Source organism: Ruegeria sp. O6, assembly GCF_056535045.1.
The window spans coordinates 284286-397588 of sequence record NZ_JBQERM010000001.1 but is presented as its reverse complement, the minus strand read 5'-3'; the positions used below and the strand labels follow the sequence as shown (position 1 = coordinate 397588).

The 113303-nt window shown below is 56.4% G+C and carries 117 protein-coding genes and 2 tRNA genes (2 of these 119 cut by a window edge); 50 read left to right on the top strand and 69 right to left on the bottom strand.

Going from position 1 to position 113303, the window contains the following annotated elements:
- A protein-coding gene (locus tag ACR0DY_RS01980; RefSeq protein WP_480897737.1) for a carboxymuconolactone decarboxylase family protein crosses the window boundary here: on the top strand, positions 1–7 show its final stretch. It extends 539 nt beyond the left edge of the window; only the last 7 of its 546 coding nucleotides appear in the window; its start codon lies off the left edge, out of view; its stop codon occupies positions 5–7.
- Here the strand turns inward: ACR0DY_RS01980 and mnmA are convergent.
- Positions 4–1149 carry a tRNA 2-thiouridine(34) synthase MnmA gene (gene mnmA, locus ACR0DY_RS01975; RefSeq protein WP_480481014.1) on the bottom strand — a complete coding sequence of 382 codons (1146 nt, stop codon included), beginning with the start codon at positions 1147–1149 and terminating at the stop codon, positions 4–6. The two genes, ACR0DY_RS01980 and mnmA, sit on opposite strands and share 4 nt — an antisense overlap.
- A 128-nt stretch (positions 1150–1277) precedes the next feature.
- Between mnmA and sciP the strand changes: the two genes are divergently transcribed.
- From sciP to ACR0DY_RS01950, 5 genes are all read left to right on the top strand, one after another.
- Positions 1278–1571 carry a CtrA inhibitor SciP gene (gene sciP, locus ACR0DY_RS01970; RefSeq protein ID WP_480481012.1) on the top strand — a complete coding sequence of 98 codons (294 nt, stop codon included), beginning with the start codon at positions 1278–1280 and terminating at the stop codon, positions 1569–1571.
- Positions 1572–1656: 85 nt separating this feature from the next.
- Positions 1657–2373 carry a response regulator transcription factor CtrA gene (gene ctrA, locus ACR0DY_RS01965; protein WP_267364745.1) on the top strand — a complete coding sequence of 239 codons (717 nt, stop codon included), beginning with the start codon at positions 1657–1659 and terminating at the stop codon, positions 2371–2373.
- A gap of 123 nt (positions 2374–2496) precedes the next feature.
- Positions 2497–4749, top strand: coding sequence for an NAD-dependent DNA ligase LigA (gene ligA / locus ACR0DY_RS01960; RefSeq protein ID WP_480545590.1), 2253 nt, complete (start codon positions 2497–2499; stop codon positions 4747–4749).
- Positions 4746–6836 (top strand): ATP-dependent DNA helicase RecG, encoded by a 2091-nt coding sequence (gene recG, locus ACR0DY_RS01955; RefSeq protein ID WP_480897735.1) that lies wholly within the window; start codon positions 4746–4748, stop codon positions 6834–6836. The genes ligA and recG overlap by 4 nt, the downstream gene beginning before the upstream one ends.
- A gap of 112 nt (positions 6837–6948) precedes the next feature.
- Positions 6949–7071 (top strand): hypothetical protein, encoded by a 123-nt coding sequence (locus ACR0DY_RS01950; protein ID WP_267366389.1) that lies wholly within the window; start codon positions 6949–6951, stop codon positions 7069–7071.
- A 184-nt stretch (positions 7072–7255) separates the two neighbouring features.
- Here the strand turns inward: ACR0DY_RS01950 and ACR0DY_RS01945 are convergent, their stop codons facing one another.
- Positions 7256–7894 carry a MarC family protein gene (locus ACR0DY_RS01945; RefSeq protein WP_267366387.1) on the bottom strand — a complete coding sequence of 213 codons (639 nt, stop codon included), beginning with the start codon at positions 7892–7894 and terminating at the stop codon, positions 7256–7258.
- Between the two features lie 58 nt (positions 7895–7952).
- Positions 7953–8405, bottom strand: coding sequence for an iron-sulfur cluster assembly scaffold protein (locus ACR0DY_RS01940; RefSeq protein ID WP_267366385.1), 453 nt, complete (start codon positions 8403–8405; stop codon positions 7953–7955).
- Between the two features lie 48 nt (positions 8406–8453).
- Between ACR0DY_RS01940 and hisI the strand changes: the two genes are divergently transcribed.
- Complete coding sequence (gene hisI, locus ACR0DY_RS01935) at positions 8454–8843, top strand: phosphoribosyl-AMP cyclohydrolase (protein WP_480481004.1); 390 nt, start codon at positions 8454–8456, stop codon at positions 8841–8843.
- Between the two features lie 4 nt (positions 8844–8847).
- On the opposite strand, the gene gluQRS is transcribed toward hisI, so the two are convergent.
- From gluQRS to ACR0DY_RS01915, 4 genes are all read right to left on the bottom strand, one after another.
- Positions 8848–9729: a tRNA glutamyl-Q(34) synthetase GluQRS gene (gluQRS, locus tag ACR0DY_RS01930; RefSeq protein WP_480545588.1), complete on the bottom strand. Its 882-nt coding sequence runs from the start codon at positions 9727–9729 to the stop codon at positions 8848–8850.
- Positions 9726–10340, bottom strand: coding sequence for a class I SAM-dependent DNA methyltransferase (locus ACR0DY_RS01925; protein WP_480545587.1), 615 nt, complete (start codon positions 10338–10340; stop codon positions 9726–9728). Before ACR0DY_RS01925 ends, gluQRS begins: the two co-directional genes overlap by 4 nt.
- 37 nt (positions 10341–10377) lie before the next feature.
- Positions 10378–11718 (bottom strand): methylenetetrahydrofolate--tRNA-(uracil(54)-C(5))-methyltransferase (FADH(2)-oxidizing) TrmFO, encoded by a 1341-nt coding sequence (gene trmFO / locus ACR0DY_RS01920; RefSeq protein ID WP_480897732.1) that lies wholly within the window; start codon positions 11716–11718, stop codon positions 10378–10380.
- Positions 11719–11973: 255 nt separating this feature from the next.
- Positions 11974–12759, bottom strand: coding sequence for an enoyl-CoA hydratase (locus ACR0DY_RS01915; protein WP_480897730.1), 786 nt, complete (start codon positions 12757–12759; stop codon positions 11974–11976).
- A gap of 58 nt (positions 12760–12817) precedes the next feature.
- Between ACR0DY_RS01915 and ACR0DY_RS01910 the strand changes: the two genes are divergently transcribed.
- Positions 12818–13261, top strand: a complete 444-nt coding sequence (locus ACR0DY_RS01910; protein WP_480558422.1) for a PaaI family thioesterase — start codon at positions 12818–12820, stop codon at positions 13259–13261.
- A gap of 60 nt (positions 13262–13321) precedes the next feature.
- On the opposite strand, the gene ACR0DY_RS01905 is transcribed toward ACR0DY_RS01910, so the two are convergent.
- Positions 13322–13549 (bottom strand): DUF1127 domain-containing protein, encoded by a 228-nt coding sequence (locus ACR0DY_RS01905; protein ID WP_480472702.1) that lies wholly within the window; start codon positions 13547–13549, stop codon positions 13322–13324.
- Positions 13550–13648: 99 nt separating this feature from the next.
- Here ACR0DY_RS01905 and ACR0DY_RS01900 point away from each other — a divergent pair, with 99 nt between their 5' ends.
- From ACR0DY_RS01900 to rpsI, 3 genes are all read left to right on the top strand, one after another.
- Complete coding sequence (locus ACR0DY_RS01900) at positions 13649–15052, top strand: aminotransferase-like domain-containing protein (RefSeq protein WP_480897728.1); 1404 nt, start codon at positions 13649–13651, stop codon at positions 15050–15052.
- Positions 15053–15213: 161 nt separating this feature from the next.
- Entirely contained in the window at positions 15214–15672 is a 459-nt protein-coding gene (rplM, locus tag ACR0DY_RS01895) for a 50S ribosomal protein L13 (protein WP_480472706.1), read from the top strand.
- Between the two features lie 6 nt (positions 15673–15678).
- Positions 15679–16164, top strand: a complete 486-nt coding sequence (gene rpsI, locus ACR0DY_RS01890; RefSeq protein ID WP_209503959.1) for a 30S ribosomal protein S9 — start codon at positions 15679–15681, stop codon at positions 16162–16164.
- Positions 16165–16232: 68 nt separating this feature from the next.
- Here rpsI and ACR0DY_RS01885 read toward each other — a convergent pair whose 3' ends face one another.
- The 9 genes from ACR0DY_RS01885 to ACR0DY_RS01845 all read right to left on the bottom strand — a co-directional run bounded on the left by ACR0DY_RS01885 (position 16233) and on the right by ACR0DY_RS01845 (position 25023).
- Positions 16233–17393: an ABC transporter substrate-binding protein gene (locus ACR0DY_RS01885; RefSeq protein ID WP_480472708.1), complete on the bottom strand. Its 1161-nt coding sequence runs from the start codon at positions 17391–17393 to the stop codon at positions 16233–16235.
- 25 nt (positions 17394–17418) lie between these two features.
- Positions 17419–19305 carry an AMP-dependent synthetase/ligase gene (locus ACR0DY_RS01880; protein WP_480545584.1) on the bottom strand — a complete coding sequence of 629 codons (1887 nt, stop codon included), beginning with the start codon at positions 19303–19305 and terminating at the stop codon, positions 17419–17421.
- 5 nt (positions 19306–19310) lie between these two features.
- Entirely contained in the window at positions 19311–20084 is a 774-nt protein-coding gene (locus ACR0DY_RS01875; protein ID WP_480485672.1) for an ABC transporter ATP-binding protein, read from the bottom strand.
- The gene (locus tag ACR0DY_RS01870) at positions 20081–20845 is read right to left on the bottom strand and encodes an ABC transporter ATP-binding protein (RefSeq protein ID WP_480480983.1); all 765 of its coding nucleotides are present in this window, start codon (positions 20843–20845) and stop codon (positions 20081–20083) included. Before ACR0DY_RS01870 ends, ACR0DY_RS01875 begins: the two co-directional genes overlap by 4 nt.
- On the bottom strand, positions 20842–21939 hold the full coding sequence (locus ACR0DY_RS01865) for a branched-chain amino acid ABC transporter permease (RefSeq protein ID WP_480897725.1): 1098 nt from the start codon (positions 21937–21939) through the stop codon (positions 20842–20844). Before ACR0DY_RS01865 ends, ACR0DY_RS01870 begins: the two co-directional genes overlap by 4 nt.
- Positions 21940–21942: 3 nt before the next feature.
- Positions 21943–22818 carry a branched-chain amino acid ABC transporter permease gene (locus tag ACR0DY_RS01860; protein WP_480545582.1) on the bottom strand — a complete coding sequence of 292 codons (876 nt, stop codon included), beginning with the start codon at positions 22816–22818 and terminating at the stop codon, positions 21943–21945.
- A gap of 75 nt (positions 22819–22893) precedes the next feature.
- Positions 22894–23922, bottom strand: a complete 1029-nt coding sequence (locus ACR0DY_RS01855) for an alcohol dehydrogenase catalytic domain-containing protein (RefSeq protein WP_480897722.1) — start codon at positions 23920–23922, stop codon at positions 22894–22896.
- A gap of 208 nt (positions 23923–24130) precedes the next feature.
- Entirely contained in the window at positions 24131–24685 is a 555-nt protein-coding gene (locus ACR0DY_RS01850) for a hypothetical protein (RefSeq protein WP_480545581.1), read from the bottom strand.
- Between the two features lie 248 nt (positions 24686–24933).
- Positions 24934–25023, bottom strand: a tRNA-Ser gene (locus ACR0DY_RS01845).
- 123 nt (positions 25024–25146) lie between these two features.
- Here ACR0DY_RS01845 and ACR0DY_RS01840 point away from each other — a divergent pair.
- The 9 genes from ACR0DY_RS01840 (at position 25147) to ACR0DY_RS01800 (ending at position 32603) form a co-directional block, all read left to right on the top strand.
- A complete protein-coding gene (locus tag ACR0DY_RS01840; protein ID WP_480897720.1) occupies positions 25147–25989 on the top strand; it encodes a DUF2059 domain-containing protein in 843 nt (280 codons plus the stop codon).
- Positions 25989–26792: a DUF2059 domain-containing protein gene (locus tag ACR0DY_RS01835; RefSeq protein ID WP_480897718.1), complete on the top strand. Its 804-nt coding sequence runs from the start codon at positions 25989–25991 to the stop codon at positions 26790–26792. The genes ACR0DY_RS01840 and ACR0DY_RS01835 overlap by 1 nt, the downstream gene beginning before the upstream one ends.
- A gap of 219 nt (positions 26793–27011) precedes the next feature.
- Positions 27012–27623, top strand: a complete 612-nt coding sequence (locus ACR0DY_RS01830; RefSeq protein WP_267364761.1) for a 50S ribosomal protein L21 — start codon at positions 27012–27014, stop codon at positions 27621–27623.
- A gap of 11 nt (positions 27624–27634) precedes the next feature.
- Positions 27635–27904: a 50S ribosomal protein L27 gene (gene rpmA, locus ACR0DY_RS01825; protein WP_050602452.1), complete on the top strand. Its 270-nt coding sequence runs from the start codon at positions 27635–27637 to the stop codon at positions 27902–27904.
- A 96-nt stretch (positions 27905–28000) separates the two neighbouring features.
- Positions 28001–28609, top strand: a complete 609-nt coding sequence (locus tag ACR0DY_RS01820) for a LysE family translocator (protein ID WP_480545579.1) — start codon at positions 28001–28003, stop codon at positions 28607–28609.
- On the top strand, positions 28606–29142 hold the full coding sequence (locus tag ACR0DY_RS01815; protein WP_480472732.1) for a GNAT family N-acetyltransferase: 537 nt from the start codon (positions 28606–28608) through the stop codon (positions 29140–29142). Before ACR0DY_RS01820 ends, ACR0DY_RS01815 begins: the two co-directional genes overlap by 4 nt.
- A 37-nt stretch (positions 29143–29179) precedes the next feature.
- On the top strand, positions 29180–30214 hold the full coding sequence (gene obgE / locus ACR0DY_RS01810; protein ID WP_209596239.1) for a GTPase ObgE: 1035 nt from the start codon (positions 29180–29182) through the stop codon (positions 30212–30214).
- The gene (gene proB / locus ACR0DY_RS01805) at positions 30202–31308 is read left to right on the top strand and encodes a glutamate 5-kinase (RefSeq protein ID WP_209503945.1); all 1107 of its coding nucleotides are present in this window, start codon (positions 30202–30204) and stop codon (positions 31306–31308) included. Before obgE ends, proB begins: the two co-directional genes overlap by 13 nt.
- A 32-nt stretch (positions 31309–31340) precedes the next feature.
- On the top strand, positions 31341–32603 hold the full coding sequence (locus ACR0DY_RS01800; protein WP_480545578.1) for a glutamate-5-semialdehyde dehydrogenase: 1263 nt from the start codon (positions 31341–31343) through the stop codon (positions 32601–32603).
- On the opposite strand, the gene ACR0DY_RS01795 is transcribed toward ACR0DY_RS01800, so the two are convergent.
- Positions 32600–33196, bottom strand: a complete 597-nt coding sequence (locus tag ACR0DY_RS01795; RefSeq protein ID WP_480480960.1) for a histidine phosphotransferase family protein — start codon at positions 33194–33196, stop codon at positions 32600–32602. The two genes, ACR0DY_RS01800 and ACR0DY_RS01795, sit on opposite strands and share 4 nt — an antisense overlap.
- Before the next feature lie 42 nt (positions 33197–33238).
- Here ACR0DY_RS01795 and ACR0DY_RS01790 point away from each other — a divergent pair, with 42 nt between their 5' ends.
- The 5 genes from ACR0DY_RS01790 (at position 33239) to tsf (ending at position 37022) form a co-directional block, all read left to right on the top strand.
- The gene (locus ACR0DY_RS01790) at positions 33239–33421 is read left to right on the top strand and encodes a DUF3553 domain-containing protein (protein WP_267364751.1); all 183 of its coding nucleotides are present in this window, start codon (positions 33239–33241) and stop codon (positions 33419–33421) included.
- Between the two features lie 102 nt (positions 33422–33523).
- The gene (gene olsB, locus ACR0DY_RS01785) at positions 33524–34279 is read left to right on the top strand and encodes an L-ornithine N(alpha)-acyltransferase (protein ID WP_480480957.1); all 756 of its coding nucleotides are present in this window, start codon (positions 33524–33526) and stop codon (positions 34277–34279) included.
- Positions 34245–35120: a lyso-ornithine lipid O-acyltransferase gene (gene olsA, locus ACR0DY_RS01780; protein ID WP_480485654.1), complete on the top strand. Its 876-nt coding sequence runs from the start codon at positions 34245–34247 to the stop codon at positions 35118–35120. The genes olsB and olsA overlap by 35 nt, the downstream gene beginning before the upstream one ends.
- Positions 35121–35286: 166 nt before the next feature.
- The gene (rpsB, locus tag ACR0DY_RS01775) at positions 35287–36069 is read left to right on the top strand and encodes a 30S ribosomal protein S2 (RefSeq protein ID WP_209503940.1); all 783 of its coding nucleotides are present in this window, start codon (positions 35287–35289) and stop codon (positions 36067–36069) included.
- Between the two features lie 77 nt (positions 36070–36146).
- Positions 36147–37022: a translation elongation factor Ts gene (gene tsf, locus ACR0DY_RS01770; RefSeq protein WP_480480953.1), complete on the top strand. Its 876-nt coding sequence runs from the start codon at positions 36147–36149 to the stop codon at positions 37020–37022.
- Between the two features lie 354 nt (positions 37023–37376).
- On the opposite strand, the gene ACR0DY_RS01765 is transcribed toward tsf, so the two are convergent.
- The 3 genes from ACR0DY_RS01765 to ACR0DY_RS01755 all read right to left on the bottom strand — a co-directional run bounded on the left by ACR0DY_RS01765 (position 37377) and on the right by ACR0DY_RS01755 (position 39703).
- Positions 37377–38132: an autoinducer binding domain-containing protein gene (locus ACR0DY_RS01765; RefSeq protein ID WP_480480951.1), complete on the bottom strand. Its 756-nt coding sequence runs from the start codon at positions 38130–38132 to the stop codon at positions 37377–37379.
- Complete coding sequence (aroQ, locus tag ACR0DY_RS01760) at positions 38129–38578, bottom strand: type II 3-dehydroquinate dehydratase (RefSeq protein WP_480485650.1); 450 nt, start codon at positions 38576–38578, stop codon at positions 38129–38131. The genes ACR0DY_RS01765 and aroQ overlap by 4 nt, the downstream gene beginning before the upstream one ends.
- 123 nt (positions 38579–38701) lie before the next feature.
- Complete coding sequence (locus ACR0DY_RS01755) at positions 38702–39703, bottom strand: NADPH:quinone oxidoreductase family protein (protein WP_480537860.1); 1002 nt, start codon at positions 39701–39703, stop codon at positions 38702–38704.
- 151 nt (positions 39704–39854) lie between these two features.
- On the opposite strand from ACR0DY_RS01755, the gene ACR0DY_RS01750 reads away from it, so the two are divergent.
- Positions 39855–40673 carry an SDR family oxidoreductase gene (locus ACR0DY_RS01750; protein WP_480537861.1) on the top strand — a complete coding sequence of 273 codons (819 nt, stop codon included), beginning with the start codon at positions 39855–39857 and terminating at the stop codon, positions 40671–40673.
- 14 nt (positions 40674–40687) lie between these two features.
- Complete coding sequence (locus ACR0DY_RS01745; protein WP_480537863.1) at positions 40688–41722, top strand: phosphotransferase family protein; 1035 nt, start codon at positions 40688–40690, stop codon at positions 41720–41722.
- A gap of 7 nt (positions 41723–41729) precedes the next feature.
- Here the strand turns inward: ACR0DY_RS01745 and ACR0DY_RS01740 are convergent, their stop codons facing one another.
- Positions 41730–42353 (bottom strand): DsbA family protein, encoded by a 624-nt coding sequence (locus ACR0DY_RS01740; protein WP_480537865.1) that lies wholly within the window; start codon positions 42351–42353, stop codon positions 41730–41732.
- A gap of 217 nt (positions 42354–42570) precedes the next feature.
- Between ACR0DY_RS01740 and ACR0DY_RS01735 the strand changes: the two genes are divergently transcribed.
- Complete coding sequence (locus tag ACR0DY_RS01735) at positions 42571–43785, top strand: serine hydrolase domain-containing protein (protein WP_480545577.1); 1215 nt, start codon at positions 42571–42573, stop codon at positions 43783–43785.
- Between the two features lie 51 nt (positions 43786–43836).
- Positions 43837–44706 carry an acyl-CoA thioesterase gene (locus ACR0DY_RS01730; protein ID WP_480480937.1) on the top strand — a complete coding sequence of 290 codons (870 nt, stop codon included), beginning with the start codon at positions 43837–43839 and terminating at the stop codon, positions 44704–44706.
- Here the strand turns inward: ACR0DY_RS01730 and ACR0DY_RS01725 are convergent.
- The 11 genes from ACR0DY_RS01725 to ACR0DY_RS01675 all read right to left on the bottom strand — a co-directional run bounded on the left by ACR0DY_RS01725 (position 44703) and on the right by ACR0DY_RS01675 (position 55139).
- Complete coding sequence (locus tag ACR0DY_RS01725; protein ID WP_480481672.1) at positions 44703–45470, bottom strand: SDR family oxidoreductase; 768 nt, start codon at positions 45468–45470, stop codon at positions 44703–44705. The two genes, ACR0DY_RS01730 and ACR0DY_RS01725, sit on opposite strands and share 4 nt — an antisense overlap.
- Before the next feature lie 178 nt (positions 45471–45648).
- Positions 45649–46338 carry a phosphate regulon transcriptional regulator PhoB gene (gene phoB / locus ACR0DY_RS01720; RefSeq protein ID WP_480480935.1) on the bottom strand — a complete coding sequence of 230 codons (690 nt, stop codon included), beginning with the start codon at positions 46336–46338 and terminating at the stop codon, positions 45649–45651.
- A gap of 12 nt (positions 46339–46350) precedes the next feature.
- Positions 46351–47052, bottom strand: a complete 702-nt coding sequence (phoU, locus tag ACR0DY_RS01715; RefSeq protein WP_480480933.1) for a phosphate signaling complex protein PhoU — start codon at positions 47050–47052, stop codon at positions 46351–46353.
- Between the two features lie 16 nt (positions 47053–47068).
- Positions 47069–47866: a phosphate ABC transporter ATP-binding protein PstB gene (gene pstB, locus ACR0DY_RS01710; RefSeq protein WP_480480931.1), complete on the bottom strand. Its 798-nt coding sequence runs from the start codon at positions 47864–47866 to the stop codon at positions 47069–47071.
- Positions 47867–47878: 12 nt separating this feature from the next.
- Complete coding sequence (gene pstA, locus ACR0DY_RS01705) at positions 47879–49210, bottom strand: phosphate ABC transporter permease PstA (RefSeq protein ID WP_480480929.1); 1332 nt, start codon at positions 49208–49210, stop codon at positions 47879–47881.
- A complete protein-coding gene (gene pstC, locus ACR0DY_RS01700) occupies positions 49207–50679 on the bottom strand; it encodes a phosphate ABC transporter permease subunit PstC (protein ID WP_480480927.1) in 1473 nt (490 codons plus the stop codon). Before pstC ends, pstA begins: the two co-directional genes overlap by 4 nt.
- An 88-nt stretch (positions 50680–50767) precedes the next feature.
- Positions 50768–51808 (bottom strand): substrate-binding domain-containing protein, encoded by a 1041-nt coding sequence (locus tag ACR0DY_RS01695; RefSeq protein WP_209503925.1) that lies wholly within the window; start codon positions 51806–51808, stop codon positions 50768–50770.
- A 185-nt stretch (positions 51809–51993) separates the two neighbouring features.
- Positions 51994–53040: an ATP-binding protein gene (locus tag ACR0DY_RS01690; protein ID WP_480545576.1), complete on the bottom strand. Its 1047-nt coding sequence runs from the start codon at positions 53038–53040 to the stop codon at positions 51994–51996.
- A gap of 28 nt (positions 53041–53068) precedes the next feature.
- Complete coding sequence (locus ACR0DY_RS01685; protein WP_480480923.1) at positions 53069–53593, bottom strand: gamma carbonic anhydrase family protein; 525 nt, start codon at positions 53591–53593, stop codon at positions 53069–53071.
- Positions 53590–54231: a guanylate kinase gene (gmk, locus tag ACR0DY_RS01680; RefSeq protein WP_209503922.1), complete on the bottom strand. Its 642-nt coding sequence runs from the start codon at positions 54229–54231 to the stop codon at positions 53590–53592. Before gmk ends, ACR0DY_RS01685 begins: the two co-directional genes overlap by 4 nt.
- Positions 54232–54248: 17 nt before the next feature.
- On the bottom strand, positions 54249–55139 hold the full coding sequence (locus tag ACR0DY_RS01675; RefSeq protein WP_480545575.1) for a YicC/YloC family endoribonuclease: 891 nt from the start codon (positions 55137–55139) through the stop codon (positions 54249–54251).
- Between the two features lie 245 nt (positions 55140–55384).
- On the opposite strand from ACR0DY_RS01675, the gene ACR0DY_RS01670 reads away from it, so the two are divergent.
- Positions 55385–56059 (top strand): PAS domain-containing protein, encoded by a 675-nt coding sequence (locus tag ACR0DY_RS01670; protein ID WP_480545574.1) that lies wholly within the window; start codon positions 55385–55387, stop codon positions 56057–56059.
- 69 nt (positions 56060–56128) lie between these two features.
- Here ACR0DY_RS01670 and ACR0DY_RS01665 read toward each other — a convergent pair whose 3' ends face one another.
- On the bottom strand, positions 56129–57499 hold the full coding sequence (locus ACR0DY_RS01665; protein ID WP_480623016.1) for a class II 3-deoxy-7-phosphoheptulonate synthase: 1371 nt from the start codon (positions 57497–57499) through the stop codon (positions 56129–56131).
- 169 nt (positions 57500–57668) lie between these two features.
- On the opposite strand from ACR0DY_RS01665, the gene ACR0DY_RS01660 reads away from it, so the two are divergent.
- A complete protein-coding gene (locus tag ACR0DY_RS01660) occupies positions 57669–58673 on the top strand; it encodes a GlxA family transcriptional regulator (RefSeq protein WP_480472786.1) in 1005 nt (334 codons plus the stop codon).
- A 2-nt stretch (positions 58674–58675) separates the two neighbouring features.
- Here the strand turns inward: ACR0DY_RS01660 and ACR0DY_RS01655 are convergent, their stop codons facing one another.
- Positions 58676–59773, bottom strand: a complete 1098-nt coding sequence (locus tag ACR0DY_RS01655; protein WP_480897713.1) for a PQQ-dependent sugar dehydrogenase — start codon at positions 59771–59773, stop codon at positions 58676–58678.
- A gap of 154 nt (positions 59774–59927) precedes the next feature.
- On the opposite strand from ACR0DY_RS01655, the gene ACR0DY_RS01650 reads away from it, so the two are divergent.
- From ACR0DY_RS01650 to ACR0DY_RS01640, 3 genes are all read left to right on the top strand, one after another.
- Entirely contained in the window at positions 59928–61109 is a 1182-nt protein-coding gene (locus ACR0DY_RS01650; RefSeq protein WP_209503916.1) for an ABC transporter substrate-binding protein, read from the top strand.
- Between the two features lie 106 nt (positions 61110–61215).
- Positions 61216–62004, top strand: coding sequence for an ABC transporter ATP-binding protein (locus ACR0DY_RS01645; protein ID WP_209596275.1), 789 nt, complete (start codon positions 61216–61218; stop codon positions 62002–62004).
- A gap of 8 nt (positions 62005–62012) precedes the next feature.
- Positions 62013–62843: an ABC transporter ATP-binding protein gene (locus tag ACR0DY_RS01640; protein WP_267366696.1), complete on the top strand. Its 831-nt coding sequence runs from the start codon at positions 62013–62015 to the stop codon at positions 62841–62843.
- A gap of 138 nt (positions 62844–62981) precedes the next feature.
- Here ACR0DY_RS01640 and ACR0DY_RS01635 read toward each other — a convergent pair whose 3' ends face one another.
- Entirely contained in the window at positions 62982–63335 is a 354-nt protein-coding gene (locus ACR0DY_RS01635; RefSeq protein ID WP_480505160.1) for a hypothetical protein, read from the bottom strand.
- Positions 63336–63896: 561 nt separating this feature from the next.
- Here ACR0DY_RS01635 and ACR0DY_RS01630 point away from each other — a divergent pair.
- The 4 genes from ACR0DY_RS01630 (at position 63897) to ACR0DY_RS01615 (ending at position 67198) form a co-directional block, all read left to right on the top strand.
- Positions 63897–64226, top strand: a complete 330-nt coding sequence (locus ACR0DY_RS01630) for a hypothetical protein (RefSeq protein WP_480480907.1) — start codon at positions 63897–63899, stop codon at positions 64224–64226.
- Positions 64227–64441: 215 nt separating this feature from the next.
- The gene (locus ACR0DY_RS01625; protein WP_267366195.1) at positions 64442–65452 is read left to right on the top strand and encodes a branched-chain amino acid ABC transporter permease; all 1011 of its coding nucleotides are present in this window, start codon (positions 64442–64444) and stop codon (positions 65450–65452) included.
- Entirely contained in the window at positions 65449–66762 is a 1314-nt protein-coding gene (locus ACR0DY_RS01620) for a branched-chain amino acid ABC transporter permease (RefSeq protein ID WP_480480904.1), read from the top strand. The genes ACR0DY_RS01625 and ACR0DY_RS01620 overlap by 4 nt, the downstream gene beginning before the upstream one ends.
- Before the next feature lie 181 nt (positions 66763–66943).
- Positions 66944–67198, top strand: a complete 255-nt coding sequence (locus ACR0DY_RS01615; protein ID WP_209503910.1) for a hypothetical protein — start codon at positions 66944–66946, stop codon at positions 67196–67198.
- Positions 67199–67230: 32 nt separating this feature from the next.
- On the opposite strand, the gene ACR0DY_RS01610 is transcribed toward ACR0DY_RS01615, so the two are convergent.
- Positions 67231–68778, bottom strand: coding sequence for a helicase HerA-like domain-containing protein (locus tag ACR0DY_RS01610; RefSeq protein WP_480897710.1), 1548 nt, complete (start codon positions 68776–68778; stop codon positions 67231–67233).
- A 432-nt stretch (positions 68779–69210) separates the two neighbouring features.
- On the opposite strand from ACR0DY_RS01610, the gene ACR0DY_RS01605 reads away from it, so the two are divergent.
- Entirely contained in the window at positions 69211–69789 is a 579-nt protein-coding gene (locus tag ACR0DY_RS01605; RefSeq protein ID WP_480480900.1) for an invasion associated locus B family protein, read from the top strand.
- Between the two features lie 48 nt (positions 69790–69837).
- Here ACR0DY_RS01605 and ACR0DY_RS01600 read toward each other — a convergent pair whose 3' ends face one another.
- From ACR0DY_RS01600 to ACR0DY_RS01585, 4 genes are read right to left on the bottom strand one after another with little or no spacing between them, the layout of a single operon-like run.
- On the bottom strand, positions 69838–71046 hold the full coding sequence (locus ACR0DY_RS01600; protein WP_267366704.1) for a beta-ketoacyl-[acyl-carrier-protein] synthase family protein: 1209 nt from the start codon (positions 71044–71046) through the stop codon (positions 69838–69840).
- A gap of 9 nt (positions 71047–71055) precedes the next feature.
- Positions 71056–71313 (bottom strand): acyl carrier protein, encoded by a 258-nt coding sequence (locus ACR0DY_RS01595; RefSeq protein WP_171723262.1) that lies wholly within the window; start codon positions 71311–71313, stop codon positions 71056–71058.
- A 32-nt stretch (positions 71314–71345) separates the two neighbouring features.
- Positions 71346–72437, bottom strand: a complete 1092-nt coding sequence (locus ACR0DY_RS01590) for a UDP-3-O-(3-hydroxymyristoyl)glucosamine N-acyltransferase (protein ID WP_480897708.1) — start codon at positions 72435–72437, stop codon at positions 71346–71348.
- Positions 72438–72471: 34 nt separating this feature from the next.
- Positions 72472–74079: a L,D-transpeptidase family protein gene (locus ACR0DY_RS01585; protein WP_480897706.1), complete on the bottom strand. Its 1608-nt coding sequence runs from the start codon at positions 74077–74079 to the stop codon at positions 72472–72474.
- Positions 74080–74432: 353 nt separating this feature from the next.
- Between ACR0DY_RS01585 and mepK the strand changes: the two genes are divergently transcribed.
- Complete coding sequence (mepK, locus tag ACR0DY_RS01580; RefSeq protein WP_480480893.1) at positions 74433–75002, top strand: peptidoglycan L,D-endopeptidase MepK; 570 nt, start codon at positions 74433–74435, stop codon at positions 75000–75002.
- A gap of 275 nt (positions 75003–75277) precedes the next feature.
- On the opposite strand, the gene ACR0DY_RS01575 is transcribed toward mepK, so the two are convergent.
- The 10 genes from ACR0DY_RS01575 to iscR all read right to left on the bottom strand — a co-directional run bounded on the left by ACR0DY_RS01575 (position 75278) and on the right by iscR (position 83129).
- Positions 75278–75354, bottom strand: a tRNA-Arg gene (locus tag ACR0DY_RS01575).
- Positions 75355–75431: 77 nt separating this feature from the next.
- Positions 75432–76652 carry a cysteine desulfurase gene (locus ACR0DY_RS01570; RefSeq protein ID WP_480545568.1) on the bottom strand — a complete coding sequence of 407 codons (1221 nt, stop codon included), beginning with the start codon at positions 76650–76652 and terminating at the stop codon, positions 75432–75434.
- 13 nt (positions 76653–76665) lie between these two features.
- Positions 76666–77232, bottom strand: coding sequence for a YIP1 family protein (locus ACR0DY_RS01565; protein ID WP_480480889.1), 567 nt, complete (start codon positions 77230–77232; stop codon positions 76666–76668).
- Positions 77229–77714: a YIP1 family protein gene (locus tag ACR0DY_RS01560; protein ID WP_480485616.1), complete on the bottom strand. Its 486-nt coding sequence runs from the start codon at positions 77712–77714 to the stop codon at positions 77229–77231. The genes ACR0DY_RS01565 and ACR0DY_RS01560 overlap by 4 nt, the downstream gene beginning before the upstream one ends.
- Positions 77714–78994 carry a Fe-S cluster assembly protein SufD gene (gene sufD, locus ACR0DY_RS01555; protein ID WP_480485613.1) on the bottom strand — a complete coding sequence of 427 codons (1281 nt, stop codon included), beginning with the start codon at positions 78992–78994 and terminating at the stop codon, positions 77714–77716. Before sufD ends, ACR0DY_RS01560 begins: the two co-directional genes overlap by 1 nt.
- Entirely contained in the window at positions 78994–79749 is a 756-nt protein-coding gene (gene sufC, locus ACR0DY_RS01550; RefSeq protein ID WP_480485611.1) for a Fe-S cluster assembly ATPase SufC, read from the bottom strand. Before sufC ends, sufD begins: the two co-directional genes overlap by 1 nt.
- A gap of 48 nt (positions 79750–79797) precedes the next feature.
- The gene (locus ACR0DY_RS01545; protein WP_480480885.1) at positions 79798–80001 is read right to left on the bottom strand and encodes a hypothetical protein; all 204 of its coding nucleotides are present in this window, start codon (positions 79999–80001) and stop codon (positions 79798–79800) included.
- Entirely contained in the window at positions 80001–81521 is a 1521-nt protein-coding gene (gene sufB, locus ACR0DY_RS01540) for a Fe-S cluster assembly protein SufB (RefSeq protein ID WP_480480883.1), read from the bottom strand. Before sufB ends, ACR0DY_RS01545 begins: the two co-directional genes overlap by 1 nt.
- Before the next feature lie 18 nt (positions 81522–81539).
- On the bottom strand, positions 81540–82619 hold the full coding sequence (locus tag ACR0DY_RS01535; RefSeq protein ID WP_480897704.1) for a cysteine desulfurase family protein: 1080 nt from the start codon (positions 82617–82619) through the stop codon (positions 81540–81542).
- Between the two features lie 51 nt (positions 82620–82670).
- Complete coding sequence (gene iscR / locus ACR0DY_RS01530; protein WP_209596301.1) at positions 82671–83129, bottom strand: Fe-S cluster assembly transcriptional regulator IscR; 459 nt, start codon at positions 83127–83129, stop codon at positions 82671–82673.
- A 179-nt stretch (positions 83130–83308) separates the two neighbouring features.
- On the opposite strand from iscR, the gene ACR0DY_RS01525 reads away from it, so the two are divergent.
- The 6 genes from ACR0DY_RS01525 (at position 83309) to ACR0DY_RS01500 (ending at position 88905) form a co-directional block, all read left to right on the top strand.
- Complete coding sequence (locus ACR0DY_RS01525; RefSeq protein ID WP_170424714.1) at positions 83309–83962, top strand: alpha/beta hydrolase; 654 nt, start codon at positions 83309–83311, stop codon at positions 83960–83962.
- Positions 83962–84207: a hypothetical protein gene (locus ACR0DY_RS01520; protein WP_267366187.1), complete on the top strand. Its 246-nt coding sequence runs from the start codon at positions 83962–83964 to the stop codon at positions 84205–84207. The genes ACR0DY_RS01525 and ACR0DY_RS01520 overlap by 1 nt, the downstream gene beginning before the upstream one ends.
- A complete protein-coding gene (locus ACR0DY_RS01515; protein ID WP_480897702.1) occupies positions 84204–85373 on the top strand; it encodes an HD domain-containing protein in 1170 nt (389 codons plus the stop codon). The genes ACR0DY_RS01520 and ACR0DY_RS01515 overlap by 4 nt, the downstream gene beginning before the upstream one ends.
- Positions 85374–85735: 362 nt before the next feature.
- Entirely contained in the window at positions 85736–86071 is a 336-nt protein-coding gene (locus ACR0DY_RS01510; protein WP_267366185.1) for an SMR family transporter, read from the top strand.
- A 76-nt stretch (positions 86072–86147) separates the two neighbouring features.
- On the top strand, positions 86148–87965 hold the full coding sequence (typA, locus tag ACR0DY_RS01505; RefSeq protein ID WP_480480876.1) for a translational GTPase TypA: 1818 nt from the start codon (positions 86148–86150) through the stop codon (positions 87963–87965).
- Between the two features lie 301 nt (positions 87966–88266).
- Positions 88267–88905 (top strand): hypothetical protein, encoded by a 639-nt coding sequence (locus tag ACR0DY_RS01500; RefSeq protein WP_480492694.1) that lies wholly within the window; start codon positions 88267–88269, stop codon positions 88903–88905.
- Between the two features lie 217 nt (positions 88906–89122).
- Here ACR0DY_RS01500 and ACR0DY_RS01495 read toward each other — a convergent pair whose 3' ends face one another.
- From ACR0DY_RS01495 to recA, 4 genes are all read right to left on the bottom strand, one after another.
- Positions 89123–89746 carry a transglutaminase-like cysteine peptidase gene (locus ACR0DY_RS01495; protein WP_480485607.1) on the bottom strand — a complete coding sequence of 208 codons (624 nt, stop codon included), beginning with the start codon at positions 89744–89746 and terminating at the stop codon, positions 89123–89125.
- A 372-nt stretch (positions 89747–90118) separates the two neighbouring features.
- Complete coding sequence (locus tag ACR0DY_RS01490; RefSeq protein WP_480485606.1) at positions 90119–90406, bottom strand: DUF1330 domain-containing protein; 288 nt, start codon at positions 90404–90406, stop codon at positions 90119–90121.
- Position 90407: 1 nt separating this feature from the next.
- The gene (gene alaS / locus ACR0DY_RS01485; protein WP_480485604.1) at positions 90408–93080 is read right to left on the bottom strand and encodes an alanine--tRNA ligase; all 2673 of its coding nucleotides are present in this window, start codon (positions 93078–93080) and stop codon (positions 90408–90410) included.
- A 168-nt stretch (positions 93081–93248) separates the two neighbouring features.
- Positions 93249–94316, bottom strand: coding sequence for a recombinase RecA (recA, locus tag ACR0DY_RS01480; protein WP_267366220.1), 1068 nt, complete (start codon positions 94314–94316; stop codon positions 93249–93251).
- A gap of 192 nt (positions 94317–94508) precedes the next feature.
- Here recA and ACR0DY_RS01475 point away from each other — a divergent pair, with 192 nt between their 5' ends.
- A complete protein-coding gene (locus ACR0DY_RS01475; protein ID WP_480480866.1) occupies positions 94509–95102 on the top strand; it encodes a sulfotransferase family protein in 594 nt (197 codons plus the stop codon).
- A gap of 4 nt (positions 95103–95106) precedes the next feature.
- Here the strand turns inward: ACR0DY_RS01475 and ACR0DY_RS01470 are convergent, their stop codons facing one another.
- From ACR0DY_RS01470 to guaB, 3 genes are all read right to left on the bottom strand, one after another.
- Entirely contained in the window at positions 95107–97398 is a 2292-nt protein-coding gene (locus ACR0DY_RS01470; protein WP_480480864.1) for an ATP-binding response regulator, read from the bottom strand.
- A gap of 108 nt (positions 97399–97506) precedes the next feature.
- Positions 97507–98664 (bottom strand): RsmB/NOP family class I SAM-dependent RNA methyltransferase, encoded by a 1158-nt coding sequence (locus ACR0DY_RS01465; protein WP_480480862.1) that lies wholly within the window; start codon positions 98662–98664, stop codon positions 97507–97509.
- A 93-nt stretch (positions 98665–98757) separates the two neighbouring features.
- On the bottom strand, positions 98758–100206 hold the full coding sequence (guaB, locus tag ACR0DY_RS01460; protein ID WP_209596318.1) for an IMP dehydrogenase: 1449 nt from the start codon (positions 100204–100206) through the stop codon (positions 98758–98760).
- Positions 100207–100423: 217 nt separating this feature from the next.
- On the opposite strand from guaB, the gene ACR0DY_RS01455 reads away from it, so the two are divergent.
- A complete protein-coding gene (locus tag ACR0DY_RS01455; RefSeq protein WP_209503879.1) occupies positions 100424–102469 on the top strand; it encodes an ASKHA domain-containing protein in 2046 nt (681 codons plus the stop codon).
- 53 nt (positions 102470–102522) lie between these two features.
- Here the strand turns inward: ACR0DY_RS01455 and ACR0DY_RS01450 are convergent, their stop codons facing one another.
- The 11 genes from ACR0DY_RS01450 to ACR0DY_RS01400 all read right to left on the bottom strand — a co-directional run bounded on the left by ACR0DY_RS01450 (position 102523) and on the right by ACR0DY_RS01400 (position 111533).
- Positions 102523–103629, bottom strand: a complete 1107-nt coding sequence (locus ACR0DY_RS01450) for an alpha-hydroxy acid oxidase (protein ID WP_480545566.1) — start codon at positions 103627–103629, stop codon at positions 102523–102525.
- Positions 103629–104183: a sulfopyruvate decarboxylase subunit beta gene (comE, locus tag ACR0DY_RS01445; protein ID WP_209503877.1), complete on the bottom strand. Its 555-nt coding sequence runs from the start codon at positions 104181–104183 to the stop codon at positions 103629–103631. The genes ACR0DY_RS01450 and comE overlap by 1 nt, the downstream gene beginning before the upstream one ends.
- On the bottom strand, positions 104180–104686 hold the full coding sequence (gene comD / locus ACR0DY_RS01440; RefSeq protein WP_267365987.1) for a sulfopyruvate decarboxylase subunit alpha: 507 nt from the start codon (positions 104684–104686) through the stop codon (positions 104180–104182). The genes comE and comD overlap by 4 nt, the downstream gene beginning before the upstream one ends.
- A 46-nt stretch (positions 104687–104732) precedes the next feature.
- Positions 104733–105143 carry a universal stress protein gene (locus ACR0DY_RS01435; RefSeq protein WP_480505127.1) on the bottom strand — a complete coding sequence of 137 codons (411 nt, stop codon included), beginning with the start codon at positions 105141–105143 and terminating at the stop codon, positions 104733–104735.
- 23 nt (positions 105144–105166) lie between these two features.
- Entirely contained in the window at positions 105167–106147 is a 981-nt protein-coding gene (locus tag ACR0DY_RS01430) for an alcohol dehydrogenase catalytic domain-containing protein (RefSeq protein ID WP_480485590.1), read from the bottom strand.
- The gene (locus ACR0DY_RS01425) at positions 106144–106905 is read right to left on the bottom strand and encodes an SDR family NAD(P)-dependent oxidoreductase (protein WP_480480852.1); all 762 of its coding nucleotides are present in this window, start codon (positions 106903–106905) and stop codon (positions 106144–106146) included. Before ACR0DY_RS01425 ends, ACR0DY_RS01430 begins: the two co-directional genes overlap by 4 nt.
- Positions 106898–108205, bottom strand: coding sequence for a histidinol dehydrogenase (hisD, locus tag ACR0DY_RS01420; RefSeq protein ID WP_209503872.1), 1308 nt, complete (start codon positions 108203–108205; stop codon positions 106898–106900). The genes ACR0DY_RS01425 and hisD overlap by 8 nt, the downstream gene beginning before the upstream one ends.
- Positions 108206–108217: 12 nt before the next feature.
- The gene (locus ACR0DY_RS01415; protein ID WP_480472864.1) at positions 108218–109546 is read right to left on the bottom strand and encodes a TRAP transporter large permease; all 1329 of its coding nucleotides are present in this window, start codon (positions 109544–109546) and stop codon (positions 108218–108220) included.
- Between the two features lie 11 nt (positions 109547–109557).
- Positions 109558–110070 carry a TRAP transporter small permease gene (locus ACR0DY_RS01410; RefSeq protein ID WP_209503870.1) on the bottom strand — a complete coding sequence of 171 codons (513 nt, stop codon included), beginning with the start codon at positions 110068–110070 and terminating at the stop codon, positions 109558–109560.
- Positions 110071–110178: 108 nt separating this feature from the next.
- The gene (locus tag ACR0DY_RS01405; RefSeq protein WP_480897699.1) at positions 110179–111324 is read right to left on the bottom strand and encodes a TRAP transporter substrate-binding protein; all 1146 of its coding nucleotides are present in this window, start codon (positions 111322–111324) and stop codon (positions 110179–110181) included.
- A 23-nt stretch (positions 111325–111347) separates the two neighbouring features.
- A complete protein-coding gene (locus tag ACR0DY_RS01400; protein ID WP_267366030.1) occupies positions 111348–111533 on the bottom strand; it encodes a hypothetical protein in 186 nt (61 codons plus the stop codon).
- A 134-nt stretch (positions 111534–111667) separates the two neighbouring features.
- Between ACR0DY_RS01400 and ACR0DY_RS01395 the strand changes: the two genes are divergently transcribed.
- Both ACR0DY_RS01395 and ACR0DY_RS01390 read left to right on the top strand, forming a co-directional pair.
- Positions 111668–112690, top strand: coding sequence for a LacI family DNA-binding transcriptional regulator (locus ACR0DY_RS01395; protein ID WP_480480847.1), 1023 nt, complete (start codon positions 111668–111670; stop codon positions 112688–112690).
- A 370-nt stretch (positions 112691–113060) separates the two neighbouring features.
- On the top strand, positions 113061–113303 hold the beginning of the coding sequence (locus tag ACR0DY_RS01390) for an APC family permease (protein WP_480485584.1). Its footprint extends 978 nt past the window's final position; only the first 243 of its 1221 coding nucleotides appear in the window; it begins with the start codon at positions 113061–113063; its stop codon lies beyond the right edge, outside the window.

Genomic DNA, 113303 nt, shown 5'->3' with positions numbered 1-113303 from the left:
GGCCTAGTATCCGCGCCAGATCCAGCCGCCACCAAAAATGCGGCTGCCTTCCGAGGCATAGAAGACGCAGGCCTGACCGGGCGAGATGCCTTCTTCGGGTGTCAGCAATTCCACCTCAGCAGTGGTGTCGGACAGCGGTCGAATAATGGCCTCGCGCGGGGGGCGGGTCGAACGGACCTTGACTGACAGGTGCCATTCTTCGCGCGATGTGAAGGCTTCATCGCCCAGCCAGTTGATCTCACGCACGGGAACGACACGCGTTGCCAGCATCTCTTTGGGGCCGACAACGACCTGTTTTTTGTCCACGTCCAGCTTGACCACATAAAGCGGCTCGCTCAGGCCGCCGATGCCCAAGCCGCGCCTTTGGCCGATCGTGTAATGGATCACCCCGTTATGCTGTGCCAGAACGCGGCCATCGGCATGAACAATCTCACCCGGTTCCGCAGCACCGGGGCGCAGCTTTTCAATGACGCTGGCATAATTGCCGTCGGGCACAAAGCAGATGTCCTGACTGTCGGGTTTGTCCGCCACAGACAACCCATATTGAGCCGCCATTTCGCGGGTCGCGTCTTTTGAGGGCAGGTGACCCAACGGGAAGCGCAGGAAATCAAGCTGTTCCGGCGTCGTCGAAAACAGGAAATAGGATTGGTCCCGGTTGGCATCTTCGGCGCTGTGCAGTTCCGGGCCGTTTGGCCCCATCTTGCGTTGGATATAGTGCCCGGTGGCCATACAGTCGGCCTCAAGATCCTTGGCGGTTTCCAGAAGGTCCTTGAATTTTACGCGCTCGTTGCAGCGAATGCAGGGGACGGGTGTTGCGCCTGCCAGATAGCTTTCCGCAAATTCATCGATCACCGCGTCCTTGAAGATGTTTTCATAGTCCAGAACATAATGGGGAAACCCACGCTCTTCTGCCACGCGGCGCGCATCGTGGATATCGATCCCGGCACAGCACGCCCCTTTCTTGGCCAAAGCCGCGCCATGGTCATAGAGTTGCAGTGTCACCCCCACCACATCATAGCCCTGATCGGCCAAGTAAGCCGCGACGACGGAGCTATCGACGCCCCCTGACATGGCCACAACCACCCGCGTTTCCGAGGGCGGTTTGGCAAAGCCAAGCGAGTTCAGCGGGGTCTCGGTGTCGAGGGCCATTGGCGGTTCCTGTCCGGGTTAAGAAAGACCGGCAGAATATAGGAAAATTCTACACACTCTCAAGGGGCGGTTTCATACGACCTTAAGTAGGCTGGTGCCAGCTTTGATGCAGCAAAAAGGGTAAAGCGATGTATTTGCACAAAGTGGAAGGGCCAAGGTCTGTTTCTTTGCCGGATGGGTCCATACTGACGCGCGCCGATCTGCCGCCGACAAGCACAAGGCGGTGGGTGGCCTCACGCAAGATTCTGGTCGTGCGTGGTGTGCTTTACGGGCTGATCAGCCTGTCTGAGGCAAAACAGAAATACGGCATAAGTGACGAAGAGTTCAACGGCTGGGTTTCCCTGGTCGCGGAACACGGTGTCGAGGCTTTGAAAGCCACGGCCTTAAAAAAGTATCGACAACTTAAAGGAGAGCGAGAATAAATGATTCAACGGTAACGTCAGATTAACCATTCTTGGTCAGGTTTGATTTTAATTGGAATTATTGACCCGAATTGGAGCAGTGAAAATGCGTATACTTCTTGTCGAGGATGATCCGACCACGTCTAAAAGCATCGAACTGATGCTGACGCATGCGAACCTAAACGTTTATGCAACGGATCTTGGCGAAGAAGGTATCGATCTGGCAAAGCTCTACGATTACGACCTGATCTTGCTGGACCTGAACCTGCCGGACATGAACGGGCATGAAGTGTTGCGCCAGTTGCGGATTGCCCGGGTGGAAACACCTATCCTGATCCTTTCGGGCGCAGATGATACGGACAGCAAGATCAAAGGTTTCGGGTTTGGCGCGGATGACTATCTGACCAAACCCTTCCATCGCGAAGAACTGGTGGCTCGCATTCATGCCATCATCCGCCGGTCGAAAGGGCATTCGCAGTCCATCATCCACACTGGTCGCGTGGCTGTGAATCTGGACGCCAAGACCGTTGAGGTGGACGGAAAAACCGTGCACCTGACAGGAAAAGAGTACCAGATGCTGGAATTGCTCAGCTTGCGTAAGGGCACGACTCTGACCAAGGAAATGTTTCTGAACCACCTATACGGCGGCATGGATGAACCCGAGTTGAAGATCATCGACGTCTTCATCTGCAAACTGCGCAAAAAACTCAGCAACGCAACGGGTGGCGAGAATTATATCGAAACCGTATGGGGCCGGGGTTACGTGTTGCGCGATCCGCAAAGCAACACTCTGGACGAGACGAGAATGGCGGTCGGCCTCTGATTTGAACCGTTTGTGTCGCTGGTAGTCCAGGGCGGCACGTTGCACTCACGGCTCAACACATCTGGACCTGGCCATGACCTCGCCCTATCACTGAGGTCCAAGAACGCGTGACAGGGCGAGGCCATGACCAATTCCATTCCCATATCAGACCTGACGGATGATGAGGCGGGTGCCGAACTGGCGCGGTTGGCGGACATCCTGTCCCGAGCCAACACGCTGTATCACGCAGAAGATGCGCCCGAGTTGTCGGATGCGGATTATGATGCCCTCAAACGCAGAAACGCCGAGATCGAGGCGCGTTTCCCCCACTTGAAACGTGCTGACAGCCCAACAGAGCAAGTCGGTGCCAAACCGGCGGACGGGTTTTCGAAAGTTACTCATGCCGTCCGAATGATGTCACTGGGCAACGCGTTCGACGATGGGGACATTGCCGATTTCGACACCTCGATTCGCAAATATCTGGGCCTTGATGCAGGCGCGCCGCTGGCTTTCACAGCCGAACCCAAGATTGACGGCCTGTCTTTGTCCTTGCGCTATGAGAGCGGACAGCTGGTTCAGGCCGCAACGCGGGGCGACGGTGAAGTTGGCGAGAACGTAACGGCCAACGCCTGCACCGTCTCTGATATTCCACAGCAGATTGAAAACGCGCCTGACGTTCTTGAGGTTCGGGGTGAGATTTACATGTCCCACTCTGATTTCGAAGCGTTGAATGAGCGGCAGGCTGAACGGGGGGGCAAACCCTTTGCCAACCCGCGCAATGCGGCGGCAGGGTCACTGCGCCAGCTGGATTCGGAAGTTACCCGATCCCGCCCATTGCGCTTCTTCGCCTATGCCTGGGGTGAACTGTCAGAGCCTTTGGCGGATACCCAGATGGGAGCGATTGAGCGTCTTGCGACGCTTGGGTTCCCCACGAATTCCTTGACGCGCCTATGTGCCACGACTGAGGACATGATCGCTCATTACCGGGATATCGAAGCGCAGCGTGCGACTTTGGGGTATGATATCGATGGGGTCGTCTACAAGGTAAACGATCTGTCATTGCAGGCGCGTTTGGGTTTCCGTTCGACGACGCCAAGATGGGCAATCGCACATAAGTTCCCAGCCGAACTGGCCTGGACCAGGTTGGAGGCGATTGACATTCAGGTTGGTCGAACAGGGGCGCTCAGCCCCGTGGCACGGTTGCATCCTGTAACGGTTGGCGGGGTGGTCGTCTCCAATGCCACTTTGCACAACGAGGATTACATCGCCGGGCGCGACGCCAAAGGCGGCACGATCCGTGATGGAAAAGATATCCGAGTGGGCGATTGGGTTCAGGTCTATCGCGCGGGCGACGTGATCCCCAAACTGTCGGATGTCGACTTGTCCAAACGCCCCGCCGATGCACGCCCCTTTGCCTTTCCGACACATTGCCCCGAATGCGGAAGCGATGCGATCCGTGAAGAGGGCGACGCGGTTCGACGGTGCACCGGCGGCCTGATCTGTCCTGCGCAGGCCGTTGAAAAGCTGAAACATTTCGTGTCGCGCAAAGCCTTTGATATAGAAGGGCTGGGTGCAAAACAGATTGAAATGTTCTATGGGGATCCAACCCTTCCGATCAATGCGCCAGCTGATATCTTCACGCTGGAACAGCGGGACGCAGCCAGTCTGACGCGGTTGAAAAACCGGGACGGGTGGGGCGAAACATCCGCCAGGAACCTGTTCGAAGCCATTGATGAAAAGCGGAAAATTCCATTTGCACGCTTGTTGTTTGCACTGGGCATTCGACATGTGGGCGAAGTCGGTGCGCGCGATCTGGCACTGTATTATCGTGATTGGGATGCGATGGCGCTCGCGTTGGACACTGCACGCCCGGCTGCACTGGCGCAACGGCGGGCGGATGAGGCGGAAGACGCAGAGCGTGCGGCAGCGCAGCTTGAAGGGCGTCGCGCACGCGTGAAAGAAGTGCGGGACGCAGCCATCGCGGAGGCCAATGTCGCAGCCGATGCCAATGCCGCCTGGACAGAGCTGATCGGCATCGACGGTATTGGCGCAACACTTGGCCTTTCATTGTCGGACGCATTTGCCAATGAAGAGGAAAGACGGGCTTTCGACACGCTGCGCAGCGAATTGACGGTTATCGCCCCCGACGCGCCAGCCTCGGACAGTCCGGTCGCGGGTAAAACCGTAGTGTTCACCGGAACGCTGGAAAAGATGACCCGCGCCGAGGCGAAAGCGCGGGCCGAGGCGTTGGGCGCCAAGGTTTCCGGCTCTGTCAGCAAGAAAACCGATATTCTGGTCGCGGGTCCCGGGGCCGGGTCAAAGGCGAAAAAGGCAGCGGAACTTGGGATCGAAACTTTGGACGAGGATGGCTGGCTTCAGCTGATAGAAGGCGCATGAGCGGACGGCCCGAACAGCTTTTCCCGCTATTTGCGGGGCTGGAAACGTTGGATGGCGTCGGCCCCAAGACCGCACAAGCCATGGCGCAGACCGGGGTGGAATTCCCGCGCGATGTTCTGTTCAGCCTGCCTTATGCCGTGGTGGATCGGCGCAGGCGGGATTCAATACAGGGGGTGGACCTGCCGGCCACTCTGACCGTGGAAGTGACAGTTGGCCCGCACAGACCGCCCCGCAGCAAGGGGGGTGCCTATCGCGTTCATGTCGAAGACAGTCAGGCCGATTTCCAGCTGGTCTTCTTCCACGCACGTGGTGAGTATCTGAAGAAAGTGTTGCCACAAGGATCACGCCGCGTGGTTTCCGGCAAGTTGGAACTGTTCGACGGTATGGCGCAGATGGTGCATCCGGACCACATGCTGCCCGTTGAACAAGCAGGAGATATCCCGGAATTCGAACCGGTTTACCACCTGACGCAAGGGCTGACGCAGAAAACAGCGTTCAAGGCCAGCCGCAGCGCATTGGCACGCGCACCCGAACTTGAGGAATGGATCGATCCGGCGCAGGTGTCGCAGCAAAACTGGCCGAACTGGTCCGCGGCCATTCACGCCGGTCACAATCCGCGCGGCGCGGATGATGTAGCGCCGTTTGCCCCTGCACGTCAGAGGTTGGCGTATGACGAGTTGTTTGCGCATCAGCTGACGCTCGCTCTGGCCCGGCAGCGAGAGCGCAAGTCGCGGGGGATCGTCAGCGTGGGAACCGGGGTACTGCAATCGAAAGTGCTGACAAGCCTTCCATATCGCCCGACTGGCGCACAAACGCGCGCCATTGATGAGATTTCAGCTGATATGGCGTCTGACGCCCGAATGAACCGGCTGTTACAGGGCGACGTCGGCGCCGGTAAGACGCTGGTGGCCTTCATGGCCCTTCTGATCGCGGTTGAGGCAGGCGGGCAGGGCGTGATGATGGCCCCAACCGAAATTCTGGCGCGCCAGCATCTGGAAGGATTGCGCCCCCTGGCCGAACAGGCCGGAGTGGTTCTGGAACTGCTCACCGGGCGTGATAAGGGCGCGGAGCGGCGTGCCAAGCTTGAGGCGCTTAAACAAGGCGATATTCACATTCTGGTTGGCACACATGCAGTGTTTCAAAGCGATGTTGAATTCAAGGCGCTGAGATTGGCCATCGTCGACGAACAGCACCGGTTTGGCGTGCGGCAGAGGATGGAGTTGTCGGAAAAAGGCAAGGGGGCAGATGTTCTGGTAATGACTGCCACCCCCATCCCGCGCAGTCTGGCGCTGGCGCAATATGGCGACATGGATGTTTCGGTGCTGGATGAAAAGCCTCCGGGGCGAAAACCGATCAAAACGGCGATTGTCAACACACAGCGCATGGACGAAGTCATAGCCCACCTGCGGCGTGCGATTGATGAGGGGCGACAGTGTTACTGGGTGTGCCCTCTGGTCGACGAATCCGAAGTTTCGGACCTGACAGCGGCCGAGGAACGCTTCAAACGCCTGCGGGCCATTTTGGGTGAGGGCGTTGTGGGGCTGGTTCATGGTCAGATGCCACCAGCCGACAAAGACGCCGCGATGAGCGCATTTCATAATGGGAAAACAAAGGTCCTTGTTGCCACGACGGTGATCGAGGTTGGCGTGAACGTACCCAACGCAACGATCATGGTCATTGAACGGGCCGAGATCTTTGGGCTGGCGCAATTGCACCAGTTGCGGGGGCGCGTCGGGCGCGGGGATGCGGAATCCACCTGTTTGCTGATGTATCAACCACCGCTCAGCGAGGGAGGGCGCAAGCGGCTGGAGGTTCTGCGCGAGACAGAGGATGGCTTCCGAATCTCGGAAACTGACCTTGAGATGCGAGGCGCGGGCGATCTGATCGGAACTGCGCAATCCGGGTTGCCAAAATTCCATATCGCGGATCTGGAACGTCAGGCAGGATTGATGGCCGTCGCCCAATCCGATGCGCGGGCGCTGCTAACGACCGATCCCAAACTGACCTCGGACAGGGGACGGGCCGCACGTGTACTGTTGTGGCTGATGAAACAGGATCAGGCGATCCGTTTGATTTCAGTGGGTTAGCTGTAACGTTCTCTAAGGTTCACAAATGTTCTTAAAAAGTTCTTTACCTGTGCTTGGAAATATGAGAACAAAAGGTCAACAAAGGATTAAAACTCTGACCGGAGGTGACCCTATGCTGACCCAGATCAAGACCGCTTTCAGCCGCGCGCAATCGACCATCCTGCAGGATGCCGTTGGCGTGTTGTCTTTGGTCGTGATGCTGATGGTGGCCCTTCACCTACCGGTTGGTTTCTAAGCCTTTCTGCCTGCGATCTCGTGCCGAAAAATCCGCGCTGTCATCCCCATTTCAGTCAAGGGTGACCTGCCTGTCCCAAACCCCTTGAGGGGCCATGCCTCGGCCCCGCGCGGTACACCGGACCCCACACGAGACACGCAATACCTGCCGCCGCCCTTTCGCCCGGAAAGCGCGGCGGCTTTTTTTACAATTGGCCGGTTTTGAAGATCTCCAACAGCGCGGACAGGACTGAGTTGGCAGCAACCGAGGCTAAAATCATCCCCATGACACGGCTGATGATTGCCGCGCCTGAATGACCGATCAGCCGAATAATGGGCTCGGCTAAAAGCATCAGTACAAACGCAACCAGCAATACGGAAAGCATGACAAGCGCTGTGATACCCTGGTCCGCGATGCTGTAACGGTGGTTGTCAGTCAGGATAACGATTGCCAGCATTGCGCCGGGGGATGCCAGTGAAGGCACGGCAAGCGGGAAAATCGCCGGGTTCTGCTGGTGATACGCGTCTTCACGATCTTCTTCGGCTTGCCGTTGTTCGATCTCTTGTTTGCTTTCACCAAAGATCATCGTCAGGGCAAACAGAAACAGGATAATGCCGCCAGCGACCTGAAACGAATTCAACCCGATATCCAGCGCTTCGATCAGCACCTGACCAAATACAAGGAAGAACAGCAATACGGCAGCACTTATCACGGCTGCTAACATCGCTGTCCGCCGCCGACCTGCCGCGTCCAATCCGGCCGTAACTGCAATGAAAACGGGAATTGTTCCAATCGGGTCGATAACGACCCAAAGCGTCACGAAATGCTCGAGCAAATTATTCAAACCCATCCCTCCTGAAATCTGGGCAGAGGGTAAACGGGTTTACGCCAAATAGCTATAATCAGGCGCAGTTTGCCTGTTCAGCCTGCGCCATGGCCTCAGCCGTGGCATCCAGAACCAGCAGGATCGACGCGTGGCGGTTTTTATAATCCCGTGCGGGCATAAGCACCTCAAGCCCATCAAACGGCGCATCAGGTGCAGGGCCGCCAGTCTTGAGCATGGCCGCCAACTGATCGCGCGCAGCTTCGACCTGCGCCCGCGACGCGCCAATTATCGCTTCCCCAACGACCGAGGCGGACGCTTGCCCCAAAGCGCAGGCTTTGACGTCCTGACCAAAGGCACTGATCTGACCATCGCGAACCTTGATGTCCACAGTTACAGTCGATCCGCATAAAGGTGAGCGTTTCTTGACGGTTGCATCGGGATCTTCCAGTCGCTCAAGATGCGGAATATCCGCAGCCAGCGCCAGAATGCGCCCGGAGTACAGCTTAATCAGGTCGTTCTCGCCGCTCATGGCTTTCCCTCGTCGTGTGTTACCCATACATAGTGGCGAGCCCACCGGATGCAAAAGGTTTTTGAGATGTCTGACCCAGTCGTGTTTGATCCTTCTACTTTGAGATTTAATGAGGCGGGTCTGATCCCGGCGATTGCGCAGGATGAAACATCAGGCGAGGTTCTGATGATGGCATGGATGAATGTACAGGCGGTTGAAAAGACCCTCGAAACCGGGCGGGTGACCTATTGGTCACGCTCGCGGCAGGCTTTCTGGATCAAGGGCGAAACCTCGGGCCATGTGCAGGAATTGGTGGATTTCCGGATCGATTGCGACCGGGACTGCCTATTGGTTCTCGTCCGTCAAACCGGAGCAGCCTGTCATACCAACCGACGAACCTGTTTTTTTACCGCCGTTCGGGGTGGGGTGGAAACTGAACTGATGGCGCCAATGGAATAGGGGGTCAAAGCCCAACCATTCGGCGTATGTCATCTGGGCTGGCTCCGTCGGCCCGGTACTTTGCAATTGCGCGGGCATCGTCGCGTTTGGCCAGCCGTTTGCCGGCATCATCGCGGATCAGATCATGATGGAAATACTCGGGTGTCGGTAGGTTCAACAACGCCTGCAAAAGAACGTGGATGCGGGTTGCTTCGAACAAGTCCCGCCCTCGAACCACCTGTGTTACGCCCTGAGCGGCATCGTCAAGCACAACGGACAAGTGATACGACGTCCCCATGTCGCGGCGGGACAGAACTACATCACCTATGGTGGTAACTACCTCATCAGGCGTGAAAGTGATAATGCCGGTTTCGCCGTCCGGACCCGATCCCAACTCAAGAAATTGGTACCTGTCCAGGTTGCAGACCGCCTGACACGCCTTGACCACGTCCAATCGCAAGGGGTCCTGAGTTGGACGAGGAAGGTTCGATAAGTCTTTGCCAGCAAACCTTTTTCGACAGGTCCCGGGATAAACAAGCCCGTCGGGTCCAAGCATGGGTGCGCCTTCCTGCGGCGCACCGGCTGCTGCTGCGATATCTTTGCGATTACACGTGCACGGATACAAAAGCCCCTGCGCCCATAGCTGGTCCAGCGCCTTATGGTAAACGACCATACGATCAGATTGGCGCATCACGGGTTCTGGCCATGTCAGCCCCAGCCATCTGAGGTCTCTGTATATCTGATCCTCCCATAGCTGTCGTGAGCGGGATCGATCGATATCCTCAATTCGAAGCAAGAACCGACCGCTTTCAGATGCGGCCGTATCGCTGGCAACCAACGCAGAATACGCGTGCCCAAGGTGAAGGGGGCCTGTTGGGGATGGCGCAAAGCGCGTTACAAGAGTCACGCTTTTTCTAATACATACACGTCAGAGTTAAGGTTGATCCCAGGCAGGTGGGGACCGTATTCACGAAATAACAAACGTGCTGCCCCCATGTCGACCCAATCCGTCAGACGGCAGGTGAATTTATGGTCCGCCAACGCATGATCGTTCAGCGAAAAGCCAAGCAAACCACCCTTGGGCAGTGCGTGCATCAACAAATCCAGTGTCTCGGGCGGGGCAGCACCTTTTCCGATCACTCCTATGGCTGTGATCATCGTGTACTCCCCACGTTTCAACGGCGCGGGCTTGGCGATATCGAATCCGGTCAATGTTCGGTAAACGCCCTTGCTGGTGGCTTCCTGAAGCATGTTTTCTGTTGGGTCCATCCCATCGATGACCTCGAAGCCAACAGCGCGCAGGGCAAGCCCCGACAACCCGGTGCCGCAGCCGTAGTCCAGAATAGGTGTCTGAGGCTTCGGTGCGGAAGACCACAAAGCCGCTGCTACACGGCCCGGCGTGGCGTAACCGTGTTCACCAACTTCCTTTTCATAGGTTGCAGCCCAGTTCTGATAGTGCGCTTCAGTCGCTTCAGGCGTGCCGAGATTGTATGTGCTGTTCAGAAACGTGTCGTTCATTCCAGCATGCTAGGCTGAGACCGCATTACGCGTCCAGTCAGCATTGTTCCAACCAGGTACTCCATTCGACTTTGGCCCGGTCGGTATAGGCCTTGTACCGGTCTTTACGACCCCGACGCCCGCCTTTCAGACCATCCACGGGGCGAAACAGGCCGAAATTCACGTTCATCGGCTGAAAGGTCCTAGCCTCGGCACCACCCGTAATGTGGTGAATCAAAGCACCCATTGCGCTGTCTTGCGGAACAGCGGGTAGGTCACGCCCCAAAATCTGAGCAGCGGCAAGCCGACCGGCCAGCAATCCCATCGCGGCGCTTTCTACATAGCCTTCGACACCCGTGATCTGTCCGGCAAAGCGGATGTTGGGTTTGGATTTCAACCGCATTTGCGAATCCAAAAGCGTGGGAGAGTTGATGAACGTGTTGCGGTGGATGCCACCCAACCGGGCAAAGCTGGCATTTTCCAAACCCGGGATCATACGGAACACTTCGGTCTGGGCACCATATTTCATCTTGGTCTGAAAACCCACGATGTTGAACAAGGTGCCCAAAGCGTTATCACGGCGCAGCTGCACCACCGCATGAGGTTTCACGTCGGGCTCATGCGGGTTGGTCAGCCCGACCGGTTTCATCGGACCATGGCGCAGCGTTTCGCGACCGCGTTCGGCCATAACCTCGATGGGTAGGCAACCGTCGAAGTAACCTGCTGTCTCTCCTTCGTGAAATTCAGTTTTATCCGCTGCCAGAAGCGCGTCTATGAAGGCTTCGTACTGATCCCGGTCCATCGGACAGTTCAGATAGGCTGTGCGTTCTTCTTCGGTCTCGCCCTTGTCGTAGCGTGATTGCATCCACGCTTTGCTCATGTCGATGCTCTCGGCATAGACGATCGGTGCGATGGCGTCGAAAAAGGCAAGTGCATCAGACCCTGTCTCGGCCTGGATGGCCTGGCCCAGCGCGGGCGACGTCAGGGGACCGGTCGCAAAGATCCACTGGCCTTCGTCGGGCAGGGTCGTCACTTCTTCGTCGGTTACCGTCACGCGCGGGTGGGCGCGAAGTTTTGCGGTCACGCTTTCTGCAAACGGGTCACGATCCACAGCCAGCGCTCCACCGGCTGGCAGGCGGTGTTCATCGGCCGTTGTCATGATCAACCCATTGGCGGCGCGCATTTCCCAATGCAGCAGGCCCACGGCATTCTGCTCATCATCATCCGAGCGGAACGAGTTCGAACACACCATTTCCGCCAGATTGCCGGTCTGGTGTGCAAAGGTGCCGATGGTCGGACGCATTTCGTGGATCACAACATCCACGTCCATTTCAGCAGCTTGCCAGGCCGCTTCTGACCCGGCCATGCCGCCGCCTACAATATGCAAAACTTGTGTCATGCGATGCCACATAGGGCAGACCACAATCGGGCGCAACTGAGGCAAAGCGGTTTCGCGAATTTTATGAAAGGGGTCTTGGGGTCGCCGCTGCGGGATTGTCAGCGCTGGTGAGAGAGACCAGCTGGAGGGACCTTCCGCCCACGGCGACCCAAAAGTGTCCTGAGGCCTTGGCCTCGACCCAGCTTTGCCACAGTGTCGCCCTTTTGAAAAGTGCAAAATTCAAAACAGTGGCGAAAAATGTGCAAAACAATTGCATTATTGGGACCAATTTGGGGGACGTTTTTCGATAAAAGCTGAAATGCCTTCTTCTGTATCCCGGTACAGCATGTTTTGCGCCATTACGTCGCCGGTATAGGCATAGGCCTGATCCAGCGGCATCAGAAGCTGTTGATAAAACGCCTCTTTACCGATTTTGACAGCGACTCCCAGCTTGGAGGCAACCTGTTCTGCAAGCGCATTGGCTTCGTGTTCAAGCCGCGTCTCGGGGACAACGCGGTTGACCAAACCCAAATCGGCAGCACGTTCAGCTGATATGAAGTCTCCTGTTGTCAGCATCTCAAATGCCTGCTTTCTGGGGATATTGCGGCTGAGGGCCACCATTGGGGTGGAGCAGAATAAGCCGATATTAACCCCGTTCACTCCAAACCGCGTGTCTGCGGCGGCGACGGCCATGTCACAGGTTGCCACCAACTGACACCCGGCGGCGGTTGCAATGCCGTGGACCTGTGCGATGACGGGCTGGGGTAGGGACTGGATTGACATCATCACCTTCGCGCAGCGCGAAAACAGGTCATTGAAATAAGCTTTGCCGCCATCTTCGGACTGGCGTCCAGCCGTCATCTGTTTCAGATCGTGGCCAGCGCAAAATGCCTTGCCCTGACCCGCCAGGATCACTGCCCGGATCGATGTGTCTTCACGCAACGTGTCCAGTTCAGCCTGAAGCGCCGACAGCATCTCGTCACTCAGCGCGTTCAGCCTCTCTGGGGCGTTCATTGTAAGCCGCGCAACAGCGCCGGTGTCGTTACGTTCCAGAATTGCCATCTTGCCCTCCGATCCCATGTTGGGCCAACTCTAGGTCGGTATGAGCAGGAGGGAAAGCATGGCGTTGGCAATGAACCGGGACGAACTGTCACAATACCTTAAGCAGGTTTTCCCGCAGGTGCACAAAGACTTTGTCGTCGAGGACCTGACCGAAGATACAATCACCATGCGCCTTGTTGTGCAGGATCAGCATTTGCGGCCGGGGGGCACGGTTTCGGGGCCATCCATGTTTGGGCTGGCGGATGTTTGTGTATACGCAATGGTTCTGGCGCGAAAAGGGCGTCAATCCCTGGCGGTCACGACGAACAGTTCCCTGGATTTTTTGCGCAAACCAGAAGGCAACACGGACATGATCGCCAAATGTCGCCTGCTGAAACTGGGCCGGACTTTGGCCGTCGGTGACGTGCTTATGTATTCCGATGGCGCAGAAGACCCAGTTGCCAGAGCGACGATGACCTATTCCCTGCCACCTGCAGGGTCTGCAGCCGCGAAATTCGGATAAAAAAGACCGGGGACAAGCCCCGGCCCAGGAAGAGGTCCCAATAATGGGACTGGGGATCAGTTAAATCTGCCAAAAATGGCGCTTTACTTCGCGGCGCGCATCATGACGGGTCAGACCGACGTCTTTCAGCAAGCGGTCATCCAGATAACTAAGATTGACGCGGCTGCGGCGACGACGCTCCCATTGAGTGACCGCTGCCGCAAACCGCACGGCCAGTGCAGCGGCCAGAGGCAGCCGGGGGCTGTCGGTCAGCAGCAGAAGGGCGGGGGTGTGCATTGTGCGTGTCATCTCGGAATTCCTTTCAAATTGTATTGACACAAATTAGCTGTACTTGGTACACATGACTGATACATTCGAAATTGTGTCAAAAGCAAAGGAAGAATTGTAATGGATACAATTTGGCCAGAGGCGCTGTCAAAAGCTAAAGGACCGAAATACACTCTGGTTGCCGACACAATTCGAAAAGCCATAGATAACAAATCTTTGGAAGTCGGTGTCAAACTCCCTCCGGTGCGTGAACTGGCGTATCGACTGCAAATAACACCAGGTACAGTCGCGCGCGCCTATACAATCCTGACAGATGAGGGGTTGTTACAAGCCGAAGTCGGACGTGGTACATTTGTTGCGCCGCCGAAATCGCCCATTCTTGACGACGTTTGGGCGCGGCAACTGCATCTTCGCGACGACAAGTACAATGCCAATGTAAGCCTGTTCAGCCCAAGGTTGGCGGATATGGGGCAGGTGTCCCTGATCCGTGAATGTCTGAAAAAAGTGTCGCAAGCCGATCCGGGTTTGTTTCTGAATTACCCGACGCGCGATGCGTACCAACCCGTGCGACAGGCAGTTGTGGACTGGTTGTCAGACCTTCCGCTGGGCGCACTGACCCATGATGATATTGTGTTGACACATGGCGGCCAGAACGGGCTTTGCGTTGTGTTTCAGACGATCCTGCGCGGGCCCAAACCTGTCGTACTGGTCGAGGACCTGTCTTATGCCGGGTTCCGTCGCGCAGGCGAACTGATGCGCGCGGAAGTGGTCGGTGTGAAGATGGACAGATGGGGTGTCGATCCGGCAGCGTTAGAACATGTTCTGCGCCACACCACAGCGCAGGCCGTCTGCGTGTCTCCAGAAGTTCAAAACCCAACGGGCGCACACACACCGTTGGAGCGGAGGAAAGAGATCGTTGAGATTGCCCGTCGCTTTGATTTGCAGATCATTGAAGATGATTGCTATCGCATGGGCGACGCCCGAGAGCCCAGCTTTCGGGCACTGGCGCCTGAACGGGGATGGCATGTGTCATCAATCTCGAAGATTCTGACACCGGCATTGCGTGTGGGTTTTGCTATCGCTCCCAGAGAAAAAAGTGTGGATCTGCGCCGGTCCGCTGAATACGGATATTTCGGATTGGCCCAGCCCCTGGCGGAATTGACCCGCCTTCTGCTGTCCGATCCGCGTACGCGTCAGATCGCCAAGGATGTGCGTACGCGGATGGGGGATTATCTACGCGTTGCTGTCAATACCCTGGGTGGGTTTGATCTGAACTGGGCCCCGGACGTTCCCTTTGTCTGGCTGAGCCTTCCGTCTGGCTGGCGGTCGGCTGCATTCAGTCGCGCGGCCGAGCGGGAAGGGATACAACTCCGATCCGCCGACGAGTTCGCGCTGCGCGATGGGCGCGCGCCGAACGCGGTACGTATTGCCATGAATGGTCATGTGTCACTGGAACGGTTCGAGGACGCGATGCAGCGCCTGCGTGTTCTATTGGACAATCCGCCTGAACAAATCAGCGTTTGAATATGGGGTAATATAATACCTATTTTCTAAGTATTTGGTTTTACGTGCATAAATAAGACTAATGCCGCTTGACCTGCGTGCAGGCACCTCATAAAACCCGTCCATCGAATTCGGGCCGCTCCGCTGGGGCGGTCTTTCACATCAAACAGGACTATCCTGCCATGAAAACCTTTTCTGCAACACCTGCAGACATCGACAAGAAGTGGATCCTGATCGACGCCGAAGGCGTTGTTCTGGGCCGTCTTGCTTCGATCGTCGCCATGCGCCTGCGTGGCAAGCACAAAGCGTCGTTTACTCCGAACATGGATATGGGCGACAATGTCATTGTGATCAACGCTGACAAAATCCAGATGACCGGCAAGAAGCGCGAAGAAAACTTCTACTGGCACACTGGCCACCCGGGCGGCATCAAATCGCGCACCAAACAGCAGATCCTGGATGGCGCACACCCCGAGCGTGTTGTCTTCCAGGCCGTCAAGCGTATGCTGCCAGGCAACCGCCTGTCGCGCCAGCAGATGACCAACCTGCGTATCTATGCCGGTGCCGAGCACCCGCACGAGGCCCAGGCCCCCGAAGTTCTGGACGTCAAGTCCATGAACAAGAAAAACACCCGGAGCTAATGACCGATGGTTGATCAGATCAATACTCTCGAAGAGCTGAGCGCCGTCGCAGGCGTTGAAACCGTGGCCGAAGAAGTCATCGTGCGTGAACCCGTACGTGACGAGCTGGGCCGCTCCTATGCCACCGGCAAGCGTAAAGACGCTGTTGCCCGCGTCTGGATCAAGCCGGGTTCCGGCAAGGTCACCGTGAACGGCAAAGATCAGGACGTCTATTTTGCACGCCCCGTTCTGCAGCTGATCCTGCGCCAGCCGTTCCAGGTTGCCGGCGTAGAAGGTGAATTCGACGTTGTTGCAACCGTCAAAGGCGGTGGCCTGACCGGTCAGGCCGGTGCGGTTAAGCACGGCATCTCGAAAGCGCTGCAACTCTATGATCCGAACCTGCGTGGCGCACTGAAAGCCGCTGGCTTCCTGACCCGCGACAGCCGCGTTGTGGAACGTAAGAAATTCGGTAAGCGCAAAGCCCGCCGTTCGTTCCAGTTCTCGAAGCGTTAATTCGCCGGGAATACCCAAAAGAAAGGGCTCGCACTTGCGAGCCCTTTTGCTTTGCGCGGGTCAGGGATTCATTCTTCGTAAACGAGTTTCCACGCACCGTTTTCAACAACGTTGACGAACACAGTATCCGCGCCCTGATGGTCTTCAGGACCATAGGTTATGTGGTTGCCAACCAGATCGTCCTGATAATCCAGCGTTTCCATCGCTGCGATGAAACTGTCCTGCGTCAGATCAGGGCCTGCGGCCTCCAACGCCTTAACCATCATTTCAGCCGCCGAATAACCCAGCATGGCAAATCCGACCGGATCTTCGCCTGTGGCTGCCTTGTATTCCTCGATAAATGCGGCCGGGGCAGGTTGATCCGCACGCGCCCAAAGATCCTGCCACGAAGCTGCCGCGTAGAATCCATCGGTCACGCCACCGGGCACCTGCGCCACGACCGTCAGGAAACTGGCCGAGGTGCCGAGAAATTTCATATCGGTCAGACCCATTTTCTTAGCGGTGCCCACGACAGTGATCGCCTGCCGCACCCCAAGCGCCATGGTGACGATATCACAACCCTCTTCCTTGAGCTTGCTCAGCGATCCAACGAAATCCGTCTCATCCGGTTTATGGGTGGTTTCTGATCCAAAAGTGAGCCCGGCTTCTTCGGCTCCGGCCTTGCTGCCTTCTAGAATTTCCTCACCAAAATCTGTCGGCAGGTACATGGTGCAGACCGTCTTTGAGCCAAACTCGCCAGCCAGATAGTTCACACCGACACGCGCCTGATCGAAATAGGTCGAGAAGGAGGTGAACTTGTTCCGCATGGGTTCCTGCAACATCTGACGCGCAGCTGTAAGAGGCGCTACGTTGGGAATGCCTTTGGGATCCAACAGCTTGAACCCTGCCATGTTCATCGGCGTGCCAAGCGATTGCAGCATGGCAAATACCTTGTCGCGATTGAGCAGTTTGTTATAGCCCTGCATCGCACGTGGCATCTGATAGCCGTTGTCTTCGACCACGTAACGAATTTTTCGCCCGTGCACGCCACCGGCTGCATTCACCCGATCAAAGACGACATTTGCACCTTTGGTTGCCGGAACACCCACTGCGGCGAATATCCCGCTCAGGTCGTTGACAGAACCAATGACAATCTCATCATCGGTCACGCCCTGTGTTTGCGCCCAACCAAGTGTTGCCGATGCTGTCAGCAGTGATGCAGCCGCCAGACTGTTGCGTAATTTCTTCATCTCTTTCCTCCCGTTAATCTTTTGGTCAAGTGTACATGTCTTCGATCAGATGCCCGTGTTTCTTTTCAACCAGTCCGCGTTTCAGCTTCATCGTCGCAGTCAGTTCGTCGTCTTCAGCGGTCAGCAGGACGTCGATCAGACGGAAATCCTTGATCTGTTCGACCCGCGCAAATTCTGCATTAACAGCGGCAATTTCCGAACTGATCAACTGCCTGATTTCCGGTGCCGCGCATAGCGAGGCAAAATTCGAGAAGGGGATTTTATGGCCCTGCGCGTATTTTTCGACATTTTCCTGATCAATCATGATCAGTGCCGTCAGAAATTTGCGCCTGTCCCCGATGATGATTGCGTCCGCGACATAATGACTGAACTTAAGGCGGCTTTCGATCTCGGCTGGGGTGATGTTCTTACCACCTGCGGTGATGATGATATCCTTCAGGCGGCCCGTGATGGTGACATAGCCATCCTTATCTATTGACCCCATATCCCCGGTACGCAGCCAGCCATCGGCGGTGAAGGTTTCTGCTGTCTTCGCGTTGTTGCGCCAGTATCCCTGAAATATGTTCAGGCCCTTTAGTTGGATTTCGCCATCGTCCGAGATGCGAATGTCGCACCCTTCGACAACTTTGCCTATGGTTCCGATCTTATTGCTGTCTGTGGTGTTGAGCGTGGCGAGGCCCGAAGTTTCGGTCATCCCGAACCCTTCCACCAACGGCACGCCGATGGACCAGTACCATTTTAGCAGATCGGTCGAGATTGGCGCGGCGCCTGTTCCGCCTCGTCGCAGTTTGTCCAGACCCAACATTCGGCGCAGGTTTTTCAAAACCAGCTGATCCCAGAACCAGAATCTGGTGGCGACGCCGGATGGAACTGGTTGGCCTGCGCTCAGATATCCGGCACGGCGCGCACCAGTTTTTAATGCCAGGCCGAATGCCAGCCGCCCCAAAGGCGTGGCTTCCTGTGTCAGGATCTGGACGTGTGAGTAGATCTTTTCCCAAACCCTTGGCACCGCTGTGAAGGTTGAGGGCGAAACCTCCTGAAGGTTTGCGAAAATAGTTTCAGGGCTTTCGGCAAAATTGACAGTGCAGCGGGCCGCCAAGGGGAAATAGACCGAGACATTACGTTCCAGAATGTGACACAGAGGCAGGAAACACAGCTGTTCATCGCTGGGCAGCGCTGGCAGCACCCGTGCAGCGGATTCGATGGCGGCCAGGATGTTTTCATTGCTAAGCATTGCGCCTTTCGGCTGACCGGTTGTACCCGACGTATAGACCAGCAAGGCAATGTCCTGCGGTTTGGCCAATGCGATTTCCGCTTCGAAGCGCCCGGGCTCGGCCAGTTCCGCCTCTTGGCCCAAGGCGAACAGCTCGTCGATCATCATGCAGCGCGGATGGTTCAGGTCATGCAGCCCTTCGTCCTCGAGGATGATCACCTTGATCAGATCGGGAACCTCGGCCTCAATTCCCAGAAACTTGTCCAGATGTTCTTCGTCCTCGACAATCAGAAACCGGCTGCCGCTGTCGTTGATCAGATACTGCAACTGACTGGCGGAATCCGTGGTGTAGACGCCGGAAGCGATACCGCCAACGCCCTGAATACCCATGTCGAGCCAGGCCCATTCCTTGCGATCTTCGGACAGGATTGAGACCACATCGCCACGCTCCAGTCCCAGCTTGCGCAAGGCCAGCCCGATCCATTTGGCATGCTGCCAGTAATCGGCCCAGGAATAGGACTTCCAGATACCCAGGTCTTTTTCGCGATGCGCCGTTCGGCTGCCCAGTTCGGCACATCGGCTTTGGAACAACTCAGCAATTGTGATGCAGCCATCAACACGCACCGGGCGCTGACCTGCCGTTGCGTTGAACTGAACGCCGTTTATCACGACCTGTGGGGGTAGGGGCGTGGCGTCCATCCGTCTTACCTCCACGTCTTTTTCCGCTTCCAGCGGCGGCTTTCGCGCGCGCCTTCTTCTTGTTTTCCAAGATAGAAGCTTTGAATATCCTCGGATCGCAAAAGCGCGTCCGCGGCCCCGTCCATGACAATGCGACCCACCTCCATGACATAGCCGTGATGCGCCAGTTCCAGCGCCGCGTTGGCATTCTGTTCAACCAGCAACATCGTCATATTCTGTTCTTCGTTCAGACGTTTGAGAATGCCAAAGATCTCTTGCACCAGCAGAGGGGACAGGCCCAAAGACGGCTCATCCAGCAACATGATACGAGGCCGGGCCATCAATCCGCGCCCTATCGCCAGCATCTGTTGCTGCCCACCCGAAAGGGTTCCGGCCTCTTGCGACCGACGGCTTTTCAGAACCGGAAAATAACGAAAAACCAGCTCACGATCCTGTTCGATCTGGTCTTTGTCTTTGCGGGTGTAGGCGCCGAGGCTTAGGTTTTCATCAACCGTTAACAGAGGAAACACTTCGCGCCCTTCCGGGATGTGGACCACCCCGCGCTGGACAACCTTGTGCGGCTCCCAGCCCTGGATGTCACCGCCGTCAAAGGTGATTGTTCCCTTTTCCGGGTCCATCACACCAGAGATGGTTTTCATCAATGTGGTTTTGCCCGCGCCGTTTGCGCCAAGGATCGACACGATTTTTCCTTCGTGTACATCCAGTGAAACGCCCCGAATGGCCATGATCGGACCGTAGAAACTTTCGATATTGCGAACTTGCAAGATCGGAGTGTTCATGAGGCTTTTCCCAGATAAGCCTCGATCACGGCCGGGTGCGATTGCACGTCTGCCGGTGGCCCGAGGGCCAGCTTTGCCCCATCTGCCATGGCCAGGACCCGGTCGGACACGCCTGATACCAATCCCATATCGTGTTCGACCATCAGCACGGTAATTCCCATTTGCCTCCGGATATCGTCGATCCACCAACGCATATCGGTCGTCTCTTCCACCGACAGCCCCGACGCCGGTTCATCCAGCAACAGTAACTTGGGATCGGTCGCCAGGGCACGTGCCACTTCGACCACTTTGCGCACGCCGTAAGGCAGCCCTGAAATCATCTTGTCGCGATAGGCCTGCAAGTCGAGGAAATCGATGATTTTTTCAACTTTTTCCCGGTTCTCCAGCTCTTGCCGTCGAACTGCAGGGGTGAACAAAAGTTCCGAAATCAGGTTCGTAGTCCGATGCCTGTGTCGTCCGACCAAAAGGTTTTGCAGGACAGTTGCGTGTTCGAAGAGCTCGATGTTCTGGAAGGTTCTCGCCACACCAAAGGCCGCCACGCCAGACGGTTTGACCTGAAGCAGATCGTGACCATCAAACCTAATCGACCCTGAAAACGGTTCGTAAAAGCGCGAGATCAGGTTGAAGACCGTCGATTTGCCCGCGCCATTCGGCCCGACTATGGCAAAAACTTCGCCCTTCTGAACCTCGAAGGACAAATTGTCCACGGCCGTCAGACCACCAAATTTCAGGGTAACGTTTTCAAATTCCAGCAAGCTCATCTCAGACGCTCCGTCTTGAGATAGGATTTCTGCCGTTTGAACATGTCCTTGCGATAGAAAGGAAACAGTTCGAACCAGGTGCGGATTTTTAGCCAGCGGCCATAGATGCCCATGGGTTCGAAAAGGATGAAGCCGATCAGGATCATGCCAAAGATGCCGAACTCCAGCCCCGGAATGGCAACGGTGTTTCCACCGATAATCGCGCCGACATATTCCTTTGAAATCGATAGAAACTGCGGCAAGAACCCGATGACGATTGCACCCAGAAACGAGCCATGGATCGAGCCCAGCCCGCCAATAACAATCATCATCAGCAATTGGATCGAGATCAGGACGCTGAAGGTTTCATTGTTAAACGCACCAGCAAACAGACCCATCAACGCGCCGGCCCAACCTGTAACCGCACAGGACAGGGCGAATGAAATCATCTTTGTTCGCGCGATATCTATACCCATCGCCTGCGCCGAAACCTCGGAGTCGCGCACGGCGATGAAGCTGCGACCCAATGGGGCCCGCAGCAGGTTTATATATCCCAACGTGACCAGAACGGTGACGAACAGAACCAGCCAGTAAAAAAGATCAGGCGTCCCCCAGCGGTCAACCGTAAGGCCAAAGATCTCGACCCCGCCGATATATTTACCAGCGACACCACCAGTGATCGGCTCGGACAGAACGATGATGTCATCCATCAGGATGGACAGCGCCATGGTAAAGATCGCCAGGTAGATACCGTGAAGCCGCAGCGCAGGGACTGCGACGGTCACACCCGCGATCCCGGTCAGAATTCCGGCCAGCGGAAACGCGACTAGAAAAGGAACGCCTGCCTCAATCAGGGCCACGTTGGCGTAACAGCCAAAGGCCAGAAAGGCCGCATGGCCCAGGCTGACTTGCCCTGTATGTCCGGTCAGTATCATCAGACCCAGACCGGCGATGGCCCAGATCAGAACGTTTGTCAGTTCACCCAGATAGAAATCGTCCAGTGCGAAAGGCGCGGCCGCGACGACAAACAATAGAAGCAGATAAAGGCACAGCTGGAACCCGTCTTTCCAGGGGCGGATATCCTGTATGTAGTCGGTTTTGAAAACGATCCGCATGGCTCAGACCTTCTTGACCCGGACCTGACTGAACAGCCCGTTTGGCCGGAAGATCAGGACGGCAAGCAGCAAAGCGTATGGTGCGACCTGGCTGTAACCTGCCGCAATGTACCGGCTGGCGAAGGGTTCGATAATGCCGACAATCAGCCCTCCGGCCAATGCACCCGGCAAACTGCCGAACCCGCCGATAACGGCGGCGGCAAACGCCTTGATGCCCAGCAATCCTGTTGTCGGATCCACAGCCCCTTTTGCAGCAAAGAGAATTCCGGCAATTCCTGCAACGCCTCCGGCCAAAGCCCAGACCCATCCCTGAACACGCCTGACGGGAATGCCCATGTAATAAGCTGCCAGCTGGTTTTGCGAGGCGCCCTGCATCGCCAGACCCAGCTTGGTGCGGCTGAAGAAAACATAGAGTGCCCATGTCAGCAGCACCGTAACAACGATTATCGCGACATCCTCCATCCCCAGTACAAGACCGCCCATGCGCACTTCTTTGCCCGCAAGCGGGTTTTGCAGCGTTTGCGGCTCGTGCCCCCAGATCAGACCGGCAATGAAACGGATCACAAAGCCCAAAGCAATGGTCAGTATGACAACGGCGGTCTGGCTTTCACCGAACAAGCGGCGAATGATCAGGCGATCAAGAAGAAAACCGAGCGCGCCCATTATTCCCAATGAAACAGGCAGAGCGAGCCAGAACGGCAACCCCATATATTCGGTATTTGTCAGGCCGATGGTCACAAATGCGCCCAGCATCATGAAATCGCCCTGCGCAAAGTTCACCGCTTCGGTTGCCTTGTAGATCAGTACAAAGCCAAGCGCGATCAGGCCGTAGACACACCCGTTCGCCAGCCCGCTAATCAGCAGCTGCGCATTATCCACACTGTCCTCCCTCCACCGGTTTTCCAGCGTCTTCTTCCGCCCGCGTGTATCCTCCGGCAACGCAGGTGAGTTCTACTATGGGGCGATAATCACCTTTCCGTCACTCTTTTTCAGCGCTTCGGCAAGATTCGACACAAGATTTTCGAGTGTAAGGTGTTCGGAAACATCCGTTTTCCAGCGACCATTGGCAAAGCGGGCCTGAACTTCGGCCACAACCCGCATCTGGTCAGCGGGCGGTGTCGACATCATCCATTGCGTCAGCCAGAAACCTTCGATCCGTTTGCCCATGAAAATCAGCTGGCCGGTCTGGGAAAGCGTTGGCGCTTCGGTCGAAAGTTTGCCGTAGCTGACCCAGCGCGCCCGGTTGGGCATGGCGCAGAACAGTTTCTCGGACAGTTGATCCGTCACCGCATCAAGGAAGACCCGCGGCTTCAGCGTGGCGCTTATCGCGGCAAACTTCTCGACGATTTCAGGATCGGACGTCACAAGCACTTCGGCAGCTCCAAGACTTTTCAGCGTGTCGACTGTCTCGGCCCGGCGCACCAGCGCGATGGGTTTCAACCCCAGATCACGCCCGAGGCTGCACATCAGTTTTCCCAATTGGCTGGACGCAGCGGATATCACAAATGCATCGCCGTCTTCCCTTGCCATGTCCACCATCGCCATCGCGGTGAGAGGGTTGACGATTTGCGCGGCGCCGTCATCATCTGAAATATCCGGACGCAAGGGAATACACATTTGCATCTGCGTCACGATGTATTCCGCCCAGGCGCCGGAACCTGCGGCCACGAAAGCGACGCGCTGTCCCTTCAGCGCCTCGGCACCTTTTCCGGTTGCAACGACGTCGCCACAGCCTTCGAAGCCGGCCGCGGCACCTTTGACGCGCGGCTGGCCGTATTCACCCTTGATGAAGTGGAGGTCGGACGGATTGACCGACGACGCGCGCAGGCGGATCAAAACCTGACCGGGGCCGGGATTGGGAACGGGCAGTTCCGCGGGTTCAAGCCAATCAGCCGCATCCTCGATGACTGGTCCGGTCGAAGTGGCCGAGTACCCGCCGTGTTTCAGGATGGCAGCTTTCATTGTTTGGGGCAGGTCAGTCATGGGATCGTCCTCAAGATGGCTTGTTCAATGCGCACACCCCGTAAACAGGAGATTGCCAACGGGCGACCTCGGGGTGAGGATGTGTTGTCGGGGCAGCCAATCAAAAGCCGCACACTGGGTCAATTCAGAGAAACGATAACGTAAGGGCACGACTGGAAAATTGGCGTGCGGGGTAGGGGCCGGGAACTGGCAACCGGCCCCTTCTTTATTATTGCTGCGTCAACAGCGCGGTCAGTTCCTGAATCTTCAAGGCGATGGTTTCAGGCGACTCTTTAATGTCATTTACAATCTTGATCGCCTGTTCTTTCAGATCCGTGGCCAATGTGCTGTCCTGAATTGAGCTCATGATGCCTTCATAGTCGAAATTGGTGGGGTCCAGCTTGCCTTCCTGAATCCAGGAGCTCAGCAATTCCTGTCCCTGACCCGCCAGCGCCGCCACCTGATCACCGGCTTGCTGTGCTGCCTCGGATGCTTGTTCCGCAACAGACGAAGCTGCCTCACTGGCTTGGTCGGCAACCGACGATGCGGCTTCCTGCGCCTGTTCGGTCAAGGATGAAGCTGCCTCGCTGGCCTGTTCTGTTGCACCTTCCAGCGCATCAGACGCAGCTTCCTGAGCGGTTGACGCGGCATCAGCCACTGCATCGCCCGCCTCCTGCGCTGCGGATTGCACTTGTTCAGCCGGAGTTTGTTCGGACTGGTTGAGATAGTAGTAACCACCAACACCGACAGCGGCGATGATGATCAGGATAAGAATACGCGACATGTGTGTCTCCTTTGGAAAATGTGTCGCCGGGATGCGTTAAATGTAGCGGAGATACAAAGGGGAATTCCTGTGAATTCTCAGCAGAATACAGGTTTGGGCCGTGCTACGCTGATTGCACCAGATTTCACGGCAAGAACACGCCGGGTGACCCAGGCCACTACAGTTTCTGACAGCGGATCACTTGCAATTTGTTGAGAACACAGATCAGACCGGAAGACGTTTTCTGACAGCCTTCGATATTGGGAATGTGGCGGAGAGACAGGGATTCGAACCCTGGGTGGGCTTGCACCCACAACGGTTTTCGAGACCGCCCCGTTCGACCACTCCGGCACCTCTCCGCGGGGGTCTGTGAGGGGGGGATTTAGTCAGGAACGAACGGGGGCGCAAGCAGAAAATTCCGGAAATCGTGATTGCCGGGATTTTCCGTTGCCTGCCAGCGCAAAACACCTACTCTGAAAGGTATGACACAGTTTGCACACCGCATCGCCTTTTGGTTTCTCGCCCCGTTTCTGGCGCTTGTTCTGGTTCCTCTGGAGCTTTCTGCGGCGAACCGGGATCGGATTGAGGCTTTTTTGACGACGACCGGTTTTGACGTAGCTCTTGAAAGCATCGCCCTGAGCTCACGGTCCGCGCCGCAGATGTTGGGTGTTGACCCAGAGGGTTTCGGCTCGGACTGGACCCGTTTGACGGACGAGGTTTTTGAAGTCGGTGCAATGCACGACACCGCAGTTTCCATTCTGGAACAGACCCTAAGTGACGAGGCCCTGGCACACGCTGTCGAGTTTTACGCGTCTGACCTTGGTCAACGTCTGGTCGTGGCCGAAAATGCCTCACACATGCAAGAAGACGATGACGTCAAGCAATTGGCAGGCCAAAGGATCATTTCTGATCTGATCAAGAACGGGTCGAAACGGGTCGAAAGTTTTAAACGCATGAACACGGCGATCGATTCCACAGGTACGGCGTTGCGTGCCTTGCAGGAAATTCAGGTGCGCTTCCTGCTGGCGGCCAGCGCATCGGGAGTCATCGAGTTACAGCTGGACGGGGATGAACTGCGTGAATTGATGAAGCAAAATGAACCGGCAATGCGTCAGTCACTGCAACTGTCCAATCTGGCGGGCGCTGCTTACACCTATCAGGATTTTTCCGACGCCGATGTGGATACGTATGTTGACGCGCTGGAACAGCCGCTGATGCAGGAAGTCTACGAGCTATTGAACGCCATCCAATATGAGATCATGGCCATGAGGTTCGAGGTTCTGGCCGCGCGGATGGCCGAATTGCACCCGGCACAGGACATTTGATGCAGCGCGCTATTCTGGCATTTGTTGTCACCGTGAGTTGGGCACTGCCGCTGTATGCTGATGGAAAAGTCGATCGACTGGCACAAGCCATGCGTCTGACACAGGTGATGGAAATCCTTGTTCACGAGGGGCAGGGCCATCGCGAGACTCTTGACGATACTTTTTTGGATAACAAGGGTGGCGCTTTTTTCGAGTCACAGGTCAATCGTATCTACGATCCCCTTTGGATGCGGGAAAATCTGACGGACGCCTTCAAAGAAGGTATGTCCGATGTTCAGCTTGATCAGGCCATCTTGTTTTTTGAAAGCGATCTTGGCCAGACCATAGTAACACTGGAAAACTCGGCCCGGCGCGCCATGTCAGAACAGGCAATCGAAGACATGGCCCGAGAAGCCTACAAATCCGCAGAACGCAGCACCGCTCAGTTTGCTTTGGTCAAGGAATATATCGAGGCAAATGACCTGATCGAAAAGAATGTTCAGGGGGCATTGACGTCTGACTACAGCTTCTTTCAGGGACTTGATGTTGATGCCCGGACCGATGATCAGGAACTTCTGGCCGAGCTTTTGTTGCAGAAAGATAGCCGGGCCGAGGACACTGAGGAGTGGCTTTTCTCGTTTCTTCTTATGGCCTACCGCCCGTTGGACGAGGCGCAGATGCGCGAAAATATCGCGTTTTCCAGAACCGAGACGGGACAGGCCCTGAATGACGCCGTGTTTGACGGCTTTGATCGCATGTTCAATGATATTTCCTATCGCCTGGGGCAGGCGGTTGCACAGGCGCTGAGGGCGTCCGATCTTTGACGCCGCTTTGGTGTTGACTTTTACCTGTAATCTATGGATAAGCGCGCATCCCGGCCGGTTTTCCGCGCCGGGTATCGTTATTATTTGGCCCTCATGACGTTGTCAGGGGCCATTCACACAGCCCGAAAAGGGCGCGCTGTTCGAGGTGGCTTTCAAGTTTATTGGGGCCAAAACACCCAACCGGGGACCACAGAACGCGGGTTAGAAAAGGAAAGACGCATGTTTGCGGTCCTCAAGACTGGCGGCAAGCAGTACAAGGTTCAGGCGGGCGATATCCTCCGCGTTGAAAAACTGGCTGCCGACGCAGGTGAAAAAGTTCAATTCAACGATGTTCTGATGCTGGGCGGTGACGCTCCGGTTGTTGGCGCACCTTTCGTTGCAGGCGCAGGCGTTCAGGCCGAAGTGATCGAACAGATCAAAGGTGACAAGGTCATCAAGTTCGTCAAACGCCGTCGTAAGCACAGCTCGAAGCGTACCGTTGGCCACCGTCAGAAACTGACACTGGTCAAAATCACCGACATTCTGGCGTCGGGCGCCGACAAATCCGGCATCAAAGCTGCAACCGGTTCCGCTCCGGCTGGCGAGGCGGCACCCGCTGCAAAGCCTGCCAAGAAAGCCGAAGCCAAGGCTGAAGCACCCGCTGCTGTCGCTGCTGACGATCTGACCCAACTGAACGGTGTCGGCCCTGCCGCCGCCAAGAAGCTGGTTGAGGCCGGTATCGAGAGCTTTGCCGCTCTGGCCGCCTTGTCGGATGAGCAGATTGCTGCTATCGAAACGGTCAAAGTGAAACCCGAATGGGTTGAGCAAGCCAAAGAATTGGCTAAAGGCTAAGGAGAGAGAGAATGGCACATAAAAAAGCTGGCGGTTCCTCCCGTAACGGTCGCGACTCAGCTGGTCGTCGCCTTGGCGTAAAACTGTATGGTGGCCAGGCCGCTATCGCAGGCAACATCATCGTGCGTCAGCGCGGCACCAAGTTCTGGCCGGGTGAAGGCGTAGGCATTGGCAAAGATCACACCATCTTTGCAACTGTCGATGGCGCCGTGAAGTTCCACAAGGGACTTAAAAACCGCACCTTTATTTCGGTCCTGCCAGTGGCGGAGGCCGCAGAGTAAGCCGAGACCCAGAAGGTTTAAGAAAAATTCATGGGGGACCGGCACAAAGTGCCGGTCCCCTTTCTCGTTTTAACGCAGTCGTGATCGAAAGAACCAATGACAGTCGCAACCACCAGTTTCCTGATATTTGCCGCCTCTCAGGTTGGCACGCCAGGGCCGGCCAACATGGTCCTGCTGGGAACGGGTGCGCGCTATGGGTTTCGCGCCGCATTGCCTTTTGTGGCCGGTGTCGTGCTTGGCAAGCAGCTGATTATCTGGCCCGTGGGCTTTGGCCTGCTGCAACTGGCGGAACAGGTTCCGACGGCCTTTGCGGCGCTGAAATATGCTTCGGCTGCATATATTTGCTGGCTGGCGTGGAAGATCGCGAATTTGCGATTGTCGCGCGAAAATGCGGTCGGTGATGTTCCGGGATTCTGGGCGGGGTTGATCGTGCATCCGCTGAACCCAAAAGCCTGGGCCATGATTGTTGCGGGTTTTACCGGCTTTGTCGCGGCGGGGACGTCCAGCTTTGACGCAACGCTCACGATCGCTCTTAGTTTGTTGATCTGCCAGATTTTTTTGCACCCGATCTGGACTTTTGCGGGGGATAGAATCGCGCATGCGGTTGAAGGTCGCCCGGCGGAAAAATATCTGATGTGGACGTTGGCGGGTCTTACGGTCGCGTCCGTACTATTCGTGTTGTTCGGAGGAGGAACACACCAATGAAGCTTGAGACAATAATAAATCAGCCGGTCATTGAAACCGAGCGGTTCGACCTGCGCCCCCTGCGCCGGTCGGATATGGGCCTTATCGAGCATTACGCAGGTGATGAGCGCGTGGCGCGGATGACCACCAGTATTGCACATCCACTGGCCCCCGGTTCGATCGAAGCCTTTGTAACCCGTTCGATGGCTGACAACCGGGACGAGGACGTCTGGGTAATGGATGCTACCAAGGACGGTGGTCCGGAACTGATCGGTGTGATTTCGCTGAAACGGCTGGACCGGAATCAATCCGAAGTTGGCTATTGGGTCGCGCCGATCTATTGGAACACGGGCATTGCCTCGATGGCTGTGGAAGCGCTTGTTAACGCCAACCCGCTGGAAAACGCGACGATGTTTGCCAGTGTGTTTCAGGATAATCCGGCCTCGGCCCGGGTTCTGACCCATTGCGGGTTCCAGTATCTGGGCGATGCGGAAAGCTATTCGGTGGCGCGCGATGCGAATGTGCCCACCTGGACATACAGTAAAAAACTCTGACTTGTGGCCGATGGGGCCTTTGCAGTAGGGGACACACATGAAATTTCTCGATCTCGCAAAGGTCTACATCCGGTCCGGGGCCGGCGGTAGCGGCTGCGTCAGCTTCAGACGCGAAAAGTTTATCGAATACGGCGGCCCCGATGGCGGGGACGGCGGCAAAGGCGGGTCTGTCTGGGCCGAAGTTGTGGATGGGCTGAACACCCTGATTGACTTCCGCTATCAGCAACACTTCTTCGCCAAAAACGGGCAACCGGGCCGGGGGCAGCAACGCACCGGCAAGGATGGGGACGATATCGTTCTGCGTGTTCCGGTTGGCACTGAAATCCTGGACGAAGACGAAGAAACCGTCATCTGCGACCTGACCGAAGTCGGGCAACGCGTTCTGCTGGCCAAGGGCGGCAATGGCGGCTTTGGCAACCTGCATTTCAAGTCCGCCACCAATCAGGCCCCGCGCCGCGCCAATTCGGGGCAGGCGGGGATTGACCGCACAATCTGGCTGCGGCTCAAGCTGATCGCCGATGTGGGTCTTTTGGGTATGCCGAATGCAGGCAAGTCGACCTTTCTGGCGGCCACGTCGAATGCGCGGCCCAAGATTGCCGACTATCCGTTTACCACGCTGCACCCCAATCTTGGCGTTGTCGGCGTGGACAACGTCGAATTTGTTGTGGCCGATATCCCGGGCCTGATCGAAGGCGCTCATGAAGGCCGTGGCATTGGTGACCGTTTTCTGGGTCACGTGGAACGCTGTGCCGTGTTGTTGCATCTGGTCGACGGCACCTCTGCGACGGTCGCCGATGATTACCGCACGATCATTCACGAGCTGGAAGCCTATGGCGGTGAACTGGCTGAGAAGCCCCGGATCACTGTTCTGAACAAGATCGACGCGCTGGATGACGAAGAACGTGCCCTTGCCGTCGCTGAGCTTGAGGAGGCCGTGGGCGGCCCCGTCATGACCATGTCCGGTGTGGCACATCTGGGTGTAACCGAAGTTCTGCGGGCGCTGCGCAGCCAGATTGACGACAACCGTGTGCGTCAGAAACCCGCTGAGGAGGCACAGCCTTGGCAACCCTGACCTCGGCACGCCGTTTGGTGGTAAAAATCGGGTCGGCTTTGCTGGTTGATCGCGACACCGGCCTGCTGCGGTCTGACTGGCTGCTGTCGTTGGCGCAGGATGTTTCCTGGCTCAAGGGGCAGGGGAAAGATGTAATCCTTGTTTCGTCCGGTTCGATTGCACTGGGTCGCGGCGTTCTGGGCCTGCCGATGGCGGCACTGCCCTTGGAACAGTCACAGGCAGCTGCTGCGGTTGGGCAAATCCGGCTTGCACGCGCTTATGAAGAAGCGTTGGCACCCCATGGGATCACCACGGCGCAGGTTCTGGTGACGCTTGAAGACAGCGAAGATCGCCGCAGGTATCTGAACTCACGCGCAACCTTGGAAACTCTGCTTGGGTTGGGCGTCGTTCCGATCGTCAATGAAAACGACACGGTTGCAACGGACGAAATCCGGTATGGCGACAATGACCGTCTGGCCGCGCAAATCGCCGTGACAGTAGGGGCCGACCAACTGATTCTGCTGTCGGATGTGGATGGCTTCTATTCGGGCAATCCTAAGGAAGACACTTCGGCGAAGCGCTTCGAGACAATCGACAGGATCACACCCGAGATTGAAGCCATGGCCGGTGATGCGGGCTCGGGCCTGTCGAAAGGCGGGATGAAGACAAAACTATTGGCGGCCAAGATGGCAACCGCGGGCGGTTGCGCCATGGCGATTACCGAAGGGTCGGTTCTGAACCCTCTGAAAACGCTCGAAAACGGTGCCAATTCCACATGGTTTACCGCGACATTGGATCCACATGCAGCCCGCAAACGCTGGATTTCGGCGATGAAACCTCGGGGTGAAATTACCGTGGACGAGGGGGCGGCCAAGGCACTGGCCAATGGCAAAAGCCTGCTCCCTGCCGGGATTGTGGAAGTGACCGGAGATTTCGGTCGTGGCGATCCTGTCGCCGTCCTTGATCTGGAATCCCGCCGTCTGGCTCAGGGGATCAGCCGGTATACGGCGCAGGAAGCCGATGCGATCAAGGGGCGTAAGTCTTCTGAGATTGAAGCGACGCTGGGCTATCCCGGTCGCGCAGCCCTGATCCACCGGGACGACCTGGCCCTTTAACCTTCAATAAGATGATCTGAAAGGCACGCGATATGAAAGACTTCAACAGCATTCCTGCTCTGATGGAAGATCTTGGGAAACGTGCCAAAGCCGCTTCGCGTGAACTGGCTTTCGCAACAGCTGAACGAAAGCACGCGGCGCTGATTGCAGCCGCCGACGCGGTTTGGGCCAACCGGGCACGGATCATCGAAGCTAATCAAAAAGATCTGGAATTCGGCCGCGACAAGGGACTGAGCCCCGCAATGATGGATCGCCTGATGCTGGATGAGGCGCGCGTTCAGGGCATGGTAGACGGGCTGAGAACCGTCGCGGATCAGGCCGATCCGGTGGGTGAGGTTCTGTCTGAATGGAATATGCCCACGGGCCTTAACATCCAGCGCGTCCGGACACCGTTGGGGGTTATCGGCGTGATCTATGAAAGCCGACCCAACGTGACTGCGGATGCCGGGGCGCTGTGCCTGAAATCGGGCAATGCGGTAATCCTGCGTGGCGGATCCGAAAGCTTTAACTCCTCAGCCGCGATCCATGCCTGTCTGGTCGAAGGGCTGAAGGCCGCGAACCTGCCCGAAGACGCCATTCAACTTGTGCCCACACGCGACCGCGCCGCGGTGCAGGAGCTGCTGACGCTGACCGACTATGTCGACGTCATCGTTCCACGCGGAGGCAAGGGACTGGTAGGCCTTGTACAACGAGAGGCCCGTGTGCCGGTCTTTGCCCATCTCGAAGGCATCGTGCACATTTACATCGACAAGGCTGCTGATCCGCAGAAAACGCTGGAAGTTGTGCTGAATGCCAAGACCCGCCGCACTGGTATTTGCGGAGCCGCTGAATGCTTGCTGGTTCATCAGGATATCGCCGACACACTGGGGCGTGACGTGGTTGCGGCACTGGTCCAGTCAGGCGTCGAGGTTCACGCCGACGATGTCCTCGCTGGGGAGGGTACAGTTGCTGCTACGGCGGAAGACTGGGGAAAAGAGTTCCTCGACAGCGTGATCGCGGCGAAGCCCGTTGCCGATATTGATGCCGCGATTGCTCATATTCAGCAATACGGCTCGAACCACACCGATTGCATCATGACCGAGAATGACACGGCTGCGGCCCGTTTCTTTGAGCGTCTGGACAGCGCAATCCTGATGCACAATGCCTCGACTCAGTTTGCGGATGGTGGCGAGTTTGGCATGGGGGCAGAAATCGGAATCGCGACGGGCAAGATGCACGCGCGCGGACCGGTTGGGGCGGCGCAATTGACCAGTTTCAAATATCTCGTGCGCGGGAACGGAACGATCCGGGCTTAAAACCGAAGTGACACGCGGGTTGCCGAGGTTTCAACGGCAATCCGCCGGCCCATCGCAGCTGCCGTTTCAGGCAACAACGCGAACTGAACGTGCGCGGGCGTGATCTTGGTGGGAAACCGACCTGTCACGACGTTCTTCCAAAGATCACTATCGACATTCAACCGGTCTGCAACCCCGGTCACTATCCAATTGTTGCCCTGATTGACGATCTCGACTGCGCCGCCCAGCGGCATGGCACTTTCGCAGCACATAAGCGCCAGAAAGGCCAGTTTGACCTGATTACGCGGCACAGGCCCGGTCAGGTTCCAGTTGACCCGTATCCGCCCGGCACGCTCGATATCTTTCAGCAGTTCGGTTACTTCGGTCCGACCAAGCGGCTGATCACTGGCCGAGCCAAAGGCAACGCGGAAAAAGCGTATACGTGCCCCGGCACTTCCGACACTGCCCGAGATCAGTTCCATCTCGGGGCCCTGTACGGCGCCCACCATATCCAACAGCTCAAGCCCGTTGGTGATCGCGCCGATCGGGCTGATCAGATCATGGCAAATCCGCGAACCGATCAATTCGGCCAGGTTGACGTTGCTCTCGCCCATGCGTACCTCCGACTGTATCTGCCGCACGTCCCGGAGGCCCCTATGACAGACATGAATGCTATACTTGCACCGGGCATGTTTGTCCGCCACCCGGATTTTCCCGAATGGGGCGTCGGACAGGTTCAGTCCAACATTGCAGGCAAGATCACCGTGAACTTTCGCGAGCAGGGAAAAGTGGTGATCGACGGAACGCGCATCGCCCTGATGCCGGTCTTTGATCTGTGAAAGTGGTTTAGGAAAGGTTAACAACGCTGACCGAAGCGGGGCTTGTTGCCTTTGGCTGAAAAACTGCGGTATCAGCAGCCAAAAGAACACGGATCACCCCATATGCCGGATACTGGCCCTTCTTTCACCGTAAAACTGGCCGAGACCGAAGCCGACCTGCAAGCAGCTCAACGCCTGCGCTATGACGTCTTCGTGCGTGAGTTGGGGGGCGGCGGAGAGATGGTTGATCACGATGCTGGCCTCGAGAAAGACCGTTTCGACCCGTATTTCGATCATATGTTGGCCTATGATGATCACACCGGCGAAATTATTGGCGTCTACAGGATGTTACCGGGCGAACGTGCTGCGGAACTGGGACAATTCTATTCCGAAGATGAATATGACCTGACCGTTCTCAAGAACAGTGGGCGCAAACTGCTGGAGTTGGGACGGTCGTGCCTACACCCCGACTACCGTGGGGGTACGGCAATGTACCACCTGTGGAACGGTTTGGCCGCTTATGTAGCGGAACGTGACATTGAGGTGCTGTTCGGCGTTGCGAGTTTTCACGGAACAGACGTGGCCACATTGGCGCAGCCCTTGTCGATGCTTCACCACAACCATCTGGCTCCGCCAGAGTTGCGCGTACGGGCGCAGCCCGATGTTTTTCAGTCGATGGACCTTGTGAAACCAGAGGCTTTGGACCGCCGCGCCGCCATGGTTCAGGTGCCAGCATTGATCAAAGCCTACCTTCGCTTGGGTGGTTTCGTGGGCGAGGGCGCCTTTATCGACCACACCTTCAACACAACGGATGTGTGCCTGATCCTCGACACGACGCGCATGAATGAACGGCAGCGTCGAATTTATGGCGGGGCGTGACGCTGTGAACGACCCGCTCTGGAATAGTGAAGACGCGCCCGATCCGATCGAGCTGGGCGTTACCGGATGGGTTCTGGTCATTCTGCGCGGAGTCCCGCTGGCGGCCCTTGTCTTTGGTGGCCTGATCATCCTTCTGGCCGTTCGCCTGATCGAGTATCCGATTTTCGGCGTCCGGCGACCTGTGACGCCGTTCATCACACAGTTTGTCTGCCGCAACGCGTTTCGAATTCTTGGCATCGGATTCCGCACATCAGGCGCGCTGATGAAAGAGAGGGGGGCGGTGGTGGCAAACCACACGTCCTGGCTGGATATCTTTGCTCTGAACGCGCGCAAGCGGGTCTATTTTGTCTCCAAGGCAGAAGTTGCCAAATGGCCCGGTATCGGCTGGCTGGCCCGTGCGACCGGGACGCTGTTCATCGAACGGGATCGCAAGAAAGCCAAGGAACAAACCAAGCTGTTTGAAACCCGCCTGAAAGTGGGTCACAAACTGTTGTTTTTCCCCGAAGGCACCTCAACCGACGGGCTTCGCATTTTACCTTTCAAAACAACGCTTTTCGCCGCGTTCTTTGCAGATGAGTTGCGTGATTTCATGTATATCCAACCCGTTTCTGTGGTGTTTCACGCGCCCAAAGGCCAGCCAAAACGCTTTTATGGCTGGTGGGGGGATATGGAGTTCGGGCCGCATTTGCTGAAGACCCTTGGCGCACGTCGGCAAGGAACTGTTGAACTAATATATCATGCGCCAGCGCGGGTCAGCGACTTTGAAAACCGCAAGGCTCTGGCCGCCCATTGTGAAGACGCCGTCAGGCATGCGCACGCATTGGCGCAGCTTGAAAAATAGGGGCGATTGGCCCTTGCGTAGCGCGCAAACCTGCCTTATACGCGCGCCATTCAAACCCGCAGGCGGGGTTTGGCCTTTTTGAGGGAGACATCCTCATCAAGACCGCCGGTTGGAGCGTCCGCTTCTTTCACCCCCGCCCAGGCGTAAACCGGAAAAGGAAAATTGCATGGCTCTTCCCGAGTTCACCATGCGTCAGCTGCTGGAAGCTGGCGTTCACTTTGGTCACCAGACACAGCGTTGGAACCCCCGCATGGGCCCGTTCATCTACGGCTCGCGCAATGGCATCCACATCATGGACCTGACCCAGACCGTTCCGATGCTGGATCAGGCTCTGCAGGCTGTTCGTGACACCGTCGCAAAAGGTGGCCGCATTCTGTTCGTTGGTACTAAGCGCCAGGCAGCTGGCCCGATCGCTGAAGCGGCTGAAAAGTCGGCTCAGTACTACATGAACCACCGCTGGCTGGGCGGCACGCTGACCAACTGGAAAACCGTTTCCCAGTCGATCAACCGTCTGAACCAGATCGACGAAGCCATGGAATCGGGCGCAGAAGGCCTGACCAAGAAAGAGCGTCTGGGCATGGAACGTGACCAAGGCAAACTTCAGGCGTCGCTGGGTGGTATCCGCGAAATGGGCGGCGTTCCGGACCTGCTGTTCGTCATCGACGTCAAGAAAGAAGCACTGGCCATCGCAGAAGCCAACAAACTGGGTATCCCGGTTGTGGCTGTAGTCGACACCAACTGCTCGCCCGATGGCGTTGACTACATCATTCCCGGCAACGACGACGCGGCACGCGCAATCGCTCTGTACTGTGATCTGGCCGCACGCGCCGCTCTGGACGGTATGACCGCGCAGATGGGCGCAGCAGGCGTTGATCTGGGCGCATTCGAAGAAGCTCCGGTTGAAGAAGCTCTTGCGGAAGAAGCCGCAGAAGCCCCTGCCGAAGCGTAAGCTGCCCGTCACGTAAATGACATATGGGGCAGGGTATGACCTGCCCCAATTCCGTTTGAATTGAGGAGAGCCAAAAGATGGCAATCACAGCAGCAATGGTTAAAGAACTGCGCGACTCGACCGGCGCAGGCATGATGGACGCAAAAAAAGCGCTGACCGAAACCGGCGGCAACATGGACGACGCCGTTGACTGGCTGCGTACCAAAGGCCTGGCCAAAGCGGCCAAGAAATCAGGCCGTACCGCAGCAGAAGGTCTGGTTGCTGTTCACGTCAACGGTGGCAACGGTGTTGCTGTCGAAGTGAACTCGGAAACCGATTTCGTTGCGAAAAACGCTGAGTTCCAGGAAATGGTCAGCAAGATTGCAAACGCTGCTGAAGGTGTGGACGACATCGAAGCACTGCTGGCCGCTGATCTGGGCGGAAAAAGCGTTGCCGACACGCTGACCGACAAGATCGCCACCATTGGCGAAAACATGTCGGTGCGCCGCATGGCCAAACTGTCAGGTGAAACAGTTGTGTCTTATGTGCACAACGCTGCGACCAGCGGCATGGGCAAAATCGGTGTGCTGGTTGCACTGTCGGGTGGTGATGAAGCTATCGGCAAGCAGGTTGCGATGCACATCGCCGCTGTGAACCCGGCTGCCCTATCCGAGGCCGACATGGACCCGGCAATTGTCGAGAAGGAAAAGCAGGTTCAGATGGACATCGCCCGCGAATCCGGCAAGCCGGAGCAGGTGATCGAAAAGATGATCGAAGGTCGCATGAAAAAATTCGTCGCCGAATCGACATTGCTGAGCCAGCAATTCGTTGTGAACCCTGATCTGACCGTTGAAGCCGCTGCAAAAGAAGCCGGCGCAACCATCACCGGCTTTGTTCGCCTGGAAGTTGGCGAAGGAATCGTTGTGGAAAAAGAAGACTTCGCTGCCGAAGTCGCAAAAGCTGCTCAGGGCTAAAGAAAGGCTCCGACAGGGGCCTTGCTGAACAAAGTGAAAGGGTTACGCGTCGCGTAGCCCTTTTTTGTTGGTGGCACATCAGAGAATTGGCAAAGAAGTGAAGGATTGGAGGGCCCCGCATGATGGGGATGGTCGAGGCCCCCCAAAATTCCGACACAGGTACGCGGACGAATAGGCGCCCCCTTGTCAGAGTGATTGGAGAGCTTTGAAATCGCAAAGATCCAACCGAATGTTCCCTGGCTAAAGCCACCACTCACGGAACACTCTCACTTTGCAACTTTTAGGTTAGATTTGAAAAGTAGTGATTTCCTTACCTAGGGTAAACTGACGCGGGATGGCGTCATAAAAACACTCCTAAACTTCCATAATGAACATCTGATTATGCAAAGATGCCTTCAAAACAGCCTGAGCCGTCGTTTCAACCGACAACGCCTCACGGGCGAGTCGAAGATGCTTTTCGACAGTTGCCGCTGTCAGGCCCATCAGCAAGGCTATGTCCTGCGTGGTTTTTCCGTCACCAACCCATTGCAACGCCTCGCGCTGACGCTTTGTCAGGGCCCGGTTCGGTGGGTTGAAAGGCAATGTCAGGATCTTCAGATGCGCAACGTTGTTCATCAAAAGAATGTCTTCACCATGCTCTTGCCAGATCGCGTCAATGTCTTCCTGGCTCATCCCTTCCTTGGCGGATAGGGAAATCGCCCCTTTCGAGCGCACAGAGACCGAGTTGAAACTGATGGTGTAACCAGAAACGACGCCCATGGACTTGTTGAACTCGAAAACCTCACGCTCTTTATCGGTCATCGACCCGCGAGAATGCATGTCCAGCAACATTTTCCAGCTGGCGGCACCTTCATTGTCCAGCGCCCATTTCAACATGGGGGCGTGAAAATACAAACCGTCCTTGATGAAGCCATCCACATAGGCACGGTTATGGTTAGTCAGAATGACAAAGTCCTCTGGATCACCCAATGAGGTTGCCGTCCTGTATTGCGTGTGGCCGTAGATAAGACGATCGAACCCGAATTCCGCCATCTGTCGGCAATGCGCATCCCACAGGTCTTCCAGGGTCTTGGCATAGCTGACAAACCGCAGATATTCCCTGAGGGTCATGCCGTGCCACCTGCTTTCAAATGCGCGGCCAGCGCGTCCAGAGCAAGAACATAGCTTTGGGCGCCAAAGCCACAGATCTGCCCCAGAGCAACAGGCGCAATATAGGACTTGTGCCGGAATGCTTCCCTTGCATGGATGTTGGACAGGTGAACTTCGACAACCGGCAGGTCAACTGACGCGATGGCATCCATCAGCGCAACCGACGTGTGTGTGAACGCCCCCGCATTGATCACAAGGCCATCTTGCACACCGCGTGCGCCGTGGATCGCATCAATTAACACACCCTCATGGTTGGATTGCAGATGCGAGACTTCAAGGCCAATGGACGCGCCATGGCGCTGGCACTCCTCCTCGATCATCTTCAGAGTGGTGCTGCCGTAAACCTCGGGCTGCCGTGTGCCAAGCAGGTTGAGGTTTGGGCCGTTCAATACCAAAACGTTGTGCATGTCTTCACGATCCCCATTAATGGTACATAGACGCCTAAAGGTTGGGTTGTCTACCTGCCTTTGCCGGATCGAGTACAGTCGAAAAACCGGTGTACGAAGCGGGTCGCTATTTTGTTAAGGGCTTCAACTTTCCGCCATGGTGACAACGATTTTTCCGAGAACGGATCGCTGCGACAATTGTTCAAGCGCCTCGTGCGCGCGGGCAAGCGGGAACCGGGCGCTAATTCGGGGTTTGATTTTGCCGGCTGTGTACAGATCGAACAGGTTCTTGACGTTGTCAGCATGGCCGATTGGATCGCGGAAAACTGACGCGCCCCAAAACACACCAACGATCTGACATCCTTTCAAAAGGGCCAAATTCAAGGGAATCCGCGGAATGCCCGCTGGAAAACCGACGACAAGGTAACGACCTTTCCAGGCCATGCTGCGCAGGGACGGTTCGGCCAGCGTACCGCCAACAGCGTCGTAGACGATGTCTACGCCTTCAGGACCGGCAAGTTTCTTAACTTCGGCTGAGAAGGCTTTTTGCGCATCCTTGTCCATGTCGCGCGGGTAAATCACCACGTCATCGGCACCAATCTGGCTACAGAATTCGGCCTTTTCAGGTGATGAAACGGCTGCGATCACCCTGGCACCCATGGCTTTGCCCAGTTCAATGGCGGCTGACCCCACACCTCCGGCGGCACCCAGTACCAACAGGGTTTCACCGGGTTGAATCTCCGCCCGATCCTTCAACGCGTGGCAGGACGTGCCGTAGGTGAAAATGAAACAGGCGGCATCTTCATAGGGCATCGCATCAGGAATTCGGATTGCAGTGTCCGCCTTGAGCGTGACATGGGTCGAAAACCCACCATGCCCGGTTAGGGCCAAAACACGGTCGCCTGGCTTCAATCCATTGACGCCTTCGCCCACAGCCAGAACTTCACCCGCAATTTCACCGCCCGGAGCAAAGGGCCGTGGCGGCTTCATCTGGTACAGATCGCGGATAATCAACGTGTCCGGAAAATTCACACCCGCTGCTTTCACACCGATCAAAAGTTGGCCTTTGCCCGGCTGCGGATCTGGTAGGGTCGTAAGCTCCAGGGTTTCGGGACCGCCCGGTGCGACGCTGAGTAATGCTTGCATACCGCCTCTGATCTGCCTGTACTTTGTGTCGAGGAAGTTTTGGTGCAGCATGGTTTTTTGTCAACGCTACGGTCCAACGCCTGCCGCGACGGCAAGAGGAACGCAATTTGTATCACGATGAACTGGTGACAAAGAAACTGAGGAGCACAAAATGACCCCCGACACCCTCTTTTCGCTTCACGGCAAAACCGCTTTGGTAACAGGTGGGGCGACAGGTATTGGCCGCATGGCAGCCGAGGCGCTGGTTCGTGCGGGCGCGCGCGTGCTCATTGCCTCAAGAAAAGGAGACGCCTGTGCCACGGTCGCCGCAGAACTGAACGCGCTGGACGCGCCGGGCAGCGCCGAAGGCTTTGCCGGTGACATTGGCAGCGCAGCCGGTATAGGCAAGCTGGTCTCTGACATTCAGGCGCGTACGGACAAACTAGACATCCTGATGAACAATTCGGGGGTGTCCTGGGGTGCTCCCATGGGGCAGTTTCCCTACGATGCATGGGAAAAGGTCATGTCTGTCAACGTGACAGGGATATTTGAACTGACCCAGCGGCTTTTGCCAATGCTAATGAAATCAGGCACCGCCGAAGACCCGGCGCGCATTGTCAATGTGGGGTCAGTCATGGGTGAAGTCCCAATGGGCGATGGGGCCTACAGCTATTCGGCCTCAAAGGCTGCTGTTTTGCACCTGACCAAGGTCTTGGCCAAGGAACTTTCGCCGCACCACATTACGGTTAACGCACTCGCTCCGGGGCCGTTTGTGTCGCGCATGACTGCCTTTGCGACAGCCGATGAGGATATCAGAGAACGGGTTGGCAAGTCTGTACCTCTGGGTCGCGTCGGACGGGACGAGGATATTGCAGGCTGTATGTTGTTCCTGTGCGGTCGCGGCGGCAGCTATGTGACAGGCGCAGTGATCCCGGTTTCGGGTGGGATCAACGTGGTGACCGCCGGAAACATCTTTGCCGAGGCCCTGTGACGGGAAGACAGCCGATGAAAACCGAAACCAATCTGGATCTGGCGGCGGTAGATGCGTATCTGAGCGCGCATCTTTCCGGCTACAACGGGCCATTGGAGGCGAGGAAATTTGATGTCGGGCAATCCAACCCGACGTTTGAGTTACGCACACCAGAGAAGGAATACGTACTGCGCCGAAAACCCGCCGGCGTATTGCTGAAATCGGCACATGCCGTTGATCGCGAATTTCGGGTTCAAAGCGCCCTTGCCGGGAGCGAGGTTCCGGTGCCCACGATGTATCTGCTGTGTGAAGACGACAGCGTCATCGGCTCGGCCTTCTATGTGATGGAACGCTTGCAGGGCAGGGTGTTTCCGGACCCAACCCTGCCCAAAGAAAGCAACGAAACCCGCGCCGCCATCATTGACGAAATGAACAGGGTTCTTGCCCAATTGCACATGGTGGATATCGATGCCGTTGGCCTGTCTGACTATGGGCCGATTGGCAACTATTACGAGCGTCAGATCGCGCGCTGGACCAAGCAATACCGCGCGTCCGAGACCTCGGCCATTGCGGATATGGATGCGCTGGCTTCAGCGCTAGAGACCTCGGTACCGGCCGATGACGGGCAGCGCACGCTGGTGCATGGGGATTACCGCATCGATAACCTGATGTTTGCGCCGAACCGGGCGGAATGTATCGGAGTGTTGGATTGGGAACTGTCGACGATCGGTCACCCTTATGCAGATCTGGCCGCAGTAATCATGCAATGGCAGTTGCCGCCGGGAAAACAGGGCCGGGGGCTGGCGGGTGTGGATCGAAACAGCCTGGGCCTGCCCAGCGATGAGGCATTCATTGCCCAATACTGCAAACGTCGAGGCCTGGATGGCATAGACAATTTCGGCTTTTATCTGGGCTTCAATTTCTTTCGCATGGCGGGCATTCTACAGGGTGTCTACAAACGCGCGCTGAATGGGAACGCGTCAGACCCCGACCGCGCAAAGGCTTTTGGCGCATATGTTCCTATATTCGCCCAGCACGGCCTGAAAGCTCTTGAGTCCACATTAGAGTGACGACCTATCAAGCTGTTTTTATGTCACTATCTTGCCTTGAAAGTTCAACTTCAAGATTTGGCAGACTGTTCTTTCCAAAAAACAGCTCAGCCCCGGTGAACATGCTGGGAACCCCAAACACACCTCGCCGAACCGACGACTTGGTTATCTCTTTTAGTTTCAGTTTAACGTCTGGGCTCGACATGGCTTCGCGAATTTTGCGAACGGGCAAGTCGTTTTCATGCAGGATATCCGTTAAGACACCGATCTCGTCCGCCTTCTGACCATGCACCCAAATTGCATCAAAAATCGCGTTTATATATTTGACTTCCCAAGGTTTTCCATTGGCAAAGCACGCACCGCGCATGGCAAGTTTGGTATTGATCGGAAAATGCGGGCTCATATGAAAGCTCAGCCCACGACGGCGGGCAAACCTATGCAGATCATGCGTCAAATAGGCCGTTTTCTGGCGGTTTTCGGAGTATGCCTGAAACGGGCTTTGGTTATGCGTCGCCTTGAACACCGCAGGTAGAAGGACAGGCACATATGTAATGCTTGCGTTATGGCGCTCGGCAAGTTGGGGAAGGATCTTATGGGCGAGAAACGCGTTCGGGCTGCAAAAATCGTAAATGAAGTCTATGGTCTGCGTCATAGGGTTCCTCCGTTTCGGTCCCTTGAAATCTTGTTCATTGAACTTCAGGCGAATCTGCGTCGAAATCAGTCTAACATTTCATTGTGAGGCACGCTGAGGAAGTCTGATCACGAATTTCTCTGCAACACGCAGCTTTTTGCTGTTATTTCAGGTCACAAGCTTAAACAGTCACTGCTTAACACCGAACGGAAATATCTAAATGTCCCACAGGCAATCCATGTTTGATCAAACCCGGCTGGATCGGCTTAGCCATTGGATGGAGAGCTATGTTGAGCAGCGCAAATATGCTGGATCATCCTTTTTGCTGCGCCAAAAAGGGAATGAGGCCTTTTTTCATGCCTGTGGTCTCAGCAGCCTGGAGACTGGCCGGCCCTTCCAACGCGACACGTTGGTGCGCATTTATTCCATGACCAAACCGGTCACATCGGTCGCGTTGATGACATTGGTCGAACGCGGGCTTGTTCACCTGAACGTGCCTGTGTCTGAGTTTCTGCCTGAATTCAAAGATATGCAGGCGCTGGTCCCGGGGGCGGAGAAACTGGATCAGACCGAAGCTGCACCGCCTCCAACACTACATCAGTTACTGACGCATACCAGTGGGCTAAGCTACCCGTTCAACCCCGGGCTTTTGCCTCAAGCGATGGATGAACGGGACCTTATTTTCAAACCCAATCAGGGGTTTCTGGAACATCTTGTGCGCGATCTGGCAGGGCTGCCACTGGCGTTCCGACCCGGTGCACGCTGGGAATACTCGGTCGGGATTGACGTGCTGGGTCGAGTGATCGAGGTGGTCTCGGGCCAGTCATTGGAGCAGTTCTTTCGAAGCGAAATCCTTGAGCCGCTGGACATGCGCGAAACAGGTTTTTCCGCACCCGCTGGGGCAGGGGATCGTTTCGCATCGCTCTATACCCCATTGGCTGGCGACGCGATGGCGCTGAATTCCGCGGATCACGGTAGCGAAAGCCTGCGACTGTTCGATTCCCACATAGGATCCCCGTTCGAAAACACGACGACCTTTTCCGGCGGTGGCGGTCTGATCTCGACAATCGATGATTATGCCAAATTTGCGGACATGCTTCGAAATCGGGGGGCCGGGAACGGGTGCCGCATACTTGGTCCGAAAACAGTCGATTTCATGATGCGCAATCACCTTCCCGGCGACATTGCGTCAATGGGTCCGCAGAGTTTTGCAGAGCAACCGATGGACGGAATGGGCTTTGGGCTAGCCGGTGCGGTTGTTCTGAATCCCGGTCTGGTAAGGGTTCCCGGCTCTATCGGGGATTTCAGCTGGGGTGGAATGGCGTCGACCTATTTCTGGATTGACTGGCAGAATGACCTGACGGCGATTTTCTTTACCCAACTGTCCCCCTCAAGTTCGTACCCATCCCGCGCCGAACTCAAGGCACTGGTTCATGCGGCCATGATTGAATGATTTCCTCTGTACTGATACCCGGTGCCGGACGACACAACTTGCGAGCAGACGATGACCGAAGCGGAACGTATCTTACTGGATCTTCTGGATATTGAACGGCTTGAGGTCGATCTGTTTCGCGGGACAGGGTCGGGCGGTGAAACGCCCACACGCATCTTTGGCGGACAGGTCATCGCGCAAGCGCTCGCTGCGGCGTATCGGACTGTTGAAGAGCGGTTGTGCCATTCGCTACACGCCTATTTCATTCGCCCGGGAGATCCAGAGAAACCCGTTATTTATCAAGTTGATCGCGCGCGAGACGGAGGTTCGTTCACAACCCGCCGTGTGGTTGCGATTCAGCATGGAAAGCAAATCCTGAACATGTCGGCATCCTTTCATGTCCGGGACGAAGGTTGGGACCATCAGCATCCGATGCCCGTCGTGAACGCACCGGAAGCGTACCCGTCCCGATCTGAATTGCGTAAAACATATGTTGAACGTGTTCCAGAAAGGTTACGAGGCGAATTGCTGCGCGAGCGCCCGATCGAGGTTCGGGAAGTCGATCACCTGGATCCATTCACACCGAAAGTCTCTGATGATCGAAACCAGACTTGGTTCCGTATGCCTGCAGCCGCTTCCGTTGACGCCAGAACACAGCACTTACTGCTGGCTTATGCGTCTGACATGAACCTGATGTCCTCTGGATTGCGGCCACACGGTCTGAGCTGGTTTAGCGGAGAGTTCAACGGCGCAAGTCTGGACCACGCGCTATGGTTTCACGCGCCGGTGAATTTTCAGAACTGGCATCTGTACGTGATGGATTCGCCGTGGACGGGGCAGGGACGCAGTTTTAACCGTGGATCGATCTATTCCGAGGACGGTACCCTTGTTGCATCTGTCGCACAGGAAGGATTGATGCGCAGAATTCGCGCACAACCTTAAGTATTGCCCATAAACCTTTGATTTAACTTCTGCATTCCGATAAGCCACCGATCGTAATCAGCCGCTTTGAATTGCAAATAATCAGCGACTTGTGGATGAGGCAGAACCAAAAACCGTTCATTTCGAATAGCTTGCACACAGGATTCAGCCACATCTCTGGGCTCAAGCATCCCATCAATCGAAGCTACTGAGATTTCATGGCCTTCGGTCATTTTCGAACGTACCGCCTGCGGACACAGGACCGAGACTTTCAATCCTTCAGCGCCATATGTCAGCGAAAGCCATTCGGCAAATCCTACAGCCGCGTGTTTGGTAACCCCATATGGGGCTGCACCAGGTTGGTTCAGCAAACCTGCCGCAGACGCAGTTATCATTATATATCCGCCGCCGCGACGAACCATGCGTGGAACCAGATGGCGAGCAGTCCAGACATGGGACATGACATTGATCTTCCAGATCCGATCCCAATCTTCGTCCGCAACATCGAGACCGCCAAGCGTCAGAATTCCGGCATTTGCGCAAAACAGGTCAATTGGACCGACAGTTTCTTCAACAAAATCAATCAGAGCCTTGATCTGCGCTTCGCTGGAAACGTCGCAGGGATACGCCTGACCACCAATTTGCTTTGCGACCAAATTTGCGCCAGCGATATCGACATCCGAGCAGATTACACGTGCACCTTCTTGGGAAAACCGTTCTGCAAGACCACGACCAATACCTTGGGCAGCGCCGGTGACAACGACAGTTTTGTTCTCAAGCTCCATGCGTATTCCGGGCAGGTTCGTTACAGTGTTATCAATGTGTTGGCTTGCGTTCTGTATTACAAGTATTGCATTATTACCATAATACCAATTACACGCTAATAGGAAATAACCGAGATATACTCAGATTCCATTGCAATCAGCCATCAGACCAATGCGATCAACACAGGTCTGATGCGAATTATCCCAACGCGTAACCGGCACCGCGGACTGTGCGAACCGGATCATCCCCGCCATGTTGCGTTAAGGCTTTGCGCAGTCGTCCAATGTGTACATCAACGGTACGCGTATCGACATAGATGTCGCGTCCCCAGACCCGATCCAGCAATTGTTCACGGCTCCAGACCCTGCCCGGCTTTTCCATGAACGTGCTAAGAAGCCGGAATTCGGTTGGACCCAGTTTCAAGGGCTTGCTGTCACGGCTGACCTTGTGGGTTTCCGAATCCAGAATGATGTCATCGTACTCCAGTCGCAAGCCAACAGTTGCCGGTCGGACGCGGCGCAGTTGTGTTCGGACACGCGCCATCAGTTCGACGATCGAATATGGTTTGACCACATAATCGTCGGCACCAGTTTCCAGCCCGCGAACCTTGTCTACCTCTTCTGATCGGGCCGACAGCATGATTATCGGGATCGAGCGTGTGTCCGGACGGCTTTTGAGCCGGCGGCAAACCTCAATCCCGCTTAGGTTGGGCATCATCCAGTCCAGAACAATGATATCCGGGCAGTCTTCGTCGACCAGCAGCATAGCTTCGTCACCGTTGGCCGCCTTTGAGACGCGAAAACCTTCGGCTTCAAGGTTGTAGGCCAGCACCTCGCGTTGGGCCAACTCATCCTCGACCACCAGAACCGTCGGTTGATCTGCGGACATCTCAAGCCTCTCCTACGCTGTTTGCGACGTTATATCGGCCTTGGGCCGAGCCTCGGTCGGGCGGTCGCCTGTAACCAGATACACCACCTGCTCGGCAATCGAGGTTACATGGTCGCCCATACGCTCGATGTTCTTGGCGATGAAATGCAGGTGCATACAGGCCGAAATATTGCGCGGATCTTCAGCCATGAAGGTCAGGAATTCGCGGAACAGGCCGTTATACATCTGGTCGACCTCTTCATCGCGGTTGATGACGTCGGTGGCCAGTTCCGCGTCGCGCTGAATATAGGCGTCCAACGCGTCGCGCAGCATACGTTCAACTTCGCGCGCCATGCGGCGTAAGGCAGCTGCGCTGCCGCTGATCTCGCCCGCATTGGCCAGAACGGTCGTACGCTTGGCGATGTTCTTCGCGTAATCGCCAATCCGCTCGAGATTACCGGATACTTTCAGGACCGAAAGAACCAGTCGCAGGTCACTGGCCGTGGGCGCGCGCAATGCAATCAGACGCGCGGTTTCCTCGTCGATCAGGTCTTCCAACGCGTCGATGGCCTTGTCACCTTGTCGTATTTCCTGGGCCAGCTCAACGTCACGGCTTTCAAGCGAGCGCGCCGCGCCCATGATAGCGGCCTCAACCAGACCGCCCATCTTCATGATATGCGCCTGGATTGTTTCGAGGTCGCGGTCAAAAGCAGATGCAATATGTTGTTCGCTCATTGTTTGATACCTGTGCTTAGCCGATACGGCCTGTAATGTAGCTTTCCGTGCGCGGATCGACCGGATTGGTAAAAATCTGACCGGTTTCACCGAATTCCACCAGATTACCCAGGTGGAAAAAGGCCGTTTTCTGACTGACGCGCGCGGCCTGCTGCATCGAGTGTGTGACGATCACAACCGAATATCGGGAACGCAATTCGTCGATCAACTCTTCGACCTGTGCGGTTGCAATCGGGTCCAGCGCCGAGCACGGCTCGTCCATCAACAGGACCTCCGGTTCGGTTGCCACGGCGCGCGCGATACACAAACGTTGCTGCTGCCCCCCTGACAAACCCGTGCCAGGCGCATCCAGACGGTCCTTGACCTCATCCCAGATTGCGCCTCGACGCAGGGATTTCTCAACGATCTCATCCAGTTCCGCCTTATTCTTGGCCAAGCCGTGGATGCGCGGACCATAGGCCACGTTGTCGTAGATCGACTTGGGGAACGGGTTCGGTTTTTGGAACACCATGCCGACTTTGGCGCGCAACTGAACGGGGTCGACCCGCTTGTCATAAATGTCTTCGCCGTCCAACAGGATATCACCTTCGACACGGCAGATATCGATGGTGTCGTTCATCCGGTTCAGACACCGCAGGAAGGTCGATTTTCCACAACCCGAAGGGCCGATAAAGGCCGTGACGGTCTTGTCTTCGATCTCAACACTCACGTCCTTGATGGCGTGGGTATCACCGTAATAAACCTGAACCTTCTTCGCGTTGATCTTGATGTCTTTGGAGTCCACGGTTCTCTCCACTCGTGTCATGTCGTTCATTATTGCCCCCAATTACCAGCGGCGTTCAAAGCGGCGGCGCAGGATGATAGCGATGATATTCATGGTCAGCAGGAACATCAAAAGGATGATGATTCCGCCCCAGGCCTTTTCGTAGAACCCGACATCAGCGCGTGCGGCCCAAGTGTAAATCTGGGCGGGCATTGCCGAGTTCGGCTCGGTAAAGCCGGCAAGGAACCCGTCGGGATATCCCCGCGCCACAAAGCCTACCATGCCGATCAGCAACAACGGTGCAGTTTCACCCAAGGCTTGTGCCAGACCGATGATGGTGCCGGTCAGAATGCCTGGTGCGGCCAAAGGCAGTACGTGGTGGAACACAGCCTGCATTTTCGAGGCCCCTACCCCCAACGCTGCATCACGGATCGACGGCGGAACCGCTTTCAGCGAGGCGCGGGTCGAGATGATGATCGTCGGCAATGTCATGAGGGTCAGAACCAGACCTCCAACCAGCGGCGCCGATTGTGGCAGGTGCATGAACTGGATGAACACGGCCAGACCCAGAATACCGAACACAATCGACGGCACGGCTGCAAGGTTCGAGATGTTCACTTCAATCAGGTCGGTGAACCTGTTCTGTGGAGCGAATTCTTCAAGATAGATCGACGCTGCCACACCAATGGGCAGCGACAGGCCCAAAACCACCAGCATCATGAAAAACGACCCAATGACCGAGGCGCCGATGCCGGCACCGCCCGGGTTGTCAACGCCAGAATCCGCGCCGGTGATGAACGGCCAGTTGAAAGCCTGCTTGATGATGCCCGCCTGTTCCAGCGCATCAACCAGATCCAGATCGCTTAGCTGTAGAAACCGGCTGTCCTGCAAGGAGTCACGGGACACGCGGCCTTTGAAATACCCGTCGACCCGGCTGGAGGCGGCCAGATCAAACTTGACCGGATCACCCAGCTTGCCGGGGTTATCGGCATAGTAAGTTCGGATTGTACCGCCGATTTTACCAAGAAGACGTTCGATCGCCTCTTCGTCGAAATCAACGCTGATCCCTTGGTCTTCCAGTTCCTTGCTCAGCTGAGCGATGAACAGGTTGGAATAGGCCTTGGTCTTGAACAACGTACCTTCCGCCTCGTCTCGCTGCGCAGCGGACAAGGTGAAATCCACGCTGACAACAGTGCGCTGAAAGGCCGGAATACCCTGCGACAGGATTGAGGCGAACAGAACGATCAGGAAGAACAGGCCCGTTGCAATAGCGACAATCCCGTAGGCCCGAAATCGTTTCTCTGCATTTGCGCGTTTTTTGGTATGTGCATCCGCTACAGTCAGCGAGACAGAGCGATGACCTGTTTCAGGACTTTGCATACTGGCGTCGGTCATTCGTATTGCTCCCGATACTTACGCACGATGTAGAGGGCAAAGATGTTCAGCCCAAGCGTGAGGGTGAAAAGGGTCATGCCCAGTGCAAAGGCCACAAGCGCTTCGGGCGAAGCGAAATCCGCGTCTCCGGTTAGCTGGCTCACGATTTTTGCGGTGACCGTCGTCATGGCTTCAAACGGGTTCAGGCTCAGCCGTGCTGCCGCCCCTGCCCCAAGAACCACGATCATAGTCTCACCGATGGCGCGCGATGCGGCCAGCAGGATCGCCCCCACGATACCCGGAAGCGCAGCTGGCAGAACGACCTGACGGATGGTTTCCGATTGCGTTGCGCCCAATCCGTAAGAGCCGTCGCGCATGGCCTGCGGCACCGCATTGATGATGTCATCGGACAAAGAGGACACAAACGGGATCAGCATGATGCCCATGACCAACCCAGCGGTCATGACTGCCGTGCCAGCTTTCATCCAGCCAAGCCCCTCATCCCCGAACAGGCCAAGCAAAAGCGGACCAACGGTCAGCAGCGCAAATAGGCCGTAAACGATGGTCGGGATACCGGCCAGAATCTCGAGCAGCGGTTTTGCTACGGCGCGGACACGGGGGGAGGCGTATTCGCTGAGGTAAATCGCGGCGAACAACCCGATCGGGACGGCCACCAGCAGGGCAACGAGCGAGATATAGAATGTCCCCCACAACAAGGGAATAATACCAAGCTCAGACGACCCGCCGCGCCCCGAAAAGCTGGGGGCCCATGTCGTGCCGAAAAAGAAATCGGTAGCAGGGTAGAGCTTGAAGAATTCCCAAGTGTTGAAAACCAGGGACAGGACAATCCCGACAGTGGTCAGAATTGCGATGGATGCGGCCGCCAGCAACAGGATACGCACCCCCTGCTCGACCACATTACGCGCGCGGTATTCCGCGCGAGTTTGAAACCAGCTGACCGCAGCACCGGCGAGTGCGGTCAGTATGACGGCGACTGCCATGATCGAATAGCCGGTCGCATTCATGATCCGATAGGTTTGCGCCGCGCGCAGCACAGGTTGCGTGATATCCGACGTCACCACCTGCCCGGCATCCTTCAGACGCTGGGTCATGTCGATTACATCCGCGCGCGCGTTGCGCGCCAGTTCCTCGGGTATCTGCCCGGCGGCAACCGCGTTGTCCAGACCGTACGCGGTGCGACGGACCTCGGCCATGACCAGATTTAGGGACGAGCCGTCTTGGATGGCAGAACCCGAGATCGTTTCAGAAACCTGAGAGTTCACGTAAAGCGGTTGTACCAGCAACCAGAGGATCATAAGGCCGAATGCGGGTACGATCGTCTTGAGAGCGACATTTGCGCCATAATACGACGGCAGCGAGTGCAAAGCCCGGATATCTCCTGTGGCGCTTTGCAGGGCGCGTGAGCGCCCCAACACGTAACCGACTGAAGCAATCGCTAGCACGATCAGAACGAGCCATACTATCGGCATGAAACCCCCATTTGGTCTTGGCCGGGAAAGCTGAAAAATGTGGGGGCGACAGAAATGCCGCCCCCGGTATTTCGAACCAAAGGCGGGATTAGCTGCCCGAACCCATGGTTACTTCGTTGGCGATTGCATCCTGAGTTTTTGCCAGCTCAGGGTCCGCAACCAGACCATAGTTTGCCAGAGGACCCGAAGCGCCTGCGATTTCGTCGTGGGTAAAGAACTGGGCATATTCTTTCAGGCCGGGGATCACGCCGATATGGGCTTTCTTCACGTAGAAGAACAGCGGGCGCGAAACCGGATATTCACCGGTCGAGATGGTTTCGGTCGAAGGAGCGATACCCGACATGGTTGCCACTTTCAGCTTATCGGTGTTGTTCTCGTAGAACGCCAGGCCGAAGATGCCGATGCCATTGGGGTTGGTGTCGATACGCGCCAGCGTTTCGGTGTAGTCACCATCAATGTCGACCGCTTTCCCGTCGGTACGAACGGCCAGACATGCATCTTCTGCGTCGTCTTCGCTCATACCGCCAGCAATCATGGCTTCCATCGCGCCGGTCGCTTCACAACCGATCAGCAGAACTTTTTCTTCGAACACTTCACGGGTGCCGTGTTTGGTGCCCGGAATAAAGCCAGCGATTTCTACATCAGGCAGTTCAGGGTTGAATTCGGCCCAAGTAGTGTAAGGATTATCAACCACTTCACCGTCTTTCAGAACTTTTGCGCCCAAAGCGTTAAAGATGTCGGCAGGTTCAAAAGCGGTGAAGGCAGGACCGGTCTGCTGGCTTGCAAAAACGATACCATCATAACCGATGCGGACTTCCATGATGTCAGTCACACCGTTTTCGGCGCAGGCTTTGATTTCTTTTTCACGGATCGCGCGCGATGCGTTTGCAATGTCGATGGTGTTTTCACCAACACCTTCACAGAAACGCTTCAGACCAGCTGACGAACCGCCCGATTCAACAACCGGGGTCGGGAAATCGGTGTTCTCACCAAACAGTTCCGCAACGATCGAGGCATATGGCAGAACGGTCGACGAACCGGCAACCTGAACGTTGTCACGGGCAGCAGCGGTGGTTGCCGAGACGGCGGCGATTGCCAGCGCAGAAGCCGACAGTTTCACAAAGGACATTTCAGTCTCCTTGAAAAGGTATGATTGATCACCCCCATGATGATCCTGCGTGCACCCCTAGGGGTCGTGCGTAAGCCTTTTGTGACAAGTGTGTAACGCTTTTATGACAACTCTCGAATATCCTGAGATTTCGAGTCAGAAAATCGTAACGAGGCAGATTTCGTAGGGTGGTAATGCGGGAAGGGCTACCGTGGTAAGATGACCGTAAACACGGAACCTTTTCCCAACTCACTTTCCACGCGCAACCGTCCGCGGTGGCGATTGACGATGTGCTTGACGATGGCCAGCCCCAGCCCCGTTCCACCCAACTGGCGGGACCTGTGGTTGTCGGCGCGATAGAATCGCTCGGTCAGGCGTGGCAGGTGTACGGAATCAATTCCTGGCCCCTTGTCGATGACCTTCACCCGCACCCCTGGCCCACGCATCGCCGCGTCACGCTCTGATGACAGAACGCGGACTGTGACGCTACCACCGCTGGCACCGTATTTTATTCCGTTTTCGATCAGGTTGGTGAATACCTGCCGTAACTGATCGCTGTCTCCGGTAACGGAAAGCGGGCCGTCCTGTGCGTCAAGCGTCAGCGTCACGCCCGCCTCTTCCGCAAGGGGGCGCAACGAGTTCATGGTGGATTGCAGCAGCCCTGTCAGCTCCAGCTGTTTATTTGGGCGAACTCTTTCTTCGCTTTCCACGCGGTTCAGGGACAAAAGATCGCCAACCAGCCGGTTCATCCTGTTGGCTTCATCGGCCATGATTTGCAGGAACCGGTCACGCGCAGCCGGATCGTTACGTGCAGGGCCGCGCAAGGTTTCAATGAAGCCCATCAGCGCCGTCAAAGGCGTCCGCAACTCGTGACTGACATTGGCAACAAAGTCGCGGCGCATCTGACTTGCCTGCTCCAGATGCGTGACATCTTGAAAAGTGGTCAGAACGGCCCCGCCCGACACAGCTCCGACCCCGTTCATATACCGGCATTGCACATCAAATGTTGTGTCCTGCGCGCCATCATTGGAAAGATGACGCGCTGCCTTGCTTCCTTTGGACTGGAGGCTTTGCTCAATCGCTTCAAGAACCTGTGGCTGCCGCAGGATGGTCGCGAAATGCCGCCCCTCGATATTCTGCCCCAGAAGGGTTTTCGCATCCGTATTGGCGGCAATGATCCGTTCGGTCTGATCCACTATCAGCGCGGGCATTGGGATGGCCTGAACAAATCCGTCTAGAAGGTCATCTGACATGCTTCAAACCCCGATCAATCCGCGCGCTTTATTGAACAGGTCTCAGAGTGTCCCGAAACCTGCGCATGTTTTCCTGATAATGCAGCGCGCTTAGGGTAATCCGTTTTGCTGCGGCCTCGTCAAGCTGGCGCACCACTTTGCCCGGAGACCCCATCACAAGGGAATTATCCGGAATCTCCTTGCCTTCCGTGATCAGGGCCCCTGCCCCGATCAGGCAATTCCGCCCGATCCGGGCACCATTCAGAACAATCGCGCCCATTCCGATCAGAGTATTTTCTCCGATTGTGCACCCGTGCAACATCACTTTGTGTCCGATGGTGCAATTCGGACCGATCGACAAAGGATACCCGGCGTCGATGTGCATGACGCAGTTTTCCTGAACGTTGCTACCTGCACCAACGCGGATTTCCTCGTGATCTGCGCGAATCGTGCAGCCGAACCAAACCGAGGCGCCCTGTTCCAGCACAACCTTGCCGATCAGGTTGGCATCGGGCGCAACCCACGTGTCCTCGTGAATTTCGGGCATGTGCTCGCCTAAAGCGTAGATCGTCATGACAGCCCCTCGAATTCGTTTTGAAGTTTGCGCACGTGCTGTTGCAGATTTGGCTGTTGAATACGGCGCATCCGTTCGGCGCTGACGATGGTCTTCAGCTTCTTCTCGGTCGCCTCAAGATCGTCATTGATCAGGACATAATCGTAATAGCCCCAGTGGCTGATCTCGTCCCAGCTTTTGAGCATCCGCCTTGCGATAACTTCATCGCTATCTTGCCCACGTGATTCCAGACGGCGGCGCAGTTCGGGGATCGAAGGCGGCAGGATGAAGATCGACAACGCATGCTTACCCAGATCCGAGTTGCGGATCTGAACCTCGCCTTGCCAGTCCACGTCGAACAGCACGTCCTTGCCTGCGTGGATCGAACTGCGAACCGGATCAGCGGGTGAGCCGTAGAAGTTACCGAAGACATGCGCATGTTCCAGCATCTGGCCATCGGCGACCTTCTGCTTGAACTCGTCTTCAGAAAGAAAATAGTAGTCCCGCCCATCTTCTTCCCCCGGACGCGGGGCACGGGTTGTGGCCGAAACCGAAAACTCAAGGTCCTTGTCCCAGTCCATCAGCCGCTTTGCCAGGGTGGATTTGCCTGCCCCGGACGGGGAAGACAGGATGATTAAAAGGCCTCGGCGATCCGCCATATCAGTCGTTCCCATCTTTATTCTACGTTTTGCACTTGTTCGCGCATCTGATCGATCACCGCCTTCAGTTCCAGCCCGACAGCCGTCAGCTCCGTACTCTGAGCCTTGGAACATAGCGTGTTGGTTTCGCGGTTGAACTCTTGCATCAGGAAATCAAGCTTGCGTCCGACAGCCCCGTCCTGCACAAGCAGCTCTCTTGCTGCGGCCACATGTGCAGACAGGCGGTCGATCTCTTCGGTAATGTCGGCTTTGACCGCGATCAAAGCCAGTTCCTGCGCGACGCGATCCGGGTCCGCGCCCTGCGCGTTGTCCAGTACGTGTGCCAGATTGTCCCGCAGTGTCGCGGCCATCTTGTCCTTACGATGCACGGCCAGATCAGCTGCCTGAGCTGTCAGCGCCGCAACCTGATCCAACTGAGTGTACAGCACGGCGGCCAACGCTTCGCCCTCGGCCCGGCGCATATCGACAAAAGCGGCCAACAGGTCGTTGAAATCTTCGGTCAGGCGCGCCACCAATGGCGCGGGATCATCCGCATCTGCGGTTGCATCCAACATGCCTTTCAGTGTCAAAAGGTCCGAAGCCCGCGCCGGTTCCAGAGCGATACCGCGCGCAGCTGCCATCTTGTGTGTTTGATCCAATGCGCTCAGGGCAGCGGCCATAGCGACCTCGTTCAAGGCCAGCTCCGAGGCAGAGTCCTCGCGGGTCAGACGCATTGACAGGGTCACATTCCCACGGCTCAGGGATTTTGACAGCGTGGCCCTAAGGACCACCTCAAGCCCGGTCAGCCAATCAGGGACGCGCAAGCGCATATCAAGGCCTTTGCCGTTGACACTGCGCAACTCCCATGTCCAGCTGTGCGGTCCGTATTCCCCTTTCCCCGAGGCAAACCCGGTCATGGATCTGATCATGACTGTCCTTTCCTGTGACCTCACCCTTTTGGATGTGTGCCGCACCTAATGCGATTGGCCGGTGCAGAGCAAGAGTTTGCTGAGGCAGCATTTGTTTGGCGTAAGTTAACCATTCGTTAAAGAATTACTCCAAAATTGAATAAACCCGAGTCAAACTACCCCTGGTAATGGCTTGCAGGCCACAAATGCTCCGGTTGTGTTGCATTTTATGAAAATGGCGGCCAATTGACGTTCGGGTGAAGAAAATGAAAACCTTTTTCGGGACTGGTTCCGGGTCAGATTTTGGAAAGATCGTCGCAATGGATCGCTTTGACAGTGGGCGCAGCCTTACGCCGATCCGCCAGGCCGAGGCGTATTGGACTGCATTGCTGAGCGGTGACGGTGTTCCGATGCGGTCTCAGGTCGACCCGCGTGGACTGGAAAACATACTTGAATATACTTTCATTCTTGAACGGATCGCGCCCGGCCTGGCCCGGTTTCGCCTTGCCGGAAGCCACTTGAACGCGCTTGCGGGGATGGAGGTTCGCGGCATGCCTGTGACGGCCTTTTTTCAACCTGATGACCGCGCCAGTCTTAAGGACGTTCTGGAGCAGGTTTTCGCAGCACCCGCCGTTGCCGAACTGGGGTTGGATTCGAGCGGGATACTGGGACGTACCCGGATGCAGGCCTGCATGATCCTTTTGCCGCTCAAAAGCGATCTGGGCGACGTCAGCCGGGTTCTGGGCGTCATGGTTGCGGATGGTGCGATTGGTAAAACCCCACGCAGATTTTCGATTACTGATACGCGGATCAAATCGTTTTCGGAAGTTCAGGCACCAGTTCCTGCTGTGCCTCAAACCGTTGACGGTTTTGCCGAAGACCAAACGGATTTCAAACGCGCGGCCAAACACCTTCGTCTGGTCGTGTCGCGCGATGACTGAACCAGTCTGAACACCCGGAACAAAAAACAGCGGACCGATGGCCCGCTGTTTTTCTTTCTTTTCGAACGCTTAACTTGCGGCGCGTTTTGACCCGTTGCGGCGCAGGTTGGTCAGTTCTTCCGCCACAAGGAACGCCAGTTCCAGCGACTGAGACGCGTTCAGGCGCGGGTCGCAAGCGGTGTGGTAGCGATCCGACAGATCCTCTTCGGTTACAGCACGCACACCACCGGTGCATTCGGTAACGTCGAGACCGGTCATCTCGAAATGGACACCGCCGGGGATCGTGCCCTCAGACTGATGCACGCCAAAGAAATCGTGTACCTCACGCAGGACAGAATCGAACGGACGGGTTTTGTAGCCCGTGGCCGACTTGATGGTGTTGCCGTGCATCGGGTCGCAGACCCAAGTGACCTTGGCGCCTTCTTCCTTCACGGCCTTGACCAGACGCGGAAGGTGTTCACCCGCCTTGCCCGCGCCAAAGCGCGCGATCAGAGTCAGGCGGCCCTCTTCATTTTCAGGGTTCAGCTTCGACATGAGAACCTTGAGGTCTTCTGCCGTCGTCGTCGGACCACATTTCAACCCAATCGGGTTCAGAACGCCACGACAGAACTCGACATGTGCACCATCAGGCTGTCGCGTACGGTCGCCGATCCAGATCATGTGACCAGACCCGGCCAGCCAGTTGCCCGAGGTCGAATCCAGACGGGTCAGCGCCTCTTCGTACTCCAGCAACAGACCTTCGTGACTGGTGTAGAATTCAACAGTCGAGAATTCGTGTGTCGTGTCTGCCGTGATACCGGCCGCTTCCATGAAGTCGATGGTGTCCTGAATGCGATCTGCCACCTCAGAGTACTTCTGAACATCCTGTTCGTCGGTAAAGCCCAGAGTCCACGAATGGACGCGGCTCATGTCGGCGAAGCCACCAGTTGAGAAGGCACGCAGCAGGTTCAACGTGGCCGCCGCCTGCGTGTAGGCCTGCAACATCTTTTCGGGATTCGGAATCCGCGCTTCGGGCGTGAACGCCAGTTCGTTGATGATGTCACCGCGGTAGCTGGGCAGCTCGACACCTTCCACAACCTCGGTCGGGGCGCTGCGTGGCTTTGCAAATTGGCCGGCCATACGACCGACTTTAACCACCGGCACCTTGGCACCATAGGTAAGAACCATCGCCATTTGCAGCATCACCTTGAAGGTGTCACGGATCGCATCGGCGCTGAATTGTTCAAAGCTTTCAGCGCAATCCCCGCCTTGCAGAAGGAAGGCCTCGCCGCGACCGGCGGCACCAAGATGTTGCTTGAGGCGCCGCGCCTCACCGGCAAAGACTAGCGGGGGATACTGCGAAAGCTGGGCCTCGACCTTGGCCAATGCGGCCGCGTCGGTATAGTCTGGCATCTGAACCCGGGGCTTGTTGCGCCAGTTCGATTTTTGCCATTCGGTCATAGCTTTGATCTCCGCTGAAGTGTTCAGGTCGCCTCTATACAAAAAGCAATGAAGAGTGACCATATCCCATTTGCGCCTCTTGACGCCGCAAACAAGCTTTGATCATGGTGACTGCCAAATACGCTGCGGGATACCAGGTTTTCCTGCGCAGAATTAAGGACATTTTGTCATGCAAGTGCAACGCCAAGCAGTCACGGTCGAAAATGCTGGGGCCACGCCCCGCCATTTCGTTTTTGTCCTGTTGGACAATTTTTCGCTGCTGTCTTTTGCGTCAGCGCTCGACAGTCTGCGCATCGCAAATCGCATGGCGGACAAACAGCTTTATACATGGACACTTTCCGGTGAAGGCGGAAACTCGATTTCATGTTCGGCCGGGACCGAATTCAAGCTGGACCGTGATCTTGAGGAGTTGCAGCGCGACGATGTCGTTCTGATTTGCGGAGGCGTTGACGTACAGGCAGCCACCACCAAACGCATTCTGAACTGGTTACGACGCGAGGCACGGCGCGGATTGCGCATCGGCGGTCTGTGCACGGCTGCTTATACCCTGGCCAAGGCCGGGTTACTGGACAACAAGCGGGCGACGATACATTGGGAAAACTCAGACAGTTTCATCGAAGAATTCGATGAGGTCGAGTTGACGAAGGCTGTCTTTCAAATTGACGGCGGTCGTATGACAACGGCAGGGGGGACCTCGTCTATCGATCTGATGCTCAAGTTGATTGCAGACGATTTTGGCGAAGACCTGGCAAATGCGGTGGCGGACCAGATGATTTATTCGTCAATCCGGACAGATCAGGATACGCAACGTCTGTCGACACCGACGCGGATTGGGGTCCGGCACCCCAAGCTGAGTCAGGTCATTCTCATGATGGAAAAGAACATCGAAGAGCCGATCTCTCCTTCGATTCTGGCCAAGGAAGTCGGTATGTCGACTCGCCAGCTTGAGCGTCTGTTCCGGCGCTATCTCAGCCGCTCGCCCAAGCGGTACTATATGGAACTTCGCTTGCACAAGGCGCGGAACCTGCTGATGCAAACGGATATGAGCGTCATCAACGTAGCCCTGGCATGCGGCTTTGCCTCGCCCAGCCATTTCTCGAAATGCTACCGCGCACATTACAACACCACGCCCTATCGCGAACGCGGAGCGCAGAGCGGGCGGCTATCGGTGTAAGGTCACTCCGCCGGAGCCATTCTGTAAACTGCCCCCCGCCCAACCGAGATAAACCAGATCGACCCATCTGGCGCTTCGACGATATCGCGGACGCGCTCGGTTTCAGGGCTTCTGATCTGTTCGGCCTCGTGCATCGGCTGACCGTGAAGCCGTGCGATATGGTCAAATTTCAACGACCCTACGAAGATATCACCCTTCCATTGCGGCCATAGCTTGCCGGAAAAAACCAGCAGACCGGACGGCGCTATGGAAGGATCCCAGTAGTAAACTGGCTGTTCCAGCCCTTCTTTAGCTGTACCGTCGCCGATTTTTTCACCCGAATAATGCGTGCCATATGAAATAACCGGCCAACCATAATTCCGCCCTGCACGGGGTTGGTTGATTTCATCGCCACCCCGCGCCCCGTGTTCCGAGATCCAAAGTCGGCCAAGCGCGTCCAAATCCGCGCCCTGCGGATTTCGATGGCCGTAAGACCATATTTCGGGTTCGATATTCGATTGCCCGACAAAGGGGTTATCCGCCGGAACTGTCCCATCGCGATTGATGCGAATGACCGAGCCCATGGGATTGGACCGATCCTGTGCATTCTCTGCCTGTCCCCGTTCGCCCAAGGTCACGAATAATGTCCCGTCCGGCTTTTCGACCACACGGCTGCCAAAATGGCGACCACCTTTACCACCTGGCGATGCCTCGAAAATTACTCGAAGGTTCTGAAGGTTTTTGCCAGTCTCGGAAAGGCGCGCAACCGCAACAGCAGTTCCTGCACCGTGGCCTTGCGGTTTTGCGAAGGTCAGAAAGACCTCTCGGCTTTGATTGAAATCGCGTGAGATCGTGACGTCCAACAATCCGCCTTGCCCCAAAGTCGCGACCTTTGGAACGCCTGAAACATCCTCCACTTGTCTATTTCGAACATACAGCAACCTTCCATCCCGTTCCGTGACGAGGAAGCTTTCATCGGGTAAAATGCCAATCGCCCATGGGGTCTCTAGCCCGCCAACCATTTCTTCCAGTTGGACAATCCCGGCTGAAACCGACAGCGTCTGGGCCGCGGCACTCAAGGCGCACAGTGAGAAAGAGAGAATCATCGCCGTTCTGAGCATTCTGGTCCCTTTCGGTGACAATCAGGGGTGAGTCCAAACAAAACAGATAGAATTTCAAACGAAAAAAACACGTTTGCGTTAGGACTTTTCTTTTCCGAACAGCTTGCCTAGGGTCGTCGCCAGAACGAATACGTTCACAACTGGGAGTAACCATATGAAAAAGCTGCTTACTGCAACTGCAGCAACTGCATTGCTGGCCGGCGCAGCCATGGCCGAAGATGTCAAACTGGGGATTTTGATCGGCTTTACCGGCCCGATTGAATCGCTTGCCCCCGCCATGGGATCGGGTGCCGAGCTGGCAATCGCCGAAGTCAACGAATCCGGCAAGTTCATGAACGGTGCCAGCGTGGCTGGTGTACGTGCTGATACCGGCTGTATAGACAATGGTCTGTCCACCTCGAACGGCGAGCGTATGATCGCTGACGGCGTTGCAGGCATCATCGGCGGCGACTGTTCGGGTGTAACCGGCGCGATCCTGCAGAACGTTGCCATTCCAAACGGCATGGTCATGATCTCGCCGTCGGCGACCTCGCCCGGCCTGTCGACCATGGAGGACAACGGCCTGTTCTTCCGCACCGCGCCATCGGATGCACGCGAAGGTCAGGTTATGGCTGATATCCTCAAGGATCGCGGCATCAACTCGATCGCGCTGACCTATACCAACAACGACTATGGCAAAGGTCTGGCCGATGCGATCCAGACGTCCTTCGAAGCGGTTGGCGGCGAAGTGACCATCGTTACGGCGCATGAAGACGGCAAGGCCGACTATTCGGCTGAAGTTGGCGCGCTGGCCTCGGCCGGTGGCGACATTCTGGTTGTCGCGGGTTATCTGGACCAGGGTGGTCTGGGCATCATCCAGTCGTCGCTGGACAGCGGTGCGTTTGACACCTTTGGTCTGCCCGGTGGCATGATTGGCGACTCGCTGCCCGCAAATGTCGGCCCCGACCTGAACGGCTCGTTCGGTCAGATCGCCGGGTCGGGTGGTGAAGGTGCAGAAAAGTACTTTGCACTGGCTGAAGCAGCCGGGTTTGACGGGTCGTCGCCCTATTCGCCCGAATCCTATGACGCGGCAGCGCTGTTCATGTTCGCCATGCAAGCCGCCGGTTCGACCAACCCGGCAGATTACGCGGGCAAAGTTATGGACGTCGCCAATGCGCCGGGTGAAAAGATCTATCCGGGTGAACTGGCCAAAGGTCTGGAACTGCTGGCCGCCGGTCAGGACATCGACTATGTCGGCGCGTCCGGTGTCGAGTTGATCGGCCCCGGCGAAAGCGCAGGGTCGTACCGCGAGATCGAAGTGACCGACGGCGAAAACAAGACCGTCAACTTCCGTTGATCCCGCATATCAAGCTATAAAATCAGACAGCCCGGGCCTTGTGTCCGGGCTGTTTCAATGACAAAAGGCTGCACCTCGTTTCACGGGGACAAGGCAAGGGGATACCATGATCGTCGTCGAGGACGTGCATAAGCATTTCGGCGGGTTTCACGCGGTGGACGGGGCGTCGCTGGAAATCCAAAAAGGGTCGATCACCGGCCTGATCGGGCCCAACGGGGCCGGAAAAACCACTCTGTTCAACGTGATCGCCGGTGTTTTGCCTCCGACCAGCGGAAAGGTGGTTATGGATGGTGAAGATATCACTGGCCTGCCTCCGCATGAGCTGTTTCACAAAGGTTTGCTGCGCACGTTCCAGATCGCGCATGAATTCTCGTCGATGACCTGCCGCGAAAACCTGATGATGGTGCCCGGTGCGCAATCGGGTGAGGCGCTGTGGAATACCTGGTTCGGACGCAAGCGCATCGCTGATGAAGAGCGCGCGTTGAAAGCCAAGGCAGACGAGGTGCTGGAGTTTTTGACCATCGAACATCTGGCCGATCACAAGGCCGGTCAGGTTTCGGGCGGTCAAAAGAAACTGCTGGAACTTGGTCGTACCATGATGGTGGACGCCAAGATCGTATTTCTGGACGAGGTCGGAGCAGGCGTGAACCGCACCCTGCTGATGACCATCGCTGATACGATCCTGCGCCTGAACAAAGAGCGTGGTTATACGTTTGTTGTCATCGAGCACGACATGGATTTCATCGGCAAGATCTGCGACCCGGTCATCTGCATGGCCGAGGGTAAGGTTTTGGCCGAGGGTACTCTGGATGAGATCAAGGCAAACGAGCACGTGATCGAAGCCTATCTTGGCACCGGCCTCAAAAACAAAGACAAGCTGGAGGCCCAGACATGACCGCTGGCATGAGCGACAACCCCTATCAGGACGACAAGGGCAACAAGGACGCATCGATTACCAACACGCAAGGTATCGGAACAATGACGCCTGCCCATCGTAAAAGCGGGACGACTCATCGCGTTGAAGGCGGCCCGTTTCTGATCGGCGACACCATGACCGGCGGTTATGGCAAAGGCCCGGATATCCTGCATGACTGCACCATTGCCGTGGACAAGGGTGAGATCGCCGTTATCGTCGGCCCCAACGGTGCGGGCAAGTCAACGGCGATGAAGGCCGTGTTTGGGATGCTGGATGTGCGCGCCGGCTCTGTACGTCTAGACGGCGAGGATATCACCAGCCTCACCCCACAAGATCGCGTGATCCGCGGTATGGGCTTTGTTCCTCAGACATCGAACATTTTCACCTCGATGACTGTCGAGGAAAATCTGGAAATGGGTGCCTTTATCCGTCACGACGATTTCTCGGACACGATGGAGCAGGTCTATGATCTGTTCCCAATTCTGCGTGACAAACGCAACCAACCTGCCGGCGAACTGTCTGGCGGTCAGCGCCAACAGGTTGCCGTGGGTCGCGCGCTGATGACGCAACCCAAGGTCCTGATGCTGGACGAGCCCACCGCAGGTGTCTCACCCATCGTGATGGATGAGCTTTTTGACCGCATCATCGAGGTCGCACGCACCGGCCTGCCGATCCTGATGGTTGAACAAAACGCCCGCCAGGCACTGGAGATTGCCGATAAGGGATATGTGCTGGTTCAGGGGCGAAACGCCTATACCGGTACGGGCAAGGAATTGCTGGCTGATCCGGAAGTGAGAAAGAGTTTCTTGGGCGGTTGAGGATGAGACGGCGCACAAACTCCCATTTGGTGCGCACCGTCCTCCTCATTCTAGCAGTGGGTTCGCAGAAACACGTTGCTTCAAGGAAAACAGTGTAGAAAATCACTGCATAACTAAGTGCAACCGCCTTCCTAATTCTCACCCCGCCGGATTGCTACAATATCCGGAGTCATTCGCGGCATGTGGACCTTTGACCGACATGTCATAGTGCAGGTTATCGAAATCCACCACAAAGGTCACCACGTCCTGATCCATGATATGCAGGAAGGTGAGCGAGTTCAGACCGGGAATAATCTTCGCCTCGCCCTTGATGTTTTCGGCCACGATGAACCCCTTGTCCGTCTCACCCGACCGCGCCAGAGTCACCGATCCCCCGTTTTTGTCGGAGAGGCAATTGACGACAAAATCCGCGCCATTCAGCGGGTCGTCGATTGCAGCTTGTACGAATGTGGGCATCAACAGGCCAGCCGTGATCAGCGCGGTAAATCTCATGAGTTTCTTCCTTCTGTTACTTATGCCTGCCTTCGCGCGCTATTACGCTCGCGAGATCAGCCTTATATTTCGGTCCTGGCTGCGCTCGACAATCACATCTTCCGCAGCTCAACGAAGTGAATTTAGGAAAAACCCTTTCGTATCATAGACCTGAACCAGCTATTTCACCGGAACTTGAGGCCTGGTGAGGTGGTGTGCGCTCAGCTTGAGACAAGAACAATCTGGGGCCCTAGATTGGCAGACAGAACGGCCCGGCGCGGGTCACTTTGAACCTGAATCGCTCAACCCATGTCTGATTGTGTTTTCAATATGTCAGGATAATGGTGCGTTAAATTTGAGGACGTTAAACATGACTATTATTTATTTGTTTTAATGGCTCTTTCACGAGACCAAATCGGTTATTTTCACGCGTGATTCAAAGGGCAAAAAACACGCTTAAGTTCAATTTGTGACATAATGGAGCTTTAGGCGGGCCATCCACGCCGGTCGGGCCATATTACTGAACCAATGGCTCGACAGTTCGAAGGCGAATGCAAAATCGAAGACAAGGACCCGCAGACTATGAAACTCTGGATCGCTTTGCCGCTTGCCCTATTTTCGGCCACTCAGGCAGTAGCCGAAGAACGCCACCTATTGTGCACCTCCGACCGCGACGGCAGCGAAATCCGCCTTAGCCGTGCCGCGGACGGTGACAAAGGTAACATTGAAACCCCAATAGCCGCAGGCGATGCTGTGATCCTCAAAGGCGTGGGAAGCATGACGTTCATGTATATCGAAGGTCAGAACGTGATGACGCTGGTGGTTCAACTTGACGACATGTCCTATGATCTGTCTGTCAAAGGTCCCCATGCCGACGAAGATTTCGGCAAATGCCAAGACGTTCAGGCGTGACTTTGCATCCAAGCAAAACTGCCGGGTGGCCACGCTGACCTCAAAAGTCGCGCGGCTTCACCTGCGCGTTTGGTTCTCGGAAACTCACAAGCCTTGCTGGTTCCGCGTTACCCTGGCAAAAAACGTTCGCCCAATTCGTTGAAAACCATAGCCGTGTGTTGAATTACCAATGGTACACATGCCATAAAGCCGCACCCGGACAGTGAGAAGAATTCATGGATTTACTGAACGCGTTGGTCACACTGGCCAACTTTGTCATCGTGCCTGCGATTGCCTATGGCAGCCAGCTGGCATTGGGAGCGCTTGGCGTGACCCTGATCTACGGCATCCTGCGGTTTTCGAACTTTGCACATGGTGACACCATGGCCTTTGGGGCGATGATCGCTGTGCTTGTCACTTGGGGCTTACAGGCCGCTGGTGTCAGCTTTGGGCCGTTGCCGACTGCCCTGCTCGCCCTGCCCTTTGCCATCCTTGGCTGCATCCTGCTGGTGTTGGTCACGGACAGGCTGGTCTACCGCTTTTACCGCGAACAAAAGGCCAAGCCGGTTATCCTTGTGATCGTATCAATGGGTGTAATGTTCATCATGAACGGTTTGGTGCGCTTTATCATCGGGCCGGATGACCAAAAGTTTTCGGACGGTGCAAGATTCCTGATATCCGCGCGGGACTTCAAATCCATGACAGGCCTACAAGAGGGGCTGGCTATCAAGACCTCGCAAGGGATTACACTGATAGTGGCCGTTATTGCCGTGGCCTTGTTGTTCTGGTTCCTCAATAAAACACGAACCGGGAAATCGATGCGCGCCTATTCCGACAACGAGGATCTGGCGCTTTTGTCCGGCATCAACCCTGAACGTGTTGTGATGATCACCTGGATCATCGTGGCCGCCTTGGCGACCACAGCGGGTGTTCTTTACGGGTTGGACAAGAGCTTTAAACCCTTCGTCTATTTCCAGCTTCTGCTGCCGATATTCGCTTCGGCCATCGTGGGTGGCCTTGGTAACCCACTGGGCGCAATTGCCGGCGGGTTCATCATCGCGTTTTCCGAGGTGACGATCACCTATGCCTGGAAAAAAGTACTGACCTATGTGGCCCCCGAAAACCTGGAGCCGTCCGGATTGGTCCAGCTCCTGTCCACCGATTACAAATTCGCTGTCAGCTTTGTCATCCTGCTGATCGTGCTTCTGTTTAAGCCCACGGGCCTGTTCAAGGGAAAAGCAGTATGACCGAATCTGTCAAAAACACTCTGCTTTTCATAGCTGTTGGCAGTCTGATTCTGCTGACCGGTTTCACGCAAAGTTGGAACACTGCCGTTCTGATCCTGAACATGGGGCTGATCTCGGCCATCATGGCGATCGGTGTGAACCTGCAGTGGGGCTTTGCGGGCCTGTTTAACGTAGGGGTTATGGGCTTCGTCGCGCTGGGTGGTCTGGCCGTGGTTCTGGTTTCGACAGAGCCTACTCCGGGCGCTTGGGGCGCAGGCGGTTATGGTATCGTTCTGTCCTTGCTACTGGGGGCTGCCACCGTTGTTGCAGCCGTACTGGTGGCAACAAGAATACCCAAAGGCCGGGTGCAAACGCTCACAATAATCACTGTCCTTATCGTCGGCTTCTTCCTCTACCGGGCCGTGTTCGACCCCAATGTTGCCGCGGTCGAGGCCATTGACCCGGCGATTGCCGGTAACATCGGTGGACTGAACCTGCCCGTTCTGCTGGCCTGGCCTGCCGGAGGTCTGCTGGCTGCCGGGGCGGCGTGGCTGATTGGCAAAACCGCGCTAGGGCTGCGGTCAGATTATCTGGCAATTGCCACACTGGGTATCGCCGAGATTATCATCGCCGTCATGAAGAACGAGGACTGGTTGGCCCGCGGCGTGAAGAACGTCTATGGCATCCCGCGTCCCTCCCCGGTTGTCGGGTATGAAGTTGACTTGCAGCAAGATCCGGCTTTTCTTGCCCGCGCCGAATGGCTGGGGCTGGATCCGGTCACTGCATCCACCCTCTCGGTGAAACTTGGGTATTCGCTGCTGTTCATGCTGGTTCTTCTGGTGCTGCTCTGGATGGCGCAAATGGCGCTGAAAAGCCCGTGGGGCCGTATGATGCGCGCAATCCGCGACAATGAAATTGCAGCCGAAGCGATGGGCAAGGACGTCACCCGTCGCCACTTGCAGATTTTCGTATTAGGGTCGGCCATTTGCGGCATCGCAGGCGCGATGATGACCACTCTGGACGGACAGCTGACGCCGGGCACTTACAATCCGCTGCGCTTTACCTTCCTGGTTTGGGTCATGGTGATCGTTGGCGGTTCGGGCAACAACTTCGGGGCCGTTTTGGGTGCGTTCCTGATATGGTTCTTGTGGGTTCAGGTCGAACCGATTGGCTTGTGGTTGATGAGTGTTATCACTGCAGGCTTGCCGGATGGCAGCGCGCTGAAGGCACATCTTATTGATAGTGCCGCACATATGCGCCTGTTCACGATGGGCCTGATCCTGTTGATTGTTCTCAGATTCAGCCCAAGGGGTCTGATCCCCGAGAAATAGGTCCGCGCCACGTTCCAATGCGCAAAACCGCGCCACTTATCTGGCGCGGTTTCTTGATTCTTAAGGTTTTTCTGAATAAACGAACCCACCACAGTGTTTTCGATTTGCGGCAGGTTGCTGGCACTCACCCTCGCCTATGCCGTTTCAATCGATCAACAAGACGAGTAGACAAGAGTAGAAAATGAAAGCACCACATCTGAAATCACTCATTCTGTTTCCGGCTATTGCCGTTGCAGTATCCGCCTGCGTCCCCAGTCCCGAAGATCTTGAGACGACGCCGGTCAAAGTACAGACACCAAAAGGTGTCGTGACCTGTCAGTTGTATCGTCAGGATCGCGTGACCTGGGACCGTGCAATCGACTTCCCAGCCACGAAGATGTCTGTTCCCGAGGCTGACGCCTATTGTCGCCAGGAAGGCCAACGCCGACTGAAGTAAACGCTGTAGCGCCCACCAAGGACGCTACGTTTTTACCTGTTGCGAAACAATCCGCCGAGGATACCGCGCACGATCCGGCGCCCGGTTGTACCTTTAAGCTCTTTGATCACCGCTTCGGTCATTGCCGTGGCGAAGGTGTCCTGCTTGCGCTCAACCCGGGATGAGGACCGACCGACCCGGCTGCCGGAGTATCTGCGGGCGGAAGAGTATTCGCGTTCGATCGGCGATTGCGCTTCAAGAACTTCGTCGGATTCCGCCCGTTCCGCTGCACTGGCCGCAGCTTGGGCTCGCGCCTGAAGAATCTCGAAGGCAGATTTTCGATCTACGCTCTTATCGTATTTCCCTGCCATCGCCGAGGCGGCAAGGATATCCCGGCGTTCGGCATCTGAAATTGGCCCCAGCTGAGATCCCGGCGGACGAATAAGCGTACGCTCGACCACGCCCGGAACGCCTTTCTTTTGCAGCATTGAGGTGACAGCTTCGCCAACGCCGACTTCGCGAATTGCCGTTTCCGTGTCGAAAGTCGGGTTTTCGCGATAGGTTTCAGCGGCCAGCCTCAGGTTCTTTCGGTCCCGCGCCGTGAATGCCCTTAGTGCGTGCTGTATACGGTTGCCCAGCTGTCCAAGAATATCTTCCGGGATGTCAGCAGGGCTCTGAGTGATAAAATATACCCCCACACCCTTTGAACGGATCAGGCGGGCGACCTGTTCAACCTTGTCCACCAGAACCTTTGGCGCATCGTCGAACAACAGATGGGCTTCGTCAAAAAAGAACACCAGCTTTGGTTTTTCGGGGTCTCCGACCTCTGGCAGCTCTTCGAACAGTTCACTCAACAGCCACAACAGAAACGTTGCATATAGCCGTGGGGCTGCCATCAGCTGGTCTGATGCCAGAATGTTCACCATTCCGTGCCCGTTTTCGTCAGTTCGCATCAGATCGGCCAAATCCAGCGCCGGTTCGCCAAACAGTTTTGTTCCGCCCTGATTCTCGAGAACCAGCAGACGTCGCTGGATCGCCCCAATCGAGGACGTGGATACATTGCCGTATCGCAATGACAGTTGCGCCCGATTCTCTCCGATCCAGACCAGCAGCGCCTGTAGATCCTTGAGGTCCAGCAACGGCATCCCTTCTTCGTCGGCCACGCGGAATGCGATATTCAGGATACCTTCCTGCGCGTCGCTCAACTCCAGTAACCGCGACAGCAACAGCGGGCCCATTTCTGTCACCGTCGTGCGCACTGGATGGCCCTGTTCACCGAACAAATCCCAGAATGTCACCGGGCAGGCAGAATAGGCAAAATCCTCGAACCCGATCCGACTGGCCCGGTCCTGAAAGGCCTGATGCAGTTTGTGGGCCTCGCTTCCAGGAAGGGCCAGACCAGACAGATCCCCTTTCACATCCGAGAGGAATACCGGGACACCCGCCTGAGAAAAACCTTCTGCAAGAATCTGCAATGTCACGGTTTTGCCGGTACCGGTTGCCCCGGCAATCAACCCGTGGCGGTTGGCATATTTCAACGCCAGTTCCTGCGGCTGGCCATAGTTTTCACCGCCACCGCCCAAAAAGATATTCGTGCCCATTAACATTGCCTTATTGTTCACCGATCTGCCGCCAGCATACAAAGTTAACCTTTGACTGCGATAGTCTATTTGCCTTGCAGTGCGGGGCAGACTTCCTCCCTGTCGACTGGCCGTGCCTGCTGGCACGGCCCTTTTGGTTTGGCCATCGGATTATTATTCTGGCGCATAGATTAAAAAATGAGGATAGCTGTTGACCCGTGTGCGCCCCTTCCGTAGGGTTTGCGCATAAATAAGTCGGCCAGTCCGACGGGGAGAAACTTATGGGGAAGGGAGCTGGTCGAACAGCTCCCTTTTTCTAATCTCCGAAGGTGCGGTTCCAGGCCTCAGGCAAGAATCCGTTCACGTTCGCAAAGGCTGTTCTGTTAGTGCCTGACACTGGTTCAGAAGAGTGTTAAACGAAGCAAAAAGATCAATCATCAACCCGAGGCATTCATGTTCAAGAAAATCCTCTCGTTCAACACGGTCGCCGCTGTTCTGCTATCCGGCGCAGCGTATGCACAAGACACAACCACAACCGCGCCAGACGCCGGTCTGGACCTTGGTCAGGAAGGCCCCCGGGTCGGAGAACAGTTCGTAAAGGAAGAATTCGGCGATTGGGACGTATCCTGTATCAAGGCACAGGAAGGCGAGGATCCTTGCGCCATCGTTCAGGTTCTGGAGGGTAAAAATGGTGATCCGATCGCAGAAGTATCCATCGGGAAACTACCAGAAGGTGGTGCCGCCGTTGCTTGGGCAAATGTGATCGTACCCCTCGAAACTCTGCTGCAAGCGCAACTGGCCCTGTCAATCGATGGCGCGCCGCGTAAATTGTACAACTACCACCAATGCGTTCCCGTGGGCTGCATCGCGCAACTAGGTCTTAGCCAAGGGGATATCGACGCGATGAAAGCTGGTACCAAAGCGACGTTTTCACTGGTTCCCGCCCGTTTCCCGGATCAGGTTCTTGAAATGGACATGTCGCTCTCCGGCTTCACATCGGGCTTTGACGCTCTGAACGTCAACACAAACTAAGAAAAAACATCCGTGGAAGCCGCCGTTTTATTAACGGCGGCTTTTTCACTAAACCCGCTTCAGGGCCAGTACGGCATTCAACCCACCAAAGGCGAATGCGTTGCTAAGCGCGACGTCGACCTTTGCTTCGCGTGCTTCGTTCGGTACCACGTCCAACGCGCATTCCGGGTCCGGTTCCTCATATCCAATCGTCGGTGCAATGACACCGTCCCGCAGTGCCATGATGCAGGCCAGCAGCTCAACAGCTCCGGTCCCGCCTATCAGGTGGCCGTGCATGGACTTCGTGGACGATATCATCAGATCGTCTGCGTGCGGCCCAAACACGTCGGCCACGGCTGCGCATTCGGTCTTGTCATTTGCAGCTGTTCCGGTGCCATGCGCGTTGATATAACCTACATCTTTTGCGTTCAGCTTCGCATCGGCCAAGGCACCGGCCATGGCACGCGCGGCCCCTTGTTTGCTGGGCATCACAATGTCCGAGGCATCCGATGACATGGCAAAGCCGACAACTTCGCACAGTATTTCGGCCCCTCGGGCGCGGGCGTGTTCGTATTCCTCAAAGACAAAGACGCCAGCCCCTTCGCCCTGCACCATTCCGTTGCGGTTGGCACTGAACGGGCGGCACGCGTCTTTCGACATCACGCGCAGCCCTTCCCAGGCTTTTACACCGCCGAAACACAACATCGATTCGGACCCGCCCGTAACCATGACCGGAGCCGCGCCGCTGCGCACCATCTGAAAAGCCTGAGCCATCGCATGGTTTGATGACGCACACGCCGTCGACACGGTGAAACTGGGGCCTTTTAGGTTATGTTCCATTGAAACATGACTGGCGGCGGCATTGTTCATGAGCTTTGGAACGACAAAGGGGTGTACCCTGTTCTTCCCGTCCTCATAAACGGAACGGTAATTGTCATCCCAGGTCGAAACACCACCGCCCGCGGTCCCCAGAACGACGCCTGATCTGGCCGCGAGTTCGCCGTGAAATTCGATGCCCGACTGTTCAATCGCCTCTTTGGCTGCTGTCAGGGTGAATTGCGTGAAGCGGTCGTACAGCGACATCTGCTGTCGGTTGAACCGCCCTTCCGCCTCGAAACCCCGGACCTGTCCGCCGATCTTGATGGCCAACCGATCAACATCCCGGAATTCAAGTTCCGAAATACCACAACGACCTTCGCGCATTGCTTCCAGCGTGTCAGGGACCGAATGGCCCAGCGAATTGATCGTACCTGCTCCGGTAATGACAACGCGTTTCATGAGCGTGTGTCAGACCTTTTCCGACACAAGCTTTTCGATCCCAGAGATGATCGCGGCCACATTGGAGATATCGAAGTCATTGGCCTCGGGCTCGTTGGCATTGAAAGGAATCGAAATGTCGAACTCTTCCTCGATGGCAAATATGCTTTCGACCAGCCCGAGGCTGTCGATACCCAGATCTTCCAGCGTGCTTTCGGGCGTTACATCCGATGGCTCCAGAACGGCCTGCTCTGCAATGATCGCGATGACGCGGTCGCTGATGCTCATGTCGATCCCCTGATTATCAGTTTGAGGTTGATTTAATCGCTCGGGGTCTGTTTGAAAACAGCCTTTTTCAATGCCTCGACGTCGCGTGCCATACGGGGCAAACGCCGTTGTGCCTTGTAGATGTCCGTATGCGTTTCCATTTTGACGCCGGGATACCCCATGATCACGCGACCAGCAGGCACGTTGGAAAGTATCTTGGTGCCGCCACCGGCAATAACCCCATCCCCGATGAATATGTTGTCGACAACGCCGGTCTGACCGCCCAGTACCACGTTGTTTCCGATCTCAACCGAACCCGACACACCAGTCTGACCGCACAACAGGCAGTCCTGACCGACTCGGGTGTTGTGCCCGACATGGACCAGGTTATCCAATTTGGAACCGTGGCCAATATACGTATTTCGGATCGTGCCATTGTCGATTGTGCAATTCGCACCAATTTCGACGTCATCACCGATTTCCACAGCGCCCAGCGAATGAATGCGCAGCCAGCTCTGAGCTTTGGCCTCACCCTGATCGCCCATTGTCTTGCGTACATTTTCGACGCCCGAGACTTCGGGGGTAACAAAACTGAACCCGTCCCCTCCGATCCGGGCACCGGGTTGCGCAATAAAACGATCTCCGATCTGCGCCCGTGCGCCAATGCTGACCATTTCGCGCAACACTGCCTGGTCGCCCAAAATGGCATCCATTCCCACCGCGCAATGTGCCCCTATGACAGAGCCTGCGCCGATCCGGGCGCGCGCTCCTACAACAACCAACGGTCCAATCGCCACGTCAGAACTGATTTCAGCTGTTGGATCGATCACGGCCGAGGGGTGAATCCCCGGCTCAACTCCTTGCCCACGGTCCAGCATGGAAGTGATGCCAGCCATCGCCATACGGGGACGTTTTACAAAAATCGCCGCACGCAATCCCATCGCCTGCCAGTCGGCGCCCTCCCAAAGGACGGCCGCACGAGCGGCTCCGTTGGTAAGCGCCTCGGCGTACTTCGGAGACATAGCCATCGCCAGATCTGTCGGGCCTGCATCGCCCGGTTCGGCGGCGCGCACAATCGTCAGGCCGCCGTCACCCTGACATTCGGCCCCCAGAGACTCGGCAATCTGTTGTACGGTAAACTGCATGGCGGGCTTCCTTTTGGCAGGATTTGCCCTGTGCTTACCCCTGAACGTCCGGCAGGGCCACCCCTGCCTTTTGCAAGGCTTCCCAAATCTTGCCGTCCCGCCCATAGACATCGCGGCGATACTGCACTTCACCTTTGGGCCCGATATAGGCCGTGCGGTAAATCAGATGCACCGGAACTTTCTGTTCCAAATTAACTTTGGTCTCTTTTCCGGTGTTCAGAACGCGATGGAAGAATGCCTTTGGATCTTCCTCTTGTTTGGCCAGCAGGGCGTATGCAAATTCAAAGGGCTGGGCCAAGCGGATACACCCATGTGAAAAGGCCCGAACTTCGCGCGAGAACAGGTTTTTCTGTGGAGTATCATGCAGATAGATGTTGTGCTTATTGGGGAACATGAACTTCACCAGACCCAGCGCATTGCTTTGGCTGGGCGGTTGACGCATTGCGAAGGGAAAATTGCTGGTCGTGAACTGGGTAAAGTCCACCGCACCCCGATCGACCTGCCTGCCGCTTCTGTCAGTTATCAGAATATGGCCCACGGAATTCGGGTTTGATTGCAGTTTCGGAAGGTATTCCTTGGTCACGATCGAGCGGGGAACATGCCAGCTTGGGTTGATCACCATATGCTCCATCTCATCCGAAAATTCCGGACTTCTTCGATCATGCACATTTTTACCGATGACTGCGCGGGTTTCAAAAGTGACTTGCCCTTCGTCCACGATCTTGGCCGTGAAGTCGGCTTGGTTCACAAGGATATGACGCGTGCCGCGTTCCCGAGGCAGCCAGCGTTCGCGTTCCAACGCAACGTAAACGGCTTTCAACCGGTCTGTGGCTGGACGGTTAATTTCAGCAATCGTCCCCTTGCCCGCCACACCATCGGTTTCAAGCCCATGCGCGGATTGAAAGGCACGAACGCCTTCAAGCAACGCGCTGTCGAAAGACGGGCTGGCGGACGGTTTCATGTAACCCATCACCACCAGACGGTCGCGCAGCTTGACAACATTCGGTCCCGTGTCGCCGTATTCCAGTTTGCTTTCGGGAACTGTTGGCCCCCATCCCCCTTGAAATACCAGCTTTTCCAAGGACAACTTCTGCTTCATCAATGCGCGGTATTGATGTGATTGCGGCGCCAAGACAGTAAAGTAGGCCGCGCCCAGAGTGCTTATTCCCTGCAAATGCTCAACAGTGCTGCGTCGTTCTACGGACCGAACCAGCCCATCATCCACACTGCCGGGCCGGATTGCGCCCGCATAAAGCGCGTCGGCATATTCGACAAAGATACGGCTAAGTTCTGCTTCAACCGCACCGAGATCGCGCACCGAACGGGCCTTTTCCATCTTCTCCATCACGGCGGCAACAGTCGGCTCGGCCTGTGGAAGGCCGTGCAGATGCGCACTCGTAAGCGCATTTATCAGCGCTGCCCGGCGTTGAGTGTGTTCAGGCGTATCGCCGACCCAAAGCGGCAAAAACCCGTTTGCCCGGTAGAACTCAACCAGTTGCGGCGCCTGCTGAGTATGTTCAGCCATCGCCATCTGAAACGCAGTTCCTGGCGTAGCTTCAGACGACACATTGGCGACGGATGCGGTAGCCACGAAACACGCGGCAAACAGGATGCTGGTACTGGTGCGGAGAACAGAAAACATAGGATGGCCTTGGAATTCAATAGTTTGAACTGGTGATTTATACGTCGATCAACTATGCAGTCGTGCCAGAACGCTTGTCCACTCACGATATCCTTACCAAATCGCTTCTTCGTGGGCCTGATGCGCGTTTGCATCGGCTGCGCGGCCCAAAGCCCACAACTGCGAAATATTTGTGATGCTCTGTGGCAAATGCGCAAAAAACTGCCGAAAATTCCCCCTTGAAAAGGTGCAATTGAAACACTTCTTGGCCGTCGATTCCGATTGTGCCATACATTCTGCATCTGGGATGGGAATAATTAAGACAGTGCACGTAACATCGTGTGCAGGCAGGAACAGTACGGGACGAAACTAAAATGACAGAGAGCAGTTCCTCGGGCTTGACCCGGCGTGCCCTATTGGGAGCGTTTGCAGCAACGGCAGTCGTAGCAGCACCCACCTACTCCAACGCAGCAGGCTTTTTACGCGGTGGCGGCGATATTCGTCGCATTCGTATGTATTCTGGTCGCACTGGCGAACGGTTGGATATGATCTATTGGGTCGATGGTAAGTATATCAAGGACGCTGTCAAAGAAGTGAACAACTTCATGCGTGATTGGCGCACAGATCAGGTAAAATCCATCGATTTGCGCACGATTGATATCATGGCGGCATCACACAGCCTGCTGGATGTCAACGAACCCTATATGCTGTTGTCTGGCTACCGCTCTCCTCAGACCAATGCAATGCTCCGCTCCCGGTCCCGCCGTGTGGCGCGCAATTCGCTTCACATGGAAGGGCAAGCAGCTGATTTGCGCCTTGCCTCCCGCTCGGTTTCGCAGATGGCCAAGGCGGCGATGTCGTGCCGTGCAGGTGGTGTTGGTCAATATTACGGATCGAACTTCGTACACATGGATTGCGGCGTGGTTCGCACCTGGCGCGGGTAAAACCTGAACACATCGGTTCTGTTTGGAACTTTTGACTGACTGAGTTTCCCACTCGGTTTTCTAACATTTGTGGCGATTGGCGGCAGAGCCGCCAAATCAACTACTACAATAACTCCCGATACCCGACAGCGAATCCCTCCCTCAAATACTGCAACTCAGCAGTATTTTTGCACTCATGGGCCGTTGTGATGACTGCACGATCAACGCATTAAGCAATCCAATCGACAAGTCCGCTGCTCAGGGCTTCCGATTTCAATCCGACGTTGAATATTGGGTGGCGCACCTGAGAGGATTCGAACCTCTGGCCTCTGCCTTCGGAGGGCAGCGCTCTATCCAGCTGAGCTACAGGTGCCTTGGCCGTTAGCTAACCTTGTTCCAATCCGGGTGCAACTGCAAATCGCGATTGCCGCACCCTTATCAAGACCAAAATCAGGCAAACAGATCATGCGCCAATTCAAGCGCTTCGATCAGCGTATCTACTTCATCGGTAGTGTTATAGAGACCAAAACTGGCGCGGCATGTTGCCGTCACCCCCAGGTGGTCCATCAGCGGCCCTGCACAGTGGTGACCGGCACGAACCGCAACACCTTTCTTGTCGAGAATGGTAGAAACGTCGTGTGCATGGCCAGCACCGTCCAGCGTAAAGCTGAAAATCGCTGCCTTGTCCGGGCGAGTGCCCTGAACCTGCAACCAGTTCAGTCCGGTCAGACGTTGCATCGCGTAATCGCGCAAGCTGGATTCATGGGCAGCGATGTTTTCCATCCCCAGGTCCATCATATACTCCAGCGCCACGCCAAGACCGATGGTCTGTACGATCCCCGGCGTGCCGGCCTCGAACTTCATTGGCGGGTCATTATAGATGACCTGATCCTTGCTGACCTCTTTGATCATGTCGCCGCCACCGATGAAGGGGCGCATCTCGGCCATGCGTTCGGATTTGATGAAAATCGCACCCGACCCTGACGGACCATAAAGCTTGTGGCCTGTGATTGCGTAGAAATCGCACCCAATCTCTTCAACATTTACTGGCATGTGAACGGCACCCTGACTGCCATCAACCAGAATCGGAACGCCCTTGGCATGTGCGCCGTTAGTTATGGCTTTCACATCCACGACCGTACCCAGCACGTTCGAGCAGTGTGTCACAGCAACCAGCTTGGTTTTCGGCCCGATTGCATCGATTACCGCCTGAGGGTCAAGCCCGCCCTCTGCGTCGACATCGACCCATTTCAACACGACACCCTGTCGTTCGCGTAGGAAATGCCAGGGTACGATGTTTGCATGGTGCTCCATCACACTCAGAACGATCTCATCCCCCGCTTCTAGTCGCGGCATAGCCCAGCCATAGGCGATCAGGTTTATCCCTTCGGTGGTACCAGAGTTCAGGACGATCTCATTCTCGTTCGATGCCCCCAAAAACCGCGCGATCGTGCCACGAACGGCCTCGTATTTCTCTGTCGCAAGATTAGACAAAAAATGCAGGCCACGATGGACATTCGAATACTCCTCGGCATAGGCCCGCGTCACCGCGTCAATGACCACCTGAGGTTTCTGAGCCGAAGCACCATTGTCGAGATACGTCAAAGGCTTGCCATTCACCTGACGCGACAGGATCGGAAAGTCAGAGCGGATTTTCTGCACATCATACATAAGAGTGGTATTCCTAGACGGGCCCGGTTGGGCTTAGAAACAGAACAAAAGGGATGGCGACAAGGGCTGACAACACAATTACCGCAAAGGATTTCCAGAGCGACCCGAGCTGATGCGCTTCGTTCAGAAAATGAAGCGTGACGTAAAGGCTCAGGATTGCTGTCGCCAACAAGGTCATCATCATCAGGAACGGTAGGGTCAGGCTCAAGATCAGCGTCACGACCAAGGCGGCTATTTGCAGGAATTGCAGCCAGATCGTCAGAACCATCAGATCATCGAACCTCGCCAGACCTCCAAGCATTCGCCCGACCAGCAGGAACGCGACAATGCTCAGCATCATGGCCCCGGCCGAGCGCACCAAAACCATGGGAATGCTTTCGAGCGCAGGAGAGGGTTGACCCGCCGCCATTGTTATCGACAGATCAATTCCCAATTGGACAACGCAGTTCAAAACGACCGCCAGCGCAAATGCCAACCAAAGCACTTCTCGTCCCAGCTTGAGCGCCATCAGCCGTCGCGCCGCTTCGGCCGGGTTCTTGATCGTCAGGACCGCCAGATTTCCCAGAAAACTCGAATTCATGCGACGGACCTTTGCACTTGTCTGAGACCGGATACCCAGAACCAGACAAAAACAGCAACCCAGGCGAGACCTACAAACGTCAAGGTAGGCCCTGGCCCAATGAATCCGGCGACAAGGCCGTTCAGCAGAACCAGCGGCGCAGAGGATAACAGCGCCCAGAACAGTGCCAGGCGCGCACCATAAGCGCTTCCCTGCCCGCCAAACAGGCGTGCCGCCCAATGAGATACCAGTGCCAGCGTGTAAAAAACCAAGGGCAGAATGAACACTGATCCAAGCAGAGCACCACCCAGAAGCATATTCAGCTCAACGTCTTCCAGATGCGCCTTGCGCGCAAGGCCAGGCATCTGGGCGATGAATGCCACCACACAAAACGCCATGACAAAGATCAGCGCCCGGTCTTCTCGTTGACCCATATCCAGAAGCCTGCGCACCACGCGCCCCGGCCCCCGGTACGTTGCCAGGATATCCGACGACAGCGCCATCAGCTTCGGCGCGCCAGCCACCCTTCCAGACGGCTTACGATTTCATCTGCCAAAGCACTGTCTTCGATTTCGTCCACCGCTTCGGCCAGGAACGCCAGCGTCAACATGTTGGTCGCGTCCTTGACCGGAACACCCCGTGACCGAAGATAGAACAGCGCTGTTTCGTCAATCGCCCCCGAGGTTGAGCCGTGGGAACACGCCACGTCATCGGCGTAGATCTCTAGCTCCGGCTTGGCGAGGAATTGGCTGTCATCATCCAAAAGCAGCGATTGGCTGATTTGGTAGCCATCAGTTTTCTGAGCCCCTTCCTTTACAAGGATCTTGCCCTGAAACACTCCGGTCGCACCGTTGCGCAGCACTTTCTTAAAGACCTGACGGCTTTCGCAATTTACCGCGTCATGGGTGATGAACACCGTGTCATCATGGTGGAAATCACCATCCCCAACACAGGCCCCGGCCACATGCGCCACCGCATTGTCCCCGGTCAGTTCAACGACCTGTTCGTTACGGGTCAGCACCCCATTCGCCGTCAAGGTGAAGGACTTGTAGACCGACTCTGCCCCCAAACGCGTGAACATATGGGTCGCGGCGCGACGTTCATGGTCCCTGCCCTGCGCCCGCACATGATGCAGCGTCCCCTTGTCGGCAATTTCAATTTCCATGCATTTGTTGAAACGCGACGCCGCCGGGCCGGATTCAAGAATTGTCACCTCGGCCCCGCTTTCCACGCGAATAACGTGATGCAGGATCGCATCGGATGTCGGCGAGGCATGACGATAAATCAGGTTGATCGGTTTAGAGGGTTTGCCTGTAACGTGAATGGCAACTCCGTCCGACGCAAAGGCCGTGTTCAATGCAGCCAACGGACGTTGAACCGGGGACTGGCCACGCGCTTCCAGAACGCCATACAGGTCTTTTGCCCAATGAATGTCTTTGCAGCAGATGTCTTCAATCCGGTCGATCTTGACACCGTCCAGCAACAGGTCATCGGATTCCTCGGCGCTGAACACCCCGTCTACAAAGACAATTTTCAAACGGTCAAGGTCGTTGAAAAGTACCGGTTCATCATTGATAAACACCGCCGCAGGCAAAGCCTCGGCAGAAATCAGACTGTCGGGCTGAGTGTATTTCCAATACTCATCCCGGCGCCCCGGCAACCCGGATTCCAGAACACGCGCCAAAGCGTCTTCGCGTGCACCACGGGTGCAGCCCGCGTCAGGCATGGTCAGCGCAGCCAGACGCGCCTCGGTTGCGGTTTGTTTCGCTTGCGGCAAAGCCATCAGTTCACCTCGGCCAGAATGTCGGCATAACCGTTGTTTTCAACCTCAAGCGCCAGATCCGGGCCTCCGGTTTTGACAATGCGGCCATCGGCCATGATGTGCACGACGTCAGGTTTGATGTGATCCAGCAGGCGCTGGTAATGGGTGATGACCAGGAACCCACGGCCTTCGTCCCGCAGGGCATTCACACCTTCGGCAACCAGCTTCATCGCATCCACATCAAGGCCCGAGTCGGTTTCGTCCATGATGCACATCTTCGGTTCAAGCATAGCCATCTGCAGGATTTCGTTACGCTTTTTCTCACCGCCCGAAAAACCAACATTGACCGGGCGCTTAAGCATATCCGCGTCGATCTTTAGCGTCTTGGCCTTGGCACGCACTTCTTTCAGGAAGTCTGCGGCAGACAGTTCCTCTTCTCCACGGGCCTTGCGCTGCGCGTTTACTGCGGTGCGCAGGAAGGTCATGTTGCCAACTCCGGGGATTTCAACCGGGTATTGGAAGGCAAGGAAAACACCTGCTGCTGCGCGTTCCTCCGGTTCCATCTCCAGCAGGTCCTGACCGTCCAGAGTGGCCGAACCTTCGGTTACTTCGTACCCGTCGCGGCCCGACAGCACGTAGCTGAGTGTTGACTTGCCTGACCCGTTCGGCCCCATGATCGCGTGTACCTTGCCGGCTTCAACCGTCAGGTCCACACCCTTTAGGATCTGCTTGTCTTCTTCTTCAAGTTTCACGTGCAGATTCTTGATTTCCAGCATTTTTTGTCCTTTTGCGTATCGCAAGGGGCACTGTGACCCCGCATTGTTCTAGCCCAGCAATCTGCGGATCAGTCTGGCGAGAATCCAACCCAGGATTGCCCCGCCACCTACCGCCCAAACCGGGTTGATGAATTCCATGTAATGGGTGTTGACGTAGGCCACGCCAAGCAGACCGCCCAGAACCGGCAATGCGTACCCAAGCCAGGTCAGCACATTATCCTTACGGATGCGGGTTCCGGGTGACCGCGTCATCACCCAACCGAACCTTCAAGTGAGATGGCCACCAACTGCTGTGCTTCCATCGCAAACTCCATCGGAAGCGCCTGAAGCACGTCTTTGCAGAACCCGTTGACCACCAGAGCCACGGCTTCTTCCTCGTCCATGCCTCGCTGACGGCAGTAGAACAGCTGATCGTCATCCACTTTTGACGTCGTCGCCTCGTGCTCAACGCGGCTCGAGTTGTTCTTGACCTCGATATAGGGAACCGTATGTGCGCCGCATTTGTCGCCGATCAGCAGACTGTCACACTGCGTGTAGTTCCGGCTGTCCCTGGCTTTCGGGTGCATCGACACTAGCCCACGATAGGTGTTCTGGGCCTTGCCCGCGCTGATGCCCTTGGACACGATGCGCGACTTGGTGTTCCTGCCCAGATGAATCATCTTGGTGCCGGTGTCGGCCTGTTGATAATTGTTGGCAATCGCGATCGAATAGAATTCACCCTGGCTTTCATTGCCGCGCAGGATGCAGGACGGGTATTTCCATGTCACGGCCGATCCGGTTTCCACCTGCGTCCACATCACCTTGGACCGGTCACCCCGGCAGTCGGCGCGTTTGGTCACGAAGTTATAGATACCGCCCTTGCCGTTTTCGTCCCCCGGAAACCAGTTCTGAACGGTCGAGTATTTCACCTCGGCATCTTCTTCGACGATGATCTCGACCACGGCAGCATGCAGTTGTGCCGTGTCACGCTGGGGTGCAGTGCAGCCTTCCAGATATGAGACGTACGAGCCCTTGTCAGCAATGATCAGGGTGCGTTCGAACTGGCCCGTGTTCTCGGCGTTGATGCGGAAATACGTGCTTAGTTCCATCGGGCAGCGAACGCCCGGCGGGATGTAGACGAATGAGCCATCCGAGAATACAGCTGAATTCAATGTTGCATAGAAATTGTCCGATACGGGAACCACGGTTCCCAAGTACTTCTTGACCAGCTCAGGATGCTCTTTGATCGCCTCAGAGATCGAGCAGAAGATCACGCCTGCCTTTTTCAGTTCGGCCTGAAAAGTCGTGCCCACGGAAACCGAGTCAAACACTGCATCGACTGCCACCTTGCGGCCTTCGGCAGGTGCATCCTCAGCCCCTTCAACACCAGCCAGAATCATCTGTTCTTTCAGAGGGATACCAAGCTTCTCGTAAGTGGCGAGCAGCTTTGGATCAACCTCATCCAAAGATTTGGGTTTCTCTTCCATCGATTTGGGGCGGGCATAGTAATACTGGTTTTGAAAATCGATTGGCGGATAGTGAACCATCGCCCATTTGGGTTCTTCCATTTTGGTCCAACGCTCGAACGCGGCCAGACGCCATTCGGTCATCCACTCGGGCTCATCGTTTTTCCCCGAGATCAGACGGACGATATCCGGGTTCACGCCTTTGGGCGCGTATTCCATCTCGATATCGGTATCCCAGCCATATTTGTATGTGCCGACCTCGCGAACCGCGTCCACGGTTTCCTGATCGACACCTTCTTTTACCTGGGTCTGGTCCAAAGCGGCCATGACTTACCCTCCGTCAGATCACGCAGCCCGCGCGCGATGCTTTTTCTCTTTTTCAAGCCACGTTTCGGCGAAACGCAGCACATCTTCTTCAGTCGTCTCTGGCCCCAGCGATACGCGGATTGCGCATGACGCCACCGTCTCATCAAATCCCATTGCCGTCAGAACCCGACTGGTTTTGACCTTGCCGCTGGAACAGGCGGATCCCGCACTGATGGCAAAGCCAGACAAATCCATCTGCATCACCTGCGTTTCGCCTTTCCAGCCGGGCGTCGCGAAACACAGGGTATTCGGGAGTCGCTCCTGATCTTTCCCGACAAAAATAGTAGATATTGCACCAGCCTCAAGGGCGTTTTCTAGAATATTTCTAAGTTCTCTGACTTTTTCCCATACTCCATCCGCCAGATCGCGCTGAGCAGCCTCGGCAGCCGCGCCAAATCCGGCAATGCCCACCACATTTTCAGTACCAGATCTTCGGCCCATTTCCTGTCCGCCACCGCTGGCCAAAGGTTCGATATCGATACCTTGCCGCAGGATCAAAGCGCCAACACCTTTTGGCCCGCCAATCTTATGCGCCGACAGGATCGCCATATCAGCGCCGCTCCAGGCGAAGGAAAATGGAATGCGTCCGACAACCTGCGTAATATCCAGCAACAGCCAGTCCGCGCGCCGCGCGCCAAAGGGCCACTGGTTCTCAACTTTCTGTGGCGGCTGCGTGATGACTCCGGTTTCGGAGTTCGCAAGCCCCATCGCCAATATGTGCCCAGGGCCAAAGGGATGCTCGCTACAATGGGTCAGATCGAAATGCGACCACAGCGCATCGTGGGCAGTGCTGTCGACAAAGACGTCGCAGCCTTCGGGGCGATTTTGCAGAACCCGCGCCGCTTCAGTCGCGCCAGAGGTAAATATGACCTCTTGCGGACGGCAACCGACGGCCTCGGCGACCTGCGCCCGCGCGCGTTCGACCAGCGCTTTTGCGGCACGTCCTTCCACATGAACAGATGACGGGTTCCCGACCACATCCATCGCCGCGATCATTGCCTCGCGCGCTTCGCGTCGCAGCGGCGTAGTCGCGTTATGATCCAGATAAACACGTTTCATGGATACATCTTTTCCTGCACAGAACTCATATGCATGTTCGACTTACCCAGCTCATTCATCGACGACGGAAAACAGGCTTGGAACTGCCGGGCAAGGCGCAAGGTCGTTTCTGATCACATCCGACAGGCGCGTCTGGTGCAGGAAGACATAAACATGCGCGCTCAGGCTTTCCCACAAGCGGTTCGTCAGGGATTGCGCCCTGCTACCCGATGACGCACCGGATGCTCCGGCCCCTTTTTGCAGCGCATCAACTGTCTCATCCACAGCGGCCAGAACCTCGACCACGCGAATCTCGGACGCGGGGCGTGCAAGACGATACCCCCCTCCGGGCCCACGGACAGAAGCAACCAGTTCCGCGCGACGCAGCTTGACGAAAAGCTGCTCAAGATACGGCAGAGAAATGTCCTGCCGTTCCGAGATTTCGCCCAGGGTTACCAGCCGGTCTGTTGGCTGAAGCGCAATATCCGCCAAAGCGACCATCGCGTAACGCCCTTTGGTCGAAAGCTTCATGCCCTGCCCCCTTTTAGCCGGATCTGCGCGAAATCATTGACGCCGACGCTGCCAGTGCGTATCTCCGACTGACAGCGCGATTGCGCCAAGCAATGTAATTAGAACCGTTCTAAGGTGTCCGACGATTATAGTCAAGTATATCCGGATACCCGCACGAAAATGACAGGACCAAAGCACACATGCCCGAGGTGATTTTTCCCGGACCCGAAGGCCGCCTGGAAGGCCGTTACCACCCGCAAAAGGAAAAAGACGCACCGATCGCTATCGTGCTTCACCCGCATCCTCAGTTCGGCGGGACCATGAACAACAAGGTGGTCTATAACCTGCACTATGCCTTTTACAACATGGGCTTCACAGTGCTGCGCTTTAACTTCCGCGGCGTCGGTCGCAGCCAGGGCGAATATGATCAAGGTGTTGGCGAGCTGAGCGATGCGGCATCTGCGCTGGATTACCTTCAATCCATGAACAACAACTCGAAACACTGTTGGGTTGCGGGCTTTTCGTTTGGGGCGTGGATTGGAATGCAGTTGCTGATGCGCCGCCCCGAAATCACGGGTTTCATCAGCGTGTCGCCGCCTGCAAACATGTATGACTTTTCCTTCCTTGCGCCCTGCCCGTCTTCGGGCCTGATCATCAACGGATCGGCTGACCGTGTGGCACCACCAGCGGATACCACCGCGCTGGTCAACAAATTGCACGAGCAAAAAGGGATCACGATCACCCATAACGAGGTTGAGGGCGCGGATCATTTCTTCCAGGATCGCCACATGGACACGCTGATCACAGATGTCAGCGACTATGTGAAACGTCGGCTGACCGAGAACACCCGCTAATGTCCGACACCATCACATCGCTCGCGGCCAAACTGGCCGAAGATACGATGAAGGTCATGGACGAAACCGGCGAAGACCGGTTCTTTGTGGAAGTGGGTGAAGTTCTTGGTGCGGCGTCTCAATCTCTGGAAGAGGCTTTCCTGACGGAAATCCGCGTGCGACTGGCTGAACGCAAGGCCAGACAATTCGTGATCAAGCGCCTCGCTTCGCATCGCGCGAAACTCAAGGCGATTGAAAAGCAATGACCGATCGCCTGGTTGCGCAGGTCGCATTTCTGAAACGGGCCGACAATCTGAAACTGGTCGAGCGGGCAAATGTCCTGCTTGACCAGTCAAGGCCCGAAAACTCCGCCGAACACAGCTGGCACTTGGCATTGTGGGCAATGGTCATGGCACCACTGGCCGGGCCGGACATCTCGGTCGACCGGGTCATCCGCATGTTGCTGCTGCATGATCTGGTCGAGATCGTGACAGGTGATCACCCGATTCACCTCAACACGGATTGGGATACCGTGGCCGAGGCTGAACAGGCCGCAGCACAGGAATTGTTTGGCCTGTTGCCCGACGAACAGGCACAGGAATTTCTTTCTCTCTGGCACGAATTCGAGGCGGACCAGACCCCGGATGCCCGGTTCGCCAAGATTCTGGATCGCTGCCAGCCGCTGTTTCAGGTTCTGTGCGCCACCGACCCGCGACACGATCATGTGGAAATTGCGCGGTCGAACCTGGCGGGAGGGCGCGCAGCTTACCTGGCCCATGCGTTTCCACTGGCCCATCAGCATGCCACAAACCTCTTGACCAAGTCCGACCCTCAGGATGACGCATTCACGAAAAGATTGGCGTTTCTCACAGAAGCGGATCAGTTGAAATCCGTTTTGCGCGCGTCACGCCTGATGGCCAGTGACCGGTTCGAAAACTCGGCGGAACATTCGTGGCATGTCATGCTCTACGCCTGGGTATTGTCGGAATACGCGCATTCGGATGTTCAAGTGGACCGAATCCTCCAGATGTTGCTTTTGCACGATGTTGTCGAAATCGACGCGGGCGACCACCCGATCCACGGACATGTCGACCACGCGGAACAAGAAGCCAAGGAACAGGCCGCCGCCAAACGACTGTTTGGCCTTCTGCCTGACTGTCAACACAGGTCATTTACTGAACTATGGCGCGAGTTTGAGGCGGCTGAAACCCCGGAAGCCAGATTTGCAAAGGCTGTTGACCGGTTTCAAACACCCATAGCAAATCTGGAAACAGGTGGCGGATCATGGGTCGAATACAAAGTAAAATTCGATCAGATTGTAACACGTGTCCGACCAGCTATTGCAGCGGGAGCACCTCAGCTGTGGGACTGGCTGCAACCACAACTGGTTGTGCATTTTGAACATGTCGAAACACCCGATCCTCAAACATAAAAAAAGGAGCCTGAAGGCTCCTTTTTTCTTGCTTGGTTTCTAGCGGCGTTCAAAAAACACTACTACCATCAAACTGTTGAACCACGTTGGCTGCATTCACTTCGACGGACCCCCCGTCAGCAAGCCACCCAATCGCCACTATCAGACCCGAAGCAAATATGATTGATTTCGCAAATAACGTCATCGCTCAAAACTCATTAACAAAAATAAAAAATATAGGGCGAATATTACATTCATTCGATTGAAAAAACAGTCAGGTATACCTGACCCAAGGTAATCTTGCAGACTGCATGGCGGTCGACGTATTTCACTCACGAAAATCGCCACCAAGCCACCGGACCCACCCTTTTCGAGGTACTCAAATGCCCCAAGCCTATCTGTATCTGTTACTGGCGGTGCTGGCGGAAACCATTGGCACGACGGCCTTGCAAGCCAGCCAGCAGTTTTCGCGGTTCTGGCCATCCGTGATCGTTGTCGTTGGGTACGCGTTTGCGTTTTACCTCATGGCGCTAACGCTGAAATTCATGCCTGTCGGTATTGTTTATGCAATCTGGTCCGGTCTCGGTATATTCCTGATCGCCGTGATCGGATTCATCGTGTTCGGCCAAAGGCTGGACTGGCCTGCGATCCTGGGGTTGACGTTGATATTGTCCGGAATCCTGATCATTCACCTCTTTTCAAAGACTGCCGGGCACTGAAGGCCGGTTAGGGCTGGTATATTTTGCCGCGCCGCGTTATGCGCGCGGCAACTTCCCGTTCAAAGGCTGACCTCTCATGGACCTGCGCAACATCGCAATCATCGCTCACGTGGACCACGGCAAAACGACCCTGGTGGACGAGCTGCTTAAACAATCCGGTGCATTCCGGGAAAATCAGGCCGTCGCGGAACGCGCCATGGACAGTAACGACCTGGAGCGTGAACGCGGCATCACCATCCTGGCCAAGGCCACCTCGGTTGAGTGGAAAGACACACGCATCAATATTGTCGACACCCCTGGCCACGCCGATTTCGGCGGCGAGGTCGAGCGCATCCTCAGCATGGTCGACGGTGTTGTTCTTTTGGTGGACGCCGCAGAAGGCCCAATGCCCCAGACCAAGTTTGTAACGTCCAAGGCACTGGCGCTGGGCCTACGCCCGATCGTGGTTCTGAACAAGGTCGACAAGCCGGATGCCGAACCGGATCGCGCGCTGGACGAATGCTTTGACCTGTTCGCCAACCTCGGCGCGGATGACGACCAGTTGGATTTCCCTTCAATGTACGCCTCGGGCCGTTCGGGCTGGGCGGATATGGAGCTGGACGGCCCCCGCAAGGACTTGAGCGCGCTTTTCGACCTGATCGTCGATCATGTTCCTGCTCCGAAGCAGGTCGATCACAAAAATGAACCCTTCCGGATGCTGGCCACGACACTGGGCAGCGATCCCTTCATCGGCCGTATCCTGACCGGCCGTGTGGAAAGCGGTACGCTGAAGGCTGGCGACAGCCTCAAGGCGCTCAGCCGCGATGGTTCGGTCATCGAAAACTTCCGCGCCACGAAAATCCTGGCGTTCCGGGGACTGGCCCAGCAGCCCATCGATGTGGCCGAAGCAGGCGACATCGTGACCATCGCTGGCATGAGCAAAGCCACCGTAGCGGATTCGCTGGTTGCCCCTCAGGTCACTGAGGCCCTGCCCGCGCAGCCCATCGATCCGCCGACCATTACCGTGACCTTCGGTATCAATGATTCTCCACTAGCAGGCCGTGACGGCAAAAAAGTTCAATCTCGCGTCATACGTGACCGCCTGATGAAAGAAGCCGAGTCGAACGTCGCCATCCGTGTCACCGACACCCCCGGCGGCGAGGCGTTCGAAGTTGCGGGCCGCGGAGAGCTGCAAATGGGCGTTCTGATCGAGAACATGCGCCGAGAAGGCTTTGAGCTTAGCATCTCGCGCCCGCAGGTTCTGTTCCGTCAGGAAGACGGGCAGCGGCTTGAGCCCATCGAAGAAGTCACCATCGACGTGGATGACGAATATTCTGGTTCCGTTATCGAAAAGATCACCGGCGCCCGCAAAGGTGAACTGGTCGAGATGCGCCCGGCTGGTACCGGCAAGACGCGGATCATCGCCCATGTCCCGTCCCGTGGTCTGATTGGTTACCACGGCGAATTTCTGACCGACACGCGCGGTACCGGTGTACTGAACCGTGTGTTCCACGATTGGGCGCCACATAAGGGGCAAATTCCGGGCCGTCGCGCAGGCGTTCTGATCTCGATGGAGAAAGGTCAGGCTGTGGCTTATGCGCTGTGGAACCTGGAAGAACGTGGCCGTATGTTTGTTGGTCCGCAAACAGACGTATATCAGGGTATGGTGATCGGCGAACACTCGCGAGACAACGATCTGGAAGTGAACCCGCTCAAAGGCAAGAAGTTGACAAACGTGCGCGCCAGTGGATCCGACGACGCGGTCCGCCTGACGCCGCATATTCAGTTCTCACTGGAAGAGGCAATTGCCTATATCGACGATGATGAACTGGTGGAAGTTACACCAAACGCGGTGCGCCTGCGGAAGCGTTTTCTTGACCCGCACGAGCGTAAGCGGATGGCCAAATCTGCCTAGAACACCCTCAGGTTGCAAACTGACCAAACGGAAACAATGGCAATAGTGTGGCATATTTGCTTCCAATACGACAAAAGACGAAATCAGAAAAACCGGGCTCACTGCCCGGTTTTTATTTGAAAACTAACACCTTTCTCCGCATGGTTGAAAATTTCCGCCCCGGGCCTCACCAACAAGATATTGTAGGCGCCCTCGAATTATGGTCAAAACACGTCAGAAGTGTGACGTCCTTCACAAACACCGATATGGGAATGGTGCATAGAAGGACGTAGTTTAGTTATCGAGTTCCAAGGAGTTCAAAATGGGTAATAGAGCTCGCAAGTTTCCACTGTTTTTTATTGCGACAACTTTTCTGCTTTCACCTGCCGGTGAAACCTTTGCCGCTGGGACATGTACGGTTGCAACAGCACGGCAATCCGCTGCGTCCGCGCAGGTTTTGTGCGAATGCGATGCTGTGACATCCGGCATGATCCGCTACATTCAACGCCGTCATGACTTCGATCAGATTCTGGCGCGCGTCGGTGCAGAATGCGCCCCGCTGGCAGGTCTGCTAAGTGACTTCCCGACCGCATCGATCGGTGTCTCAGACCAGAGATCCGGCGACGGACCTTCCCAGGAAAATGGCACGCCCCCCAATGGTGGCGGCGGTAACCCAACCGGTGGCGAAGAACCTGGTGGTGAAGAACCCGGTGGTGAAGAGCCCGGTGGCGAAGAACCCGGTGGTGAAGAACCCGGTGGCGAAGAGCCCGGTGGAGAAGAACCCGGTGGCGAAGAGCCTGGTGGTGAAGAACCCGGTGGTGAAGAGCCCGGTGGTGAAGAACCCGGTGGTGAAGAACCCGGTGGCGAAGAACCCGGTGGCGAAGAACCCGGTGGAGAAGAACCCGGTGGGGAAGAACCCGGTGGTGAAGAGCCCGGTGGTGAAGAGCACGAAGAAGACTGATAAAGACGAAACCGAATACCAGCGAACCGGCCCTAGGAACGCGGAGCATATTCGATAGAAAAAACTCTGCTGGTCGAGGCTTCGGGGCTGGAATACGTCGATACGCAAAACGTTCGGATTAATCCGTCCAAGCGTAAGGTCAAAGACTACACTCTTGGGCGCAGACCAAATCTGCGTCCAAGGGTAAGATTTTGGGTAGGTAAATATACCGCTGAGGTCAGCTGCGCCCGTAAACGCCGACCCATTGACTGGGCCGCTTCGGATCTTGCATGCGCAGGAACAAATAGCGCGTAGCTGTCCAGGGTTTGATCCGGTTTGTGAGATTGTCCAAGATCAGGTCGCCCTGCGCCGAGCGGTAGACCAGAACCGCATGAGGCGTCCGGCGTGTGTCCAGAACGGTCGCAATCAAAAGCTTACTTGGATCAACCCCGGCATGGATCAGATCCCTCTTCTTCAACAATGCAAAGTCTTCACAATCACCGCCTCTGGGTGTTGGCAAGGCCCATCGCTCGCGCGTTTTGTACTGGGACTGATCCGTAACTTCCCGGGTCGACGCGTTTACGCGGCGATTCACTTGATTTACCACCGTCAGCTCTTGGTGGCTGGACAACGTGACCGAGCGTTTTGCAGTGCAAGCCCAGTTATATTGGTTGCATAGGTTGATTGCGCCTGAGGGCGGAGGCGAAGACGCAACGATAGGGATAAAGACGCCGTCGGATGCCTGCGCGACAGGTGCGGAGGCGATTACGCCGATACATACGGTGCAGATACCCACTGCGCGCGCCGCAGCCGATGCAAGAGCGGCAACACACCTCTTGGCTAAATTCGCGAATGAAATCATGCGAGTTCCCCGATCCGATGTTCTTCGAACGATTGCATGTCCAACTGCACCACATTCTGTTTCTTGAAACTATCTGTGATCAGGCGTTTCGCGCAATCTTTTGAGAACCTGCAAAGGAAACGGGGCGAAAATTCGTCCGAGAATCTGACAATTTCACGTAAGAATTTTGTTGGCGCGGCCACAATTCTGCCAGGACCCATTCGACAGAACAGGAGCATCAAAGGGTAAGTGATTGAATTAAATCAATTAAACAAAAAACAGCCCGCTGTCGCGTGCTAATCAGTATCAACCAAACATGACATAAGCCGAATCTTGCTTATTCACTGCCGGTTTTCTTGGAAATATCAGCGCCTTGGACGCAAGGCCCATATGTCACTCGGTGATTTCCACCACAACCAGTTCACGCTCACTTGCGCCGCGCGCGTGATTCAGGGCCTGCTGGTAGTCATCCGAGTTATAGCAATCAACCGCTGCCTCCAGCGTCGGGAAGCGCGCCACTACGTTTCGTGGACGTTCCTTGCCTTCCAGCTGAACGTACCGCGCAGCACGGGCGATAAACTCGCCTCCGTGCTTGGCGATGGCCGGTCCGGCCAGTTCAGCGTATTTGCCGTACGCCTCAGTGTCCGTCACCGTGACATGCGCAATCCAAAGAGCAGCCATGTTATCCTCCCAAAACCTGTTGTGCGGCCTTGATTGCCGCCTCTGCATTTGATGCATCCTTGCCGCCGCCCTGGGCCATGTCAGGACGGCCGCCGCCGCCTTTTCCGCCCAACTCGATCACGGCCGCTTTTACAAGATCCACCGCCGAAATTCGTCCGGTCAGATCTTCCGTCACACCAGCCGCAACGGCCGCCTTGCCGCCCGTATCCGCAATCAGCAGCACCGCACCCGATCCAAGACGGCTTTTGTGTTCGTCGATCAACGCAGGAAGGTCCTTGCCTGAAACACCGCTGAGGGCTTGCGCCAGGAATTTCACACCATTTACATCCCGCGCCTCGGCACCACCGCCCTGACCGGCCCCACCAGCCATAGCCAGATCCCGGCGCAACTGAGCCACTTCATTCTGCAAAGCCTTGCGTTCGTCCAGAAGGCTTTTCACGCGCGCCACAACGTCGTCCGGTTGCGCCTTCAGTTCTGATGCGACCTGAGCCAGACGTTGATCCTGTGCCGAAAGATAGCGGAAGGCTTCATCCCCGGTCAGCGCTTCGATCCGGCGCACACCTGCACTGCTGGCGCTGTCACCCAACACAACAAAGGTGCCGATATCTCCTGTCTGGCGCACATGTGTACCGCCACAGAGTTCTATCGACCACGTATCGCCGTCATGGCCTTTGCCTGTTGGTGCCTTGCCCATGGAGACGACACGAACCTCGTCACCATATTTCTCGCCGAACAGGGCCTGCGCGCCCAATGCGCGCGCGTCGTCGGGTGTCATGACCCGGGTTTCAACAGTCGAATTCTGGCGGATGAAATCGTTCACCTCGCGTTCGACTTTTTGGATTTCCTCCAGGCTCAGCGCTTTGGAATGACTGAAGTCGAACCGCAGACGATCCGCCGCGTTCAGCGAACCGCGTTGTGCTACGTGGTCGCCCAGTGTTTCGCGCAATGCTTCATGCAGCAGGTGCGTGGCCGAGTGATTGGCGCGAATGGCGGAACGGCGGGCGTGATCAACCTCAAGCTCTACCGCATCGCCTTTGCGAACAACTCCGCTTTGAACTGCTACCTTATGAGCATAGACCTTGCCGTCGGCAAACTTCCTCGTGTCCTCTACGCGGCTCAGGTGATCGCGATCCTCCAGCCTACGCAACGCGCCAGTATCGCCGACCTGACCGCCGGCCTCCCCGTAGAACGGGGTCTGGTTCACGACGACCCAACCGCTGCTGCCCGCGTCGATCTTGTCAACCAGTGCGCCATCAACAACCAGGGCGACAACCTGCGCTTCGGCTTTCTCGGTATCGTAGCCCAGAAAATCCGTCGCACCGGCGGTATCCAGCACATCAAACCATACAACCTGATCCGCTGCTTCACCTGACCCGGCCCATGCAGCACGTGCCTTGGCCTTCTGTTCAGCCATCGCGGTGTCAAAACCGTCCGTGTCGACGCTCAGGCCCTTTTCACGCAGCGCATCCTGCGTAAGATCCAGTGGGAAGCCATACGTGTCGTAAAGCTTAAAGGCCGCTTCACCTGACAGGGGTGCCCCCTCGGAAAGCCCTGAAACCTCATCATCCAGCAACTTCAGACCACGGTCCAGCGTCTGCTTGAACCGGGTTTCTTCCAGCAGCAGCGTCTCTTCGATAAGCGGTTGCGCCTGTTTCAGTTCAGAATAATGCCCGCCCATCTGCTGCACCAGCGTAGGCACCAGGCGATGCATGACAGGATCCTTGGCGCCCAGCAGGTGCGCATGGCGCATGGCGCGGCGCATGATCCGGCGCAGAACATATCCCCGGCCGTCATTGCTGGGCATCACACCGTCTGCAATCAGGAACGACGTCGACCGCAGGTGATCCGCGATCACCCTGTGATGCACGTTCTGGTCGCCATAGGGGTCGACACCGGTCGCATCCGCCGAAGCCTCGATCAGGGTTTTGAACAGATCCGTGTCGTAATTGTCATGGCTGCCCTGCAACAGCGCCCCAATCCGTTCAAGCCCCATACCTGTGTCGATCGACTGCATGTCAAGTTCGACCATCGAGCCATCTTCGAACTGCTCGTTTTGCATGAAAACGACGTTCCAGATTTCGATGAATCGGTCGCCATCCTCCTCGGGTGAACCCGGAGGGCCACCCCAGATGTGATCGCCGTGATCATAGAAGATCTCGGTGCACGGGCCGCAAGGTCCGGTCGGACCCATCTGCCAGAAATTGTCATTGGTGGCGATGCGAATGATCCGGTCCTCGGGCACACCGACCTTTTTCCAGATTTCAAAGGCTTCATCATCGGTATGATAGACGGTGGTCAACAGGCGGGTCTTGTCGATACCGAATTCCCTGGTGATCAGCTCCCAGGCAAATGGGATCGCTTCATGTTTGAAATAATCCCCGAATGAGAAGTTTCCCAGCATCTCAAAAAACGTATGGTGACGCGCCGTATAGCCAACATTGTCGAGGTCGTTGTGCTTGCCACCCGCACGCACACATTTCTGCGCCGTGGTGGCGCGTTTGTAATCGCGGGTTTCCAGACCGGTGAACAGGTTCTTGAACTGCACCATGCCTGAGTTCACGAACATCAGTGTCGGGTCATTGCGCGGCACCAGCGGGCTGGACGCGACGACCTCATGCCCTTGTTTTTCAAAGTAGTTCAGAAAAGTCGATCGGATGTCGTTCAGGGTTGGCATAGGGCTCTCTCGGCGCACGTATATCTTGGTCTCCGTTGGTTTAGCCCCCTGTCAGGTGAGTGTCCACAGCAGAGGCACACAGGAACGAAACAAGGCGACCCGATCAAGCCGCCTTGTTTCAAGTGTTACAGTCTTTGCGCAGATGTCAGGGTTACCCACCTCATGACATCAGGCCTCCAGAATATCGTCATCCTCGGCAACGCCTGGCGACATATCGAATTCCAGCCCATGCGCCGCGCGGATCTTGTCTTCGATGTCCAGCGCCACCCGGCTGTTTTCCCGCAGGTATTGTTTGGCGTTCTCACGCCCCTGCCCGATCCGCTCATCACCATAGCTGAACCAGGATCCTGACTTTTCAACAACACCGGCTTTGACACCCAAATCCAGCAATTCGCCCATCTTCGAGATGCCTTCGCCATACATGATATCGAACTCGACCTGCTTGAACGGCGGTGCGACCTTGTTCTTCACAACTTTGACGCGGGTCTGGTTCCCGACCACTTCATCCCGGTCCTTGATCGCGCCAATCCGGCGGATATCCAGCCGAACCGAGCTGTAGAATTTCAGCGCATTGCCACCGGTTGTGGTTTCCGGGCTGCCGAACATCACGCCGATCTTCATCCGGATCTGGTTGATGAAGATGACCATGCAGTTCGAACGGCTGATCGAGCCTGTCAGTTTGCGCATTGCCTGGCTCATCAGCCGGGCCTGAACACCCACGCTGCTGTCTCCCATGTCCCCTTCGAGTTCCGATTTCGGCGTCAGGGCAGCGACCGAGTCGACAACAACCATATTGACTGCGCCCGAGCGTACCAGAGTATCTGTGATTTCAAGCGCCTGCTCACCGGTGTCAGGCTGGGAGATCAAAAGCTCATCCAGATCAACGCCCAGCTTGCGGGCATATTGCGGGTCCAGAGCGTGTTCCGCATCTACGAACGCGCAAACTCCGCCGCGCTTTTGCTGCTCAGCAATGCAATGAAGGGTCAAAGTGGTTTTACCCGAGCTCTCAGGCCCGTAAATCTCAACGATACGCCCCATCGGCAGCCCGCCGATACCCAGCGCGATATCCAGACCCAGCGACCCGGTCGAGCTCGCCTCGATATCCTGCCGGGCATCTTCTCCCAGCTTCATGATCGACCCCTTGCCGAACTGCCGTTCGATCTGGGCCAGCGCACTGTCGAGCGCCTTTTGCTTGTCTGCGTTTTTCTTGTCGCTCATTGTCAGAAGATCCGCCATTGTCCTGTCGCCTTCCCTTTTGTCACACCCTTAATCGGGCGGCAATCGCTGCTTTGTTCGCCTCTTGTTCCTTATGAGATCAAAAAGAGAACATTTCAACTAAAACTTACAGAAATCAGTCTTCTGCAATTGTGTTAAAGAGTCGTTTACGACAATCTGCATAAGAAGCATGGCAACCTTGGGAACCGATAAATGCTTGTTTTTTATAAAGAACGACTTGCTTTTCTTTCAGTCCCCAAGACCGGAAGCACGGCTTATCACACGGCGTTGCGTGACCGGGCCGATCTCATCGTGACACATCCACCTGAGCTGAAACACGCCCCGGTGCGTCGGTATGACCGGTTTTTCCAGACCATGTTTCGAAAACTGTTTGATACCGAGATGGAAATTATGGCCGTTGTGCGCGAGCCGTTGGATTGGCTGGGCAGCTGGTACCGGTTTCGCAGTCGTGAAGACTTGATAGGTCAACCGCGCTCGACACGTGACATGAGTTTTGACGCATTCGTTCAAGCCTATTTGCTGGACACACGTCCCGAGTTCGCAAATGTCGGCAGCCAGGCGCAATTCTTCCGTACCCGCAACGACAGTGCTGGCGCTCGTCATATCTTCAAATACGAACATCAGGACAAGGTGTTGGACTTTCTGCAAACACGTCTGGACATGCAGATCGACCTGAAGCGCGAAAACGTATCGCCTCCGGGAGATTTGCATCTGTCACCTGCTACCGAACAGAAGTTTCGAAATGCCTGCCCGGAAGAATTTGCGCTGCACAAAGCCGCATTGTGATCCATCAGTTGAGTTGTTGAAACACGGCCTCTGTCAGTTGGGTGAGGGAAAACGGTTTGGGCAGAAAGGTTGAGTTGGCAATATCCGGACCGGTATCGCCGAAAACGCCTTCGGTATACCCGGACACGAAAATCACACGCGCATCCGGGCGCGTCTCCATGGCCTTGCGCACCCAAGTGGGCCCGTCCATTCTTGGCATGACAACATCTGTGACGAATACATCAACACTTAACGCGGAATCTTCAAGCAGTCGAAGCGCCTCTTCCGCCGAGTCCGCCTCGAGCACGGTGTAACCTTTCAGCCGCAGGGCGCGGGTCGCAAAGGCGCGAACAGGCGCCTCATCCTCGACCAGCAGCACCACGCCTTCGCCCTGCCTGGCGCTCTGGGCTTCGGGCTGGACTGGCGATTCAGTTTCGACCTCGGACGTCGTCGCGCAAACCGGAAGAAAGACAGTGAACTCGGTGCCCCGTCCAATTGCGCTGTCGACAAAGATAAACCCACCGGTTTGCTTTACGATCCCGTAGGCCGTTGACAACCCCAACCCGGTGCCCTCACCAGTTCGTTTCGTGGTGTAGAAGGGTTCGAAAATCTTCTGCAGCTTATCTGCTGGGATACCAACACCGCCATCCACAACCTTGACTGTCACATAGTCGCCCGGTTGTACGGTTGCCCTGTCCCGCATGAGAGGCTGCAAAAGGGTCAACACACTGGTTTCAATGCGAATTTCACCACCGTCCGGCATGGCATCTCGTGCGTTAACGACAAGGTTCATCAGCACCTGCTCAAGTTGACGCTTGTCCGCCCGCACGGGTTTGAGCACCGGATCGTGGCTCAGCGTCAATTGCACCTTCTCGCCAACCAAACGGTTCAGCAGGTGAATAAGGTCCGAGATCGTGTCACGCAGATCCAACACTTCCGGCCTGAGGGTCTGTTTTCGCGAAAACGCCAAAAGCTGACTGACCAGCGCGGCGGCCCGGTTGGCATTCTGATTGATCTGCACCAAATCCCCGTAGTCCGGGTCATTCTGGTCATGGCGCAACAGCAGCAGATCGCAGTGACCGGAAATGGCCGTCAGCAGGTTGTTGAAATCATGTGCAACACCTCCGGCCAATTGCCCTACGGCCTGCATCTTCTGGCCCTGAACGAATTGAGCTTCCAGAGTCTTCAGTTCAGTCGCATCGTTCAGAACCGCGATCAGGCATATCTTTCCATCGACAAACACACGGCTCAGGGTGACTTGAACAAAGATTTCCTTGTCGTCCCTAATGAACTGCAAAAACTCTGATCGCTGCGTTTCTTCATGCGCCTCGGTTCGTTTCAACCAATCCAGCACAGGGCCCCCTACGCCCCGCATGATGTCGCTGATGTTACTGCCTTCAAGCTGCTTCTTTCCCAACAGTTTCGCCGCCAGCCGATTACTGTCCAGAATGATGCCGTCCTCGGAAAGTCTGAGGATTGGAACCGGGAGGTCAGAGAAGGACATGACCGCATCCTGTGCGGGCATCTGCGTAATCGGTAACAAACAAAGGCTTCGTTCCGACCCGGATTGAGAAAATTCGGACACGGCTGCCAGAATATGACCATCGCGGGTCCTGACTGCGTTGACAGCCCCGGTCCGCGGTTCGGCTTCGCTGAAAATATCCTGCGCCCTGGCAGGGTGCGCACCAAACAAACGCTCGGCCGTGGCATTGACGCGCAATACGTCACCTGCGCGTCCAAGGGTTACGACCGGCAAGCCAAGGGTTTGCCAGCTATCCTGTTGAACACAGCTAAAGTTCCAGTAGAACAGTCCCGGCCGCAATCGGTGCACGGAAACCGAAATAGTCCGATCGCCACCGGGAAACTCGCTCTGGGCGCTTCCTGTGGATTGCGCCCGCGATTGTAGGCTCAACAAGATCGCCGAAGGGTTAGCAAACCTGGAGCGCAAACAGCGGGCTAGGTTTTCGCCTCGTATGGCCCCCAGCTTTTTGTCCGCCAGGACGTTCGCGGCCAATATGTCACCATACCCGTTTGAGATCACGACCGGAGCATCCTCGCGCTCTGCGAAAGCGGCCAAAAGGGCTGATATCTGTTGCAAATGCCTGTTCGTAATCGCCCCCTTGATCCCAAACAAGAGCGCCACAACCAAAAGGGAAATGCCTGTTGCCAGCAAACCTTTTGTCCAATCCGACGGCAGAAACCCAACCGCAGGTGCCAGGCTGATCAACAGCGCCACAAACACTAACGACCCGATCCGAAACACCGATGGAGTATTGGCGGCTGAAGGGGCTGGAACAAATTCAGTGATGTCAGGCATAAACGGCTCGGGCACAGGTTTTGCGGTAATAACAGGTAGAATTGGTTAACACTCGCCTAACGGCGTTAAAAAACAAGTTAGCTACCCAAGGTTGTATTTACCGAAAGATCAGCGCGTCAAGTGTGACGTAAAGAACCCGTCGGACCCGCGAGTTACCTGCCATGCCTGCCGGAAGGTTTCACGCCAGCCCGCATGTTTTGTCAGAAACCTGTCGACAACCGCATCGTTCTCGTCGGCAAGAACCGAACACGTTGCATAAGCCAGCACTCCACCTGCTTGGACCAATGGCGTGATATCTGCGAGAATGTCAGCCTGAATGACCGTGAGTTCTTGCAAACGGTCTTCAGTCAACGCCCATTTGCCTGCCGGTGCGCGCCGCCACGAACCGCTGCCAGAACACGGGGCGTCGGCCAAAACGACGTCAAAAGGCCCGTGACCAGCAAGTTCCGCGCTGTTCAGGATGGTTATTCTGGCCCCTGCCCGTTCTGCCCGCGCTGGAATATCCTTCATTCGGCGCGCATTCACATCATGAGCGTAAACCTCGACACCCTTGTAGGCAGCAATCGCAAGCGACTTGCCGCCGCCCCCAGCGCAATAGTCCAAAACGCGCATTCCAGGGCGCAGATCCAAGGAAGCAACAACCGCCTGACTTGCCGCATCCTGAAGCTCGACCAAACCCTGAGCGTATGCCTGGCTTTGCGCGATCCGACGCGCGCCCTCTGTCACCTCCAGAGCGGTTTCACATATCGGCGTTGGACGGGCTGAAATACCGTCGGTCGCCAAAGCATCAATCGCCCGGGTTACATCCGTTTTCAACAAGTTGACCCGCAGAATAACCGGAGCGCGTTCCTGCAATGCCAATGCGCAAGGAACGGCGGCATCGTTCAAGGATGAGACGAGCTTTGGCCACAGCCAGTCAGGAAAATCATATCTCTCGGCTTCGGATTCAAAATCCCTTGATACTTCTTCATTTTGTAGGGCTTCGGGCGCGTGGCGGTCGCCGGTAAACAACTCAACCGGATCTTCACCCGATGCGCGAAAGGCGCCGATCATCAGGCCGCGACCAGTTCCGGAACCACCCAACGCAGCAAATGAGCGTTTGCACCGCAAAGCGTCAAACACATGATCGCGAATAGCTGCCCGATCCTTGGAGCCCGCAAACCTGCTGCGCCGCGCCCAGCCGGTCAGCGCCTTTTCAACCGGGGCCCCGGCGAGAATTTCATCCAGAATTTCAATCGAGGCCTGAACGCGGGCAGCAGGTGTCATCACGGATTACCTTTGCTGAAAAAGGCCGTGACAGGCCAATCCAAAATCACTACGGCACCCCGTGCTAGGGTGCCGTATGTCATGCGCAACGGCTTACATCACCCGGTAGTTCGGGCTTTCACGTGTGATTTGAACATCGTGCACGTGGCTCTCTTTCAGACCTGCGCCCGTGATCTTCACGAATTGGCAGTTTCTGCGCATCTCTTCGACGGTCGCGCAGCCGGTGTATCCCATTGCAGCGCGCAAACCACCAACAAGCTGGTGGATCACTGCACTGGCTGATCCTTTGTAAGGAACCTGCCCTTCGATCCCTTCGGGTACCAGCTTGTCATTTGCCGCGTCCTTCTGGAAATACCGATCCGCCGATCCGCGCGCCATCGCACCAAGACTGCCCATACCGCGATAGGATTTGAACGACCGGCCCTGATACAGAATGACCTCACCCGGGCTTTCGTCTGTGCCCGCGATCATCGAACCCACCATGGCGCACGACGCACCGGCGGCAATTGCCTTGGCAAAATCGCCCGAAAACTTGATGCCACCATCCGCAATGACCGGAACATCCCCCGCCGCGGCGGCACAATCACTGATCGCGGTCAGCTGAGGGACACCAACGCCCGCCACCATGCGTGTTGTACAGATCGAGCCGGGGCCAATACCAACCTTGATGGCGTCAGCGCCTGCGTCGATCAGCGCCTTGGTCGCCTCGCCTGTAGCTACGTTTCCGGCAATGATCTGAACCTCGTTCGACAGGGTTTTGACCCGTCTCACCGCATCCAGCACGCCCTGAGAGTGACCATGCGCCGTATCGACAACAATGATATCCACGCCCGAAGCCACCAGTTGCTCGGACCGCTCAAATCCCGCGTCTCCAACCGAAGTCGCGGCAGCCACTCGCAGGCGGCCAAGCCGGTCTTTGCACGCAGTTGGGTTCAGAACGGCCTGTTCGGTGTCCTTCAGCGTCAGCAGACCTGTCAGTTTTCTCGTGCCATCAACGACAAGCAGTTTTTCGATACGACGGGCCCGCATCAGGCTTTTGGCCTCTTCCAGATCAGCGGGTTCTTTCAGCATTGCCAGGTTTTCCGAGGTCATCATCGCCTTGATCGGCGTGTCGTCTGAATTGGCAAAGCGCATATCCCGGTTGGTCACGATACCAACCACGCGACCATCTGCGTCAACCACCGGGAAACCGGTGAAATTATAGCGCTCGACCAGAGCCTTCGCATCGGCCAGGGTCTGATCCGCACGCAAGGTAACGGGGTTGTAGACGATACCCGATTCGAACCGTTTGACGCGGCGAACCTCGCGAGACTGCTCTTCTACGGAAAGGTTCTTGTGGATGACCCCGATACCTCCCGCCTGTGCCATGGCAATGGCCATGCGCGCCTCGGTCACAGTGTCCATGGCCGAGCTCAGCAGCGGGATGTTCATGGTAATCTCACGCGTGACACGCGTGGTGGTGTTCGCTGTTGCCGGCAGCACTGAAGATGCGGCCGGAACCAGAAGAACGTCGTCAAAGGTGAGTGCCTCACGAATCTGCATCTGAATACCCCATGCAAAAGCCCGTTTGGCGGTGACCCTATTGCATGGATTGAACCAAAGGAAAAGCCCTTGGGGGCAACTCTGTGGCTCCAGTTGCCTATACAGCCGAAGAAAACGACGCATGCCGCGCAAATCGTGCCGCTGATAGCCCTTTCCCTTTGCGCTCAAACCCATATCTTGCCGGGAAAACGCGCGAACACAAAAAGGCATGTCACTCATGACCACCGACCCACTTGTCGTCTTTACCCCGTCCGGCAAACGCGGGCATTTTCCTGTCGGAACGCCCATTCTGACCGCAGCCCGCCAATTGGGAGTGGATCTGGATTCGGTTTGCGGGGGCCGTGGTATCTGTTCAAAGTGTCAGATCACCCCAAGCTATGGCGAGTTTCCCAAGCACGGCGTCACGGTGGCCAAGGATGCGCTGAGCGAATGGAACGCTGTCGAGCAACGATACGACGACAAGCGCGGTCTGAAACCCGGTCGTCGACTGGGCTGTCAGGCTTCGGTTCAGGGCGATGTCGTGATCGACGTACCGCCAGAAAGCCAGGTACATCGTCAGGTCGTTCGCAAGGCCGCCACGGCACGCGCCATCACCATGGATTCAGCAACGCGTCTGTATTTCGTGGTGGTCGAAGAACCCGACATGCATTCGCCAACCGGCGATCTGGAGCGCCTTGAGCGCGCACTGCGCCAGCAGTGGAAAATTGACGCGGTCACAGCGGATCTGTCACTTTTGTCCAAGCTGCAACCGGTTCTGCGCAAAGGCAAATGGGAGGTCACTGTGGCCGTTCACAAAGGTCACAAGGACAGCGTCGCACGCATTGTCGAAATCTGGCCCGGCCTGCACGAAGGCGGGCTGTATGGGCTGGCCATCGACCTTGGCTCAACTACGATTGCGGCTCATCTGACCGACTTGGAAACCGGCGAGGTCAAGGCGTCATCGGGTCTGATGAACCCGCAAATCCGCTTTGGCGAAGATCTGATGAGCCGTGTTTCATATTCCATGATGAACCCCGGCGGGGATCAGGAAATGACAAAAGCCGTGCGCGAGGCGATCAATGATCTGACCACCTCAATCGCTGAAGAAGCTGGGATTGACACCGCGCTGATCGTTGAAACGGTGTTTGTCTGCAACCCGGTCATGCACCATCTGCTGCTGGGTCTGGACCCGGTCGAACTGGGTCAGGCGCCCTTTGCCTTGGCCACGTCCGAGTCAATGTCCCTGCCCGCACGCGAGATGGAACTGACCACCATGAACCCCCGCGCGCAGGTCTATATCCTGCCTTGCATCGCGGGCCACGTGGGCGCGGATTGTGCGGCAGTTGCCCTGTCCGAAGAACCCGGCAAGTCCGAGGATTTGGTTCTGATCGTGGATGTGGGCACCAATGCCGAAATCCTGCTGGGCAACACCAGCCGCGTTCTGGCCTGTTCCTCGCCCACAGGGCCTGCGTTTGAAGGCGCACAGATCAGTTCTGGCCAGCGCGCTGCACCCGGCGCGATCGAGCGGATCGAAATCGATCCCCTTACCAAGGAACCCCGCTTTCGCATCATCGGGTCCGAAAAATGGTCCGACGAAGACGGCTTTGACCTTGATGTCGCCACCACTGGTATCACCGGCATCTGCGGCTCGGGCATTATCGAAGCTGTGGCCGAGATGCGTATGGCTGGACTTCTGGACGAAAGCGGCCTGATCGGATCGGCCGAGCAGACTGGAACGGCCCGCTGCATTCCTGAAGGCCGCACACATGCTTACCTGATTCACGACGCCAGCGCCGAAGGCGGCCCCCGCATCACTGTCACGCAGGGCGACATCCGCGCCATCCAGCTGGCAAAATCCGCGCTTTATGCCGGTGCGCGCCTTCTGATGGACGAGATGGAAGTTGACAAGGTGGATCGTGTGGTTCTGGCCGGTGCCTTTGGCGCTCATATCTCGACCAAGCACGCCATGGTTCTGGGCATGATCCCTGATGCACCGCTTGACAAGGTCACCAGCGCGGGTAACGCCGCTGGTACAGGTGCACGGATTGCGCTGTGCAATATCGGATCACGCGCTGAAATCGAACGCGTCGTGCGCGAGATCACCAAGATCGAAACCGCCATTGAGCCGAAGTTCCAGGATCATTTCGTGGCCGCCAACGCGATCCCGCACAAAACCGATCCGTTTCCGGAACTGGCGCAGGTTGTCACGCTGCCCAATCCAAGCTTCAACACAGGTGGAGAGAGCGAAACAGGCGGTGGGCGCCGTCGCAGACGCCGCGGTTAAACCAGCATAGGAACGACTCGCAGGTACGCCTCGGGTCGTTCCCCAAACTGGTTTCAGGTTTCGAGACGCACCTCGCCCAGCGACGAAACGCCCATCTGCGCCATGGCAATACTCATTTCATCACTCAGCACAGACCACAGTTGCTCAAGCCCTTCTTCCCCTTCTGCCGCGATTGCAAATTGCAGGATGCGGCCGAAGAAGGCAAAATCTGCGCCGTTTGCCAAGGCTTTCAAAACATCCTCGCCCGAGCGCAAACCGCTGTCGTAAAACAGCGGATATTCCGGACCGACGGCGTTCCGAATTTCAGGCAATACGGCAATCGGCGCGGGCGCACTGTCCAACTGGCGGCCACCGTGGCTTGAGACCTGAATGGCATCGACACCTGCCGACTTGAGGTTCAGCGCGTCCTCTGCATCCAGAACGCCCTTGACCACCAGTTTCCCGGCCCACTGGTCGCGCAGACGGGCCAGTGTCTCCCAAGTCGCCTTGGCCCGGCTTTCCCGGCGATCAAAATCATATCCGTCCATCAGGAAATTCGCCATTTCGGGCTTGCCCCGCAGTAGCGTTGATAGCGACCACCGGGGGTGAAGCGCAAAATCAAGCACCTGTTTCGGGCCCATTTTGAATGGCATCCTAAACCCATGGCGCAATTCACGCGGTCGACGTCCCACTTCGGGCACGTCCACCGTCAGCACCAGCGTTTCGTACCCCGCAGCCTTTGCGCGCTCGACCAACTTGAAGGTGCCACTGCCATCGCCGCTGAAATACAGCTGAAACCAGGCATGTCCCTCTGCCTCGACAATCAGGTCTTCCATTGGCGTCGATGCGACGGTTGAGACCCCAAGCGGCACCTCGTACCGCGCCGCAAGGCGTGCCAGCATCAGATCTGCACCGGGGGCCGACAGGTTGCACATCCCCATCGGTGCGATGCCAAACGGGCGCTGAGTCGACCTGCCAAAGACGGAACAAGCAAGCGACCTTTCGCTGACATCATTCAGAATTCTAGGGCGAAGGGTCAGCGCATCCAGTGCAGCCCTGTTTCGGGCTGCGCCAACCTCGGACCCGGCGGAACCGTCGATATAGTCAAATACCATCCACGGCAGACGCCGCCGCGCGAGGCGGCGGGCGTCCTCGGAACTGTGGATAGCGCTGGATAACATCAGGCCTGTACGGCCTTCATGAACCGGTCGCGGATCACCACCGGATCCATCGTGATAACAGGCATCTTGGCATTTCCGCTTTCGCACTTAGCCACGATGATGGTCATCTGTTTCGAATCCAGCGCTTCTTGCAGCACGCGGCCGGTGTCTTCGGCCTGACATTCGATTACGCGCTCGCATCCTGCGGCTTCCGCCATTTTCGCCAGAGAGGTCTTCTGCCCGGCATACGTCGGCTGATCCCCAGTGGACCCGTACGACCCATTATCGACGATCAACAGGATATAGTTGTCCGCCACGTTGTTGGCGATGGTCGGCAAGGTACCCAGATTGGTCAGAACCGACCCGTCCCCATCGATCACGATAACCGGCTTGGGCTGCGACAAGGCCAGACCCAGACCGATGGATGAGGCCAGCCCCATCGTGCCCAGCATATAGAAATTGGTAGGCTGGTCGTCGATGGCATGCAGTTCCTGACTCGGAATGCCGATGTTGCAAACAACAAGCTGATCGCGCAGGATCGGAGCGATTTCTTTCAGAATTTCAGAACGGATCATTGGTCGCCATAGCCTCCCCAGAAACTGGCATCGGTCAGAATGGCGACCGGTTTATTGCACATAAAGGTGTATTTGAGGATCGTGTCGAGCTCCTCAACATCTGACTGATGGTGGAAATGATAAGTCGGGATATTCAGCTGAGCCAGCAGCGCTTTGGTATGCACGGCCATTTCAACCTGGCAGGCAACCGGTTCGCGCAGCTCTCCGCGATAGGAAATCAGCATCGGCAATGGCATGCGATAAAACTGGATCAGTGTCGCCAGTGTGTTGATCGTCACACCGATTGCGGTGTTTTGCATGATGATCGCGGGACGCTTGCCGCCCATCCATGCCCCGGCGCACAGGCCCATCCCCTCGTCTTCCTTGTTGGACGGGATGTGATGGATGTCCTCTCGCTGGTCGATTTCAGCGATGACACCTGCCAGTTGCTTGCACGGGACGGTGGTGACGAACGAGATATCGTTGGCCACCAGATCGTCGGTTATCTTCTTGTCTATGTTCATAGTCGGGCTGTTGGTCCTGTTGGGGCGCTTGGCGCGATTAAGGAAATCAGGTTCTTCGGTGCACATGTACAGCGCAGGGGGCATGACGAACAACGCGTGACGCTGTCGATCCCAGAAAGTAGTCGCTCAGGTCCGGTTTGTGCGAACCTATAACAATGCAGTCCACATTGTTGCTGGTAGCGTAGTCAATGATGGTGCGGGCGGTGTGTCCTTTGATAATTTCGGCTTTCACACCATCCAGCCCGTCAACTTTTTGCAACAATGCCCGCCTCGCGCGCTCGAACCCTTCGGCCACTGCGGATTTGTCGAGATAGGCGCTGACTGATCCCTGTGGCATTTCGTAGACATGCAAGCCGATGATCTCGGCCCCGTTTTCGGACAAGGCACGCGCGACTTCCAGCGTATGCTGTGAAATGCCGTGATCCAAAGCCATCGGGACCAGAATTTTCTTGTACATGGTGGCCTCCAGTTCTGTCAGGTTTATCCCCAGGGTCTCAGGATAATCTTCGGTGCGGCTACAGAGCCAGAGCGGATATCGCGAAACGCCTGCGCGCCATCGGCCAGTGCACGCTCATCAACCCAATTCAGGGCGCCAAGACGGCCGTCAAAGATCGCCTGAGCCGTGTCGCGGAAATCCTGCGCGGTGTAGGTGTAGGTTCCGATAAAGGTGATCTCCTGCAAGGTCATGCGACGCACGTCCAGACCTCTGGCATCTTCACCCAATCCGACATGCGCGATCACGCCACCCGGCGCGGCCAGGGCCGAAGCGACCGACCGTGTCGCGGCATATCCAACAGCATCAATGACCAACGGGAAAGACCCATTGGGCGCATCCACAAGTGCAAAACTTTCGATTTCCGCCAGATAAGTCCGGCGCAACGCGTTTGGTTCCGCGATTGTAACGTCTTCAATACCCTGCGCCCGCAGGGCCAAGGCCGCCGCAAGGCCAATAGCCCCTCCGCCAATCACCAAGGCGCGGCGGTCCATCGCTGAATGCAGAGCCTCGATCCCCAGTCTGACTGCGTGCCAGCTTACCGCCAGAGGTTCGGCCAGCGCAGCCTTGGCGAAAGGGACATCATCGGGCACGTCGACAAGATTTCTGCCTGGCATCGAGACATATTGCGCGAACGCCCCTTCGCGCGGTGGCATCGAGATGATCTGGCGGTCCGGGCACAGATTCTCGCGACCCGCCCGACATGCCGCGCATTGGCCACAGGTTACCAGCGGGTTGATCGTCACCCGGTCACCGGCGCGGATACCATCAGCTATGACACCGGCTGCCTCGTGCCCGAGGATCAGGGGCGCTGGGCGACGTGCATCATGGCCCAGATAGGCGTGCATGTCCGATCCGCAGATGCCAACCGCCTCGACCCGGATCAGGTGTTCCGATGCGCCCGGTTCGGCATTCGGCACATCGTCAAAAACCATGTGTTCAACACCTTTGTAAACCAGAGCCTTCATTTGGCAGTAAACCCTCCGTCAACCATCAGAACCTGTCCCGTGACATAGTCAGATGCCCGAGAGCATAAGAACAGGATCGGCCCGTCGATATCCTGCATCCGCCCATTGCGTCCGATACAGGTTTGCGCGGCGTTCCGTTCCGCGCGCTTGGGGTCGTCGAACACAGCCTGCGTCAGTTCGGTGGGAAAGAACCCCGGTCCGATGGCGTTGGCGTTTATGCCAAAGGGCGACCACGCCTCGGCCATGGCGCGTGTCAACTGCCCGATCCCCGCCTTGGACGCGCCATAGGCGATACCACCTGGAAAAGCGCGCGTTGTTTGCAGCGAGGCGAAATTGACAATTCGCCCCCACCCCTTTTCCTTCATCGCCGGAACCATCGCCTGGCTGAGGAAGAACGGTGCGCTGAGGTTCAGGGCAAGCGTGGCATCCCACCCCTCAGGAGTAACATCATCCGCAGCCTCACGCGTGTTCACCCCAGCCGCATGGACCAGTATGTCCGGAGGGCCAAACTTGGATGCGACGGCCTGTGTCAACGCATTTACCCCATCTCGATCTGCAACGTCTGCAACAACCGTTGCAGCGCGCGTGCCAATCTCGGCCTGCATCTGCGCCAATGCCTCGCTGCGCCGGGCTATACCGACAACACGCGCACCTGCTGCGGCAAGAGTCCGTGCCACTTGCCGCCCAAGTCCCGAGCTGGCACCGGTGATACACGCCACCCGGCCAGTCAGGTCAAACAATGAGCGCGGGTCATCCATCGGCGGTCAAGTCGAATTGCTCGTCCGGGAAATACTTTGCAAGACGCACATCTGCGGCACGGGCGTGACCTTCCATTCCTTCCAACCGCGATATCCGCGCGGTCGCTTCGGCAATGGGCTTCGACCCTTCGCGCGTGGCCCTCTGCCACGTCACAATCTTCATGTATTTATGGACACTCAGCCCGCCAGTATAGCTGGCCGCGCCCGAGGTTGGCAGAACATGGTTCGTACCGGTCGCTTTATCTCCGTATGACACGGTTGTTTCCTCGCCCAGAAACAGCGATCCGTAACAGGTCAGCCGTTCCAGCCACCAATCCAGATCCTCAGCCTGAACCGTTAGATGCTCAGGTGCGTATTCGTCGGAACAGGCGGCCATCTCTTCGCGGTTGGAACAGACGATAACCTCAGCATAATCGCGCCATGCGGCCGAGGCGTTTTCGCGGTTCAGTTCCGGCAGATCTGCGATCAGCGCAGGCACCAGTTCCATCACCTTTTGCGCAAGGTCGCGATCATCGGTGACCAGCCAGACCGGCGAGTTGTATCCGTGCTCGGCCTGACTGACCAAATCGGTGGCGACGACATGCGCATCGGCGGACTGATCGGCAAGGATCAAACTGTCGGTCGGACCTGCGATCATGTCGATACCAACCTTGCCGTAAAGGATGCGCTTGGCTTCGGCCACGAACTGATTGCCGGGGCCCACAAGGATGTTGGCGCGCGGTAGACCAAACAGGCCGTAGGTCATGGCGGCAACACCCTGCACGCCCCCCATGGCCAGAATGCTGTCGGCCCCGCAGATATGCGCCGCATAAACGATGGCAGGCGCGACCCCTTCGCCGGGACGCGGGGGCGAGCAGGCCGTGATGTGGCGACATCCCGCAACTTTCGCGGTGGTCACTGTCATAATCGCACTGGCGATGTGGCTGTATCGCCCCCCTGGCACGTAACACCCTGCAGCATCCACTGGAATTGCCTTCTGCCCAGCAACGAAGCCCGGAACGATCTCGGTCTGAACGTCAGATACGGTCGCTTTCTGCGTCTCGGCAAAGCGCCGCACATTGTCGTGGGCGAAACGGATGTCGGCCTTCAGCTTTTCGGAAACTTTTGCACAGGCGGCCTCAATCTCAGCCGGGGTCAGCAAGACATTCCCTTCGTACTTGTCGAACTTGGCGGCGTATTCTCTTGCCTTTGCATCACCGCCCGCCTCGATATCGGTCAGAATTGTCTTCACCGTATCATGCACCTCTGAGGCGTGTGATTGAGCCGTTAAAGTTGCCTTTTTCAGATATTCACGAGGCATGTTCAGCAGGTCCTATTGGTAGATTTCAGGGAGCAATGTTGTCGACACGGCTGGCACGTAGGCGATCAGGATCACCACGATCAGCATGGTCAATACGAAAGGCACGGCTCGGGCGGCAATCTTCAGAATGGATTCACCGGTAATGCCAGATACGACGAACAGGTTCAGCCCCAGCGGCGGGGTGATAAAACCCACTCCCAGCGCGGTGATCATCATGATGCAGAACTGGATCTCATTCATGCCGATATTGTCCGCTAGTGGTTTCAGGATAGGTGCCAGGATGACGATATTCGGCGTCGTCTCCATGACGCAGCCCGCTGCGATCAGGATGCCGATCATCAACAGGATCAGCAGATATGGGTCGTCTGTCAGCGAGGTCACCGAAGTGACAAACCCCTGAGGTACACCCATGATCGCCAGCGCCTCGGCCAGCGGAGCGGAAAACGCGATGATCGGCAGGATCACCCCGTTCACCTTTGCAGAGCTGACCAGCATCGACGGAAAATCCGCCAATGTCAGCGTACGCAGGATGAAGCCCATGATGATGGTGACGACAACAGCCGTGGCACCAGCCTCAGTCGGCGTAAGTCGGCCCGAAAAGATGCCATAAAAGATAATCCCAGGCACGATAAAGGCATACCAGCCAGACCTGAGCGCCTTGCCCAGATTGGCCAACCACTCCCCCATGGTCATCATGCCGCCGCCTTCGTATGCATAAAGGCGGTTCATGATGATATTGGTGATCAGGATCGACACCAGGATAGCCAGACCCGGGATCAGGGCGGCCAGAAAAAGAGTCGATGCGGAAATACCCAGCACAAGGCCGATGATGATATAGGCAATCGAGGGCGGTATCAGGATGCCGGTGCAGGCACCGGCCGCGACCAGAGCACAGGCGTAGGGGCGCGGATACCCGCTTTCCACCAACCGGTTGATGGTCATCCTGCCAACCGCAGCAGCCCCGGCGGCGTCCGATCCCGAAATCGCGGCAAACATTCCGCAGACCAGCACCGTGGCCGATCCGAAGCCGCCCTTGGCGAAGCATGTCAAAGCCTCGGCAACATCCAGAAACTTGCGTGACAACCCCGTCCGAACCAGAACATCCCCGGTCAGGATAAACAGGGGCACGGCAGTCAGGGCAAAAGCGTCGATGCCGGTAAACAGGCTCTCTCCGACAAGGCTGAGTGGAAGGTCACCGGACATGATCAGCATTACGATCGCAGCCATTCCAATGGCCGCCCAAACCGGTACGGCCAAAGCGATCAGGGCAACAAACAGGATCACCGGCAGATAAAAATCCCAGCCCAGTTCAACGGTTTGATTGAGGGAGTTCCAAAGCATCCGGTCTCTCCTCAGTCAAACAGTTTGTCGCCTTCGAAGACGGGCGTGCCGTCGCGAAGACATTTCAGATCGCGCAACAGGGATTGGATCAGCCGCCAGATCATCAGGGCAAACCCGGTCGGCACGGCCATCAGGAACCAAACCTTGGAAATCCGCAATCCGTCCGTAACGGAACCAAACTTGGCTGAAACGTGCACGGCTTCATACGACCAATAGAGTGCGATGATCGCCACCAGGAACATCACCAGATCGCCGAAGATATAAAGCAGTGCCTTGGGGCGCGGCCCGACATAGTGCATGATCACATCGATCCGGATATGAGCGCGCTCTTTCACCGCGGCAGCAGCACCGATCCAAGCCAGATAGATAAAGGAATACCGCACGATTTCCTCGCCCCAGATCGAGGAATAGGCGAATATCTCGCGCCGCAGCACCTCGATGGCCATGGTGATCACCAGCATCACGTAGAACACCAGCAGCAACCAGCGTTCGGCGTTTCGGTCAATGTTCTGAAGAACGGTCATCTGATCCTCCGGCGATGGGACAGCCCAGTCCGTACCTGCCTTGACGGGCCACTGTCGGCCGCGCGGTACAAGAATCGTGGACGCCGACAGGCGCCCACGGGTTTCACCTTAGGCGTCGTGGACGTAGTATTTGCCCTGCGTACCAGCCGCTTCGACCAGCTTCTCAAAGTTGTCCATCGAACCGGCCAGTTCCGTCTTGAACGGATCCCATTCCGAACGCTGATACCCACCGGCATACTGCCATTCCGCCAGCTGATCATCGCTGAGCGAATGGAATTCAACACCAGCTTTGTTCAACTCGGCCATGGCATAGGCGCGGGCCGACGGAACCTTGGACAGGTTCTGATGACCAGTCATCTCGGCACCCCACATGATGCCTTCCTGCACGTCAGCAGGCATCGAGTTGAACCACTCCAGATTACAGGAATAAACCTGACTGTCCGGAACGGCCTGCGTGAAGGTCACATGGCTGAGGATGTCCTTGAAACCAAAGACATACAGTGCTCCAACTGACGGGTCGAGCGCGTCGGCAACACCCTGCTTGATCGCCGAAGGTGTTTCACCCCATGCCACAGGCGTCGGGTTGGCACCAACCATGCGATAGTATTGTTGCAGCATCTTCGAACCGGGAACGCGGAACTTGATCCCGCCCATGTCCCCCGGTGTTATGACCGCATTGCCACCCTGCCGGACTGCGACAACACGCGGATCGATATTCACGTAGAACAACGCCTTGAAGCCTGCCGCCTCGACCTTGGGGTGGACTTCGCTTTTCCACGTGTCCGAATGGACAAGGTTGGTGAAGCGCTGGTTCGACCCGCACAGATACGGCATGTTGATCAGGTCGACCGTGGACGCAAAAGGCGCAAAATTCGACAGCGAGTGCTGCGCGGCCTGAATGGTTCCACCCTGTACTTTCTGCACCAGCGCACCGCCCGCGCCAAGCTGACCACCGGGGGCCAATTTGACATAGACCTTGCCGTTGGTAGCATTCTGGATGTTTTCCTTCAGATCCAGCTGCATGATCGGATAGCTGCGCGACGCACCCAGCACATAGGCTGTGGCCACCGTCATAACGTGGTCTGCGGCCTTTTCGCGCTCACTCTCTTCTTTTGCGGTTTGCGCGGCAGCCTCGGAAGACCACAAAACACCCCCTGCCCCGGCAACCAATGCGGCCGTGAACGCGCCACTTGCGCTCAGCTTCAGAAAGTTGCGACGTTCTGTTGACGTCAGTTCAATCTCGTCGTTGTTCATGAATTGCCCTCCCAAGCAAAAGTTCAGCTGCCGTCTGTTGCGTTTCGGTCAGCTTCCTTTTTCAGAATCGCGACAACGAACAAAATCGACGCCGCGAACAGAACCAACATCTCTCCTACGTCACCAAGAAACGCGCGGCCTGCGAAAGCACCCAAAGCAACGTTGGCGAAATAGATCGCGAAAACGACGACAGATGCAGCAAGGACCATTTCCGGGACTCCCGTTCAGAATCGGCTCAACACCTTTGTAAGCGCTTACATCAATATTGCAAGCGCTTACATTGGTGCTTTCATCATTTGAAAAATGCGATTAACTTAAGCCAACTGGAATTGAGAGTTCGAGAATGTCAAAACATCGGTCTGCTCCGACACTGGATGACGTTGCCAAGGCCGCGGGTGTTTCGACCGCGACAGTGTCCCGGTGTCTGAACAACCCGCAACAAGTTGTTGAAGCAACGCGCAAGCGTGTCCTGTCGACGGTCGAGGAATTGGGGTACACGCCAAATTTCGCGGCCCGCGTGATGGCGGCCAAGCGGTCATTTACCATTGGCGCCATCATCCCCACCATGGAAAACGCGATATTCGCAAGGGGGTTGCAGGCGTTTCAGGAAGAGATACATCAGCGTGGTTACACGCTGCTGGTCTCCAGTTCAGCCTATGAGCCCGAAGCGGAAAAGGATCAGATCCGAACCCTGGTCGCACGGGGTGCGGATGGGCTGTTATTGATCGGTCATGACAGGGACGCAGATATTTACGATTATCTGGACAGACGGAAAGTGCCCGCGCTGGTTGCCTGGTCCTTTCTGCCGGATAAACCTGTGCCGTCAGTTGGGTTCGACAACCGCAAGGCCATGAAAGCGCTGGCAGACCAGATCATCAGACAGGGACATACGCGTCTTGCGACGATATCGGGTATCAGTTCGGGTAATGACCGGGCGCGGCTCAGGATCGCTGGGATAAAAAGCGCCATGGCTGAACACGGCCTGCAGCCGGATGACCTAATGGTGATCGAAACCACGTATGAATTCGAAAATGGCGCGACGGCATTCAGGGATCTCATGGCGACTGACATGCCGCCGACCGCAGTTTTGTGCGGAAACGATGTTCTGGCAGTCGGCGCATTGAGGCAGGCGCAGAAAATGGGGCTCCGAGTGCCCGAAGACGTGTCGATTACAGGCTTTGACGACATCGAAATCGCGCGCATTGTCAGCCCTGCCCTGACAACGGTTCACGTGCCCCACCGTGAAATGGGTCAAAAGGCTGCGCAGGAGTTGATACGAATGATCGAAACGAACTCTGCGGGCCAGTCTTTGGAGCTTTTGACCCATTTGGTCACCCGAGACTCCTTGCTTGACCGCATTCCTTAAGGCTCAGAAAGTTCGGCGGTTCATTGCGTGTAAAAGGCGCACCGGTCTACGATTCAGTGTGACGATCCGCTTTCATTGACCTGAGTCAAAGCACGCAAAGTGACCACATAGTGAAGTACGAATATATCAACGGGCCCGACGCTCACCTGCCTGACCCCAAGCAAATTTACCGGTGATCAGTACTTCAACGGCGCGAAGGTTTCACTCCACGGGCGCGGCAAATGCGAGGCGCGCTCTTCTGCCGACTACGCTCTGGCTTCTCGGGACCAACCGCACGTCAGTCACTCATATGATCGAGGCAACGGGACCAAGCAGAGAAACTTTAATGTCAAACCAAGACACGCAACGCATTCCAATTGGCGGATAGATGATGTCCATCGTTGAACAAAAGACACCAAAGCTGCGGCGGGCGCTGACGACCCCGCTGCTTACGCTCTATGGGCTTGGGGTAACCGTGGGCGCTGGAATTTACGTGCTTGTTGGTGCGACGGCCGGGATTGCGGGCCCGTATGCCGCGGTTTCGTTCCTGATTGCTGCGCTTGTTGTTGCGCTGACCGCCCTGTCATACGCAGAACTGGCAACCCGATATCCTGTGAGTGCGGGTGAGGCCGCC

Coding starts and splice junctions, on each gene's coding strand:
- ACR0DY_RS01880 (WP_480545584.1), bottom strand. CDS start 19,305: ATGGACGCCACGCCCCTACCCCCACAGGTCGTGATAAACGGCGTTCAG.
- ACR0DY_RS01830 (WP_267364761.1), top strand. CDS start 27,012: ATGTTTGCGGTCCTCAAGACTGGCGGCAAGCAGTACAAGGTTCAGGCG.
- ACR0DY_RS01675 (WP_480545575.1), bottom strand. CDS start 55,139: ATGATCAGATCCATGACCGGGTTTGCCTCGGGGAAAGGGGAATACGGA.
- pstB (WP_480480931.1), bottom strand. CDS start 47,866: ATGAACGACATGACACGAGTGGAGAGAACCGTGGACTCCAAAGACATC.
- ACR0DY_RS01885 (WP_480472708.1), bottom strand. CDS start 17,393: ATGAAGAAATTACGCAACAGTCTGGCGGCTGCATCACTGCTGACAGCA.
- ACR0DY_RS01515 (WP_480897702.1), top strand. CDS start 84,204: ATGACCGATCGCCTGGTTGCGCAGGTCGCATTTCTGAAACGGGCCGAC.
- pstA (WP_480480929.1), bottom strand. CDS start 49,210: ATGACCGACGCCAGTATGCAAAGTCCTGAAACAGGTCATCGCTCTGTC.
- ACR0DY_RS01725 (WP_480481672.1), bottom strand. CDS start 45,470: ATGGAGCTTGAGAACAAAACTGTCGTTGTCACCGGCGCTGCCCAAGGT.
- ACR0DY_RS01740 (WP_480537865.1), bottom strand. CDS start 42,353: ATGACGCAGACCATAGACTTCATTTACGATTTTTGCAGCCCGAACGCG.
- olsB (WP_480480957.1), top strand. CDS start 33,524: ATGCCGGATACTGGCCCTTCTTTCACCGTAAAACTGGCCGAGACCGAA.
- comD (WP_267365987.1), bottom strand. CDS start 104,686: ATGAACATAGACAAGAAGATAACCGACGATCTGGTGGCCAACGATATC.
- ACR0DY_RS01695 (WP_209503925.1), bottom strand. CDS start 51,808: ATGTCCTTTGTGAAACTGTCGGCTTCTGCGCTGGCAATCGCCGCCGTC.
- rpsB (WP_209503940.1), top strand. CDS start 35,287: ATGGCTCTTCCCGAGTTCACCATGCGTCAGCTGCTGGAAGCTGGCGTT.
- mnmA (WP_480481014.1), bottom strand. CDS start 1,149: ATGGCCCTCGACACCGAGACCCCGCTGAACTCGCTTGGCTTTGCCAAA.
- ACR0DY_RS01940 (WP_267366385.1), bottom strand. CDS start 8,405: ATGAGCGGCGAGAACGACCTGATTAAGCTGTACTCCGGGCGCATTCTG.
- sciP (WP_480481012.1), top strand. CDS start 1,278: ATGTATTTGCACAAAGTGGAAGGGCCAAGGTCTGTTTCTTTGCCGGAT.
- olsA (WP_480485654.1), top strand. CDS start 34,245: ATGAACGGCAGCGTCGAATTTATGGCGGGGCGTGACGCTGTGAACGAC.
- ACR0DY_RS01730 (WP_480480937.1), top strand. CDS start 43,837: ATGACCGAAGCGGAACGTATCTTACTGGATCTTCTGGATATTGAACGG.
- ACR0DY_RS01755 (WP_480537860.1), bottom strand. CDS start 39,703: ATGCAAGCATTACTCAGCGTCGCACCGGGCGGTCCCGAAACCCTGGAG.
- ACR0DY_RS01840 (WP_480897720.1), top strand. CDS start 25,147: ATGACACAGTTTGCACACCGCATCGCCTTTTGGTTTCTCGCCCCGTTT.
- ACR0DY_RS01670 (WP_480545574.1), top strand. CDS start 55,385: ATGAAAACCTTTTTCGGGACTGGTTCCGGGTCAGATTTTGGAAAGATC.
- ACR0DY_RS01495 (WP_480485607.1), bottom strand. CDS start 89,746: ATGATTTCATTCGCGAATTTAGCCAAGAGGTGTGTTGCCGCTCTTGCA.
- obgE (WP_209596239.1), top strand. CDS start 29,180: ATGAAATTTCTCGATCTCGCAAAGGTCTACATCCGGTCCGGGGCCGGC.
- ACR0DY_RS01660 (WP_480472786.1), top strand. CDS start 57,669: ATGCAAGTGCAACGCCAAGCAGTCACGGTCGAAAATGCTGGGGCCACG.
- ACR0DY_RS01615 (WP_209503910.1), top strand. CDS start 66,944: ATGAAAGCACCACATCTGAAATCACTCATTCTGTTTCCGGCTATTGCC.
- sufC (WP_480485611.1), bottom strand. CDS start 79,749: ATGCTGGAAATCAAGAATCTGCACGTGAAACTTGAAGAAGAAGACAAG.
- ACR0DY_RS01900 (WP_480897728.1), top strand. CDS start 13,649: ATGGATACAATTTGGCCAGAGGCGCTGTCAAAAGCTAAAGGACCGAAA.
- ACR0DY_RS01455 (WP_209503879.1), top strand. CDS start 100,424: ATGACCACCGACCCACTTGTCGTCTTTACCCCGTCCGGCAAACGCGGG.
- ACR0DY_RS01465 (WP_480480862.1), bottom strand. CDS start 98,664: ATGACACCTGCTGCCCGCGTTCAGGCCTCGATTGAAATTCTGGATGAA.
- ACR0DY_RS01640 (WP_267366696.1), top strand. CDS start 62,013: ATGAGCGACAACCCCTATCAGGACGACAAGGGCAACAAGGACGCATCG.
- ACR0DY_RS01665 (WP_480623016.1), bottom strand. CDS start 57,499: ATGACCGAATGGCAAAAATCGAACTGGCGCAACAAGCCCCGGGTTCAG.
- ACR0DY_RS01430 (WP_480485590.1), bottom strand. CDS start 106,147: ATGAAGGCTCTGGTTTACAAAGGTGTTGAACACATGGTTTTTGACGAT.
- ACR0DY_RS01655 (WP_480897713.1), bottom strand. CDS start 59,773: ATGCTCAGAACGGCGATGATTCTCTCTTTCTCACTGTGCGCCTTGAGT.
- ACR0DY_RS01405 (WP_480897699.1), bottom strand. CDS start 111,324: ATGAACAACGACGAGATTGAACTGACGTCAACAGAACGTCGCAACTTT.
- ACR0DY_RS01645 (WP_209596275.1), top strand. CDS start 61,216: ATGATCGTCGTCGAGGACGTGCATAAGCATTTCGGCGGGTTTCACGCG.
- tsf (WP_480480953.1), top strand. CDS start 36,147: ATGGCAATCACAGCAGCAATGGTTAAAGAACTGCGCGACTCGACCGGC.
- ACR0DY_RS01685 (WP_480480923.1), bottom strand. CDS start 53,593: ATGACGATCTACGCTTTAGGCGAGCACATGCCCGAAATTCACGAGGAC.
- ACR0DY_RS01835 (WP_480897718.1), top strand. CDS start 25,989: ATGCAGCGCGCTATTCTGGCATTTGTTGTCACCGTGAGTTGGGCACTG.
- ACR0DY_RS01470 (WP_480480864.1), bottom strand. CDS start 97,398: ATGCCTGACATCACTGAATTTGTTCCAGCCCCTTCAGCCGCCAATACT.
- phoB (WP_480480935.1), bottom strand. CDS start 46,338: ATGTCCGCAGATCAACCGACGGTTCTGGTGGTCGAGGATGAGTTGGCC.
- ACR0DY_RS01450 (WP_480545566.1), bottom strand. CDS start 103,629: ATGTTATCCAGCGCTATCCACAGTTCCGAGGACGCCCGCCGCCTCGCG.
- ACR0DY_RS01630 (WP_480480907.1), top strand. CDS start 63,897: ATGAAACTCTGGATCGCTTTGCCGCTTGCCCTATTTTCGGCCACTCAG.
- ACR0DY_RS01925 (WP_480545587.1), bottom strand. CDS start 10,340: ATGAACGACACGTTTCTGAACAGCACATACAATCTCGGCACGCCTGAA.
- ACR0DY_RS01905 (WP_480472702.1), bottom strand. CDS start 13,549: ATGACACGCACAATGCACACCCCCGCCCTTCTGCTGCTGACCGACAGC.
- pstC (WP_480480927.1), bottom strand. CDS start 50,679: ATGCCGATAGTATGGCTCGTTCTGATCGTGCTAGCGATTGCTTCAGTC.
- typA (WP_480480876.1), top strand. CDS start 86,148: ATGGACCTGCGCAACATCGCAATCATCGCTCACGTGGACCACGGCAAA.
- ACR0DY_RS01425 (WP_480480852.1), bottom strand. CDS start 106,905: ATGGATGACCCGCGCTCATTGTTTGACCTGACTGGCCGGGTGGCGTGT.
- ACR0DY_RS01950 (WP_267366389.1), top strand. CDS start 6,949: ATGCTGACCCAGATCAAGACCGCTTTCAGCCGCGCGCAATCGACCATC.
- ACR0DY_RS01520 (WP_267366187.1), top strand. CDS start 83,962: ATGTCCGACACCATCACATCGCTCGCGGCCAAACTGGCCGAAGATACG.
- gmk (WP_209503922.1), bottom strand. CDS start 54,231: ATGGCGGATCGCCGAGGCCTTTTAATCATCCTGTCTTCCCCGTCCGGG.
- ACR0DY_RS01475 (WP_480480866.1), top strand. CDS start 94,509: ATGCTTGTTTTTTATAAAGAACGACTTGCTTTTCTTTCAGTCCCCAAG.
- mepK (WP_480480893.1), top strand. CDS start 74,433: ATGACAGAGAGCAGTTCCTCGGGCTTGACCCGGCGTGCCCTATTGGGA.
- ACR0DY_RS01610 (WP_480897710.1), bottom strand. CDS start 68,778: ATGGGCACGAATATCTTTTTGGGCGGTGGCGGTGAAAACTATGGCCAG.
- ACR0DY_RS01910 (WP_480558422.1), top strand. CDS start 12,818: ATGGCGTTGGCAATGAACCGGGACGAACTGTCACAATACCTTAAGCAG.
- alaS (WP_480485604.1), bottom strand. CDS start 93,080: ATGCCAACCCTGAACGACATCCGATCGACTTTTCTGAACTACTTTGAA.
- ACR0DY_RS01415 (WP_480472864.1), bottom strand. CDS start 109,546: ATGCTTTGGAACTCCCTCAATCAAACCGTTGAACTGGGCTGGGATTTT.
- ACR0DY_RS01490 (WP_480485606.1), bottom strand. CDS start 90,406: ATGGCTGCTCTTTGGATTGCGCATGTCACGGTGACGGACACTGAGGCG.
- phoU (WP_480480933.1), bottom strand. CDS start 47,052: ATGAGCGAACAACATATTGCATCTGCTTTTGACCGCGACCTCGAAACA.
- iscR (WP_209596301.1), bottom strand. CDS start 83,129: ATGAAGCTTTCGACCAAAGGGCGTTACGCGATGGTCGCTTTGGCGGAT.
- ACR0DY_RS01400 (WP_267366030.1), bottom strand. CDS start 111,533: ATGGTCCTTGCTGCATCTGTCGTCGTTTTCGCGATCTATTTCGCCAAC.
- ACR0DY_RS01790 (WP_267364751.1), top strand. CDS start 33,239: ATGACAGACATGAATGCTATACTTGCACCGGGCATGTTTGTCCGCCAC.
- ACR0DY_RS01850 (WP_480545581.1), bottom strand. CDS start 24,685: ATGTCGCGTATTCTTATCCTGATCATCATCGCCGCTGTCGGTGTTGGT.
- ACR0DY_RS01565 (WP_480480889.1), bottom strand. CDS start 77,232: ATGAATTCGAGTTTTCTGGGAAATCTGGCGGTCCTGACGATCAAGAAC.
- ACR0DY_RS01510 (WP_267366185.1), top strand. CDS start 85,736: ATGCCCCAAGCCTATCTGTATCTGTTACTGGCGGTGCTGGCGGAAACC.
- ACR0DY_RS01915 (WP_480897730.1), bottom strand. CDS start 12,759: ATGGCAATTCTGGAACGTAACGACACCGGCGCTGTTGCGCGGCTTACA.
- ACR0DY_RS01750 (WP_480537861.1), top strand. CDS start 39,855: ATGACCCCCGACACCCTCTTTTCGCTTCACGGCAAAACCGCTTTGGTA.
- hisI (WP_480481004.1), top strand. CDS start 8,454: ATGCAAAAGGTTTTTGAGATGTCTGACCCAGTCGTGTTTGATCCTTCT.
- comE (WP_209503877.1), bottom strand. CDS start 104,183: ATGATCCGTTCTGAAATTCTGAAAGAAATCGCTCCGATCCTGCGCGAT.
- ACR0DY_RS01625 (WP_267366195.1), top strand. CDS start 64,442: ATGGATTTACTGAACGCGTTGGTCACACTGGCCAACTTTGTCATCGTG.
- ACR0DY_RS01745 (WP_480537863.1), top strand. CDS start 40,688: ATGAAAACCGAAACCAATCTGGATCTGGCGGCGGTAGATGCGTATCTG.
- ACR0DY_RS01535 (WP_480897704.1), bottom strand. CDS start 82,619: ATGAAACGTGTTTATCTGGATCATAACGCGACTACGCCGCTGCGACGC.
- ACR0DY_RS01815 (WP_480472732.1), top strand. CDS start 28,606: ATGAAGCTTGAGACAATAATAAATCAGCCGGTCATTGAAACCGAGCGG.
- aroQ (WP_480485650.1), bottom strand. CDS start 38,578: ATGCACAACGTTTTGGTATTGAACGGCCCAAACCTCAACCTGCTTGGC.
- ACR0DY_RS01545 (WP_480480885.1), bottom strand. CDS start 80,001: ATGACGCGGTCACCCGGAACCCGCATCCGTAAGGATAATGTGCTGACC.
- ACR0DY_RS01800 (WP_480545578.1), top strand. CDS start 31,341: ATGAAAGACTTCAACAGCATTCCTGCTCTGATGGAAGATCTTGGGAAA.
- ctrA (WP_267364745.1), top strand. CDS start 1,657: ATGCGTATACTTCTTGTCGAGGATGATCCGACCACGTCTAAAAGCATC.
- ACR0DY_RS01865 (WP_480897725.1), bottom strand. CDS start 21,939: ATGCGGATCGTTTTCAAAACCGACTACATACAGGATATCCGCCCCTGG.
- ACR0DY_RS01620 (WP_480480904.1), top strand. CDS start 65,449: ATGACCGAATCTGTCAAAAACACTCTGCTTTTCATAGCTGTTGGCAGT.
- hisD (WP_209503872.1), bottom strand. CDS start 108,205: ATGCCTCGTGAATATCTGAAAAAGGCAACTTTAACGGCTCAATCACAC.
- guaB (WP_209596318.1), bottom strand. CDS start 100,206: ATGCAGATTCGTGAGGCACTCACCTTTGACGACGTTCTTCTGGTTCCG.
- ACR0DY_RS01525 (WP_170424714.1), top strand. CDS start 83,309: ATGCCCGAGGTGATTTTTCCCGGACCCGAAGGCCGCCTGGAAGGCCGT.
- ACR0DY_RS01650 (WP_209503916.1), top strand. CDS start 59,928: ATGAAAAAGCTGCTTACTGCAACTGCAGCAACTGCATTGCTGGCCGGC.
- ACR0DY_RS01585 (WP_480897706.1), bottom strand. CDS start 74,079: ATGTTTTCTGTTCTCCGCACCAGTACCAGCATCCTGTTTGCCGCGTGT.
- ACR0DY_RS01570 (WP_480545568.1), bottom strand. CDS start 76,652: ATGTATGATGTGCAGAAAATCCGCTCTGACTTTCCGATCCTGTCGCGT.
- ACR0DY_RS01595 (WP_171723262.1), bottom strand. CDS start 71,313: ATGAGCATCAGCGACCGCGTCATCGCGATCATTGCAGAGCAGGCCGTT.
- ACR0DY_RS01690 (WP_480545576.1), bottom strand. CDS start 53,040: ATGTCAGATGACCTTCTAGACGGATTTGTTCAGGCCATCCCAATGCCC.
- ACR0DY_RS01560 (WP_480485616.1), bottom strand. CDS start 77,714: ATGGCGCTGTCGTCGGATATCCTGGCAACGTACCGGGGGCCGGGGCGC.
- rpmA (WP_050602452.1), top strand. CDS start 27,635: ATGGCACATAAAAAAGCTGGCGGTTCCTCCCGTAACGGTCGCGACTCA.
- ligA (WP_480545590.1), top strand. CDS start 2,497: ATGACCAATTCCATTCCCATATCAGACCTGACGGATGATGAGGCGGGT.
- ACR0DY_RS01435 (WP_480505127.1), bottom strand. CDS start 105,143: ATGTACAAGAAAATTCTGGTCCCGATGGCTTTGGATCACGGCATTTCA.
- ACR0DY_RS01410 (WP_209503870.1), bottom strand. CDS start 110,070: ATGACCGTTCTTCAGAACATTGACCGAAACGCCGAACGCTGGTTGCTG.
- ACR0DY_RS01875 (WP_480485672.1), bottom strand. CDS start 20,084: ATGAACACTCCGATCTTGCAAGTTCGCAATATCGAAAGTTTCTACGGT.
- ACR0DY_RS01795 (WP_480480960.1), bottom strand. CDS start 33,196: ATGGGCGAGAGCAACGTCAACCTGGCCGAATTGATCGGTTCGCGGATT.
- ACR0DY_RS01735 (WP_480545577.1), top strand. CDS start 42,571: ATGTTTGATCAAACCCGGCTGGATCGGCTTAGCCATTGGATGGAGAGC.
- ACR0DY_RS01395 (WP_480480847.1), top strand. CDS start 111,668: ATGTCAAAACATCGGTCTGCTCCGACACTGGATGACGTTGCCAAGGCC.
- trmFO (WP_480897732.1), bottom strand. CDS start 11,718: ATGACACAAGTTTTGCATATTGTAGGCGGCGGCATGGCCGGGTCAGAA.
- ACR0DY_RS01500 (WP_480492694.1), top strand. CDS start 88,267: ATGGGTAATAGAGCTCGCAAGTTTCCACTGTTTTTTATTGCGACAACT.
- rplM (WP_480472706.1), top strand. CDS start 15,214: ATGAAAACCTTTTCTGCAACACCTGCAGACATCGACAAGAAGTGGATC.
- ACR0DY_RS01590 (WP_480897708.1), bottom strand. CDS start 72,437: ATGCAGTTTACCGTACAACAGATTGCCGAGTCTCTGGGGGCCGAATGT.
- ACR0DY_RS01765 (WP_480480951.1), bottom strand. CDS start 38,132: ATGACCCTCAGGGAATATCTGCGGTTTGTCAGCTATGCCAAGACCCTG.
- recA (WP_267366220.1), bottom strand. CDS start 94,316: ATGGCGGATCTTCTGACAATGAGCGACAAGAAAAACGCAGACAAGCAA.
- ACR0DY_RS01600 (WP_267366704.1), bottom strand. CDS start 71,046: ATGAAACGCGTTGTCATTACCGGAGCAGGTACGATCAATTCGCTGGGC.
- recG (WP_480897735.1), top strand. CDS start 4,746: ATGAGCGGACGGCCCGAACAGCTTTTCCCGCTATTTGCGGGGCTGGAA.
- ACR0DY_RS01635 (WP_480505160.1), bottom strand. CDS start 63,335: ATGAGATTTACCGCGCTGATCACGGCTGGCCTGTTGATGCCCACATTC.
- ACR0DY_RS01870 (WP_480480983.1), bottom strand. CDS start 20,845: ATGAGCTTGCTGGAATTTGAAAACGTTACCCTGAAATTTGGTGGTCTG.
- ACR0DY_RS01855 (WP_480897722.1), bottom strand. CDS start 23,922: ATGACTGACCTGCCCCAAACAATGAAAGCTGCCATCCTGAAACACGGC.
- sufD (WP_480485613.1), bottom strand. CDS start 78,994: ATGGCTTTGCCGCAAGCGAAACAAACCGCAACCGAGGCGCGTCTGGCT.
- ACR0DY_RS01605 (WP_480480900.1), top strand. CDS start 69,211: ATGTTCAAGAAAATCCTCTCGTTCAACACGGTCGCCGCTGTTCTGCTA.
- rpsI (WP_209503959.1), top strand. CDS start 15,679: ATGGTTGATCAGATCAATACTCTCGAAGAGCTGAGCGCCGTCGCAGGC.
- ACR0DY_RS01820 (WP_480545579.1), top strand. CDS start 28,001: ATGACAGTCGCAACCACCAGTTTCCTGATATTTGCCGCCTCTCAGGTT.
- sufB (WP_480480883.1), bottom strand. CDS start 81,521: ATGGCCGCTTTGGACCAGACCCAGGTAAAAGAAGGTGTCGATCAGGAA.